The sequence below is a fragment of the Paenibacillus barcinonensis genome (assembly GCF_003217495.1).
Taxonomy (GTDB): Bacteria; Bacillota; Bacilli; order Paenibacillales; family Paenibacillaceae; genus Paenibacillus; species Paenibacillus barcinonensis.
In genome coordinates this window covers 1-115,343 of sequence record NZ_QJSW01000006.1, presented here as the reverse complement: position 1 = coordinate 115,343, position 115,343 = coordinate 1, and the positions used below count along the sequence as shown (strand labels likewise).

The 115,343-nt window shown below is 46.3% G+C and carries 99 protein-coding genes (1 of these 99 running past the window's edge); 47 read left to right on the top strand and 52 right to left on the bottom strand.

The window, feature by feature from the left end:
* Positions 1-571: the 3' portion of an NAD-dependent epimerase/dehydratase family protein gene (locus DFQ00_RS11645; protein WP_110896651.1), read on the top strand. Its footprint begins 323 nt before the window's first position; only the last 571 of its 894 coding nucleotides appear in the window; its start codon lies beyond the left edge, outside the window; the stop codon is at positions 569-571.
* A gap of 145 nt (positions 572-716) precedes the next feature.
* Here the strand turns inward: DFQ00_RS11645 and DFQ00_RS11640 are convergent, their stop codons facing one another.
* Positions 717-1,730 (bottom strand): LacI family DNA-binding transcriptional regulator, encoded by a 1,014-nt coding sequence (locus DFQ00_RS11640; protein ID WP_110896650.1) that lies wholly within the window; start codon positions 1,728-1,730, stop codon positions 717-719.
* Between the two features lie 485 nt (positions 1,731-2,215).
* On the opposite strand from DFQ00_RS11640, the gene DFQ00_RS11635 reads away from it, so the two are divergent.
* From DFQ00_RS11635 to DFQ00_RS11620, 4 genes are all read left to right on the top strand, one after another.
* Positions 2,216-4,006 (top strand): L-fucose isomerase, encoded by a 1,791-nt coding sequence (locus DFQ00_RS11635; RefSeq protein WP_110896649.1) that lies wholly within the window; start codon positions 2,216-2,218, stop codon positions 4,004-4,006.
* A gap of 24 nt (positions 4,007-4,030) precedes the next feature.
* The gene (locus tag DFQ00_RS11630) at positions 4,031-5,536 is read left to right on the top strand and encodes a rhamnulokinase (protein WP_110896648.1); all 1,506 of its coding nucleotides are present in this window, start codon (positions 4,031-4,033) and stop codon (positions 5,534-5,536) included.
* A 60-nt stretch (positions 5,537-5,596) separates the two neighbouring features.
* Positions 5,597-6,259, top strand: a complete 663-nt coding sequence (locus DFQ00_RS11625; RefSeq protein WP_110896647.1) for a class II aldolase/adducin family protein — start codon at positions 5,597-5,599, stop codon at positions 6,257-6,259.
* Between the two features lie 179 nt (positions 6,260-6,438).
* Positions 6,439-6,795: a hypothetical protein gene (locus DFQ00_RS11620; protein WP_110896646.1), complete on the top strand. Its 357-nt coding sequence runs from the start codon at positions 6,439-6,441 to the stop codon at positions 6,793-6,795.
* An 84-nt stretch (positions 6,796-6,879) separates the two neighbouring features.
* Here the strand turns inward: DFQ00_RS11620 and DFQ00_RS11615 are convergent, their stop codons facing one another.
* Complete coding sequence (locus DFQ00_RS11615; RefSeq protein ID WP_110896645.1) at positions 6,880-7,506, bottom strand: FMN-dependent NADH-azoreductase; 627 nt, start codon at positions 7,504-7,506, stop codon at positions 6,880-6,882.
* A gap of 276 nt (positions 7,507-7,782) precedes the next feature.
* Here DFQ00_RS11615 and DFQ00_RS11610 point away from each other — a divergent pair, with 276 nt between their 5' ends.
* The 6 genes from DFQ00_RS11610 to DFQ00_RS11585 all read left to right on the top strand — a co-directional run bounded on the left by DFQ00_RS11610 (position 7,783) and on the right by DFQ00_RS11585 (position 14,574).
* Positions 7,783-8,721: a sugar-binding transcriptional regulator gene (locus tag DFQ00_RS11610; RefSeq protein WP_110896877.1), complete on the top strand. Its 939-nt coding sequence runs from the start codon at positions 7,783-7,785 to the stop codon at positions 8,719-8,721.
* Positions 8,722-9,010: 289 nt separating this feature from the next.
* Complete coding sequence (gene deoC, locus DFQ00_RS11605) at positions 9,011-9,658, top strand: deoxyribose-phosphate aldolase (protein WP_110896876.1); 648 nt, start codon at positions 9,011-9,013, stop codon at positions 9,656-9,658.
* A gap of 254 nt (positions 9,659-9,912) precedes the next feature.
* Entirely contained in the window at positions 9,913-11,103 is a 1,191-nt protein-coding gene (locus DFQ00_RS11600) for a NupC/NupG family nucleoside CNT transporter (RefSeq protein WP_110896644.1), read from the top strand.
* A 29-nt stretch (positions 11,104-11,132) separates the two neighbouring features.
* Positions 11,133-12,311 carry a phosphopentomutase gene (gene deoB, locus DFQ00_RS11595; protein ID WP_110896643.1) on the top strand — a complete coding sequence of 393 codons (1,179 nt, stop codon included), beginning with the start codon at positions 11,133-11,135 and terminating at the stop codon, positions 12,309-12,311.
* 177 nt (positions 12,312-12,488) lie between these two features.
* Positions 12,489-13,196, top strand: coding sequence for a purine-nucleoside phosphorylase (gene deoD, locus DFQ00_RS11590; protein WP_110896642.1), 708 nt, complete (start codon positions 12,489-12,491; stop codon positions 13,194-13,196).
* Between the two features lie 76 nt (positions 13,197-13,272).
* The gene (locus DFQ00_RS11585; RefSeq protein ID WP_110896641.1) at positions 13,273-14,574 is read left to right on the top strand and encodes a pyrimidine-nucleoside phosphorylase; all 1,302 of its coding nucleotides are present in this window, start codon (positions 13,273-13,275) and stop codon (positions 14,572-14,574) included.
* A gap of 261 nt (positions 14,575-14,835) precedes the next feature.
* Here DFQ00_RS11585 and DFQ00_RS11580 read toward each other — a convergent pair whose 3' ends face one another.
* Together DFQ00_RS11580 and DFQ00_RS11575 are read right to left on the bottom strand one after the other, a co-directional pair.
* Entirely contained in the window at positions 14,836-15,813 is a 978-nt protein-coding gene (locus tag DFQ00_RS11580) for a TIGR03943 family putative permease subunit (RefSeq protein ID WP_110896875.1), read from the bottom strand.
* Between the two features lie 196 nt (positions 15,814-16,009).
* A complete protein-coding gene (locus DFQ00_RS11575; RefSeq protein ID WP_110896640.1) occupies positions 16,010-17,065 on the bottom strand; it encodes a permease in 1,056 nt (351 codons plus the stop codon).
* A 275-nt stretch (positions 17,066-17,340) separates the two neighbouring features.
* On the opposite strand from DFQ00_RS11575, the gene DFQ00_RS11570 reads away from it, so the two are divergent.
* From DFQ00_RS11570 to DFQ00_RS11540, 7 genes are all read left to right on the top strand, one after another.
* Complete coding sequence (locus tag DFQ00_RS11570; RefSeq protein WP_110896639.1) at positions 17,341-18,549, top strand: GTP-binding protein; 1,209 nt, start codon at positions 17,341-17,343, stop codon at positions 18,547-18,549.
* Between the two features lie 101 nt (positions 18,550-18,650).
* Complete coding sequence (rpmG, locus tag DFQ00_RS11565) at positions 18,651-18,800, top strand: 50S ribosomal protein L33 (RefSeq protein ID WP_036613813.1); 150 nt, start codon at positions 18,651-18,653, stop codon at positions 18,798-18,800.
* Between the two features lie 54 nt (positions 18,801-18,854).
* Positions 18,855-19,562 carry a metal ABC transporter ATP-binding protein gene (locus DFQ00_RS11560; RefSeq protein ID WP_110896638.1) on the top strand — a complete coding sequence of 236 codons (708 nt, stop codon included), beginning with the start codon at positions 18,855-18,857 and terminating at the stop codon, positions 19,560-19,562.
* A complete protein-coding gene (locus DFQ00_RS11555) occupies positions 19,508-20,386 on the top strand; it encodes a metal ABC transporter permease (RefSeq protein WP_110896637.1) in 879 nt (292 codons plus the stop codon). The genes DFQ00_RS11560 and DFQ00_RS11555 overlap by 55 nt, the downstream gene beginning before the upstream one ends.
* A 22-nt stretch (positions 20,387-20,408) precedes the next feature.
* Positions 20,409-21,440: a metal ABC transporter substrate-binding protein gene (locus DFQ00_RS11550; protein WP_110896874.1), complete on the top strand. Its 1,032-nt coding sequence runs from the start codon at positions 20,409-20,411 to the stop codon at positions 21,438-21,440.
* A 162-nt stretch (positions 21,441-21,602) separates the two neighbouring features.
* Positions 21,603-22,094: a hypothetical protein gene (locus tag DFQ00_RS11545; protein WP_110896636.1), complete on the top strand. Its 492-nt coding sequence runs from the start codon at positions 21,603-21,605 to the stop codon at positions 22,092-22,094.
* Positions 22,095-22,137: 43 nt separating this feature from the next.
* Positions 22,138-22,839, top strand: coding sequence for a M50 family metallopeptidase (locus DFQ00_RS11540; RefSeq protein ID WP_110896635.1), 702 nt, complete (start codon positions 22,138-22,140; stop codon positions 22,837-22,839).
* Positions 22,840-22,936: 97 nt separating this feature from the next.
* Here the strand turns inward: DFQ00_RS11540 and DFQ00_RS11535 are convergent, their stop codons facing one another.
* The 5 genes from DFQ00_RS11535 to DFQ00_RS11515 all read right to left on the bottom strand — a co-directional run bounded on the left by DFQ00_RS11535 (position 22,937) and on the right by DFQ00_RS11515 (position 26,905).
* A complete protein-coding gene (locus DFQ00_RS11535) occupies positions 22,937-23,308 on the bottom strand; it encodes a DUF4363 family protein (RefSeq protein ID WP_110896634.1) in 372 nt (123 codons plus the stop codon).
* Positions 23,309-23,311: 3 nt separating this feature from the next.
* The gene (locus DFQ00_RS11530; protein WP_244213801.1) at positions 23,312-24,067 is read right to left on the bottom strand and encodes a DUF421 domain-containing protein; all 756 of its coding nucleotides are present in this window, start codon (positions 24,065-24,067) and stop codon (positions 23,312-23,314) included.
* Positions 24,068-24,218: 151 nt separating this feature from the next.
* Complete coding sequence (locus DFQ00_RS11525; RefSeq protein ID WP_110896633.1) at positions 24,219-25,100, bottom strand: SDR family oxidoreductase; 882 nt, start codon at positions 25,098-25,100, stop codon at positions 24,219-24,221.
* Positions 25,097-26,164 carry a mannonate dehydratase gene (uxuA, locus tag DFQ00_RS11520; protein ID WP_110896872.1) on the bottom strand — a complete coding sequence of 356 codons (1,068 nt, stop codon included), beginning with the start codon at positions 26,162-26,164 and terminating at the stop codon, positions 25,097-25,099. Before uxuA ends, DFQ00_RS11525 begins: the two co-directional genes overlap by 4 nt.
* Before the next feature lie 66 nt (positions 26,165-26,230).
* The gene (locus DFQ00_RS11515) at positions 26,231-26,905 is read right to left on the bottom strand and encodes a GntR family transcriptional regulator (RefSeq protein WP_167433696.1); all 675 of its coding nucleotides are present in this window, start codon (positions 26,903-26,905) and stop codon (positions 26,231-26,233) included.
* 279 nt (positions 26,906-27,184) lie between these two features.
* On the opposite strand from DFQ00_RS11515, the gene DFQ00_RS11510 reads away from it, so the two are divergent.
* Together DFQ00_RS11510 and DFQ00_RS11505 are read left to right on the top strand one after the other, a co-directional pair.
* Positions 27,185-27,487, top strand: coding sequence for an ArsR/SmtB family transcription factor (locus tag DFQ00_RS11510; RefSeq protein WP_110896631.1), 303 nt, complete (start codon positions 27,185-27,187; stop codon positions 27,485-27,487).
* A 111-nt stretch (positions 27,488-27,598) separates the two neighbouring features.
* Positions 27,599-28,999, top strand: a complete 1,401-nt coding sequence (locus tag DFQ00_RS11505; protein ID WP_110896630.1) for an aldehyde dehydrogenase — start codon at positions 27,599-27,601, stop codon at positions 28,997-28,999.
* 73 nt (positions 29,000-29,072) lie between these two features.
* Here the strand turns inward: DFQ00_RS11505 and DFQ00_RS11500 are convergent, their stop codons facing one another.
* Positions 29,073-29,984: an AraC family transcriptional regulator gene (locus DFQ00_RS11500; protein ID WP_110896629.1), complete on the bottom strand. Its 912-nt coding sequence runs from the start codon at positions 29,982-29,984 to the stop codon at positions 29,073-29,075.
* Positions 29,985-30,197: 213 nt separating this feature from the next.
* Between DFQ00_RS11500 and DFQ00_RS11495 the strand changes: the two genes are divergently transcribed.
* From DFQ00_RS11495 to DFQ00_RS11455, 9 genes are all read left to right on the top strand, one after another.
* Positions 30,198-32,381, top strand: coding sequence for a glycoside hydrolase family 52 protein (locus DFQ00_RS11495; protein ID WP_110896628.1), 2,184 nt, complete (start codon positions 30,198-30,200; stop codon positions 32,379-32,381).
* Positions 32,378-34,534 carry an alpha-glucuronidase family glycosyl hydrolase gene (locus DFQ00_RS11490; RefSeq protein WP_110896627.1) on the top strand — a complete coding sequence of 719 codons (2,157 nt, stop codon included), beginning with the start codon at positions 32,378-32,380 and terminating at the stop codon, positions 34,532-34,534. Before DFQ00_RS11495 ends, DFQ00_RS11490 begins: the two co-directional genes overlap by 4 nt.
* Before the next feature lie 71 nt (positions 34,535-34,605).
* Positions 34,606-35,688 carry an NAD(P)-dependent alcohol dehydrogenase gene (locus DFQ00_RS11485; RefSeq protein ID WP_110896626.1) on the top strand — a complete coding sequence of 361 codons (1,083 nt, stop codon included), beginning with the start codon at positions 34,606-34,608 and terminating at the stop codon, positions 35,686-35,688.
* Positions 35,689-35,892: 204 nt separating this feature from the next.
* Positions 35,893-36,159, top strand: a complete 267-nt coding sequence (locus DFQ00_RS11480) for an HPr family phosphocarrier protein (protein WP_244213800.1) — start codon at positions 35,893-35,895, stop codon at positions 36,157-36,159.
* A 143-nt stretch (positions 36,160-36,302) separates the two neighbouring features.
* Positions 36,303-36,554 carry a type B 50S ribosomal protein L31 gene (locus DFQ00_RS11475; protein WP_090916418.1) on the top strand — a complete coding sequence of 84 codons (252 nt, stop codon included), beginning with the start codon at positions 36,303-36,305 and terminating at the stop codon, positions 36,552-36,554.
* A gap of 163 nt (positions 36,555-36,717) precedes the next feature.
* On the top strand, positions 36,718-37,026 hold the full coding sequence (locus tag DFQ00_RS11470; protein WP_110896625.1) for a Dabb family protein: 309 nt from the start codon (positions 36,718-36,720) through the stop codon (positions 37,024-37,026).
* 165 nt (positions 37,027-37,191) lie between these two features.
* Positions 37,192-37,953 carry an SDR family NAD(P)-dependent oxidoreductase gene (locus tag DFQ00_RS11465; protein ID WP_110896624.1) on the top strand — a complete coding sequence of 254 codons (762 nt, stop codon included), beginning with the start codon at positions 37,192-37,194 and terminating at the stop codon, positions 37,951-37,953.
* A gap of 283 nt (positions 37,954-38,236) precedes the next feature.
* A complete protein-coding gene (gene poxB, locus DFQ00_RS11460) occupies positions 38,237-39,964 on the top strand; it encodes a ubiquinone-dependent pyruvate dehydrogenase (protein WP_110896623.1) in 1,728 nt (575 codons plus the stop codon).
* 158 nt (positions 39,965-40,122) lie between these two features.
* Entirely contained in the window at positions 40,123-40,878 is a 756-nt protein-coding gene (locus DFQ00_RS11455; protein ID WP_110896622.1) for an SDR family NAD(P)-dependent oxidoreductase, read from the top strand.
* A gap of 140 nt (positions 40,879-41,018) precedes the next feature.
* On the opposite strand, the gene DFQ00_RS11450 is transcribed toward DFQ00_RS11455, so the two are convergent.
* Together DFQ00_RS11450 and DFQ00_RS11445 are read right to left on the bottom strand one after the other, a co-directional pair.
* The gene (locus tag DFQ00_RS11450) at positions 41,019-41,417 is read right to left on the bottom strand and encodes a ribosomal protein L7/L12 (protein ID WP_174812093.1); all 399 of its coding nucleotides are present in this window, start codon (positions 41,415-41,417) and stop codon (positions 41,019-41,021) included.
* Positions 41,414-42,649 (bottom strand): cytochrome P450 family protein, encoded by a 1,236-nt coding sequence (locus tag DFQ00_RS11445; RefSeq protein WP_425271020.1) that lies wholly within the window; start codon positions 42,647-42,649, stop codon positions 41,414-41,416. Before DFQ00_RS11445 ends, DFQ00_RS11450 begins: the two co-directional genes overlap by 4 nt.
* 397 nt (positions 42,650-43,046) lie before the next feature.
* On the opposite strand from DFQ00_RS11445, the gene DFQ00_RS11440 reads away from it, so the two are divergent.
* The 12 genes from DFQ00_RS11440 (at position 43,047) to DFQ00_RS11385 (ending at position 62,726) form a co-directional block, all read left to right on the top strand.
* On the top strand, positions 43,047-44,147 hold the full coding sequence (locus tag DFQ00_RS11440) for an ATP-binding protein (protein WP_174812092.1): 1,101 nt from the start codon (positions 43,047-43,049) through the stop codon (positions 44,145-44,147).
* The gene (locus tag DFQ00_RS11435; protein WP_110896619.1) at positions 44,135-46,582 is read left to right on the top strand and encodes a DUF5682 family protein; all 2,448 of its coding nucleotides are present in this window, start codon (positions 44,135-44,137) and stop codon (positions 46,580-46,582) included. The genes DFQ00_RS11440 and DFQ00_RS11435 overlap by 13 nt, the downstream gene beginning before the upstream one ends.
* The gene (locus DFQ00_RS11430) at positions 46,567-47,769 is read left to right on the top strand and encodes a VWA domain-containing protein (RefSeq protein ID WP_244213799.1); all 1,203 of its coding nucleotides are present in this window, start codon (positions 46,567-46,569) and stop codon (positions 47,767-47,769) included. The genes DFQ00_RS11435 and DFQ00_RS11430 overlap by 16 nt, the downstream gene beginning before the upstream one ends.
* 108 nt (positions 47,770-47,877) lie before the next feature.
* Entirely contained in the window at positions 47,878-51,438 is a 3,561-nt protein-coding gene (locus DFQ00_RS11425; protein WP_167433678.1) for a DUF4132 domain-containing protein, read from the top strand.
* A gap of 10 nt (positions 51,439-51,448) precedes the next feature.
* Positions 51,449-53,314: a hypothetical protein gene (locus tag DFQ00_RS11420; protein WP_146236150.1), complete on the top strand. Its 1,866-nt coding sequence runs from the start codon at positions 51,449-51,451 to the stop codon at positions 53,312-53,314.
* Positions 53,301-53,579 carry a hypothetical protein gene (locus DFQ00_RS11415; RefSeq protein ID WP_110896616.1) on the top strand — a complete coding sequence of 93 codons (279 nt, stop codon included), beginning with the start codon at positions 53,301-53,303 and terminating at the stop codon, positions 53,577-53,579. The genes DFQ00_RS11420 and DFQ00_RS11415 overlap by 14 nt, the downstream gene beginning before the upstream one ends.
* Before the next feature lie 222 nt (positions 53,580-53,801).
* Complete coding sequence (locus tag DFQ00_RS11410; RefSeq protein ID WP_110896615.1) at positions 53,802-56,309, top strand: WG repeat-containing protein; 2,508 nt, start codon at positions 53,802-53,804, stop codon at positions 56,307-56,309.
* A 126-nt stretch (positions 56,310-56,435) separates the two neighbouring features.
* Positions 56,436-57,440: a helix-turn-helix transcriptional regulator gene (locus DFQ00_RS11405; protein WP_110896614.1), complete on the top strand. Its 1,005-nt coding sequence runs from the start codon at positions 56,436-56,438 to the stop codon at positions 57,438-57,440.
* Positions 57,441-57,585: 145 nt separating this feature from the next.
* Positions 57,586-59,385 (top strand): ABC transporter ATP-binding protein, encoded by a 1,800-nt coding sequence (locus DFQ00_RS11400; protein WP_110896613.1) that lies wholly within the window; start codon positions 57,586-57,588, stop codon positions 59,383-59,385.
* Positions 59,382-61,151, top strand: coding sequence for an ABC transporter ATP-binding protein (locus DFQ00_RS11395; RefSeq protein ID WP_110896612.1), 1,770 nt, complete (start codon positions 59,382-59,384; stop codon positions 61,149-61,151). The genes DFQ00_RS11400 and DFQ00_RS11395 overlap by 4 nt, the downstream gene beginning before the upstream one ends.
* A gap of 61 nt (positions 61,152-61,212) precedes the next feature.
* Positions 61,213-62,175, top strand: a complete 963-nt coding sequence (locus DFQ00_RS11390; RefSeq protein ID WP_110896611.1) for an ABC transporter substrate-binding protein — start codon at positions 61,213-61,215, stop codon at positions 62,173-62,175.
* A gap of 167 nt (positions 62,176-62,342) precedes the next feature.
* Positions 62,343-62,726, top strand: coding sequence for an RDD family protein (locus DFQ00_RS11385; protein ID WP_244213798.1), 384 nt, complete (start codon positions 62,343-62,345; stop codon positions 62,724-62,726).
* A 233-nt stretch (positions 62,727-62,959) separates the two neighbouring features.
* Here the strand turns inward: DFQ00_RS11385 and DFQ00_RS11380 are convergent, their stop codons facing one another.
* The 7 genes from DFQ00_RS11380 to DFQ00_RS11350 all read right to left on the bottom strand — a co-directional run bounded on the left by DFQ00_RS11380 (position 62,960) and on the right by DFQ00_RS11350 (position 68,888).
* The gene (locus DFQ00_RS11380; RefSeq protein WP_110896610.1) at positions 62,960-63,397 is read right to left on the bottom strand and encodes a protein-tyrosine phosphatase family protein; all 438 of its coding nucleotides are present in this window, start codon (positions 63,395-63,397) and stop codon (positions 62,960-62,962) included.
* Position 63,398: 1 nt separating this feature from the next.
* Positions 63,399-63,824, bottom strand: coding sequence for an arsenate reductase (thioredoxin) (gene arsC, locus DFQ00_RS11375; RefSeq protein WP_174812091.1), 426 nt, complete (start codon positions 63,822-63,824; stop codon positions 63,399-63,401).
* Positions 63,825-63,826: 2 nt separating this feature from the next.
* Positions 63,827-65,263 carry an arsenic transporter gene (locus DFQ00_RS11370; protein ID WP_110896608.1) on the bottom strand — a complete coding sequence of 479 codons (1,437 nt, stop codon included), beginning with the start codon at positions 65,261-65,263 and terminating at the stop codon, positions 63,827-63,829.
* Positions 65,260-65,589 (bottom strand): ArsR/SmtB family transcription factor, encoded by a 330-nt coding sequence (locus tag DFQ00_RS11365; RefSeq protein WP_110896607.1) that lies wholly within the window; start codon positions 65,587-65,589, stop codon positions 65,260-65,262. Before DFQ00_RS11365 ends, DFQ00_RS11370 begins: the two co-directional genes overlap by 4 nt.
* Positions 65,590-65,873: 284 nt before the next feature.
* Positions 65,874-66,944: a flavin-containing monooxygenase gene (locus DFQ00_RS11360; RefSeq protein ID WP_110896606.1), complete on the bottom strand. Its 1,071-nt coding sequence runs from the start codon at positions 66,942-66,944 to the stop codon at positions 65,874-65,876.
* Positions 66,945-66,978: 34 nt separating this feature from the next.
* Positions 66,979-68,391: an NAD(P)-binding domain-containing protein gene (locus DFQ00_RS11355; RefSeq protein ID WP_110896605.1), complete on the bottom strand. Its 1,413-nt coding sequence runs from the start codon at positions 68,389-68,391 to the stop codon at positions 66,979-66,981.
* A gap of 68 nt (positions 68,392-68,459) precedes the next feature.
* The gene (locus DFQ00_RS11350; RefSeq protein ID WP_110896867.1) at positions 68,460-68,888 is read right to left on the bottom strand and encodes a MarR family winged helix-turn-helix transcriptional regulator; all 429 of its coding nucleotides are present in this window, start codon (positions 68,886-68,888) and stop codon (positions 68,460-68,462) included.
* 162 nt (positions 68,889-69,050) lie between these two features.
* On the opposite strand from DFQ00_RS11350, the gene DFQ00_RS11345 reads away from it, so the two are divergent.
* Entirely contained in the window at positions 69,051-69,536 is a 486-nt protein-coding gene (locus tag DFQ00_RS11345; RefSeq protein WP_244213816.1) for an arsinothricin resistance N-acetyltransferase ArsN1 family A, read from the top strand.
* 187 nt (positions 69,537-69,723) lie between these two features.
* Here DFQ00_RS11345 and DFQ00_RS11340 read toward each other — a convergent pair whose 3' ends face one another.
* Entirely contained in the window at positions 69,724-70,608 is an 885-nt protein-coding gene (locus DFQ00_RS11340) for a LysR family transcriptional regulator (protein ID WP_110896603.1), read from the bottom strand.
* A gap of 140 nt (positions 70,609-70,748) precedes the next feature.
* Here DFQ00_RS11340 and DFQ00_RS11335 point away from each other — a divergent pair, with 140 nt between their 5' ends.
* Positions 70,749-71,339 (top strand): LysE family translocator, encoded by a 591-nt coding sequence (locus tag DFQ00_RS11335; RefSeq protein ID WP_110896602.1) that lies wholly within the window; start codon positions 70,749-70,751, stop codon positions 71,337-71,339.
* 258 nt (positions 71,340-71,597) lie between these two features.
* Here DFQ00_RS11335 and DFQ00_RS11330 read toward each other — a convergent pair whose 3' ends face one another.
* The 16 genes from DFQ00_RS11330 to DFQ00_RS11250 form a co-directional block, all read right to left on the bottom strand.
* A complete protein-coding gene (locus tag DFQ00_RS11330; RefSeq protein WP_110896601.1) occupies positions 71,598-72,521 on the bottom strand; it encodes a class I SAM-dependent methyltransferase in 924 nt (307 codons plus the stop codon).
* Positions 72,521-72,658: a paeninodin family lasso peptide gene (locus tag DFQ00_RS11325; RefSeq protein ID WP_425271019.1), complete on the bottom strand. Its 138-nt coding sequence runs from the start codon at positions 72,656-72,658 to the stop codon at positions 72,521-72,523. Before DFQ00_RS11325 ends, DFQ00_RS11330 begins: the two co-directional genes overlap by 1 nt.
* Before the next feature lie 400 nt (positions 72,659-73,058).
* The gene (locus DFQ00_RS30315; protein WP_110896600.1) at positions 73,059-73,244 is read right to left on the bottom strand and encodes a barstar family protein; all 186 of its coding nucleotides are present in this window, start codon (positions 73,242-73,244) and stop codon (positions 73,059-73,061) included.
* Positions 73,245-73,369: 125 nt separating this feature from the next.
* A complete protein-coding gene (locus DFQ00_RS11315; RefSeq protein WP_167433675.1) occupies positions 73,370-74,026 on the bottom strand; it encodes a YkyA family protein in 657 nt (218 codons plus the stop codon).
* Between the two features lie 39 nt (positions 74,027-74,065).
* The gene (locus DFQ00_RS11310; protein WP_244213797.1) at positions 74,066-74,980 is read right to left on the bottom strand and encodes a polysaccharide deacetylase family protein; all 915 of its coding nucleotides are present in this window, start codon (positions 74,978-74,980) and stop codon (positions 74,066-74,068) included.
* A 450-nt stretch (positions 74,981-75,430) separates the two neighbouring features.
* Entirely contained in the window at positions 75,431-76,360 is a 930-nt protein-coding gene (locus DFQ00_RS11305; protein ID WP_110896598.1) for a DUF3298 and DUF4163 domain-containing protein, read from the bottom strand.
* A gap of 108 nt (positions 76,361-76,468) precedes the next feature.
* The gene (gene rsiV / locus DFQ00_RS11300; RefSeq protein WP_110896597.1) at positions 76,469-77,353 is read right to left on the bottom strand and encodes an anti-sigma-V factor RsiV; all 885 of its coding nucleotides are present in this window, start codon (positions 77,351-77,353) and stop codon (positions 76,469-76,471) included.
* Positions 77,353-77,865, bottom strand: a complete 513-nt coding sequence (locus tag DFQ00_RS11295) for an RNA polymerase sigma factor (protein ID WP_110896596.1) — start codon at positions 77,863-77,865, stop codon at positions 77,353-77,355. The genes rsiV (DFQ00_RS11300) and DFQ00_RS11295 overlap by 1 nt, the downstream gene beginning before the upstream one ends.
* A gap of 919 nt (positions 77,866-78,784) precedes the next feature.
* Entirely contained in the window at positions 78,785-79,780 is a 996-nt protein-coding gene (locus DFQ00_RS11285; protein WP_110896595.1) for a glycoside hydrolase family 43 protein, read from the bottom strand.
* Between the two features lie 579 nt (positions 79,781-80,359).
* Positions 80,360-81,244: an anti-sigma-V factor RsiV gene (gene rsiV / locus DFQ00_RS11280; RefSeq protein ID WP_110896594.1), complete on the bottom strand. Its 885-nt coding sequence runs from the start codon at positions 81,242-81,244 to the stop codon at positions 80,360-80,362.
* Between the two features lie 17 nt (positions 81,245-81,261).
* The gene (locus DFQ00_RS11275) at positions 81,262-81,756 is read right to left on the bottom strand and encodes an RNA polymerase sigma factor (protein ID WP_110896593.1); all 495 of its coding nucleotides are present in this window, start codon (positions 81,754-81,756) and stop codon (positions 81,262-81,264) included.
* Positions 81,757-82,209: 453 nt separating this feature from the next.
* Entirely contained in the window at positions 82,210-83,169 is a 960-nt protein-coding gene (locus tag DFQ00_RS11270) for an L-threonine 3-dehydrogenase (protein ID WP_110896592.1), read from the bottom strand.
* 37 nt (positions 83,170-83,206) lie between these two features.
* Entirely contained in the window at positions 83,207-84,397 is a 1,191-nt protein-coding gene (locus DFQ00_RS11265; protein ID WP_110896591.1) for a glycine C-acetyltransferase, read from the bottom strand.
* A gap of 251 nt (positions 84,398-84,648) precedes the next feature.
* Positions 84,649-85,692: a Gfo/Idh/MocA family protein gene (locus tag DFQ00_RS11260; RefSeq protein WP_110896590.1), complete on the bottom strand. Its 1,044-nt coding sequence runs from the start codon at positions 85,690-85,692 to the stop codon at positions 84,649-84,651.
* Between the two features lie 54 nt (positions 85,693-85,746).
* A complete protein-coding gene (locus tag DFQ00_RS11255; RefSeq protein WP_110896589.1) occupies positions 85,747-86,595 on the bottom strand; it encodes a sugar phosphate isomerase/epimerase family protein in 849 nt (282 codons plus the stop codon).
* A gap of 34 nt (positions 86,596-86,629) precedes the next feature.
* Positions 86,630-87,274, bottom strand: coding sequence for a carbohydrate-binding family 9-like protein (locus DFQ00_RS11250; protein ID WP_110896588.1), 645 nt, complete (start codon positions 87,272-87,274; stop codon positions 86,630-86,632).
* Between the two features lie 211 nt (positions 87,275-87,485).
* Between DFQ00_RS11250 and DFQ00_RS11245 the strand changes: the two genes are divergently transcribed.
* Entirely contained in the window at positions 87,486-88,391 is a 906-nt protein-coding gene (locus DFQ00_RS11245) for an AraC family transcriptional regulator (protein ID WP_110896587.1), read from the top strand.
* 160 nt (positions 88,392-88,551) lie between these two features.
* On the opposite strand, the gene DFQ00_RS11240 is transcribed toward DFQ00_RS11245, so the two are convergent.
* The 15 genes from DFQ00_RS11240 to DFQ00_RS11170 all read right to left on the bottom strand — a co-directional run bounded on the left by DFQ00_RS11240 (position 88,552) and on the right by DFQ00_RS11170 (position 109,696).
* On the bottom strand, positions 88,552-92,385 hold the full coding sequence (locus DFQ00_RS11240) for a polysaccharide lyase family 8 super-sandwich domain-containing protein (RefSeq protein ID WP_110896586.1): 3,834 nt from the start codon (positions 92,383-92,385) through the stop codon (positions 88,552-88,554).
* 121 nt (positions 92,386-92,506) lie between these two features.
* Entirely contained in the window at positions 92,507-93,676 is a 1,170-nt protein-coding gene (locus DFQ00_RS11235; RefSeq protein ID WP_244213796.1) for a glycoside hydrolase family 88 protein, read from the bottom strand.
* A 5-nt stretch (positions 93,677-93,681) separates the two neighbouring features.
* Complete coding sequence (locus DFQ00_RS11230; protein WP_110896584.1) at positions 93,682-94,515, bottom strand: carbohydrate ABC transporter permease; 834 nt, start codon at positions 94,513-94,515, stop codon at positions 93,682-93,684.
* Complete coding sequence (locus DFQ00_RS11225; RefSeq protein ID WP_244213795.1) at positions 94,500-95,450, bottom strand: carbohydrate ABC transporter permease; 951 nt, start codon at positions 95,448-95,450, stop codon at positions 94,500-94,502. Before DFQ00_RS11225 ends, DFQ00_RS11230 begins: the two co-directional genes overlap by 16 nt.
* Positions 95,451-95,474: 24 nt before the next feature.
* A complete protein-coding gene (locus DFQ00_RS11220) occupies positions 95,475-96,758 on the bottom strand; it encodes an ABC transporter substrate-binding protein (RefSeq protein WP_110896583.1) in 1,284 nt (427 codons plus the stop codon).
* A gap of 231 nt (positions 96,759-96,989) precedes the next feature.
* The gene (locus DFQ00_RS11215) at positions 96,990-98,468 is read right to left on the bottom strand and encodes an AraC family transcriptional regulator (RefSeq protein ID WP_110896582.1); all 1,479 of its coding nucleotides are present in this window, start codon (positions 98,466-98,468) and stop codon (positions 96,990-96,992) included.
* A gap of 34 nt (positions 98,469-98,502) precedes the next feature.
* The gene (locus DFQ00_RS11210; RefSeq protein ID WP_110896581.1) at positions 98,503-100,263 is read right to left on the bottom strand and encodes a sensor histidine kinase; all 1,761 of its coding nucleotides are present in this window, start codon (positions 100,261-100,263) and stop codon (positions 98,503-98,505) included.
* 294 nt (positions 100,264-100,557) lie between these two features.
* Positions 100,558-103,089, bottom strand: a complete 2,532-nt coding sequence (bglX, locus tag DFQ00_RS11205) for a beta-glucosidase BglX (RefSeq protein WP_244213794.1) — start codon at positions 103,087-103,089, stop codon at positions 100,558-100,560.
* A complete protein-coding gene (locus DFQ00_RS11200; protein ID WP_244213793.1) occupies positions 103,089-104,342 on the bottom strand; it encodes a PTS sugar transporter subunit IIC in 1,254 nt (417 codons plus the stop codon). The genes bglX and DFQ00_RS11200 overlap by 1 nt, the downstream gene beginning before the upstream one ends.
* Before the next feature lie 45 nt (positions 104,343-104,387).
* The gene (locus DFQ00_RS11195) at positions 104,388-104,705 is read right to left on the bottom strand and encodes a PTS lactose/cellobiose transporter subunit IIA (protein WP_110896579.1); all 318 of its coding nucleotides are present in this window, start codon (positions 104,703-104,705) and stop codon (positions 104,388-104,390) included.
* A gap of 25 nt (positions 104,706-104,730) precedes the next feature.
* On the bottom strand, positions 104,731-105,039 hold the full coding sequence (locus DFQ00_RS11190) for a PTS sugar transporter subunit IIB (RefSeq protein WP_110896578.1): 309 nt from the start codon (positions 105,037-105,039) through the stop codon (positions 104,731-104,733).
* 16 nt (positions 105,040-105,055) lie between these two features.
* A complete protein-coding gene (locus DFQ00_RS11185; RefSeq protein ID WP_110896577.1) occupies positions 105,056-106,990 on the bottom strand; it encodes a BglG family transcription antiterminator in 1,935 nt (644 codons plus the stop codon).
* A gap of 290 nt (positions 106,991-107,280) precedes the next feature.
* A complete protein-coding gene (locus DFQ00_RS11180) occupies positions 107,281-108,093 on the bottom strand; it encodes a GNAT family N-acetyltransferase (protein ID WP_208643774.1) in 813 nt (270 codons plus the stop codon).
* A gap of 227 nt (positions 108,094-108,320) precedes the next feature.
* Complete coding sequence (locus DFQ00_RS11175; RefSeq protein ID WP_244213792.1) at positions 108,321-108,947, bottom strand: histidine phosphatase family protein; 627 nt, start codon at positions 108,945-108,947, stop codon at positions 108,321-108,323.
* 98 nt (positions 108,948-109,045) lie between these two features.
* Positions 109,046-109,696 (bottom strand): GntR family transcriptional regulator, encoded by a 651-nt coding sequence (locus DFQ00_RS11170; protein WP_110896861.1) that lies wholly within the window; start codon positions 109,694-109,696, stop codon positions 109,046-109,048.
* A 292-nt stretch (positions 109,697-109,988) separates the two neighbouring features.
* Here DFQ00_RS11170 and garR point away from each other — a divergent pair, with 292 nt between their 5' ends.
* From garR to DFQ00_RS11155, 3 genes are all read left to right on the top strand, one after another.
* Complete coding sequence (garR, locus tag DFQ00_RS11165) at positions 109,989-110,897, top strand: 2-hydroxy-3-oxopropionate reductase (RefSeq protein WP_110896575.1); 909 nt, start codon at positions 109,989-109,991, stop codon at positions 110,895-110,897.
* On the top strand, positions 110,884-112,320 hold the full coding sequence (locus DFQ00_RS11160) for a four-carbon acid sugar kinase family protein (protein WP_110896574.1): 1,437 nt from the start codon (positions 110,884-110,886) through the stop codon (positions 112,318-112,320). The genes garR and DFQ00_RS11160 overlap by 14 nt, the downstream gene beginning before the upstream one ends.
* Before the next feature lie 138 nt (positions 112,321-112,458).
* Positions 112,459-113,778 (top strand): gluconate:H+ symporter, encoded by a 1,320-nt coding sequence (locus DFQ00_RS11155; RefSeq protein ID WP_110896573.1) that lies wholly within the window; start codon positions 112,459-112,461, stop codon positions 113,776-113,778.
* A gap of 113 nt (positions 113,779-113,891) precedes the next feature.
* Here the strand turns inward: DFQ00_RS11155 and DFQ00_RS11150 are convergent, their stop codons facing one another.
* Complete coding sequence (locus tag DFQ00_RS11150; protein WP_110896572.1) at positions 113,892-114,983, bottom strand: nucleotidyltransferase domain-containing protein; 1,092 nt, start codon at positions 114,981-114,983, stop codon at positions 113,892-113,894.
* Between the last annotated feature and the right edge of the window lie 360 nt (positions 114,984-115,343).

The following is a 115,343-nucleotide window of genomic DNA, read 5'->3' as shown; positions in this document are numbered from 1 at the left end:
ACCGGGATTTGTGGAAACGGATTTTGATCCGTATACATACCCCTTGCAGTATGGTAGCAAAGAGGCGTTCAGTTACGCCGAGGGCAAACGGCTCGCAGAGGCTGTGTTTTTCCAGACGGCATCCTTCCCGGTAGTGGCAATGCGAATTCCAATTGTACTTGGAATTGATGATTACACAAGAAGACTTCATTTTCATATTAAACATGTGCAAAAGGGTAATCCGATTGGCATGCCGAATCCCGAAGCCGAGCTTGGCTTCATTCATTCCACGGAAGCAGCACGATTTCTGGCCTGGCTTGGCCAAGTGTCATTGACAGGTCCAGTGAACGCAGCCTCCAAAGGCTCGATTTCACTTACGGCTATGATGCATCTTATCGAAACCGTGACGGGTATGCAGTCGCAGATTTTGAAGCAGACGGTGGACGAGGACATGTCGCCCTTTGGGGTGGAGCAGTCCTGGACGATGGATACATCCAAAGCGGAGCAGGCGGGGTATACGTTTGAAGCGCTCATGGACTGGTTCCCTGGTCTTGTGCGAGAGGTTGCACTGGCCTTGCAGTCCGAGAAATAAAGCGCGGAAGCAAGCTGCGGAAACAGGCAGACGTGCTGTTACAGGTTAAGCAGACATAGATACAGATTGAGGCATAGATACAGGATGAACCAGAGAAGTGCTCTCAGGGACATCCTGTTTTTCTTATGTATTGCTACGTGAGAAGTCAGTTAGAGGCGGGGACCGCCGCCGAAGCGCGTATTCGCATCTCGGAAGGTAAAATGATCGTCTGGGCGTCTGAAGGCAATTTCCCTTCAATACGATCAATCAGCAACTGCATCCCCTGATAACCGAATTCATATGCAGGCTGTGCAATGACTGTTAAGAAGGGATTAAAGGCAGACGCCAGATCAAGATCATCAAAGCACACGACGGAAATATCCTCAGGCACTCGAAGTCCACGCTTGCGCAGAAGACGGATGACCCCAATTGCGAGCAGGTTGTTGGCCGCAAATACAGCTGTAGGCGGCTGCGGGCGCGACAGCAGACGCTCCAAACCCTCATCATCACTGAAATCCCGGTAGCTGGTACGAAGCACGAGTGAAGGATCAGGAGCAATTCCGGCTTCACGAAGCCCCTCCATGTAACCTTGCTCACGTAATCTTGCTGTGGACACTTCTGACGAACCATTGACCAGTGCAATATGCTGATGCCCCAGCTTAATCAAATAACGCATGAGCTCCAGAGCGCCCTGATGGCTGTCTCCGGTAATCACATCGGAATGGATGTCAGGTACTGTGCGATCCAGAAACACAAACGGAATGCTTCGAGCCTGCAACTGCTGCAAATGAGTATAGGAGCGGTCACCTGCCGGTGCAAAGAGCACACCATCTACCCGTGTCGACAGAATGGCCTCGACATACTCTTGTTCTTTGCAATAATCCTCGTCGCTGTTGCCAAACAACACACGATATCCGCGCAGATGTGCAGCGTCTTCCGCTCCACGCGCGACGGTAGTATAGAAAGGGTTGGTAATATCGGTAATCAGTAACGAGAGCATCTGTGTTCGTTGCAACACGAGACTCCGTGCATTGGAGTTGGGGATATATCCGAGCTCATCAATTACATTCTGCACACGCTCCCGTGTAGCCGCACTAATACGCCCGGTGCGATTAATGACTTTGGAGACGGTCATCGCGGAGACGTTTGCTTTTTTGGCGATATCATAAATCGTAATCACATGGAATCGGACCTTTCCGCAGTGTAGTCTTTTCATTCTATAGGATAAAGACGATTGACAGCAAGATAGGTGCATGCTATGTTAGGGTTACCGATAACCCTTATCTAGAATTTTACAATCATAACGAATCTATTATTTTAACAAAACAACAAATACAGTTCAGGATGTCTAGTACACTCGCTCAGGTAAGGCAACAAATAAGTTGTTATGAGCCAGACAGAATAACCGTTCTCATTATTTTTTCATGTATGTTGCATTGTCCACCGAAGGCACAGTGAGTAACATGTAATGATCGAAATATGAGGGCGGTTTATTTTTTTGATGAAATGTAAACGCATTCAAAACCAAAAGCAGGCAGGTTATCGGCAATCGCATATGTCACCTGAAACGGATGAATTATTTTCGATCCCAGCCTATCGTTCAGTCAGAATATTCTCAATGCTGCATGCATTTATTGAAATGCAATAAAAGGAGGACGTTCTCGTATGACTCATCAGGATTATCGTTATAATCAGGCTTTTCCCAAGATTGGTATTCGTCCCACGATAGACGGCAGACGCAAAGGTGTGCGTGAGTCCCTGGAAGAACAAACGATGCGCATGGCTACGTCAGTAGCCGAACTGATCTCAGCCGAGCTTTTTTATCCCGACGGTTCACCGGTACAATGCGTCGTTGCCGACTCCTGTATCGGCGGGGTTGCGGAAGCAGCACAAGCCGCGGCCTTGTTCAGTCGCTCCAATGTAGGTGTAACGATTACGGTAACCCCATGCTGGTGTTATGGTACCGAAACGATGGACATGTCACCGTCTATTCCTACGGCGATCTGGGGTTTTAATGGAACGGAACGCCCAGGTGCAGTATATCTGGCAGCAGTGCTATCTGCACATGCTCAGAAAGGCATTCCGGCATTCGGCATCTATGGAGAGGATGTGCAGGATGGCGGTGACTCCACGATTCCAGACGATGTACGCGAGAAGCTGCTTCGTTTCAGCCGTGCCGGTCTTGCCGCAGCCATGATGAAAGGACAGGCGTATCTATCTATTGGTTCTGTGTCGATGGGGATTGCGGGTTCCATCGTGAATGATTCTTTTTTCCAGGAATATCTGGGCATGCGGAATGAATACGTGGATATGAGCGAGCTGACGCGGAGGATCGAAGAGGAAATCTATGATCCTGAGGAATACAAGCTTGCACTCGCCTGGGTGAAGGAGAATTGCAGTGAAGGTCCCGATAACAATCCTGAGCAGCTTCAAAGTGATCGGGAGCGCAAAGATGTCGAGTGGGAAACCGTTGTTAAAATGACTCAAATTGTACGTGATCTAATGGCGGGTAACCCGAAACTGGCTGAACTCGGGTTTGAAGAGGAGGCCATGGGACACCATGCGATTGTATCCGGGTTTCAGGGACAACGGCAATGGACGGATCATGCGCCCAATGGAGATTTTCTGGAATCCCTGCTGAACTCCTCCTTTGACTGGAACGGTAAACGTGCGCCATATCTGGTAGCTACGGAGAATGACAGTCTGAACGGTGTCTCTATGCTGTTTGGTTCATTACTGACACATACCGCGCAGATATTTGCCGATGTACGTACCTATTGGAGCCCCGAATCAGTGAAACGTGTGACGGGACATCAGCTGGAGGGGCCAGCCGCGGCAGGCATTTTGCATCTGATTAATTCAGGCTCTGCTGCTCTTGACGGTACGGGAGAACAATCGCGGGATGGCAAGCCAGTGCTCAAGCCTTTTTGGGAAATTACAGACGAGGAAGTGCAGCATTGTCTGAAAGCGACTTCATGGAGACCTGCTTCTGTTGAGTATTTCCGGGGTGGTGGGTACTCAGCAGACTTCCTGACCAAAGGCGGTATGCCTGTAACCATGACCCGTCTGAATCTGGTTAAAGGACTGGGCCCCGTGCTGCAGCTGGCTCAAGGCTACACGGTGGATTTGCCTGAGCATGTGCATGACACATTGGATCAGCGGACTGATCCAACATGGCCGTCCACCTGGTTTGCTCCAATACTCACCGGCTCAGGAGCCTTTACTTCGGTATACGAAGTGATGAATCAATGGGGGGCGAATCATGGTTCGATCTCGTATGGACATATTGGTGCGGATCTGATTACGCTTGCATCCATACTGCGTATTCCAGTTAATATGCACAATGTGCCTGAAGCAGACATCTTCCGCCCGCGGGCTTGGGGCATGTTTGGTACAAGTGAGCCGGAAAGCGCAGATTATCGTGCTTGTCATGTGTTTGGCCCGTTATATCGTTAACATGCTGAGCGAAGGGAGCATTCTATGGGGAATCAGGCTAAAGCCGCTTATGTGCTTGCTGCTGATTTCGGCGCCGGCAGCGGACGTGTGGTTCGGGGAGCGCTGGAGGGACGCAAGCTGACACTAAAGGAAGTTCATCGCTTTCCTAATGATCCTGTACAGCTTCGAGCCGAATTGTATTGGGATTTCCTGCGTTTATTCCATGAGTTGAAGCAGGGAATGCAGAAAGGTACCGAAGGCATGTCATCACCCATACAATCCATTGCAGTGGATACGTGGGGCGTGGATTACGGGCTGGTCGATGGTGCGGGAAGATTACTTGGTAATCCGCGTCATTACCGAGATACACGCCATGCAAGATCCATGAATGATGTGCTTGCTATGGTGAGCGAGCAGGAGTTGTATTCGATGTCAGGAGTGTTGCCTCAGCAGATCAATAGCCTATTTCAGCTCTTTGGTGAACTTCGGGAACGGGCAGCGGATGTGCGTCCAGACACACGTCTATTATTCATGCCGGACTTGTTTCACTACTATCTGTCAGGTGAGCAGGCTTGCGAGTATACGATTGCAAGCACAAGCGGTTTGCTCCATACCGGGGAAGCAAGATGGAATGAAGTATTGATGAGCCGTCTTGATTTGCCTGAATCGTTATTCCCACGGCTTGTTCAGCCAGGGACTGTTCTGGGTGAATTAACGGGAGATCTGGTTCAAGAGCTGCGTACGGGTCCGATGAACGTTGTTTCTGCGGGATCACATGATACGGCTTCGGCGCTCGCGGCAATCCCGGCAACTCAGTCCGACTTTGCTTTTATTAGTTGTGGCACATGGTCCCTTATGGGCGTTGAACGCGAGTCGCCTGTGCTGAGCGATCTGAGCCATAAGCTTGGATTTACGAATGAAGGGACTGTGAGCGGTAAGGTGAGAACCTTGAAAAATCGTTCAGGTCTGTGGCTGCTTCAGGAATGCAAACGCCAGTGGCAACGGGAAAATCGTTGTTATTCTTATCAAGAGCTTATACAGCTTGCTTCAACAGCAACTGCGCATCAATCGTTTGTGTCGCCAGGAGACGATGTATTCATGAGTCCTGGAGATATGCCAGCACGAATCCGTCAGCAATGTCAAAGCGCTGGTCAGTCAGTACCGGGAACTGTGGGGGAGATCGTTCGCTGTATATTGGAAAGTCTGGCACTGGAGTTCAGGCAAACGCTGGATGAGCTAGAACAGATTACAGGTACTAAACCTGCCGTTATTCATATGGTTGGCGGTGGTGTGCATAATCGCATGCTTTGCCAGTTTACAGCGAATGCGGCTGGAGTCCCGGTGATCGCCGGACCCGTCGAGGCATCTGCAGCAGGTAATTGCCTGATGCAGTATGTTGCACTTGGTGAACTAGGCAGTTTGTCCGATGCACGTGAGATTATAGGGGGCTCTTTTGAACCTGACATCTACACGCCTGAACAGCAGGATTGCTGGCAGGAGGCTTATGGCACGTATCAGCAAATATATGTGCTGAAACAGCAGCAACCTTAAAGCGATGAAACTGTAGGGCAAAGGAAGTAAAAGAAACAGAAAAAGGAGTGGTGGAGAAGCATGTCTGAACAACAGGTCAGAGAAGAATTGACTAAGTACGCGCGTAAAGCTGTGGCTCAAGGGTTGGTTGTTGGTCCGGGCGGGAATATCAGTGCACGCTCAGCGGGCACAATGCTCTTGTCACCGAGCGGCTTCGCGCTGGAAGAGCTGGAGCCGGAAGAATGGATTGCCATTGATATGGAGACGGGAGAGACACGAGCAGGGTCCACGCGCCCTTCTTCTGAAGTGCTGATGCATCTGTTCAGTTATCGTGCGAACCCGGATATTCAAGCGATCGTGCATACACATCCGGCATACACCATTGCACTCAGTCTTGTGTATGACAGTCTTCCGCATCTGTTCCCTGACCAGTCAGCACTGGTAGGAGATATCGGATTTGTACCCTACGTACTGCCCACAACCAAACTTCTGGCGGATGCCGTGGCTGCCAAGGTAACGGAGCATACAGCACTTATTCTTGTCAATCACGGACTGGTGACGACAGGAAAAAATCTGCGAGAAGCATACTATCGCACACAAGTCGTTGAGGAAAGTGCCAAGGTTTATATGATCGCAAAGGCGGCAGGAGAACCCAAGATTCTAACTGCCGAACAATATAAGGAGATTCAGTCACTTGAAAGCGAGGCCTATCGAGTACAGTTATTGCAGCAGCTCAAGTCCTGATCTGTCCGTTCATAAAGAGATATATCGGTATGCATGCACGCCATTTTTTAGGGAAACAGATTCGTCAAAATGTGACATGGTGAAGGCGGTTTTCAAGCTTTTTCTCGACAACTATTGCATAACCAGAAAAACCGAGTATAATACTGGGTAAATAGAACGAAAAGGGGATGCAATAAACGATGAAAACATATGCTGAACTGAACTCACTTCTTGTTGACGATTATCTGGATCTCCTGAATATTGCAAAGCAGCTGGGTGACGAGGAATGGAAAGACTCCATCCTGCAAGCCTTGAAGGAAGAAGTCGATTCCAACCATCACGTGGATTCTACTGAGGTACGGCAGGATCTCTGGAATCAATTCGAGGATATTAACGAGCAGATGCACGATTTGTTGATGCAGCTGAAACATACAGATTCTCCTGAGGATAAGGAACAGATTATCGAACTGATCTGGGGGCTGAAGATTGATCGGCATGCAATCACCCGCAAGCTCGAAACGATGAGCCGTGCCAGTGCTGAAGCGTCAAAACGATAAAGTTTGTCTTTGCTAAAACAACCCGCACCCGCCTTGAGTTGTACTCGAAGGAAGTGGCGCGGGTTTTATTTGCTTTTCTAACGATTAGAACTGCTTGGCAAAATGCTGTGCTTCCTCGATTCCTTTTTGCTTAATCTCCTCCGCACGATCCTTATACTGGTTATGTCCTTCCACAAAAATGCCATCCAGCTTTGGCACGCCCAGAAATGACATGATAATGCTTAAATAACGATGTCCGGATTCCATCTCAGCTGCGGGGCCTTCCGAGTAAATACCACCTCGTGCTTGAATGTGCAGTGCCTTTTTATCTGTGAGAAGACCGACGGGACCCTGCTCTGTATAACGAAACGTTTTACCTGCTACACAGATGGAGTCAATATAGGCCTTGAGCACAGGAGGGAACGAGAAGTTCCACAGCGGCGTAACAAAAACGTATTTGTCTGCACTTGCAAACTGGTCGGATAGCTCGTTGAGACGATGGACTTTGGCCTGCTCCTCAGAGGTCAGGTCGCCACCGGTCTGCAGCTTGCCCCACCCACTGAACACATCCGCATCAATATGTGGAATGTTGGAACGGTACAGATCGAGATGAATAATTTCGTCAGATGAATGGCTTTCCTTGTAGGCTTCAATGAAAGCTTTTCCGGCCGCCATACTGAAAGAGGTTTGGTGATCATGCGGATGGGCAGTAATGTACAAGAGAGTAGACATCCATTTTTTCCTCGCTTTCCAATGTAGGTTCAATGACTGGAGTAGTATGCTATAGGAAGCTCTATTTTATTCCCCTGCATAGGGAGCGCTCGCAGTATGAGATGCATTTTGGCAAAATATAGTGATGGGATACTTAATATATGTATAATATATAGGACAAGTATTTTGATGGAGCAAGCCATCCAAGAACAAGTTCAGTCAGACCTGAATACGAGAGGTTTAACGATTTAATATTTTTCCAACATATTAAGATGAGTGAGATGAATGCAAATGGGAATGGACCTGGAGAAACAGCGTTTAAGCATTGAAGCGGCCAAATTGTATTACCAGTCCGATTATAGTCAGCAGGATATTGCCTCGAGACTCGGCGTATCACGTCCAACCGTATCCAGACTGCTTCAATATGCCAAAGACCGCGGATATGTACGCATCGAGATTATGGACCCGCTGGAGGATATTGATATTATTGCGGGAGAGCTCAAGGCCAAATATCATCTGGAGACAGCACTTGTTTGTTTCGCGCCACTCAAGAGCGATGAGGAGATTCAGAAGCATATCAGCAAGAGAGCAGCGGACTATTTGCAGGACACTGTGCAGGATGCAGACATTATCGGTGTGACTTGGGGAACAACGATGCATGCCGTGGCAAGGCAGCTCCGTCCCAAGCAGGTCAAGGGTGTTGAAGTGGTACAGCTCAAGGGGGGCGTAAGCCACTCCCATGTGAATACATATGCGGCGGAGATTGTGCATTTGTTTGCCGAAGCCTTTCACACCGTTCCAAGGTATTTGCCGCTTCCCGTTATATTCGATAACCTTGAAGTGAAAAAAATGGTTGAGGCCGATCGGCACATTGGACGAATTGTCGAGCTGGGAAGGCAGGCGAACATTGCCATCTTTACGGTGGGAACGGTGAAGGAGGATGCACTTCTGTTCAAGCTTGGATATTTTAATGAGCAAGAGCAGCAGCTCCTGATGAAATCGGGTGCAGGTGACATCTGTTCACGCTTTTTCGATGCGGAGGGACATTTAATCAGCGAGGAGATTAACAGCAGAACGGTTGGAATTGATCTCGCTGAATTACGGAACAAGGAGAAATCCATTCTTGTCGCTGGTGGTATGCGCAAAATAGAAGCCATCCATGCGGCCCTGAAGGGTCAGTATGCCAACATTCTTGTCACAGATCAGTACACAGCGCAGGCGTTGCTTCGTTTATAGAAGCAGCAGCTATTCAGTGTCGTTTTGGTTGCATAACGGAATATCAGATTATCGGTGACAACATCTGCCATGCACACGGGCGGATGTTTTATTATGTAAAGCGGAAAATAAAACGAAGGAGACAGTTCATGCCTTTCGTAACAAAATGTTCACCGTAGTATCCATAAATTTCATTTGAACAAAAGTTCAAATTGATTTTTACATATGTTCATGATAGTGTAAGGATATAAGTTTACAGTTCACTTCAGATAAGGGAGAGATTGAATTGACTACACCTCAATTGGCCAAAATGATCGACCACACGTTGCTTCGTGCAGACGCAACCCGTAACGAAATTGCCAAGCTGACAGAAGAAGCGAAACAATATCAGTTTGCCTCTGTATGTGTGAATCCGGGCTGGGTAGCTTACGCTGCAGAGCAGCTTCAAGGCACTGGCGTTGATATTTGCACTGTTATCGGTTTCCCGCTGGGAGCATCCACGTCCGAATCAAAGGCATTTGAAACGAAAGATGCTATTGCTAAAGGTGCAACGGAAGTGGATATGGTCATCAACATTAGTGCATTAAAAGATGGAAACGATGATTATATGGAGCAGGATATTCGTGCTGTTGTGGATGCTGCAGCCGGTACACTGGTGAAAGTCATCATTGAGACATGTCTGTTGACTGATGAGGAGAAAGTACGCGCTTGTCAAGCGGCTGTCAGAGCCGGAGCTGATTTTGTGAAAACATCGACAGGCTTCTCCACAGGTGGAGCAACACCGGAAGATATCGCTCTGATGCGTCGCACGGTTGGACCAGACGTCGGTGTCAAAGCTTCAGGCGGCGTACGCAGTCTGGAAGATATGCAGAAAATGATTGAAGCAGGCGCTACACGTATCGGGGCAAGCTCTGGCGTGAAGATCATGCAGGGCGGCGAGTCCACTTCTTCTTACTAAACCATTGAAATTGTTTCCTGGACCTTGTTGAATATCCAAACAGGGTTCAGGAAGTTTATACACTCGAAACACGTAATACACGTAACACTGATCTCAAAAGAGATAGACAATTGCTTTATTGATGATTGTTGTAAGCGCTTCAATTCTTTTTCTGTAAAACATGAAACTGTGGTATCCGATTATCTTATTCGAGATTCAGTACCCTTTGAGCGGTTTCAACATCACGTATCTACGATCTTCAAAGGAGAGATGACATGAAATATCTGATTGCCATCATTGGCCTACTCGTTGTGTTTGGACTGGCTTACATCGCAAGCAACGGCAAAAAACAGATTCGATACCGCCCTCTGGCGGTTATGGTTGTGTTACAGATTATACTAGCCTACGCGCTGCTGAATACCGAAGTGGGAACATGGCTTATTGGCGGATTTTCAACTATCTTCAAAAACTTGCTTGATTACGCCAATGTCGGAATTTCGTTTGTATTCGGCGGATTAACTTTAGTGCAGGATGCAAACGGAGGGTTTCCTTTCTTTTTGAACGTGCTCATGCCGATTGTGGTCATCTCTGCCTTGATTGGTATATTGCAGTATATCCGAATCTTGCCTTTTGTTATAAAATATATTGGTCTGGTATTAAGCAAAATCAACGGAATGGGCAAACTGGAATCATATAACGCGGTTGCTTCGGCCATTTTGGGGCAATCTGAAGTGTTCATATCCGTGAAAAAACAAATCGGGTTACTGCCGAAACATCGGCTCTACACCCTCTGTGCTTCAGCCATGTCCACGGTATCCATGTCCATTGTCGGTGCCTATATGATGATGATTGATCCGAAATATGTAGTGACAGCACTGGTGCTTAACCTTTTCGGCGGTTTTATCATTGCTTCCATCGTGAATCCGTATCGGGTTACGGAGGAAGAAGATATATTGGAAGTGCGGGAAGAAGAGAAACAATCGTTTTTTGAAATGCTGGGTGAATACATTCTGGATGGCTTCAAGGTGGCGATTGTCGTAGCGGCGATGTTGATCGGTTTTGTCGCTCTGATTGCCCTGATTAACGGAATATTCAGCGCAGTAATTGGCATTTCGTTTCAGGAACTGCTTGGGTATGTGTTTGCACCTTTTGCCTTTATTATGGGTGTCCCATGGAAAGAAGCGATTCAGGCAGGAAGCATTATGGCTACCAAAATGGTGTCCAACGAATTCGTAGCCATGCTTGATCTGGGCAAGCAGACAGCATTGTCTGCCAGAACAACAGGGATCGTATCCGTCTTCCTTGTGTCTTTCGCCAATTTCTCCTCCATTGGTATCATTGCCGGGGCGGTGAAGGGACTCCATGAGAAACAGGGTAATGTGGTGGCCCGCTTCGGACTGAAGCTGCTTTATGGTGCATCGCTGGTCAGCGTGCTGTCCGCGATCATCACTGGACTGTTTTTGTAAGCCGGATTATTGGAAGGAGTGCTTAGATTATGTCAACATTCAAAAGAGTACATCTGATTGTCATGGATTCCGTTGGAATCGGTGAAGCGCCGGATGCGGCCGAGTTTGATGACTTTGACGTCGATACGTTTGGTCACATTGCACGTGAACGCGGAGGTCTGAACATGCCTAATATGGCAAGTCTCGGACTATCCAATATCAAGGAAATTCAAGGCATTTCGGTTGCGGATAAGCCTAAAGCGTATTACACCAAAATGCAAGAGGCCTCTCGTGGCAAGGATACAATGACGGGTCACTGGGAGATCATGGGTTTGTATATTGATACACCTTTTCGCGTGTTTGAGAACGGCTTCCCGGATGAGCTGATTCAGCGCATTGAAGAGAAGACAGGCCGCAAGGTCATCGGTAACAAACCAGCCAGTGGCACGGAAATTCTGGATGAGCTGGGTGCGGAGCATGTCGAAACAGGTGCTCTGATCGTGTATACGTCAGCAGACTCGGTACTGCAGATTGCAGCGCACGAGGACGTGGTGCCTCTGAAAGAGCTGTATGAAATCTGTGAGTTTTGCCGTGAAATTACACTTGAAGATCCGTATATGTTAGGCCGCATTATTGCACGTCCTTTCGTTGGAGAAGCAGGGAACTGGAAGCGTACAGCGAACCGTCACGACTATGCACTCAAGCCGTTTGGGCGTACTGTCATGAATGAGCTGAAGGATGGCGGGTTCGATGTGATTGCTTTAGGTAAAATCTCCGATATTTATGATGGCGAAGGTGTGACCAAAGCGGTTCGCACCGTTTCCAATATGGATGGTATGGACAAGTTGTCTGAAACGATGGACGAGGAGTTCACGGGACTCAGCTTCCTGAATCTCGTTGATTTTGATGCGCTTTACGGACATCGTCGTGATCCGCAAGGGTATGCGCAGGCACTTGAAGATTATGATGCACGTTTGCCAGAGATTTTTGCGAAAATGACCAACGATGATCTGCTGCTCATAACGGCCGACCATGGTAACGATCCAACCTATCGCGGCACAGATCACACGCGTGAATACGTACCGTTGCTTGCATACTCTCCACGTTTCAGCGAAGGTAAACAGCTGGAGCTTCGCAGCACCTTTGCAGATCTTGGTGCAACGGTGGCAGAGAACTTTGGGGTGAAGCTGCCTGAATACGGCAAGAGCTTCCTGAATGATCTGAAATAAGCAGTAGAGACTGAAGTGAATCGTGATGGGCTGACATGTCAGGATGGTTCATACTGATTTGATTCATGTTTACAACGGGTGCTGGAGTACGGGAATGACGTTAGCGTGACGTCTCTCCCGAGCCAGTCCGTTTATCGTTAATAACTACAGATAACTATATATATTGGAGGAACTGACATGAGTACACATATTGGAGCAAAACCGGGAGATATCGCAGAAACAATCCTTTTGCCAGGAGACCCTTTGCGTGCGAAATACATTGCAGATACGTATCTTGAGGATGTCGTTTGTTATAACGAGGTTCGTGGAATGCTCGGCTTCACGGGTACATACCAAGGTCATCGGATTTCGGTGCAAGGATCGGGCATGGGGATTCCATCCTTTGCAATCTATGCCAATGAATTGATCAGCGAATATGGTGTGAAAAACCTTATTCGTGTAGGCACTTGCGGTGGTATGCAGGAGCATGTACGTGTACGTGATGTCGTGCTTGCACAAGCAGCCTGCACAGATTCCAGCATGAACAAACATGTTTTCGGCGGATATGATTTCTCTCCAATCGCTACCTTCTCGCTGTTGAAGGAAGCGTATGATCGTGCAACAGCTAAAGGGATGAAAATCCATGTCGGCAACGTGTTCAGCTCCGATTCCTTCTATCGGGATGATCGTTCCGTGACAGAAAAATTGATGAAGCACGGTGTGCTTGGTGTGGAGATGGAAACAACAGCGTTGTACACCATTGCTGCCAAATTCGGCGTAAATGCTTTGACGATCCTTACGGTAAGTGATCACCTGTTGACGGGTGAAGAAACTTCGGCTGAAGAGCGCCAAAAAACATTTAACGACATGATGGTTGTGGCGTTGGAGACTGCAATTACACTGTAATGCTGTAACGATTCGAACTCGGAACGGCTGATGCAAAACGTGTTCTGTATAATCAATTTCACAAGGAGAGATCATCATGAGAATGGTAGACATTATTGCCAAGAAGCGTGACGGCAAAGAACTGACAACAGAAGAGATCGACTTTGTTGTTCAAGGATATACGCAAGGAGAGATTCCGGATTATCAAGTCAGCGCATGGGCGATGGCTGTATTTTTCAAAGACATGACAGACAAAGAACGTGCAGATCTGACCATGTCGATGGTAAACTCGGGCGAAACGATTGACCTGTCTGCCATTGAAGGCATCAAGGTTGACAAACACTCCACCGGAGGTGTAGGTGATACAACTACACTGGTGCTTGCACCACTCGTAGCTGCACTGGATGTGCCTGTGGCGAAGATGTCAGGCCGCGGTTTGGGTCACACAGGCGGTACAACCGACAAGCTGGAATCCGTGGCTGGCTTCCATGTGGAGCTGGAAAAGGAAGAGTTCATACGTCTCGTCAACGAGCATAAAGTAGCGGTAATCGGCCAAAGCGGCAACCTTACACCAGCGGACAAAAAGCTGTACGCGCTGCGTGACGTAACGGCAACCGTTAACTCGATTCCACTGATCGCAAGCTCCATTATGAGCAAAAAAATTGCGGCAGGTGCAGATGCCATTGTGCTCGATGTAAAAACAGGTGCTGGTGCGTTCATGAAAACAACAGAAGACGCGAAAGAGCTGGCTCATGCGATGGTAAGCATTGGTAACAATGTTGGCCGTAAAACGATGGCGGTTATCTCTGACATGTCTCAGCCGCTCGGTCTTGCGATTGGTAATGCACTGGAAGTAAAAGAAGCAATCCTTACCCTGCAAGGCAAAGGTCCTAAGGATCTGGAAGAGCTGTGTCTGGCACTTGGACGTCAGATGGTGTTTCTTGCGGGCAAAGCCGATTCATTGGAGCAGGCTGAAGAAAAGCTGAAAGAAGTCATTCACAACGGAAAAGCACTGGAGAAGTTCAAACACTTCCTGGCAAACCAGGGTGGCGACGCTTCGGTCGTGGATCATCCAGAGCGCTTGCCACAAGCCCAATATATGATTGAGGTTCCAGCTGATCGTGATGGTTATGTCTCCGGCATCGTTGCAGATGAGATTGGAACAGCGGCTATGCTGCTTGGTGCGGGTCGTGCAACCAAGGAATCCGAGATTGATCTGGCTGTTGGTTTGATGCTGAACAAAAAAGTAGGCGATCCGGTGAAAGCTGGCGAGTCGCTGGTGACCATTCATGCCAATCGTGAAGATGTAGAGGCTGTTATCGCCAAAATCAAAGAGAATATTTCCATTGCAGACCATGCCGAAGCACCGGTATTGGTACACGATATCGTAACAGAGTAAACCGAATACGCAGGATATTGGCATTCGGGACTCTTCGGCTCATTGTAGTCCGATTTACAGGTGAACATAAAGGAAGAAGACGGAGCAGTGATTAATCTGCCCGTCTTTTTTTTATTGCAACGTGCAGACAGGACCTGCTGTGGCTAAATAATCCCGTGAAGCTGGATTTCTAATGATCACCATAAATGCTATTCGGGCGATATCATACGTTTGTTGTATATACCAGCTTATCTACATTCATTGATCGTCTCTTATTTCTGCTCATTTGTTCTCATTTATGATCTTATCATAGGACGTAACGGAATCCGCACTGGTGTAGATGTAAGGACTGGCTGGCTGATCAATCGGTGTGATGCTCGTCGCTCGAATCTCCATCGTATCTTTGCCATCTATCTGAGCAGAGCCAATCGTACCACGGACTTGAACCCAGCTGTCCTTGTTCAGCTTGCCTGCTTCCGCTGCATGAATCATTACACCAAATGGAGCTGCATCTGCCGGGCAGCACATGACGAGGAAACGTCCTAGTGCAAAATGAGAATCCTGTTCCATGTTATCATCCCGATATACGAAACCGCTAAGCATAATTTCCTTGCCTGCGAATTGACGCTGGAACATATCAATCGTGCCAAGCGTTTCTGAAAATATTTGCGGGTATACCTGAATGACAGGCTGTGTATATAACCTTTTTGCCAGTTCAGCGAACTCACGGCTGTACTCATCAGGTGCTACAAACTGTACACTCGCAGGTGTAGCTGCAGAACCAACAGAAGCTTTCGGATCAGGCACCTTCACGTCCTGTACGTTCAAGCGAGGAGAAGCATCCGGTAGCGGCTCTTTACGCCGAATTTCAGGTGGTGCATATGTCAGGGACATCCCCTTCTGACTGGCCATTGAACTGCCCAGAGCCTGATCTGGCAGCAGAAATCCAAGCAATAACGGGAGTGCAATCAAGCCGTATACCAGCGAACTGCGCATAACAGTGGAAGGTGGGGGGTGCTCACAGCCGCAGTGCATTTCATTTTTGCCAAAAAGAGCATGCCAGGCCATAATGACAGCAATAAAAATCAACGGAATAACACAACAGAGCAGCAGCTTTTGCAGGGATGGTGCCAAATAATAATGCAGGGCGTTACTTGAATGCAGGTGCATGATGTACAAAGCCAGACTGCCAATCCAGCCTGCGCGTATGAGAGCATGCCAACGAATAACATTTGTGGATGAGAAAAATCCCCTGTGCATCACTTGATTCCCGTGTCTCACCATCCTTCACCCTTTCTGTGCAAGTGTCTTTTGAAAATGCTGAAATGTTAATCTGAAGCAACATAGTTAATGGCATTAATCATTAATAGGATGAATGGTTATAACTTCACTACCTATTTCATAATTTCATATTTGCTCATTCCTTACGGCTAAACCATAATCTCAAGCTCTCGCTTCACCCCAGTAAGTTGACCAGCCACGACCCGGTAAAAACAAGAAGAACAATTGCCACACTTAATCCAATGACAAAGCGGGTGCGGAAGGTCGAGAGCAGCATCAGTGTGCTTTTGAAATCCAGCATGGGTCCGAGCACAAGGAAGGAAATCAGTGGTCCCAAAGCAAACGTGTGAGAGAAGGCCGAAGCCACGAAAGCGTCTGAGGTTGAGCACAGGGACAGCACATAAGCAAACCCCATCATAAATACATATGACGCAACAGGGCCGTTTCCCAGAGCAATCAGATCACTACGACTCACAAACGTCTGAATACACGCTGTAATTAGCGCACCAAGGACCAGATATTTGCTCATATCGACAAACTCGTCGCCTGCATGAAGAAAAAAGCTGCGCCAGTCCTTGGGGTGTGTATGATGCTCATGGGGGCCTCCATGCGAGTGAGCGTGAGAGTGTGAATGAGAAGCCGCCATTTTGAAACCAGGGTGTGTTTTTACTTCAGTTGTTATACCTTTGACTGGACGGAGCGGGCTGCGTTTAACAAATACATAGACAAGCCCGCCTACGGTAGCCGCTACAGCAAAGGCCAGTCCCATGCGAGCGATCGTAATTTCTGGATGATTGGGAAATGCGAGCAGGGTGGCTGTAAACACAATCGGGTTAACTACTGGCCCGCTGAGAATAAACGTAACCGCAATGTAAGCAGGCATCCCTTTACGCATAAGCCGCCGCACAACAGGAATCATTCCGCATTCACAGATTGGAAAAATAATACCGAGCAGCCCGGCGACAACTATGCCACCGACAGGATGTTTAGGTGTTAGTCTGCGCACCATCTCTTCCGATACGAACCACTGCATGAAGGAGGATAGAAACACACCCATCAGCAGAAAGGGGGCTGCCTCCAGAAAGATGCTGACAAACACCGTTTTTATATTTTGCAAAGCCTCACTATTCCAGACTCGACTCAGATCAGGAGCAAGTGTGATGATGACCGGAACCACAAATGCACATGGGACCAGGAAGGTTAGAAGCTTCAAACTGCCTGCCATTCTCATAAAAGAACCTCCGTCACTAGAACTTTGCTAGAATATATGCTTGTACGTGCCGCAACATACATTGTTCTGACCGTTAAATCAATATGATTACGATTAAACCATTGCTCGTTACGTCGCTGTGTTGACAAGCAAAAGCGGAGTGAGGTATAGTTTCTCATATATTAATCGTAATAATTACGATTAAATAAAATTGCATGTATGCTTTTGACACAGAAATTGGATCTTGAAAAGCATGGATGAATTACACGAACCGTTAAAGAGTGGAGGAAGCCAATATGTCAGTATCAGATCAACAGCAAGTTCAGAATCGAGTTCCCGTTACCGTGCTTAGTGGCTATCTTGGAGCAGGCAAAACTACCTTGTTAAACCATGTGCTTCATAATCGGGAGGGCATGCGTGTTGCGGTCATCGTAAACGATCTGAGTGAAGTGAATATCGATGCAGGATTAATTCGTGACGGAGGCGGGTTATCGCGGATTGATGAGAAGCTTGTGGAGATGTCCAATGGCTGCATCTGCTGCACCCTCCGTGAGGACCTGCTGAAAGAGGTTGAGCGGCTTGCACTGGATGGCTCGTTTGACTATATCTTGATTGAATCAACAGGGATTGGCGAACCCGTTCCCGTAGCACAGACATTTACGTATATTGATGAGGAGCTCGGCATTGATTTGACCAAATTCACCCGCCTGGACACCATGGTAACGGTGGTAGATGCCGCGCAGTTCTGGCGTGACTTTTATTCGAAGGAAACCTTAAAGGACCGGGGGCAGGAAGCCGGGGAGGACGATGTGCGCGGCATTGTGCATTTGCTGACCGATCAGGTGGAATTCTGTGACGTTCTCGTGCTGAACAAGTGTGATCTGGTATCCGAGGAAGAGCTATCCAAGCTTGAAAAAGCATTGCATGCAATGCAGCCAGAGGCTAAGCTGGTTCGTACAACACATGGACAGATTGATCCGAGAGAGATTTTGAATACAGGACGCTTTGATTTTGAAAAAGCAAGCCAGTCCGCGGGCTGGATCCGCGAATTAATGAAGGAAGAGCATACGCCTGAGACCGAGGAATACGGTATTCATTCGTTTGTATATCTCCGCAAGCGCCCGTTCCATCCAGAGCGCCTGCTGCGCTGGATTGCCAAATGGCCGGACAGCATCGTACGCTCTAAAGGATTGATGTGGATGGCTACCCGTAATCACATGGCGATATCGTTCAGCCACGCAGGAACCTCCAAGCAGCTTGCACCTGCTGGAATATGGGTAGGCGCAATGAGCGAGGAGGAGCGGCATCTGCACTTTGGCGACACGCTACCTGCTATCCCGGATTGGGACGAGGAGTGGGGCGACCGGGTGACAAAGCTTGTGTTTATCGGCATCGACATGGACCGTGCAGCTATTGAACGAACTTTGGATGAGACGCTGCTTACGGATGAAGAGATGCAGATGAACTGGCGTGAGCTGAAAGACCCTTTTCCACAGTGGAGCTGATTCAATAAACAGGAAACGTCTTTGAAGGTTGACAAAAGAAAAGGCATAAGCTACTATCATTAAATAGTAATGATTACGAAATAATAAGAGGAGGCAACACCATGAGAGTCATTGTAACTTTAGCCTGCACGGAGTGCGGAGATCGCAACTATACAACAACAAAGAACAAGCGTAACCATCCAGAGCGTCTGGAAATGAAAAAGTATTCACCTCGTTTGAAGAAAATGACGATTCACCGGGAAACACGCTAAAAAATTTGAGCCTTATAAATCGTAATATTTACGAAAGTAGAAAGAGGGTACACCATGATTTTATCTTCCATGCGTGATGTTGTATTTGGATACGGCAAAGAGCCGGTCATTGATCAACTGTCGCTGGATATTCATGTGGGTGAATTCGTTGGCATCACAGGTCCGAATGGTTCTGCGAAAACAACGATGCTGAAATTGCTTCTGGGGCTGTTAAAGCCCTGGAGCGGTTCGGTACATATGAACACACAGCAGCTTCGAGGGGGCAAACTGGAAATTGGCTATGTTCCACAGCAAGTAGCCTCGTTTAACAGTGGTTTTCCCAGCACGGTCATCGAACTGGTTCGTTCCGGTTGTTACCACAAGCTGGGACTTTTTCGCAGGTTTACCGCTGACAAAGAAGCGATTGTCGAGCGTAGCTTGCGCGAAGTGGGCATGTGGGAACATCGTCATTCACGGGTTGGCGAGCTTTCGGGTGGACAGAAGCAGCGCATCTGTATTGCACGGGCATTGGCAGCACAGCCTCATGTGCTTGTGCTGGATGAACCGACAACAGGCATGGATCGGCGAAGCAGAGAAGGCTTCTATGATCTGATGCGTCATTATGCGGATGTTCACGGGCTGACGATTATTATGGTTACACATGGTTTGGAGGAGATCGGTAATCGGCTGGACCGGACGATCACTCTGGAGCGTCAAGAAAGTGAGGAATGGCAGTGTTTGAGTACGAATTCATGCAACGTGCTTTCTGGGCTGGAGGACTAATTGGCATTATCGCACCTATTTTGGGTGTATATCTGATGCTCAGACGGCAAGTGCTGATGGCGGATACCCTTTCTCATGTTTCGCTCGCTGGCGTTGCGCTTGGTTCTGTTATGAACCTGAATCCGGTGCTGTGTGGCTTTATAGTTGCCATGATCGGTGCTTTGCTGGTTGAACAGCTTCGTCGAAGTTATCGTACCTACAGCGAGGTCCCGGTAGCCATAATTATGACGTCCGGTCTGGCCTTAGCTGTCGTATTAATGAGCTTGAAGACAAACCTTTCCAAGACGTTCAGTTCATATCTGTTCGGTTCAATCGTAGCCGTAAGCAATATACAGCTATGGATGATGGCAGGTGTCTGCTTGATCGGGTTGGTCTTTTTTATCTGTCTGCGCAGACCACTCTACAATCTAACCTTTGATGAAGAGACCGCCTCAATCGGGGGTGTCCAGGTCAAAGGGTTGTCGTTTGCATTTGCGATACTTACTGGAATGACTGTGGCGTCGGCAATGCCAATTGTCGGTGTATTGCTTGTATCTGCACTGATTGTGTTGCCAGCGGCGTTAGCCTTGAGAATATCTCGCAGTTTTGCAGCAGCAATTGTGATTGCTGTTATAACGGGGCTGGCAGGCATTTTTAGCGGCCTGACCGCTTCATATCAATGGAACACACCACCAGGTGGAACGATTGCACTTATCCTGTTATTTTTCCTGTTGACTGGAATATCGGCTCAAAAGCTGATTTCACTATATAACCGTAAACGTCATCGTGCGGCACAGCAACAGCAAACAGCAAAACTATATATAGAATCCAAAGGGAACACATAATATGAAATGGGGAACTTATGATATGAAATTGGCTAAAAATTCTGCGCTTGCACTTATCTTCACGATGGCACTTGTTGTTTCTGGCTGCGGGCAAAAAGCCCCGGCCGCTGAGCCGGCTCAATCTACAGCAACATCAACTCCGGCGGCGACGGAGCAAAAATTGGATGTGCAGGTCAGCTTCTATCCAATGTATGAATTTACGAAAAACGTAGCAGGTGATCTGGCAGATGTCCATACGCTTGTTCCTGCAGGCATGGAGCCGCATGACTGGGAGCCAACTCCTCAGGATATTGCCAGCATCGAAAAGGCAGATGTGCTGGTTTACAACGGAGCAGGCATGGAATCCTGGATTGATCAGGTCAAGGACAGTCTGAGCAGCAGCAAACTGATACAGGTTGAGGCAAGTCAAGGCATCAGCATTCGTGAGGGCGGGGAAGAAGAGGAACATGAGCATGAGACTGATGCTGCTGCGAAGGATGGCCACGACCATGCAGAAGCCGGTAGTGAAGGCCATGACCATGATCATGGCGGACTTGATCCGCATGTATGGCTATCTCCCGCGCTGGCGGTGAAAGAGGTTCGTAACATTGAAGCGGGCCTGGCGAAGGCTGCACCTCAGCATGCAGATCAGTTCAAACAGAATGCGGATGCATATGTTGCCAAGCTGGAAGCGCTGGATAAGGATTTCAAAACGGCTGTAAAAGATAGCAAACGTAAGGACTTCATCACACAGCATGCGGCTTTTGCATATTTGGCACAGGAGTACGGTCTCCAGCAAGTACCGATTGCCGGGTTGTCTCCCGAGCAGGAGCCATCCGCAGCACAGATGGCATCCGTGATTGATTTTGCCAAGGAACACAAGGTAAAAACGATCTTCTTCGAAACGCTGGTCTCCTCCAAAGTATCCGATACGATTGCGCAGGAGGTTGGAGCTAAAACCGCTGTGTTAAATCCGATTGAAGGTCTGACCGAGGATGAAGTCAAAGCAGGCAAGGACTACATCAGTGTCATGAGAGAAAATATGGAGGCGCTGAAGCTGGCGCTAAACGAATAACAGGAAGCTTTCAATTTGAAGCACCAGAGCGAAAAGGGTACAATATAACAACATGCTAAGGAATGAACGTGATCATTTCCTTTGCCTTTTGCGAAGCAGAGAGCACAGTGATGTGCTCTCTTTCGCTTGAGATGACCGGATGAAGCAGAACAGGAGGATAAGATGAAATTGCATGAACAATATGAAGAGCAGGAAGTGCTGTTAAGTGAACAGCCCGCCCATCTGTGGAGAAGACGCAAGCAGGAATTGATGCAATGGACAGAGAGGCATAAACAGGTTGTATCCCCCAAACAGACAGCGATCTGGAACGGGGTTGAGGTTGATACAGAGTTAGTCTCTACGCTGAGCTTGCTGTTTAAAGCGGGTGTGCAGACGGAGTTTTCGTGTGCCGGTGTCAGTCCACTGGATGAACCTGTGGATCATTCTTTGTATGCTTATGTGACGCTGATACATAGCACGGCATCCGAGCAGTTCGTGACATACGCACTGGAGCGCATGAAGAACCGATTATTGGTGACGTATGAGCCAGGGCGTGGGCGATACGATCTTTCCTCTTTTTTCATCGGGCATAATCGCAGCTTCTGCTGGTGGATGGAACGATGTGCGCTGGATTTCAAAAGACGAAACGATGCAGGGGAAGTGCACGTAGTATAATGGGATAGGCTCGCTTATTTGAAGGCAAGGAGGTCTAAACAGGATGAACAAGTGGCTCAAAACGATCCTTTTTCTGATGGCCTCTGTATTTCTGACCCGGATGATCCCGTTCTCGTCCTTATTTCGTAATCTGGATACGATGATTCATGAGTTCGCGCATGCGTTAATGACATTGGTGTTGTCCGGCAAGGTGCTGCGGATTGAATTGTATGCGGATCATAGTGGTGTAACGTATTCATCCATGCTGACACCAGGGGGATCAATATTGGTTTCGCTTGCGGGATACATTGGAGCATCACTGTTTGCATGGTTATTGTTCTACCTGTATCGGAAAGGCCGGCACATGTGGGGACTGGGCTTAATGACGGCAGTGGCTCTTGTGTCATTGCTGTTATATGTCAGAGGGGAATTCGGCATGTTATGGTTGACCGGGTTTATTGCTCTTAATGTGGTCATCATGATTTTTTGGGTAAACTTCTCAAAGTATTATTATCTGCTGCTCGCCTTCATTACGCTGGAGGAGTCGGTGGTCAGCGCGATGTATATCGGCTGGACGTCCTGGACCCGTCCTTCTCAAGCTGGAGATGCAGCGAATCTGGCACAGCAAACCTTCCTACCCGCGCTGTTCTGGGGCACGCTGTTTGCTCTGTTTGCTTTATGGTGTGCAAGGGGAGCGCTCACACTTTTCTTCCGCAAAGAAGGCACGGCAAATGCGCCGAAATCCCGCAGGCTAGACCGGGCATAATGTGAACAGGCTGCCATACCTGAACGCAAGGCACCTCCTTTTCAGGACAGAGAGGGGGTGTTTTTGCTTTTTCAATTCATTCGAGTGCTGCTTCATCTTAATCCCCGAGGTTATCCCACAATGCGTAAAAATAATAAATCTCCTCCATGATCGCTTGATCATCCTTCGCGGCAATACCGCCCTGCATTCGTGCAAGTGCACCCAAAATATCATAGATGCTCTCGCGTTCCACACTGAACTGGATGCGATTGACGATGCGATCCCACGCCTGCATGGCATAATCGGCCTGAGCTTTGGCTTCCGACCACTGCTTGACCTGAACGTGCTTCTCCAATAGCTGTATAGATTCGAGTAACCGATCCTGCGTGCCCAAAGGCTTCTTCAGCAATGGTGCACTTATCATAACCGCAATAAATAGTAACAGCATGACAATGGGGATTGCATAGAGCAGCCATGATTGTTTTTTCATCTCCTACCCTCCTTGTTGGTCCTCATCAGTAGCTGCCTTTGCAGGTAGCTGATCCTTGTACAGATCAATATACAGCTTGTCATTGGGTAAAATGGCGGCAAAGGCGATGTCCTGAACCGTCAGATTTTGTTTTTTCAATTGCTCGGTTAACCATTGGCTGCTTTTGTTTCGCTGTGCCAGATTTTGCTTCATCAGAACGCCATCCACAATTAGCTCCGTCATGAGCTTCTGAGGCGGTGGGTGTATGTTCATGTCACCTGCAGTGACGGGCTGCTGCTCCGGCTTCAGTGCAATGGACAGGGTGCCGTCTGGTTCCAGAATGCCATAGTTGACGGTGGTCAGGTCAAATACATCCTTTTGCCGCAGCATCATCGTGAGTTCCTCGAATTTCACTCGCATTTTGCTCAGGTTTTGCTCCAAAATCTTGCCGTTCTGAATAATCAGGGTGGGATCAGAGTCCATAATGTTGGAGAGGGCACGACTCTTGAGTGTGATGTATTGAAACAGGATGGTGATTAGCGTAAATATGGTCAGTGCGACAAAATGAATCCAGGCCTTGGACGACAAATCGGTTGCAAACGTGCCTGCAATGGAACCGATCGTAATGCCGTTAATATAGTCAAAATAGGTCAGGTTGCCCATCTGCTGTTTTCCCAGCACCCTCGTATAGATGATTAAGGTGAGAAAAGCGATAATCGCTCGCACGGCAACAACCGTTGTTTCCTCCATCATGTACAGCTCACCGTCCTTTACATCCACAATCCTTGCCCACAAGCAGGCAACTTATTCCTTATGCTCCAGACGGCAAACGCGAAAAAACCGAAGCCCATGATGCAATCATAAGCTTCGGTTCGAGATACTAATATATAGGCGATCAGTCCAGTAAGGTAAAGCTTCTGTGAAAAAGAGTTTATACACCTGAATACGCCATGAATCCGCCGTCTACAGGTACAACGATACCTGTCACAAAGCCGGACTGCTGCTCATCTGCCAGCCACATTAATGTACCAAGCAGATCCTCCGGTTTACCGAAGCGGCGCATCGGCGTGTGTGCGATAATTTTGCTGGAGCGCTCTGTAGGTGAGCCATCCGGCTGCAGGAGCAGATTGCGATTCTGTTCGGTCAGGAAGAAGCCGGGAGCAATAGCATTCACACGTATGCCAGACTCCGCCAGATGCACCGCAAGCCACTGCGTAAAATTGTTAATGGCTGCTTTCGCGGCGCTGTACGCAGGCACCTTGGTCATAGGCGAAGGGGCGCTCATCGACGATATATTGATAACCGTGGCCGGAGCATCGCGTTCAATCATCTGTTTGGCAAAAATCTGAGTAGGGATGAGGGAGCCGACAAAGTTCAGATCCATGACCTGACGAAAGCCATCCACACTAACATCAAAGAAGGTCGTTACATCCGGGTTGCCCAGATCCTCGGGTTTAAAAATTTCATTCGTTGTATTGGCGCTTGCATGATTGCCACCCGCACCGTTAATCAAAATGTCACACGGGCCGAGTTGTTCGCGAACGATATCTGCCGCTGCCTGCACACTGTCAGCCTGGGTTACATCACATGCAACAGCAATGGCACGACCGCCTGCCTGCTCAATAGAAGTAACCACTTCCTGCCCTTTGGATACGGTGCGGTTGAGAATGGCAATATGTGCACCATGTCTCGCGAGCTCTTCAGCCATCGCCCGGCATAATACACCTGCCCCCCCGGTAATGACAGCCGTCTTGCCCTGTAGCCGGGAAGTGCGTTCAGGTTGAGAGATGGAGCTATGTTCATTCGTACTCATGCGTTTGACCTCCTTTGCAGCGAATCCCAGACACCCCAGAGATACATAATACCGAGCGCGCGGTCATACAGACCGTAGCCAGGTCTGCATTGTTCTCCCCATAGATGTCGTCCATGGTCAGGTCTTGCATATCCTTCAAAGCCAATATCGTGGTAGGCCTCCACAACTCCTGCGATATCTACACTGCCATCCTGACTCCGGTGAGACGTTTCAATAAAGTCTCCATTGTCATAGACCTTCACATTACGAATGTGGGCAAACGGGATACGGTCTTTGAACTCATGAATCATCGCAATAATATCATTGTCTGGATTGGCTCCGAGTGAACCGCTACACAGGGTCACGCTGTTGGCAGGGCTGTCATACAGCTTCAGGTATCTGCGAACATTGTCCTGATTGATAATGATTTTAGGGAGACCGAAGATTGGCCAAGGCGGATCATCCGGGTGGATTGCCATTCGAATGCCAAGGCGTTCAGCAGTCGGGATGATCTCTTGCAGGAAATATCGGGCGTTCTCCCACATATTCTCGACCGTTACATCTTTATAGGCTTCAAACAAGCCTGTGAGATACTGCAGTCGTTCCGGTTCCCAGCCCGGCATCGTCAGGGCAGAGTTTTCAGTGATTCTGCGAACAAGCTCCAGCGGTTCAATGTTATGCAGCTTGCTGCTCTCGTAGAAGAGGGCTGTTGACCCGTCCTCCATCTCCTTATGCAAGTCGGTACGAAGCCAGTCAAAGATCGGCATGAAATTGTAACAGATGACTTTGACACCAACCTCAGCAAGCTTCTCCATCGTTTTAATGTAATTGGCAATGTACTTGTCCCGGGAAGGCAATCCAAGCTTGATATCCTCATGAATATTAACGCTCTCTACAACGTCCAGGTGCAGCCCGGCTTTGTCCGCAGCTGCCTTGACAGCGAGTATTTTGTCCATCGGCCACTCATCCCCGGCGGGAACATCATGTAGCGCCCATACGATCCCTTCAACTCCAGGGATTTGCCGGATGTGATCCAGTGAAACTGTGTCATTGCCTTCGCCAAACCAGCGAAAAACCATCTTCATTCCCATTCACCTCATCCTGATTTAGTGGAAGCTTCAGTAAACCTTGCGATCTGGAGCCAGTAAGTGTTATTGAAAATAGGAAGCATATGTATCCCGAAGCATAGCTAGGTCCGTTACGGTCAGGTTAAGGTGCTCCCGTGCCAGACGTTCTGCTTGGTCCGCATCTTGCTGTTGAATCGCTCGAACCATGGAACTGTGTTGCTCAATCAGGTGATCCCAATGATGGTCCGAGGACAGACGAAGCATACGGCTTCGATTCAAATGTACACTCATCTGCTCAATCACTGTCCAGGTTTTGCTTTTGTTACAGCCTGCAAAGAGAGTGCTATGGAACTCCTCGTCCAGTTGAAACATACGCCGATCATCCGGTTCCTTCATGCATTGCTGCTGGAGTGTAAGATTTTGTTCAAGAGCTGACATCTGCTCTGCTGGGAAGTGTGCACACGCCAGACGAATGACCGATCGTTCAAGATGCTCGCGCATGAATCTGGCTTCTTCAACCAGATCAACATGAATGAGGGAAACATACGTACCGCGCTGTGGATAGACTTCCAGTAAACCTTCCTGGGCCAGTCGGACAAAGCTTTCGCGGACAGGCGTTCGGCTGACCTGAAAGCCCAGCGAAATTTCCTTCTCCGATATGGCTGTACCCGGAGGCAGTTCCAGACTCAAAATCTGTTGTTTCAGCGTGTCATATACAAGATCTCGCGTCGAGTAGGACTGCTTGTTTAGCGCCGACAGGGGACTTGTTATGGGCGGCAAAGCGGCTTTGGTTGACAACTTTGGGATTTGATCCACAACTTCAACTCCTTCATTGCCATACTACCATACAAGTATGGCGGGATGGAAGCGTTTTATTTTGATGGAGCTGTATGGTGAGTAAAAATTAATGCCAGAAGAACACGCTTGCGATTAAGTCAGATGAGTACTATTATTAGAGCATTAGGTTTAAATGTTTAAACCAATAAAATACAGATCAACCTTAACAATAAATCACAATGAGATAGATGAGGTGCAAGCATGAGCCAGAAAGCGATATCCATATTCCAGACCTGCATACCTTTATTTCAGGTGCTAAGCGACAACCATCGTCAGTCGATCTTGCTGATGCTTAGCGAAAAAGGCAAGATGACGGTCAATGAAATTACAGAACAGTCCAGTCTGTCTCGTCCAGCCATATCCCATCATTTGAAGTTGCTGCTGGAGAAGGGCCTGATTTCGGTGGAACAGAAGGGCACACAGCGTTACTATTCCGCTTCCCTGCACGCTTCGGTCGACCTGTTGAAGCAGCTCGTTGTTGCGTTAGAAGAGGAGTGCTTGTGAAAAAAAGCAGGGTTCGACGATGTAGGCTAATGAAGAACATGCAGGGCATGCGCTAAAGGTTCGTAAGTTTAAACGTTTCATCACTAAAGCCCAATAAGGAGTGGAGTAGTTATGACATTGTTACAGGAATTGAGTCATGAAGATGTTCAAGTGATTTTGGACAAACAACAGGCGTTTTTTCGTTCAGGTGCCACACGTTCGGCTGATGTGAGAATAGAGCGGCTGACCCGGCTGAAGCAGGCGATACAGAACTACGAACCGAGACTAACCGAGGCGCTCTATCAAGACCTGGGCAAAAGTGAATTCGAGTCCTATACCACGGAGATTGGCTTTATGCTGGATAGCATCACTCACACCATTCGCAAGATTAAAAAGTGGGTAAAGCCTGCTAAAGTGAAAACTCAAATGGCACTGCTGGGTTCCAAAAGCTACATCATTCCTGAGCCTTACGGTGCAATTCTGATTATAGGGCCATTCAATTATCCGTTCCAGCTTCTCATCGAACCTCTCGTTGGTGCGATTGCTGCTGGCAATACGGCGGTGCTCAAGGCGTCCGAGAACACCCCTGCCGTATCCGCTGTGGTACGTGAGCTAATCGGTGAGGTGTTCGAACCAGAATATGTGCAGGTTGTCGAAGGGGCCAAGGACACAACGACAGCGCTGATTCATGCGCCGTTTGATTATATTTTTTTCACAGGCAGTGTGCCTGTAGGCAAAATTGTGATGCAGGCTGCCGCCAAAAACCTTGTGCCTGTCACGTTGGAGCTTGGCGGCAAAAGTCCTGTCATCGTCGATGAACAGGCTGATATTCAAGTGGCGGCCGAGCGCATTATCTGGGGCAAGCTGCTTAACACAGGGCAAACCTGCATCGCACCCGATTATTTGCTGGTGCATAAGCGTGTAAAAGAGCCCTTGATTAAAGCCATGAAAGAGGTGATCGTCACCTTCTTTGGAACGGATATTCAGCATAATAAGGATTACGGACGCATTGTCAACCAATCACATTTTAACCGACTGACCACACTGATTGAACGAGATCGCGAGAAGGTGATCTATGGCGGGGCTTCGGATGAGGAGGATCGTTTTATCGAGCCAACCCTGATCGACGCGGAGTCGTGGGATGCAGCCACGATGGAGGACGAGATTTTTGGCCCGATTTTGCCGATCATCAGTTATGATCATCTGGAAGAGGCTATAGCCCAAATTGTGAAGCGACCCAAGCCACTTGCTTTGTATTTGTTCACTTCCGATCCGTCGGTTCAGGATAAAGTGTTAACCGAGGTTTCCTTTGGCGGTGGCTGCATTAATGATACGATCACACATGTGGCCAATCCACGTCTGCCATTTGGAGGAGTCGGACATTCAGGTGTCGGCTCGTACCATGGGCGTTACAGCTTTGAAACCTTTTCGCATATGAAGAGTATTTTGAAAAAAAGCACCAAGCTTAACCCGCCTGTGCTGTACCCGCCGTATGAAAACAAGCTGAAGCTGATCAAACGTTTGCTGAAATAACAGCTCTTATAGATATGAAGTGTAGCTGTATGACAACAAAGCAACGTCATCTGAAAACAGCCTGCTGCTGGATTTATTCCAGAGCGGGCTGTTCCTGTCTGTACCGGGAGGGGGACATGCCCGACCAGCGTTTGAATTGACGGCTGAAATGGGCAATGTCCTTGTAGCCGAGCATGACCGCAATATTTTGCACAGAGAGCTGGGGATTGCCTAACAGAACTTTGGCCTCATGCAGCACCATCTGGGATAATACCGCTCGAGGAGACTGGCCAAATACCTGCTTGAACACCCGATTGCAATGTGAAGGACTGATCCCCAGTTCAGCTGCAATATCATCAATACCATAGTGACTGTCGGGTTCGTGCCCTTGCTTGAATTGTTGACTCATCAGACCCTGGAGCCGAGTACGGATCATATGTGCCAATTCAATTCGCTCGTATCCGTCATTAAACGTCTGTGCCGCTTCCTGGGACACAGTCTCCCACAGATGCCCGAACAGTTCAAATACAGCAGATTGAAGCTGCATGCGCTGCACCATTGCACTGGCTGATTGATCATGAGCAGAGGACATCAGCTTGTGCAAGACGGGCTCGATCTGCCGGGTTACTGGGCTGTCTGCGCTGAACAAAACCTGCTTGATTCGAGCCAGAAGGGAAAGGAAGAGCTGATCATCAATGTCAAAATGCATGCAGAAGTAAGTAAAGCCCTGCCCGTTTCGGCTCTGACTGGAATGCACGCTTCCCGGCGGAATCAAGAGCAGTTCACCCGCATGTTGTACATATAATGTGCCGTTGATCGTCATGTACTGTACACCCTCTGTCACGTAGTTGAGCTCGTACTTCGGGTGCTCATGCGCGGGATAGTCCCAATCAGTCCCGACACTGCGCAGATGGATGGCGAACAGATTGACGGTTGTTTGCACATCTGGGTAAAAAACTTCGTGCACACTTTCTCCCAGTTCGGGAGGTAAATAGGTGGAAGACATCTGAATTCCTCCTTATGTATGTTCATATTCATACCTATATTTAGACGTGCGTCCTTACAGTTTGAAATGGTGTAACCGCTTTATATTTTAACATACTTCAGCTCGATTTGGGTAAATATTCGATTGATTTGAGCATGGTATGCACAAACAGTGCGTGATAGGATGGGGCTATTGAGAACGTATGCACATCTATTCCGAGAGGGGTTATGAAGAATGAGCACATCCAAATCTATTTTTTATAATGCACATCACGCGCCCATTGGTGCATTTGCCAGTTTCACGCTAGGGTACAAGGGGGCCAAAGGTGGGCTGGGTCTTGAACTCGGCAAGCCGGCAGACCAGAACGTATATATTGGATTACAAGCTCGTGATGGAGAGCATTATCAGGCTTTGCCTTTTTACGAGGCAAGTGAGGATGAGAGCAGCCGATATGATGTGGAGAAGCTTGATAACGTGAATCAGACAACGTATGGCTCAGGGGACCTTCCGCTAGTCTCTGCATTTCGGGATGAAGACATCACTCGTGAGTTCACTTCAGGCACAGATACGTGGAAAGCAGGTGATCTGGAATTCCGTATTTATTCACCTGTTCGTTCTGTTCCAGACCCGACAAGCGGCGATCGTGAGGCTCTTATGGATGCGCTGGTGCCAGCAGTATTGGTAGAGATGACCATCGACAACAGTCAAGGCACCAAGATGCGTAAAGGGTATTTCGGTTATCAAGGCAGTGATCCATATTCCGCAATGCGATTGATAGGTGGACCTGAGGGTGGATCATTGACAGGAGTTGGACAAGGCCGACTGACTGCGATTGTATCCAAAAATGAAGGTCTGTGGCCAGCGCGCGGCTTCACCCTGGAGAAAATTCTGGAGGAAAAGCACCGTGATAATCTGGCATTTGGTCTAGGGGCTACCTCTGTACTGCTGATGGAAGTGCCGCCAGGAGAGAAGCGCACGTTCCAGTTCGCAGTATGCTTCTATCGCGGCGGAATTGTAACAACCGGAATGGATACAACATATTGGTATACTCGTTATTTCTCAGACATTCTGGAGGCGGGCAAATATGCGCTGAACCGATTTGAGGCGTTGACTGCATCCTGTGCCGAGGTCGATCAGCGTCTTGGAACGGCAGCCCTTAGTGAGGAGCAATCCTTCATGCTGGCCCATTCCATTCACAGCTACTACGCCAGCACACAACTGCTAGAGGCCGATGGCGAGCCGCTATGGATTGTCAATGAAGGGGAATACCGCATGATGAATACGCTGGATCTGACGGCAGACCAGCTGTATTTTGAGCTTGCTCTCAATCCTTGGACGGTTCGCAACGAGCTGGAATGGTTTGTGAAGCGTTACAGTTATACAGATGAGGTGCGTTTCCCTGGAGAAGAGGAGCTGTATCCGGGCGGCATTACATTTACACATGACATCGGTATTGCGAATGTATTCTCTCGTCCAGGCCACTCGGCATATGAATTGGTCGGCATAGACGATTGCTTCTCTCAAATGAGCCACGAAGAACTGGTGAACTGGCTCTGCTGTGCAACAGTGTATATTGAGCAAACGAAGGATCGGGATTTCGTGCAGAAGACGCTGCCTGTTATTCAGGAGTGCTTCGCCAGCATGCTTAACCGTGATCACCCTGAAGCAGCGCAGCGTAACGGCTTGATGGGTCTCGATAGCAGCCGCACACAGGGCGGGGCAGAGATTACAACGTACGACAGTCTGGATGTGTCACTTGGACAATCCCGCAACAATATATATCTTGCCGGCAAATGCTGGGCTGTATATGTTGCTCTGGAGAAGCTGTTTGCAGCTGAGAAGCTGACAGAGCTGTCTCATCAGGCAGGCAAGCAGGCGGATCGTTGTGCAGCAAGTGTGGCGGCTCAGTTGACCGATGGTGGTTATATTCCGGCTGTCATTGCAGAAAATAACGATTCTCGTATTATTCCGGCCATCGAAGGTTTGGTATTCCCATACCTTACAGGCTGTGAAGCGGCACTGGATATTAACGGCCGATTCGGATCATATATGAAGGCGCTCCATACACATCTGCAAACGGTACTTGTACAGGGAACCTGTCTGTTTGAAGACGGAGGCTGGAAGCTGTCTTCCACAAGCAATAACTCCTGGCTGAGCAAAATCTATCTGTCCCAATTTATTACTCGTGAGATACTGGGCATGGAGTGGGATGAGACAGGTAAAGCTGCAGATGCTGCTCATGTGAAGTGGCTGCTTCACCCGGAAGAGTCCTACTGGTGCTGGAGTGATCAGATTTTGTCCGGTGTTGCGGTGGGCAGCAAATACTATCCACGCGGCGTAACCTCCATTCTGTGGCTGCTTGAAGGCAAAGGCAATCGTCTGGCAGAGATTTATGCAAGCAAGGAGGCTGTACGATGAGTCAAACCAACGTTCGATCTAATCTGTCTGGTCCCCAGTACGATGCTTGGCTGGGTTATCACGCTGCACTGCCTGGAGCGAACGGGGGTTTACACAAGGCTGCCCCTATCTGGAGCAAGCGAATTGAAGTGCAGGAACAGCATCATGTTATGGATACAGCACTGACTGAGCTCTCCCAAGGGCTTAGTAAGTTATACGGGGTCCAGCCCGAAATTATTAAAGCTCAGACGCAGGACGCGTTACACAACGAACGTATACCAGCTATCCGATTGGGAACTTTGGACGGGAGCCGTTTCGCAGCGGCCACTCTTACTGATTCCGAGCGTGCTGCTGTGCATGGTGAGGGATTCATCATTCGGGAAGATGAAGCACAACGTGAGCTGGTTATTAGTTCAGCAACACTACAAGGCGTTTTGTATGCAGTCTTTCATTTGCTTCGGGAGCTGACATTGAAGCCGGAGCGTGCTCAAACGGGCGCTGCGTCTGATGATATGAAGCACGGTAAACACAAGCGGATTGATATCACTGAGCAACCTGTGAACTCGTTGCGCATGATCAATCAGTGGGACAATGTGGACGGCAGTATTGAGCGTGGATATGCCGGGCGTTCTATTTTTTACGAGAACGGAGAGTTCACCCGGGATATAAAGCGAATTCGAGACTATGCACGGCTGCTTGCCTCCACCGGTATTAATGCGGTAGCAATCAACAATGTTAATGTTCACAGGAAAGAGAGCCTGTTTCTTGCCGAACGTTATCTTGGTGAGGTTGCAAAATTCGCCACTGCGTTCAGAGACTATGGCATTCGTTTATTTCTAAGTGCCAACTATGCGAGTCCGATTGAGGTAGGCGGGCTACAATCCGCTGATCCGCTCGATGAGCAGGTACGGGAATGGTGGAGCATTCAGACCGCGAAGGTATATGCTGCAATTCCCGATTTCGGTGGTTACTTGATCAAGGCCGACTCAGAAAATAGACCTGGCCCGTTCACCTATAATCGTGATCATGCAGAGGGTGCGAACATGCTGGCCGAAGCTCTTCGTCCGTTTGGCGGACTGGTCATCTGGCGGTGCTTTGTATACAACTGCAAGCAGGACTGGAGGGATCGTTCTACAGACCGTGCACGTGCTGCATATGATCACTTCAAGCCGTTAGACGGCCGGTTTGCGGATAACGTTATTTTGCAGATCAAAAATGGGCCGATGGATTTTCAGGTAAGGGAGGCTGTCTCACCTCTATTCGGAGGGATGGAAAATACCAACCAGGTCATTGAATTCCAGATCACACAGGAGTACACAGGACAGCAGCGACATCTGGCGTATCTTGTACCTCAGTGGAAGGAAGTGCTGGATTTCGACACATATGCCAAGGGTGAGGGCTCCGAGATTAAGCGTATTGCAGACGGCTCGTTGTATCGGCGTCCGTACAGTGGCTTCGCTGCTGTGTCCAATATTGGTGCTGATGCTTGCTGGACCGGTCATCCACTGGCTCAAGCCAATCTGTACGGATATGGCAGACTCGGATGGAATCCAGAGCTGTCGGCGGAGCAGATTGCAGATGAATGGGTGCGTTTAACATTTGGACATGATGAGCAGGTCGTTGAGCGGATTACAGGCATGCTGTTATGCTCACTGGATATCTATGAAAGCTATACCGCACCTCTCGGGGTCGGCTGGATGGTGAACCCTGATCATCACTATGGCCCGAATGTGGATGGATACGAGTATTCCAAGTGGGGAACGTATCATTTTGCCGACTGTCATGGAATTGGGGTTGATCGGACGGTAAAGAGCGGTACAGGATATACGTCACAATATCATGCTGAAAATGCGGCCAGATACGAATCATTGGAGACTTGTCCCGATGAATTAATTCTCTTTTTCCACCATGTGCCATATACACATGTGCTGCATTCCGGTAAAACGGTCATTCAGCATATCTATGACACTCATTTTGAAGGGGTAGAGCAGGCAGAAGCACTGGCCGAGACCTGGAAAGAGCTGGAGGGCAAAGTGGACCCGGTAATTTACAGCAAAGTGGCTACATTGCAGGCGGAGCAGGCAGAACATGCGAAGGAATGGCGGGATATGATCAACACCTACTTCTATCGTAAAAGTGGTATTCAGGATGAGCATGCTAGAACGATCTATTAATGGTTAATGGTACGCGGCGTTTTCTTTGAATCGAATAGACAGCATTGTCATGCATAAGGAGGAGAATACGCATGATTCGAAATGATCAGTATGAGTATGAGCTACCCGAAACGATGAAGGCCGCAGTGATGACTAATCCCGGACATATCATTATAGAGGAACAGCCTGTCCCTAGGCCCTCTGCTAACGAAGTGCTGGTGAAGGTCATGGCTGTAGGGGTCTGTGGATCAGATGTCCATTATTTTGAGCATGGTCGTATAGGCAGGTTTGTTGTAGAGAAGCCAATTATTCTAGGTCATGAATGCGCAGGCATCATTGCAGCAGTGGGAGAGCAGGTCTCTCGGCTGAAAACGGGGGATCGGGTTGCCATTGAGCCCGGAGTAACCTGTGGTCGATGCAGCGCTTGTAAAGAGGGACGTTACAATCTGTGTCCAGACGTTCAGTTTCTGGCAACTCCTCCGGTAGACGGCGCTTTTGTACAGTACATGGTCATACGCGAGGATATGGTTTTCCCTATCCCTGATCATCTGACATATGAGGAAGCGGCAATGAATGAACCTTTCTCTGTTGGTATTCACGCAGCCCGTCGCAGTAAACTGGCTCCAGGCACAACGCTGGCCATTATGGGTATGGGCCCTGTCGGGCTGATGGCTGTAGCGGCTGCGAAATCCTTCGGTGTGCGGACGATTATCGTAACCGATCTGGAAGAGGTTCGCCTTGAAGCTGCACGCAGGATGGGAGCTACACACACTGTAAATGTACGTCATGAGGATGCTCTGGCAGTTATTAAGCAAATCACGGGGGGCATCGGAGTGGATACCGCTTGGGAGACGGCGGGAAACCCGAAGGCCCTGCAGTCCGCTCTCTATTCTTTGCGCAGAGGTGGGAAGCTTGCCATTGTTGGTTTGCCCGCACAGGATGAGATTGCAATTAATGTACCATTTATTGCGGATAATGAAGTGGATATATACGGTATATTCCGTTACGCGAATACGTACCCTGCCGGGATTGCCTTTTTAAGTTCCGGACAGCATGATGTCATGTCATTGATTACGGATCGCTATTCGCTTGAGGAGACACAGCAGGCAATGGAGCGGGCACTGTATAACAAGAGTGGAAGTCTGAAAGTAATGGTTTACCCGAATGGGATGTAAAAATAGGATGGCCCTTGTGCACAAAGATGTACAGGGCCTTTTTATTAATCACGCCGATTTTTTTGTTTTTTCTGCTTTAAAAGCATGGACAACCTGCCAGCACATGGTATAATTCATGTTGATTTTAATATATAAATGAAAACACATGAACTATAGCATACACCTCTACAGGTGTTCAGAACATAGCGAAAGGAACTGAAGGTTGTGAGAACACATGAATTTATGATTCACGCGGATTTCCATCGGGATGAGTTGTTGTCGGTATCTTCTCAAGCGTCACGTTTTTCCTCAGAGATATCATTGTCGTATACGGAGTCAGATCATGAGCATCGTGTAGATGTGAAGAGTCTGCTTGGTATGGCACTGCTCCCACTTCGAAATGGCAGCATGGTCCGTCTGCAGACACGGGGAAGAGATGAATTGGAGGCGCTCGAGTACATGCTGCATGTACTGGAGAAAGGCTCAGCGTAACGTTGGATCAGATGAATAAACGCATGCATTATAAATTTTTTGTCTTTTCTTCAAATCTTACTGGTACTTCGTTAGAAAAAAGAGTATAATAAAATTTAGTTTGATTCTAGGGAGTACCCATATTAAAGGAGTGTAAATAGATTATGCCAAAAGTTGACATCCATCCTAAGACACAGCTCGTTATTTTCTACGATGCAAGTGCTGACTTCAAATTCCTTGCTTCTTCGACTAAATTCTCGAACGAAACAATGGAATGGGAAGACGGTAACACTTACCCTGTTATCCGTGTAGACACTAGTTCCGCATCCCACCCGTTCTTTACTGGTAAACAAAGAAACGTGGACATCGGCGGACGTGTTGACAAGTTCAACCGTAAATACAACCTCAAAAACTAGTTTGCCCATAGATCACACAAAAACCTTCGGAAGCTTAATTCCGAAGGTTTTTGTGTGATTAGTAATCCTTCCAACAAGCAGATATCAACCAATTATTGCGTTTTCAATCCTTACAGTTGTAAACTAGAGCATAGAGTTTAAACATATGAAGGAGGAAACAAAGATGAGCACCATAACACATATGGTAACGTTTACACTTTATGCAGGTAAAGACACAGCGGAAGCTGAAACTTTTTTGAAGGAAAGTAAGGAAGCGCTTGCGACTATCCCGGGTGTTGAAAACTTTCAAGTATTACGTCAGGTGAGTGTCAAGAACGAGTTTGATTACAGCTTTTCAATGGTTTTTGCGGATCAGGCTGCATATGACGCTTATAATGATCACCCGACGCATCGTCAATATGTTGCGGAGCGCTGGGAGAAGGAAGTTAGCCGTTTTCAGGAAATTGACCTGATTCACTACAGCGGTGAATAACAGCACTGCAGCGTGTTATGAAAGGATATCCTTTCATATATATATTCGTATGGCTTAATGACAAGCTGAGCCACTCGATGAAATGTAGGTAACATCGCCATATTCGAAACCGTTTTCCAGAAATGATTTGAATGCTTTTCATTGCACAAGGAGGTCGTATTTGAGATGCAACTGAACCTGTCGGGAAAAACGGCATTAGTGACCGGAGCAACCGGTCAACTGGGCAGAGTTATAGCACGTACGCTTGCTGCTTGTGGCGCCAATGTGGCTCTACATTACATAAGCAATACAACCAAGGCCGTGGAATTACAGCGTGAAATTGAAGCACTGGGCCGTCAAGCTGTCATTGTGCAAGGTGATATCACCAAACAGGATACTTCTTTTCGGATACGGGATGAAGTTGAGAGCAAGCTGGGCGGTGTTGATATCGTTGTGGCCAATGCGGTCATTCAATATGAGTGGACCAGTGTGCTGGAGCAAGCGCCCGAGGATTATGTGAGCCAGTTCGAATCCTGTGTGATGCAAAGTGTGTATCTGGCCAAAGCATTTATTCCGCATATGCAGCATATGCGATCAGGTCGTTTTATCGGCATTAATACCGAGTGTGCAATGCAAAATTTTGCACATCAATCTGCCTATACTGCCGGCAAGCGCGGCATGGACGGGGTATATCGGGTGTTAGCCAGGGAAGTCGGCGAATATCAGATTACGGTGAATCAGGTCGCTCCAGGCTGGACGATCAGTGAGCGTGATCGAACCAGCGGGGCCGGACATGATGAAGCGTACACTCAAACCGTGCCGCTGAAACGTAGAGGAGAGGATCAGGAAATTGCTAATGCCGTTGCTTTCCTGGCGTCCGATCTGGCTTCTTTTATTACAGGAGCATATATTCCTGTAAGCGGCGGCAATGTAATGCCAGCCATATAAATACTCGCTTGGCTTTGTTTGTAATGAATATTCCGTCTGCCCTGTGGGCAGGCGGTTTTTTTTTTCGGAACCGATAAGAATGAAGATTGTGTAAGCTGGTGGACTGTATAAATTATCCTGTTTGAATCTATACTGCGAAATCTCTGATTCAAATAATAGTCTTCTTATATTTGAATTGACATATGAAGTTGATTCGCTTCTAAATAATCCGGGGTATAAGAATAGGTATATTCACGGGATGGAAACCTAAGCTAAATAACGGATCAAGGAGTGAGCACACAAAATGAAAAAAACGATAGCGGATGTTCTTGTTGAAGCTTTATTAAACGCTGGGATTAAGCGGATATATGGTATTGTTGGAGACTCCTTGAATGCGGTGCTTGATTCTATACGCAGATCGGGCAAAATTGAATGGATTCATGTCAGGCATGAGGAAGTGGCCGCTTTTGCCGCAGGTGCTGATGCTCAGGTTAGTGGAAGCATTGCTGTATGTGCGGGCAGCAGTGGGCCGGGCAATATGCATTTGATTAACGGATTGTATGATTGCCACCGTAACCGTGTACCTGTACTAGCTATTGCGGCTCATATTCCGAGCGACGAGATTGGCAGTGAGTATTTTCAGGCGACTCATCCAGAATATCTTTTTCAGGAGTGCAGCCATTATTGTGAGGTAATTACAACCGCGAAGCAGATGCCACGTTCGGTCACGATGGCTATGCAGACTGCTGTTGCGCGTTCGGGTGTGTCTGTTATCGTGCTACCTGGAGATGTGGCGGGACTGGAAGCCGCCGATCTGCCTGTACCCGAGCATGTGTATCATGCGCCGCATCCAGTGGTACATCCGTCAGAGCCTGAGCTCGCGAAGCTGGCAGAATACCTGAATGAGGATAAAAAAATTACACTTCTTTGCGGAGCAGGCTGTGCTGGTGCACGTGAACCGCTGCTGGAGCTATGTGATCGTTTGAAAGCACCCATGGTTATTGCACTTCGAGGCAAAGAATATCTGGAATACGATAATCCGTATTCTGTAGGACTAACCGGACTGATCGGGTACTCTTCTGGTTATCATGCGATGATGGACTGTGATGTATTGCTTATGCTCGGAACCGATTTCCCATATCGTCAGTTCTATCCAGAGGATGCAACCGTGCTTCAGGTAGATATCCAAACCTCACATCTCGGTCGTCGTACCAAGCTGGATTATGGTGTATGCGGAGACGTGAAGGCAACACTTGAAGCGTTGCTTCCACATCTAACGGCTGAACATAGTGATAAACATCTACGCAAAAGTGTGAAGCATTACACCAAGGTCCGTGAGGAACTGGACGAGCTGGCTGTGGGTAAACCAGGCAAAAAACCGATTCATCCGCAGTATTTGACCAAAGTCATCAGTGACGCTGCTGCAGAGAATGCTATATTCACCTGTGATGTAGGTACTCCGACTGTATGGGCTGCACGTTATGTTGAGATGAGCCAGAGCCGTAGGTTGCTCGGTTCCTTCAATCATGGCACGATGGCAAATGCACTTCCACAGGCGATTGGTGCTCAGGTCGCCAATCCCGGAAGGCAGGTCATTTCGTTGTCAGGAGACGGAGGATTAGCGATGTTAATGGGCGATCTGCTCACGCTGAAGCAGCATAAGCTTCCGGTCAAGGTAGTGGTATTTAATAATGGCGCACTCAGCTTTGTAGAGCTGGAGATGAAAGCGGCTGGTTTCCTAGAGTCCGGCACGGAGCTTGTCAATCCAAACTTTGCTATGGTTGCACAGGCTATGGGAATCGAAGGGATACGGGTAGAAGATCCAGAAGAGCTGGAGGGAGCTATAGAACGTGCGTTACTGCACGATGGTCCGGTTCTGATTGACGCCGTTGTTAATCGTCAGGAGCTGTCCTTGCCGCCCAAAATCAATCTCAAGCAGGCTGAAGGATTCACATTGTGGATGATGAAGGCTGTGCTCAATGGACGCGGGGATGAATTGATCGAGCTGGCCAAAACAAATCTGTTTCGATAAGGCAGTTGATAAGATAGGGTTTGTTTTTAAACAAGTTGTTGATTAAAATAGGTGAAGTCGGGTAGGAAAAATGTTCCTCCCTGACCTACATAGTTGATGCAAATAAGCGGAGAATGGATAGCTGCAATTAGAAATGACACATATCGGAGGGGATCATCATGAGTCACACAGGAAAAGTAGCCATCATTACAGGGGCAGGTAGCGGCCTGGGTCTTGCCACAGCGCTGAAACTGGCTGAGCAGGGCGCTTCCATCGTTGTTGTTGATCTGGTAGAGCAGACAGGACTTGAAACGGTGAAGCGGATTGAAGAGCTGGGAGGCAAAGCAATTTTTGTTCAGGCAGATGTGAGTAAAGCGGCTGAGGTAGAGAATTATGTGAACAAGACGATTGAAGCGTTCGGTCGAATTGATATGTTCTTCAACAACGCAGGAATTGCTGGTCCCGGCATCAAATTAATTGAACATACCATCGAGCAATTTGACCAGATCATTGATGTTAATTTGAGAAGTGTATTTTACGGATTAAAATATGTCATTACCGAAATGCTCAAAACAGGGGGAGGCTCGATCGTTAACACAGCTTCTACAGCCGGCATTGTAGGTGTCCCGGCAGTTGCTCCTTATGCTGCGACCAAACACGGTGTTGTTGGTTTGACACGTACTGCTGCCATCGAATATGGCAAGGAAAACATTCGCGTAAACGCAATTGCGCCAGGTACCATTGAGACTCCGATGGTTGTTCAATTTGGCAAAGATAATCCTGAGGTTTTCCAGGCTACGGTAGATAGCATTCCATCTGGGCGTCTGGGCAAGCCTGAAGAGATTGCCAACCTGGTATCGTTCCTGCTGGGAGACGAGGCTCCATACATTAATGGGGCCGTATATCCGATTGACGGTGCTGTTACTGCTCAATAAGAGGACGTCGCCATATTTTATGAATAGCATTAGAGTGAAATGGACTGTGTGGTATTTCCGCACAGTCCATTTTTTAACGCACTGACTCCAGTTGATGCTCTTAATCAATTCTAAAGGTTAACATGACATTACACTTCGCTCTACCTGTCCAGTGCATCCACATAATCCTTGGCTTCTTTCAGAGTAAGGCTCCGGGCTTCACGCAGTCGCTTGATCGCCTGAATTTTGTTGCCGCGACGCACCATATCCATCAGCTCCAGATCGAGATCACGATTCTGTGAAATATGATCAATGCTATTCATAGCGTTGATGTTACTTATCGCCTTCAACGGATCAACATCAACTGGCGTGGAAAAGGGGGCAGCATGTTGAACGGAAGATGCATTATTCATAGTAAATGAATTGCCCACACCGGGTGAACTGTTTTGAAGGCGTTCAACTTCAGTTTTCAAGTCATCGACCTGACGCTGCAAGCTGCTGATTTTCGACCAGAGAATTGGAATAAACAGCAGGACAACAACCATGAAGAAACCGCTCATTTCAATTGTACAGGGATTTCTTTGACACCACGAACGATCATTCCCGGTCTCCATTCCAGTGTATCAACATCCGCTTGCAGCCTCATGTTTGGGAAACGATTTAACAATGTGCTTACAGCAATCTCCCCTTCAAGACGTGCCAGCGGCGCACCAAGACAGAGATGAATGCCTTTGCCAAAGGCGAGATGGGCACTTTTCTCACGAGTAATATCGAACACCTTAGGGTCCTTGAACTGCTCCTCATCCCGATTCGCTGAATCCAGCGCAACAATAACCATCTCACCCTTGGCAATCCGTTGTCCCCGAAATTCAATATCCTCTGAAGCCCACCGGGATGTACTGAACTCGACGGGTCCGTTGTATCGTAGCATCTCTTCAATGGCCTGATGAATAAGCTCGGGTTGTTGTATTAACAAATCCCGTTGTTCCGGGTGCTCCAGCAGCGCCAAAATACCGTTTCCGATCAGATTGACGGTTGTTTCATGTCCAGCAATAATGAGCAGTGATACAACGCCGAGCAGTTCTTTTTCAGTTAACTGTTCTCCTGCTTCCTCGGCAATAACGAGCTGGCTGATCAGATCCTGTCCGGGGTCTTTGCGCACTTTGGCGAACCAGGCCGTGAGATACTCGGTGAATTCCCGTTCATGCTGCTCGAACAACTCAGGACTTTTGGCGGTAGAAGCATCAATAACGGTGTTGGACCACATTCGGAATTTATCGCGATCCTCTGTGGGAACGCCGAGAATTTCACTTATGACAATAATCGGCAGCGGGAAAGCGAAGTCGTCAATCAGGTTCATCGTTTCCTGTGAAGGCAAATGATCCAGCAGAGTATCCGCGATGCTCTGGATATGACTTCTCATATCTGCAACAAGTTTGGGTGTGAAAGCCTTCTGCACCAATCCCCGCAGGCGACGATGATCGGGCGGATCGGAGAACAGCATGTTACTGGAGAATATACTCTGGTGCTCTGCTCCATAACGTTTGATCATATCTTTGCTAAAGCGAGAATCCTTTAATACCTGAACAGCGTCCTCATATCGGGAAATGATCCAGCCAAATTCACCTTGGGGGAACATGACTTTGAAGACGGGATCATCTTTTCTTAATTTTTCGTAGACCGGATAAGGGTTCTGTGTAAATGCAGCAGTGAAAAAATTGGCGTTTGTGTAAGCATTGTTCTGATTGGACTCATGCTTCTCATCGTTTTGATGAATCTCATTTGTATTCAAATGCACAATCTCCTCTCCTGTGGTGTTAGCACCTTGCTCTTTATGTATTCCATACGTTAAGCATCGAAACCTTGTTTCCAAATGATAAATATCCAAAAAGGGAAGAAGGATCGTGAAGAGCATGGGTCCCTGGAATCTGTGCTTTTTGTTTTTTTATTTTTCACATGGTGATTAAAGCCTGTATAGATTTGTTTATTGACTTGTAGTGCTCTTGCTTTGTAGTCTGGAATATTCATATTTGTGCTCATAAGTAAGACCTTTGACTTACAGTGCATTGCAGGTAAGAAGGACGTTTCAACCATTTTTGCTGTTTTTCAAGGTTATTGGCGTGAGTCTATGATAAAATGTGAAAAATAGGAACATACGATCTGTTTACATGAGAGGAGACAGCTTGAAGATGGAGATGCTTAAACCGCCAGCCGAGACATTATATGAGGCCGAGTTACGGGCATTACAACAGGAGGATCAGGGTCAGCGTCCACCAAACTGGTTATTATCCCCGGCCCATGTACGGGATTTTATTATTGGTCGAGATCAGCCAGCTATGCTGGATGGGGAGAAAATTGCGATTACACGTAAATTCTATGGTAATGATGTTCTGATTGAGCGTGCGGTTGTTACACTTGCCGGTAATCGCGGCTTGATGCTGGTGGGTGAGCCGGGTACAGCCAAAACGATGCTAAGTGAGCTGCTTACGGCTGCAATCTCAGGGACAAGTCTGAATACGATTCAGGGTACGGCTGGAACAACCGAGGATATGATCAAATATTCATGGAACTACGCCATGTTGCTCGATAAGGGTCCTTCTGAAGCTGCTCTCGTACCTTCCCCACTATACAACGGAATGAAAAAGGGGATTCTTACCCGTTTTGAGGAAATTACCCGTTGTCCGGCTGAAGCACAGGATAGCTTGATCAGTATTCTTAGCGATAAGGTCATGAGCATTCCAGAACTGGATGGGGGAGTGCTTTTTGCCAAACCGGGATTTAACGTCATTGCTACCGCGAACATTCGGGATAAAGGTGTTAACGAGATGAGCGGCGCGCTCAAGCGACGCTTTAATTTCGAAACAATCAAGCCGATCCAGAATGTAAAAATGGAAGCGAAAATCATTGAATCCCAGGCCAGAAGCCTGTTATTACATAGTGGAATTGATACCGAAATTCAAACCGACGTTGTGGAGCTGCTCGCAACGACCTTTATGGAGCTGCGCACAGGCATGTCACGTGAAGGATATAAGCTGGATACGCCGCAAGCGTCGATGAGCACTGCAGAAGCCGTGTCTGTGTACGTGCAGAGCGCGATGACATCGTATTATTACGAGGGTAAATCCATTGCGTTGGATCGTCTGGTGCAGAATATGCTGGGCACCATTGCCAAGGAGAATGACAAGGATCTCAGCATTCTGAAAAATTATTTTTCCAAAATTGTGAAGGCCCGTTCCGCAGAAGAAGAAATCTGGAAAAATTATTATGAGGAAAGAAAATGGATCGGTTAGGCAAAGTGCAACCTGCTGATACTGCCAGTCAACCCAATGCTGTAGATGTAAAGCAGCTGCAATCTCTATTTGAATCCAATGTATATAATTTGGACAGTCGAACGGTTTATTTTCCAATACGGCATCACAGTCCGGCCTGTGCATATCATCTGCTGCGAGTGATTGAAGAGTACAAGCCTGAAATGATTTTGATTGAGGGCCCCGAAAGCGGGAACTCGCTTATTTCCGTACTGACGGATGAGGCGACTTTGCCTCCGGTCAGTCTGTATTACACTTATGAAGATGAACACGGCCGAGAGGCCTGCTATTATCCGATGCTCCGATACTCCCCCGAATATGTTGCATTGAAGGCAGCGAAAGGACTGGGCATACCCGCAGCCTTTATGGATCTGGACTATCGGCATGTCTCCAGGCGCACAGAGCTTTCTGTGAGTCCGGCGCAGACGGAACAGCAGGACCTTTCGTTTCAGGACGAAACACTGCTTGCCAGCTCTGATTTTATTAACCGATTATGTGAGAAAACAAACTGCCGCAGCTTTGATGAATTGTGGGAAAAGGTGTTTGAGATCGGAGGTCTGGAGAAATCGACCTGTGCATTCGTACAGGACGTGTTCACTTATTGTACATTATCCCGAATGTGTTATACCCCGGAACGACTAATTGCAAGTGGGGATCTGTTAAGGGAAGCACATATGAGAGCACGGATTGAGGAAGCTGGAGAGAAGCATGAGCGGGTGCTTGTGATCACCGGCGGGTTCCATACCTATGGATTAATACATGCGGACGTCTATGAGACAGAACAGGTGCAGCAGGAAGTACAATCTCAGAAACGAATAACAGCGATGCAGCAGCAGATGTATCCGATGGTGTATACGTTTGCCGAGGCGGATCGCCTGAACGGTTATGCCAGCGGTATGCCGTATGTGTTTTTCTATGATCAAATATGGGGCGAGCTGTTACGTGCGCCAGGCTCCGCTTACCGTTTAACTACGCTGAATGTGTTATCCAGACTGATGCGCAATCTTCGGGACCATGAGGAGCATGTATCGACAAGTGATGCGATTGAAGCCTACAGCATGATTCAGGGTCTTGCACAGCTTCGCGGCAAGCAGGAAGGCGGAGTCTACGAGCTTATGGATGCGGCGCTCTCTTCATTTGTCAAAGGAGAGCTGACACTTGCCACTGACAAGCCGCTGCAGGAGTTACAGCTGTTATTAACGGGTGATGGCATTGGAAGGGTCGCGCCGAATGCGTTTCATATCCCAATCGTGGAGGATTTCAAAACACGATGTACGGAGTTTAAACTCCAGATCCGAACAACTGGACAGCACAAAAAGGTGCTTGACCTGTATGCCAAACCGGAGCACCGCCTGCTTAGCCAGCTATTTCAATGTATCTCTTATCTCGTACCCGAATTTGCGAAACGACAGGCAGGGCCTGACTGGATCACACAGCGTGATATGAATCTGGTCCGTGAAACCTGGGAGTATATGTACTCTTCGCGGATTGAAGCCAGGCTGATTGAAAATTCATTGTATGGCGGTACACTTACAGCGGCAGCAACTCGCAAAATGGAAGAGCAAATGCGGGACATCCCGGACCATCACAGTGGGGAGCTTGCGCAGCTCATGCTGCATGCATTGCTGATGGGCCTTCAGGAGACGGCGATACAGCTGTATGCGAAGGTGCGGGCGGCGTTGCGAAGTGATGGACACTTCCTGTCATTGTGCAACAGTCTGACCATTCTGAACCGCATTCATCAGCATCGCAGGTTGCTGGGATTATCGGATGATCCCCATCTTCCAGAACTGGTGGCGGAAGCTTATAACAATGCGGTGGACAAGCTGCTTCAGCTGTCTCGAACCAATGCAGATGAGCATGAGGGGATTATTCAGGGACTGAAGCTGCTCGCGATGCTGGCTGAATCATCAGAGCAGCAGTTTCAGGATACAACTTTTCGCAATCAATTGAACGAGCTTTTATGTGATCCGAAGCTGCCTGCTCAGCTGGAAGGTGTATGTATCGCCATTGCATCAGGACTGGGTGAACGATCCAGAGACGAAATTGTGGAGCGTGGCCGGGGCTATATCCATGGGACTCCTGAGCAGATGCGTCAGACGGCTTTATTTTTACAGGGGGTCTTCACGGTGGCGCGCGATGCATTCTTGTATGAAGATCAGCTCCTGTCCGAGCTGAACGGGTTGATTGAGCAGTTATCCTACGATGATTTTATTGCAATGATTCCCGAGTTACGGCTGGCCTTCACCTATTTTACACCCATGGAAACGGGATTGATTGCGGAGCGTGTGGCCAAGCTGCATCAGGTGAAGCCGGATGAGATGCTGACACCTGCGCGGGATGAGCAGGTTCTGATGCAATACAGAGCGCTGGATGAGGCACTTCGAAAGGAGTTTGCTGCATGGAAATTAATATGAACACTTCTCGTCATGAACAGGAAGAAACGTTGACAGAGCCGCCTTCGCCAGCAGAGCGAAGTGCTGTAGAAACTTTGAACCGGTGGCGTTTGATTCTGGGTGAGTCTGCTGAAGAGGGGCTGTGTGAAGCCGATTCATATTCAGCGGGTGAATTTCAGTATACCGAACTGGATGAAATTCTGGGGTATCTGTACAACCGTGAATATGGGGAAGAACAAGGCTATCGTAGAGAAGGCGGTCGAGGTCCGTCTGAGCTTACAGTTCCCCATTGGTTACATAAGGTCAGGGAGCTTTTTCCCAAATCAACGGTTGAAATTCTGGAAAAGCAGGCACTGGATCGTTACGGGCTGACGGAGCTGCTGACAGATCGAAAGCTGCTGGAGTCGCTTGAGCCCAATATGAATCTGCTCAAAAGCATCTTGCAGTTTAAAGGACGTATGAAAAATGATGTGCTGCGGAGTGCCAAGGAAATTGTGAGAGCAGTCGTTGAGGATTTGCGCAGAAAACTCGAATCTCACGTCAGGGCGAGCATTATGGGCAAACGCAGTCGATATGCAACGTGCACGGTGCGTTCCCTGCGCAATCTGAACTTCAAACGCACGATTACCCGTAATCTGAAAAATTATGATAAACACAAACGAAGATTTGTTATTGATCGTCTTTATTTTGATGGCAATATACAGCAGCATAACAAATGGAACATCATTATCGGTGTTGATGAGAGCGGTAGTATGATGGATTCGGTGATTTACAGCTCCGTCATGGCGAGTATTTTCTATCGTTTGAATGCCTTGCGGACGCAATTGTTTATTTTTGATACCAAGGTGGTTGATCTGAGTGATCGGCTGGAGGACCCTGTTGATGTATTGATGAATGTGCAGCTCGGGGGAGGAACTCATATTGCCAAAGCGCTGCGTTATGGCGAGACGCTGATCGAGAATCCGGGCAAAACGATCTATATTCTGGTCAGCGATCTTGAGGAAGGCTATCCAATCAACCAGATGTATCAAGCGTGTAAGGATATTATTGATGCGGGCTGCAAGCTGCTGGTGCTTACGGCGCTCGATTTTAACGGGAATTCAGTGTACAACGAGCACGCCGCGCAAAAGCTGGCCAACATGGGGGCACATGTCGCTGCGATTACCCCCAATGAACTCGCTGAATGGATTGGAGATATCATTACCTGAATTTCATTCGAAATATGTCAACTTCAATTAAATGATCTTAACTTCAATTAAATGATCTTAACTTCAATTGGCTTACTTTAACTTCTCATTTTTAAGGAGGAAATGATTATGCTTACCGCAGACCGTGCAGTTGAAAGTTTGGTTGAGAAGTTCGCTTCTCTCTGTTCAGATGATTATTCGCTCAAGACGGATCGCAGCTCTGAGATTATTGATTATGTTATGGGGGCAACCGACAAGTTCCCGGATATGATGGGCAAAACGAGTCACTATGTATATCGAACCGTAGATGCATTAACCAAACTTGGCAAGAAGCATGATGGAGATCTCTTTTTTCGGGCTGGAGCAGTTGCCATGCATCTCGAATCGAATTATTTCCGAAGAAGTCCTTGGGGCGTAAGTGCATTTGATGCTTGTTTGGGTGAGGATTCGGAAGCTTACGGATTAAATGGGAAAAGCAAAAACCTGAACCGGATGGAAGCCTTATCATCCCGACTGAAGAAAATGAAACAATTTGCGGGCGAGCAAGAGATTCTCGCTGAGCTCAAGAGACGTGTAAAGCGTGCACAATGGCTATTTGACTCCAAAAAAGCAGATAGTGAAGGCAATTTTAGAGATGTAGTCGATGCTTTGATGCTCGTTCATTTGTGCATGCAGTTACAAGAGGAGTTTACGAACACCGATGAAATCCAAGAAAGCAGAGATATGTTACCGCAGCTGTTCCAGCATATTCTGGCGAATGATGCTAGAAAGCTGCGTGATGAGCTCTATGGTCTGATTGAACCGCTGATTGCAGGCAGTATTCAAGGGAAGCAAGGTAGCTCGGCACAACTACTGGAGGAGGGATTTCTCCAGCAGAACCGCAGTCAACTGATTGCCAAGCATTACCCTGAAATTACTTTTTCGCCAAAACATCATGTTTCTCATGCGGTGTTCCACCAAACGATGGTGTTAGTGAGCAGTGCGGTGTTATATCTGACGAATATCCATGGCGGTAAACAGCGCTTTCTTGATCATGTAAGCGAAGTGGGGGCGGTTCTGCTTGAAATTACCCGGCACCTTCATCAGTTGTACCCAATGGAGGTTCGTCAGTATTTGCTCAGCATGAACTCACGTGCCAGAAATGAAAATGACTTGCTGGCCGGACTGGTACCTTTAGATGAACCTTATCAATTGGTTGAAACGCTGCGACTGGAGCTGAACTCGTACAGAGTATCCTGGAATACGCTAAAAGCAGCAATAGCCAGTCAGCCTGAGCCGTCCAAACGGGCTTATGAGATTGTCCAAGCTCCATTTCTGAAGTTATGTATACAGAAGATGATGCTGGATCAGGATATTTCGCTGCTTCATTCGGATGTTAGCATCGAAGAAGCTGTATTCCGTGTGCTGCGCCAGCCGCTGGAAGGCGGTAGACAAGGTCTTGCTATTGCGAGATATCTGAGCGGAGAATACTCACTTGAGGAATATTGGGCAGACAAGGACAGCCGAGGGTTGTTCAATCATGTGAATCGGGATCGCAAGCGAGTTAATATTTTGATCAGCATTAGCTTCCTGCCCATAGATTCAGAGGCGATGCACCGCTTTGTCATTTTGCTGACACACCCGGAATGGACAATGGATATCGTATCAGATATGTATCATTCTTATGCATTTAGTGGTGAGCAAATCCTGAATACGTACGGAAATGATCCTCAGGTCAAACGGGAGCAGTTATTGACCAGTCTGATCTCGCTGAATGGTATGACGGATTATACGTATCAGTCCATGCCACAGGAGGAGTATCGCCGTATTTTACAGCAAAATATGGAGCATGCGCTGAAGCATTATAAAAAATTGCCAACAGATACACGTATTTTGACACTGGAGGTTGCTTTTGAACAGCGGGATTCTATGCCTAAGAAACAATTGGTAGCAGCCGTGCAGGCAGGTCTTCAGGATGCGTCTAAACGGGCAAACAGCATCGCCCTGGCGGAGTTTAACCGTATTCCAGATCAAGAGCTGTATATGATGATTTATCGTGCGGAGAAAAAGGCTGCGATCAAAGAAATGGTGCTGACAGCCATCCGCAGTTTAGATAACAGCAAGCAGTTGTACACGGAGCTCTTGGAGAACGAGAAATCAGCAGATTGGAAAAACCTGATTCAAATTCTGCTCGATACTGCCGAGCTGAGTCCAGAATATGCACACGCTGCTCTTGCTGATCTGGCTGATGCCAAAAAAATGTCTCGGATCAGCTGGTTGCCTTTGAAGGAACTGCCTGCTCTGATTCGTGTAGCAGATGGTCAGCCGCTGGATGAACGAATCAAGCAGTATGTGTTAGTGCAATCCATTGATCACAATTCCGGGCCCAACGAACGGTTAAATGAGCTGAGGGAATATGTGAGCGAAACATCGCTTATCCGTTTTTCTAAGGAGCTGTTGCAGTTATGGATTCAGGAAGAGGCGCCAGCAAAGGAAAAATGGATCATGTACCTGTCCGCATTATTCGGTGATATTGAGATCGTTCATATTTTGACTCCGCAGATTAAGGAGTGGACAGAGAGTAGTCGGGGTGCTATTGCTGCAGAGGCTGTGAAGGTGCTTGCCTTCCTGAACGAACCTGCCGCACTTATGGCAATCGACAAGATCAAGCGCAGTGTGAAGAACAGGCAGGTGAAGGGATCAGCAGAAGAAGCGCTACAGCTGGCGGCCGAGAACCTGGGCTTGACAGCTGAGCAGCTGGAGGACCGGCTGGTGACTTCCCTTGGATTTGATGCAAAGGGCACGTTGCAGCTCAGTTACGGAGAACGTTCTTTCCAAGTGAAAGTGAATGCAGACCTGCAGGTGGTTGTCTTGAACGAGGAAACAGGTAAAGCGGTAAAAAGTCTGCCTGCTCCTGCGCAAAAGGATGATCCTGAGCTTGCGGCACAATCCAAAGCACGCTTCACTCAGCTGAAGAAGGATCTCAAAACGATGGTGACGATCCAGACACAGCGTCTGGAAGAATCGTTATCCAAGCAACGTCTCTGGACAGCGGAGGAGTGGACAGCCCTTTTTGTCGATAATGTGATCATGCAGAAATTCGCTGTTGGATTAATCTGGGGCATCTATGAGCATGGTGAGCTGGTTCGTACATTCCGTTATATGGAGGATGGAACATTTAATACGGTAGATGAGGATGAAACAGACTTGCCATCAGGGGCTCAGGTCGGGCTCGTGCATCCGCTTGAACTGGATCAGGAAACGCTCGAGGGCTGGGCTACACAGCTTGAGGATTATGAGGTGAAGCAGCCTTTTGAGCAATTGAAACGTGCTATACACATGATTGAGGATGAAGATCAGGCCAAAACAGAGTATGATCGACTTCCGCAAGAAGAATTCTCACCAACGGCGCTCCCGAAAGCATTGGAGAAATACGGCTGGATCAAGGGGCCTGCAGAGGATGGCGGCTGGTTCAATGAGTTTTACAAAGAGTACGGTGATCTGGTCGCTGAACTTCGATTCAGCGGTACAAGCATTACCTATTATGAGGGAATGGAAGATGTAACGCTGGAATCGCTACATTTCTTCAAGCCACATGGTTCGAGACAGCACTATTATTATGCAGATATCAAATCGATTGCTTTGGGCAAAATCCCTGGACGTGTCTTCAGTGAGACCCTCTATGATATTTTGAGAGCAGCGGGGCGCTGAGCACGTGAGTATGAATGAATTCCAACAGAAATTCAGGCATTTCTCGAAGCTGTGCACAGAGGATTATCTTATTCGTTATGCGAACAAGGGATTATACAAGAGGGCGCTGAAAGAGCTGGATCAAGGTGTACATGTGAATTATACCTGGGGTGAGGCATCGGTTCATTGTCAGCTCAGTGAGGGTACGGAATGTACCCTCACTGCTACGCTGGATCAGTGGCAGTGTTCTTGTCCGTCCGAGCATATCTGCAAACATGTGCTTATTGCCATTCTATATGACCAGCGTCATCAAATGGCGGAAGAGCAGCTTCCTGCTGCAACAGCTGATGCATCTCATCCGACAACTGAAGAGTTTTCGCTTAAATCATCGGATATACTGTTATCACAGACTGACTCGTCGAATGAATATACCGAGGCTGCGGATTCGTTGGTACAGGAGCTGTCTGTGGTGAAGGAGCCGGACCATTCCGACTACAAGCTGCAAGTAGAGCTAGCAGATGCACCTTCCCGTTTCCGCTGGATGCTTGGCAACGATCTTGCAGCAATAATCAAATCGTATACTGCATCTATGATTGAAGAAGTCGTTTTTCGGCTGCGTTATACTGAAGAAATTCGCATGCAGGAGGATACGCTTCTTACTGTGCAACTGAAAACTCAGGATATCGAGGTGTCCTTTACAGATGAGCCTAATCTGACGAAAGCTTTATGCAAGGTGAAGCAGACGGCCGGAAAGATGGCGAAGCTTGAAGCGTTACTGCGCTATCGAATGATTCATGGAATCAATGATATGGAGGTTCTGACTGTTCGTGCATATGAAGCAAAGTTCTCACTTCAAACCGTTCAGGAATGTCGCGAGACCCTGGCAGGCATGCTGAAGACAGGGCTTGCGAGGTTGCCTCAATCTTACTTGGCTCAGCTGGAGACGCTTGCTATTGCTGCACATAGTGGTAATCTTCCAGATATTGAGCGCAGTTTGCGCGGCATACAGGGAGAGCTTCAGCTTTTTTTCAAGCGCCATGTGCGATTCTCCATGCAGACGATGCTGGAACGAATCAGTAAGCTATATCTTGCGTTAGAGGTGCTTACTCAAGGCGATATATCTGTGAAGCAGCAGAGTCAGCTTGTCGGCAGCTTTCGCAGCAAGTATTTTACTGTTCCATCTCTTCATCTCTATGGGCTGGGAGCAGATTCTTGGGAGACTCGATCGGGATTTCGCGGGATTACGTATTATTTCTATGGTCTGCATGATGGAGAGATGTATACGTATAGCGATGTGCGTGCGGTCTATTATGAGGATCAGCAATTCTCATTTGCGGAGCATTATGCTGCGTTCACGCCATGGCTACCAAGCCTGACGTTTAGTCAACTTACTGGAGAAGAAGTGCTGTTCCAATCGGTGAAAGTGAATGAAGAGCGGCGCATATCGTCCGGTGATGGGGCAAAACTGACACTTCTGCCACGAACAAGTGTGAGCGAGATCGATTTTGGGGTGTTTCTGATGGATATACCGTCTGCATTGCAGCGTGAGCCAGATTCCACTTCCTTGTTCATGGAGCCAAAAGAACGGCTGGCCCTCATTGAAGTTGCTCGCATTGTAGAGCATACATTTAACAAACAGACGCAGGATCTGATCCTTACGGTGGAAAATACAGAGGGGCAATGTATGTCGCTTGTGCTTCCTTATTCCACGGATTGGCAGTCTATGATACATCGACTGGAATCAGGGTTTGGTGCTGAGAAGCTGGAGCACTTCTATGCGTTTGTACGTCTGGAAACGAATCGTATCAGTCCGATCAGCTTCCTGAAAGGCCGGACATTGCTTAGTTTGAAGCTCGATTCCAGCAGTGGAAGGATGGGACGTTTTGGACGAAAATAAGGGATTGATGCAGCAATTATCCGGCTGGTGCGAGGAACTCCTGCTCCGGGGGTTATCTCAATTCACTATCCGAGATGTTGAACTGCTCGAACAATGTGCTTCTACTGCGCAGCAACTACAGATGCAGTTTCTGAACGAATTGATATCCAATATTATCGAGGCCGGGCGCAGAGTAGCATTGGGTGAAGGGCAGGAGGCACGACTGCTGGATCAGTATTGCCGCCTGGCTCAATATGTTCAGCTTAATGTGCAATCACAAGCTTGATTTTCAGCACTGAGCGTGATGATGAATTGATGAATAATCACTATTAAATTGCAGTTGGTCCAGCCAAGCCGCTGCAATTTTTTGTGTTGTGTTGAGATAAATGAACGGAAATGCAAGGGAAGAAAGTGAGTCTCGAAGAGGAGAGTGGAAGCATTTTCGTGTCATATCCCGAGTTATGATGCATACCATTAGGCGAATGCGGTCATAAGGGAGGAAGCGGAGATGTCGATGAGTGAGCCGCTATTACTGCAAATTGTTAATCAGCATATTCCGGCCGGGGCAACGGTCATCACGATTGATAAACCGGTCCAGCATCCAGCTGTGTATGCGGCTGATCTTACAGGTGACGGGATGCCGGAGATCACTGCGGTATATCAGCTTCATAGTGAGCTGTACCTGCTAATTCTCAAGTTTGTTCAAGGGCACTGGATCAAGATGGCTTTGACCAAAGGTTTGGGCTATGGGGTTACCCTGCTGACAGCGGCCCCTGTAACCTCAACAGCACGGAATAATCTCATTGTGGGCTGGCAGATTGGCGCAATATGGTCAAAGCTCGCTGTGTATGAATGGACCGAATCCGGGCTGACCGATATTGTGCCTGATGATTTATATTACAGCTATGCGGAGATTCTGGATATGCCTGGTACGCATGGGAGAGACGGCAAGGTGGAAATTGCGTTATGGATTCATGATACCGGTGAAGCCTATCGGGTGGAGATTATTCGGTGGCAGCAGGGCCAGTGGGTTCAGGCAACCGATGTCTATCATTCTTATTTTCCCAAAGTCGTACAATATTACGAGCAGCTTACAGCGCAATATCCTGACTATGTGTTCTATTGGTATTATCTTGCAGATGCCCAGTTTCATGCCGGTTTATATCCAGCCGCGCTAACTTCCGTTCAGCAAGCATTGAGCCTGCCGGAAGCGTATCCGTCCAGAGAAGAGCTGCTAAAACTGGAGAAACAGATTAAACAGGCCATGACCGCAAGCAATCGTGCTCAAGCAGCAGCCTGGTTATATCCGATATCTGTTCGCACGACAAACGGGATACGCTGGGGCTACATGGATGCACAAGGACATGTTCGTCTTGAGCCTGTTCTGCAGGAGGCTCAGGCGTTCCAGCCTAATGGCCTCGCAGTTGTTGTGAAGGACGGCCGTGCGGGAGTGATTAATCTACAGGGGCAGTATGTGGTTCAGCCTGTATATGATTCCATTCATTCTTTTTCCGAAGAGCGGGCTATAGCGATGGATTCTCAAGGTTTTAAAATGATTAATGAACAAGGCGTGGTTCTGACTTCAAGGGCCTATCCGTTTATTGCAGATGTGCAGGACGGTCGCGCGGTATTTTACGATACGAGCACGGATCAGACCACAGGGACCTCCATTCTGTACGGGTATTTGGATACCTCGGGCAAAGAAGTGATCCGGGCACAATATATGTCTGCAAATGATTTCCAGAATGGCAAAGCGGTTGTACAGATCAAAGATAAGGAATACGCTCTTATTGATGTTAACGGAAACCGCATATCATCCTATCCCTACGCCTATGTTGGTCCGCTGGGGGATGGATTGCTTGCTTTTCAGAAGGAGCTTTCAGGCAAATACGGGTACATTGATGAGCGGGGGAATATTCGAATTCAGCCCAGATTTACGACAGCCCTTCCTTTTAACGGCGGGCAGGCGATTGTAAATACGGCTGAAGATTATCGCTCCAATTATGGTGTCATTAATAAGCAGGGAGCCTTTGTGATTCAGCCAGCTTACAATGATATTCGCGAGCTGGGAGAGCAGAGGTACGGACTTGGGAATGCCATTGATTCGGAGCAGCCTTATATCGGTTCATTGTATGCGATTGCGGATATGAATGGCAGAAGACTAACGGAGTTCATCTATCGTAATGTGGAAAATTACAAACACGGCCTTGCTTCGGCATCGAATGGAACTCAGACGTATTTGCTGGATTTGAGCGGCAGACCTGCTCCTGGTTATCCTCATATCGAGGGTTCGGGATCACTTGAAGTTGTAGCACCCGATTTGATCAGCGTATTTGTGGATCAGCGTTTGTTCTATGTGAATCGGGCAGGACAGCTCATCTGGCAGCAAAACACCATCGTACCTCTTGAGCCGCCTTATCGAGTGCGTGAGGAGAAATATAAACCTAACCGGGACTACCTCGTCTATTATCCGCAGGTTGAAGGCTTAACGAGCCAGGTGCAGCAGGATGTGCTGAATACCAAGCTGAAGGAGCTTTCCCAGGTTAAACCGATCCTGGCGAATCAGCAGCTGGATTACACGTATACGGGGGATTTTGATATTACATTCTACCAGCAACAGCTGCTTCAGCTACAATTAACCGGTTACAACTATCCAGCTGGCGCCGCACATGGTATGCCTACGATGATGTATGCCATTATTAATCTGTCAGATGGACAGCTGTACGAGCTGAAGGATTTGTTCAAGCCAGACAGCGACTATGTGAAGGTGTTAAGCCAGATTGTGGGGGAGCAGATCAAAAATGATCCGCAGTATTCTTATGTTTTCCCGGATACGTACACAGGCATCAGTGCGAGCCAGCCGTTTTTTGTGACAGCAGACGCACTGCATCTGTATTTCAATCCATATGATATCGCACCGTATGCAGCGGGCTTCCCCACATTTACGATTCCGTTCAGTCAGATTATGGATATTATCAATACCGAAGGAACGTTCTGGAAAGCTTTTCACATGTAAGAGGGGATTCAGAAGTAATCTGCTCTCAAGCTGCCAAAGCAGAGGCCATATGTCCAATATGGCTTCTTTCTTATATAATAAGGCTGACAACAGAACGGTTAAACAGACTGTGGGAGGAGTTAATACATGCATTGTAATGAGCCAGAAACGTGGTACGTCATTCAAAATAAAGAAGATCAGCACTGTACGCTGGCCTCCAGATTAAATCAATTTTACCAGAGCGACTCTTCTGAACGGATCATTCATATCCCGGAGCAGCTCGGTCAAGGCTTCTGGCAGCTGAATCGAATTCATCCTTCAATGGAGCTTGTACATAGCGATGCGACATTTCATCGAGCAACCTCGCTAAGCAGTGTAGAGCGTGATAACAGTATCAAGCTTTCTTTTTGTATGGGGGAAAGTCTTTCATGGAGTATTGACGGCATGCCAGGGGAATACGAGGTGAACACGCTGGAATGTGCTGCATTTGGCAGCCAGCATACGAGCAGTACATGCGAATTTGCGTTACACCAGCATTTTAAGGGATTTACGATCAAGCTGGATCAGACCACGTTGAGCGAAACGATACAGCATCTTCCCATACAACACCTAACGAAAGCGATTCGTGGGAGTTCGGGAGGTTTTTATAATCAGAAGATGTCTACGGGGATGATTCGAATGGTTAATGAAATGATACAATGCCCATATACAGGTGAGCTGAAGCAGTTATATTTAAACGGTAAAGCGCTTGAACTGCTCGCGGTATATCTCAGTGAATGTATCATGGATCGGTCCGTCTCTGACAATCATCAAGGGCTATCCCGCACCGATCGAACCAGTCTAAATAAGGCCAAATACATTGTCGATACGAATCTGGCACATCCGCCAACACTGGAAGAGCTATGTCGGCAAGTGTGTTTGAACGAATTTAAGCTGAAAAAGGGCTTCAAGCAATTGTTCGGCTTGCCTGTTCATGCTTATGTGATTGAGCAGAGACTTCAGGCAGCATATTATCTGCTGGAAAGTAAACAGATGAACATAACAACCGCCGCAGCAACGGTGGGTTACAATAAAACGAGTCACTTTTCTGCACATTTCAAACGCAAGTATGGGAAGACACCGTCCGCTTATTTTAATCATTCGCCGTCGTGAGCTGAGTAAATTTCATATATAATCCCGATTGCGGCAGGTTTGCTCCGTATTGAGGTAGTCATGTGTATCGTTCCTGTGAGATATTAATGCTCGTATATGGCACTAGCCTTTATTGAGAATGATTATTAATATCAGGAGTGATGAGATGAGCGATACGTCTGAAGTATCCAGATTAATTGAAGTAACGAAGGAGCATAAAGGTCTGTTAATTACAGCAAGTATGTTTTCGACCCTTTCAAGTTTGCTGCAGATCGTTCCTTTTATTTCAATTTACAAAATAGTTGAGGAGCTACTGCTCCATGCCGGGCATCCCGCCTCGGTAGACAGAGACGTTTTAGTGCACTGGGGAATTATCGCTTTTGCAGCGCTCATTGGCGGGCTCATTAGTTTGTATATTGGAGGCATGTGCTCACACATTGCGGCATTCAATATTTTGTATCGGTTGAGAGTTAGGCTTGCGGAGCATGTGGCCAAGGTACCCATGGGGTATCACACGAAGACGGCTACGGGGGAACTGAAGAAGATCATCGAGGTGAGTGTGGAGAAAATCGAAAAGTTCATCGCCCACCAGCTGCCGGACGTGGTTACTGCTATGATCATGCCGCTCATCATGCTAGGCTACTTGTTTTGGCTGGATTATCGTCTGGTGCTGATCCTGTTGCTTCCAATCGGCATCGGATTCTGGCTGCAAACACGTCTGTTTCGCAGTGAACAGGGGCGTCAGTCGTATCGTGATTTTCAGTATGCGATTGAAGAAATGAATGCAACAGGTGTTGAATATGTGAGAGGTATGCCGGCAGTTAAAGTATTTGGTATTACAGCAGACTCTTTTCTGACCTTTAAGCAGGCGGTGACCCGTTACCGGGATATTTCGTTGAAAATAACGGATTTATGCAAGACATCCTACGGATTATTTTTTGTGATCATTTCTTCGTTATCAACATTTATTCTACCGGTAGGTATTTTGTTATCTAGTGGAAATCTTGGGCAGCAGTCCTTTGCCATTACGTTTATTTTGTTTCTAATCATCACGCCGAGTTTATCGGCCCCGCTGTTAAAGCTTCTGCTTCTGGGCAGCGGAATGCGTGAGATCGTGGAGGGGCAAAAACGGATTGATGCAGTGTTTGCCGAGCCTGTGGTACACGAACCGAAGTTTCCCAAAGTCCCTGTTATCTATGAGGTTGCTTTCCGAAAGGTAACGTTTGCTTATGATCACAAAGAGAGTGAAGCCTATAAGCCAGTACTTGAAAAGATTGATTTTGTAGCCAAGGCCGGTGAAGTGACAGCTCTGGTTGGACCATCGGGTGGGGGGAAATCGACCATTGCCAATCTGCTGCTTCGTTTCTGGGATGTGCAGGAGGGGGAGATTACCATTGGTGGCATTCCGATTCAAGAGATGGGCACCGAGAGTCTGATGAATACGGTATCCTTTGTTTTTCAGGATGTGCATCTGTTCTATGATACGATTGAAGAAAATATACGGATGGGCAATACAACAGCTTCATTCGAGGAGGTAATGGCGGCAGCCCAAGTAGCCTGCTGTCATGAGTTCATCGAAAAGCTGGATGCTGGTTATCAAACCAGAATCGGTGAAGGCGGTACGTACCTTTCTGGCGGAGAAGCACAGCGAATTTCCATCGCAAGAGCACTACTCAAGAACGCTCCTATTCTTGTTCTGGATGAAGCAACAGCATTTGCCGATGCAGAAAATGAATACAACATTCAGCAGGGATTGTCTCAGCTGATTCAAGGCAAAACCGTGCTTATCATCGCGCATCGTCTAACAACGATACGTGCAGCGGAACAAATTATTGTTATCCAGCAGGGACAAATTGCCGAGAGCGGCACTCATGATCAATTGCGAGCATTGGACGGCGTATACGAGCATATGTGGCAGGCCCATATCAGTGCAGCTTCGTGGAAATTAGGAGGTGCAGTTCGATGAAAAAGTATCTGTTCAATATCTCTGGAGGTCATCCTCGCAGTTTACTTCCTTCGATCATCGCTGCCATTTTGGAAGGCATTGTCAAGATTGCTCCTGCGGCCCTTCTTGTGGACATATTCAACACAATATACAGAGCCTTCGCCCACCCAGAGCAAGGGCTGGATATCAATCGGATGTGGCTGGTTAGCGGCATCCTGTGTGTGTGGCTCGTGGTCGAATATGCAGCGTATGCTTCGCTCTATGATAAAACGTATCGGGTAGCTTACAGTCTCGCAGCCTCAGGCAGATTAAAGCTGGCAGAACATATTCGCCACCTGTCGTTAGGTTTTTTCGGGAAGCGTGATCCGGGGGATCTGACTAATCTCATTCTAAGTGACTATGGTCAGATAGAGCACACCATCTCTCATAATCTGTCCCAGCTGATTAGTGCAATTGTGCTGCCGACACTTGCTTTTGCCGGACTAATGCTGGTGAACTGGAAAATGGCTTTAGCGATGTTTATCGCCGTCCCTTTAGGGGCCGTGTTGTTACGACTTACGGATTCAATTCAATCCCGCTTGAGTGAGGGACATATTCGTGCCAAAAATGAAGCGGCCAGTCGTCTGCAGGAATATTTGAGCGGTATTCGCGAGATTAAGGCTCATAATATAGGCGGCAAGCGCTTTGAACGACTTCGTCAGGCTTTTGATGATTTAAAAATAACATCCATACGATTGGAAGCCATCATGGGTCCGATGATTATGGGGGCAATGCTGCTCGCACGCTCTGGTCTGACGTGTATGATTCTGGTCGGAGGTTATTTGCTGGCAGATGGTGAGCTTACCTTACCGGTCTTTTTACTATTTCTGCTGATAGGCACGAAGGTGTTTGAGCCGTTAACCGTTGTACTGATGAGCTATGGAGAGATGCGCTACTCCGCGTATAGTGCTAAACGGATTATGGATGTACAACAGGAGGCTCCGCTGGCGGGAACCGCAGGTGTGCAGGCCCATCAACGTATTACCTTTGACCAAGTTACCTTTGGATACGAAGATCAGCATCCGGTGCTGAAGGAGCTGTCGTTTACCATAGAGCCACGGACGATTACAGCACTTGTTGGGCCATCTGGCAGCGGAAAAAGTACAGTAACCCGTCTCATTGCCCGTTTCTGGGATGTACAGCAAGGCGTGATTCGGATTGGCAATACACCCGTCACAGCGATGAATCCAGAGAAGCTGCTACAGAATATTTCCGTTGTTTTCCAAGACGTGTATCTGTTCCAGGATACAATCGGCAACAACATTCGTGTCGGTAAAAAGGACGCTACGCAAGCCGAGATTGAACAAGCGGCACGCAAAGCCTGTTGTCATGAGTTTATCTCAAGTCTTCCTCAGGGCTACGATACGCTTGTGGGAGAGGGCGGCTCAAGGTTATCTGGAGGGGAGAAGCAACGGATCTCCATTGCACGTGCCTTGTTGAAAAATGCATCAATCGTTTTGCTGGACGAAGCTACGGCTTCCCTTGACCCCGAGAATGAAGCAGCTGTACAGCAGGCCATCAATGAACTGGTAGCAGACAAAACTGTTATTCTTATTGCTCATCGACTAAAAACAATTCAGAATGCGGATCAAATTCTCGTTCTGGATCAAGGTCATCTCGTCGAGCAAGGAACACATGTGCAATTGTTGAACAGATCAGGTATTTACGCACGTCTGTGGCAATTACAGCAAGAGGCTGAAGGATGGCAGGTTAATGCGGGGATGAACGGAAACGTGAAACTGACCTGAACTTAAATGAGCAGCTAACCTAAATAAAACACTAACAGGACATATAAGGAGAAGAGAACGTATGTTTAAAACAATAGCTAGATGGATTACATTATGCTGTGTACTCATTCTCACAGCCTGTGGAGCGCCCGATACAAAGGTAGCCGATAACAAAGTGGCTTCGAACGAAGTGGCGGCACCAACCACGAAAATAATCACGAACCCGAATGGAGACAAAATAACGATTCCTGCACAACCGAAGCGAATTGTAGACTTGTCTGGTTCGACAGAAGAATTGCTGATTCTTGGCAAGAGGCCGGTTGCAACGATGAACGCTGATTATGGCAATCCTCAGGAAATAACACCAACGCTGAAAGAACGGCTCGATGGAGAAGTTTCAATTCTAGGCTGGTATGGTTTCCCGCTTAGTATTGAAGCAATTGCAGCCGAGAATCCAGATGTCATTATTCTGGGGAAGGATTTCAATACAGACCAGTACGAGGCGTTATCTCAAATCGCGCCTACGGTAGCTTTGCCATTTTCCTATTATGAATGGAGAGAAAGACTCACGTACCTGGCGAGCACATTTGGAGAAGAGAGTAAGAAAGATGATTATCTCGCTAAATATGATGCCAAATCGGCGGATTGGAAACAAAAGCTACAGGCTGCTGTAAACGGTGAATCGTTTGCCGTCATAGAAACGTATCCCAATAACCTGGTCATTTATTCAAATAAAGGTGCGGCCGAGATGTTATATGGTGAATGGGGGCTTCAACGTACCAAGGGGATTCCTGATCCAGAAGGTTGGGGAGGGAAGCAAATTGCTTTGGAAGCTCTCGTATCCATTAATCCCGATCGACTGCTGCTGATGGAAAATAGCGAGAACAAGATGGCCGATAGCCGTGTGTGGAACAATATGAGCGCAGTAAAGAATGAAAAGGTGTATACCATCTCCAATGTGGATAATTACAACTACTCGTATTCGGCTATGGGCAGGATGGAGTTAATGGATCGCCTGGGTACGATGATATTGAAAGGTAAATAGCAGGCAGGGGCAATAAAATATTAAACAAAAGGTTGCTTAACAAAGGTTGAGCAGCCTTTTTGTTATGACTTTTTGCCAAAGGTTTGTTCCGAAAATCACAAATATGCAAAGCAAAAAGGGAAGTTTATAAAAAAAGGATTAATATTCTTATGTTTGGAATAAATTTCATGTATAATAAAATGTTGTATCAGGTAAGTCAAAATCGTTTGGAGGAGATCATTTTGTACAAAGCAGGTTTTTGGATTAGATTAGGAGCAAGTATTTTGGATAATTTAATTATTTCAATTCCGGTGGCCATAATCGTGTTTATGTTCACAGGACATTATGACGCAGATGACCTAAATGCCAGAATATTGAGCACGCTATATTCAATTATTTTACCAGTGTATTGGTATGGTCGAACAATTGGTAAACGCATATGCGGAATTCGAATTCAAACGTACGATACACATGAACCACCAAAAATAACGACAATGTTAATGCGAGTTTTGGTTGCAGGAATTGTGTACGCATTAACTTTGGGTATTGGCGTTATTGTCAGTAGTAAGTAAGGCCGGAAAAGGATTCATTTGCAGTACGGCCTTTTTTAACTTACATACTATTTCACAAAACTCGTATTTTGTACATATGTATGCGTATTAAGATTCTTTGAATTTCTCTCCGAGTCTACGACGTTATTGTACATTGACATAAAGTTAGAGTCTACCTTAAAAAGCAGCCAATCACATTGATCAGCTGCTTTTCTAATTTTATTCCCGTTAGCTTAACGATTAAAAGCCTTGTTTCAGAATAATTTATATAATAATTCCTTTTGCACAGGCTTAATATTGATAATATTTCTAATGCCTTTTGCCTTCAGTTCAGCATCCTCTATTGTATTGGCTAACCCTAGCTCTAACAGAGTGCCAGCTGCAACAGTTCCCGTTCTACCCTTGCCTCCACCACAATGAAAGGCAACCTTCTTGTTGGCATTATATGCTCCAACAACCTCATGAATGGCTTGTTTAAAAAGCTCGGCTTCATGTTCTTTCGTATCGTCATCAAGTGGAATCTTCACCCACTTCACATGATCTGTTGGATACGCGCACTCTGTTGCTTCTTCTCGAAGATCCACCACGACTTCTACGCCTTCGTTAAGAACCATTGCCTCTACATCGGCAGATCCGCCCATAAAAACTCGTTCAGCGATAAGTGCATGGTATTTCTTTTCGGCGTGATCCATTTTACTTACCTTCTTTCAAGAATTGCTCGATACGAGCTTTAATTGAATCACGAACCTTAGCGAATGTAGCTGTGATTTCTTCCTCTGTACCTGTCGCCTTGGCTGGATCATCGAAGCCCCAGTGCCATCTTTCAGCTTTGTCATTACGTACAACGGGACAATTATCGTTGGCATGACCACAAAGCGTGATGATGTAGTCTGCTTGTTTTAAAATCTCAGGATCAATCACATCCGATGTATGATTCGAAATATCGATTCCAGCTTCTTTCATCGTTTGAACAGCACGAGGATTTAAGCCATGTGCCTCTAATCCTGCACTTCTCACCTCATATTTATCACTACCCAGTGCCTTTAAAAATCCATCGGCGATTTGGCTTCTGCAAGAGTTTCCTGTACACAAAAAGTAAACAAGTGGTTTGTTGTTCATGATTATTGATCTCCTTTATCTTTGGCTTGGCTTACTTGTACTTTCGCTTCACTCATTTTTGAGTTAATCAACGTTTTTATGACCATAGCAATAACAACCAATGCTACTGTGATTACGCCAATCATTAACCAAACATTTATGTTTGTTGAATGAATCAAGTGTAACCACAAATACAGTCCTGTTAACGTGATAAAGAGCGTTGGGATGGTGAGTACAATTCCAATTTTGAAATAACTTCCCCACGTGATTTTTACATCTTTGCGGGACAGTACATGTAGCCACAAAAGTGTGGCGAGCGATCCAATCGGTGTAATTTTTGGACCCAAGTCACTGCCGATAATATTGGCATAAATCAGCGATTCTCGGATGACACCTTGCGTACTCGTTCCATCAATAGCAAGCGCATCAATCATCACTGTCGGCATATTGTTCATAACCGAAGACAATACCGCAGCTAGAAAGCCCATACCAAGTGTGGAGATGTAGAGCCCCTGGTCAGCAATAGCTTGAATGACCTTACCAAGTTCATCTGTCAATCCCACATTCCGTAGTCCATAAACGACGACGTACATACCGATAGAGAAAATCACGACTGCCCATGGAGCCCCTTTAATGAGCTTCCAGGTTTGAATAGTATGACTCCGCCTTGCAGTTAAAATAAACAATGTGGCTATAACCCCAGCGATAACAGACACTGGAACTTGAACGAACTCGCTCATCAAGTACGCCACCAGTAGCACGGCTAAGATCACCCAAGATATGTTGAACAGTTTCTTATCCTTGATCGCTTCGGCTGGCTTTTTGAGCTGACTGACTTCATAGTTCCCTGGAATACTCTTTCTAAAGAACAAAAATAAGACCAGAAGACTTGCCAATATTGAAAAGAAATTCGGAACAATCATACGACTTGCATACTCCACAAAGCCAATACCAAAGTAATCCGCAGAAACGATATTGACGAGGTTACTCACGACAAGCGGAAGTGAAGTTGTATCTGCAATAAAGCCACTTGCGATGATAAAAGGTAAAATCATCTTTGGATCAAATTTGAGCGCTCGGACCATAGCAAGCACAATGGGCGTTAGGATCAGGGCGGCACCGTCATTTGCAAAGAACGCTGCCACCCCTGCCCCAAGCAGCACAACATAAACGAACATCAACTTGCCATTACCTCTTGCGAGCCTTGCCATGTGTAATGCAGCCCATTCAAAAAATCCGATTTCATCTAAAATCAGCGAAATTAAAATAATGGCTACGAAAGCAAGCGTAGCGTTCCATACGATTCCTGTGACCGTGCCTACATCGGATAGACTGACGACTCCAAAAAGAAGAGCAAGGACAGCTCCAGCTGACGCGGACCATCCAATATTAAGTCCCTTAGGTTGCCAAATCACAAAAGTCAGTGTTAGCAAAAAGATTAATATCGCGATAATGGTCATGCTTCCTCCTGAGGACCGCAGCAGTTTTTCAATCCTGCTATTTTATCTTTCATGGATGGCAGATACGGATACACACACTGAACATATGCTTCTGCATCTGGATTAAGAGAGTAATACACCCACTGCCCTTTTTTCTTTTCATTAAGTAGACCGGCTGCCTTTAGTTTTCGAAGATGTTGACTTGCGTTTGGTTGAGACATGCCAATAATGTCAGTGATATCACATACACAAAGTTCCTGTTCTTTAAGTAATGCAACGATTGTCAAACGTGTGTTATCAGCTAATAACTTATACGCCTCAGCCATCTCCTGTATTCTTTGTTCCATTTGTACACCCCCTGTGATTAGTCTTGTCGGCTTCATTTTGATATAATCATATAATAAATCACTTATATAATCAATGGCGAATATAAGGTTTAGTGTACCAAAAAAGTCGGTAATAAAGATACCGACTTTACTCTCGAACTAAAAATTCACATGTTGACTTCATAAAATAATGACCGTCTTTCATTTTAACTATATCTTTCGTTTGATACTCAATGACTCCACCTTGATCTACCTCAAGAATAGTTTTAATCACCAATTATAAGATAATCCTGATATTCGATAGCTCACAATCTTTTCACAAGCGATTGTACAGCTTTTTTCGCATCTTTCCCTGATCCTCGAATCGTCGCCGAAGCAAATGAGGTCTGCCACGGTATACCTACAAAATGAATATTTTCATCGCTTTGTTTTAAAGGTACACCTGACGAATCCAGAACGTTTAATCCACTAAGATATTCGAAATTCGGAATATACCCTGTGGCAAAAATAACGGTATCCACATGTTCACGAGTCTCATCTGCCCACACTATCCCATTTCCCGTAAACGCTTTAAACATCAGTTTGGCATCGGGTTTACCTTGATCAATAACACTTTTATATATACCGGTATCAAGGACACCGTCACTGCTTTTTTGCAATAATCGTTTTCCCCAATTGGTTTGATCAAGCCTAAGAATAGTTAGCCAAAAGTGAATATCTTTCCCTGCAATGACCTGCGGTTTAAATTTGATCGGGCTTCTGGATGCAATCGTTACATGCGCCGTCCTAGCCAGTTCAACCGCTATTTGTACTGCCGAATTGCCTCCTCCCACAACAATGATCCGTTTGTTTTTAAACTCTTTCTCATTTCGGTAGTCCTTCGCATGAAGCATTTCCCCCTTAAATTCATGCATGCCAGGAATGTCTGGAATATGAGGATTTACGAATGCCCCGCTTGCACAAATGATGGACCCTGTACGAAACTGTTCTAAGCTTGAGGTATGGACTGTATAGATATTACTTTCCTTATCCACTCTGATTACTTCTCGCCCTGATTGTATTGGAAAATTGTATGTAGCCGCATAAGACTTTAAGTATTGAACAACCTCATCTCTACGCGGATAAACATTGGCACCGCCTGGAAATGGGAGTCCTGGCAATGAAGAATACGGTGCAGGCGAGAACAACGTTAAGCTATCATAGTAATTTGCCCATGACCCTAAATGCTCTTCACTTTTTTCAAGGATGATAAAGTTCCGTTTAGCTTCCTGTAAGTAATAGGCTGCTGCCAAACCGGATTGACCACCACCAATAACGATGCAATCATAAATCATATTTTTCAATTTTCTCCCTCCTTCTATAAAAAGCTGCTGCATCACGATTCGGATCCAATAGCTCTGAATTCTTGATTTATCCGCAGCAGGAATTTGATCCTGCTTTTTCCGTTTTTGAAGGTGAGCAGCAATCCGAAGATGCTTCCTTCTCCTGAGCAGGTTCACAGCAGTTGTCTGCGCTACTAGCACCTAAACTACAAACCCCCGTCTCCGGCAGTTCCAGTACTACTTTTTGTGCTGACTCCATATCTCCCACTAATGCAGCTACAATGGATCTGACTTGCTCATATCCCGTTGCCATTAAGAAAGTTGGCGCTCTTCCATAACTTTTGGCACCTACGATATAAAAGTCCTTTTCTGGTTGACGGAGCTCTTTTTCGCCATGTGGTCGAACTGTTCCGCAGCTGTGGATGTTGGGATCAATTAATGGCGCAAGCTCATAAACACATTCTAAGCTTGGGTCCGTTAATACCCGTACTTCTCGCACCATCGATAAGTCAGGACGAGAACCTATGTTACCTACAATTTCATCGATGTGATCAATAACCACTTGTTCATCTTTAATGGTTCCATAAACCTGGATCTGTTTACCTTGTTTTTGAAGTTTTTCAATATGGAATTCCGTTAGGACCTTTACGGCACCGGATTCAACCACTTTTTGAATTCGAGTACCCAGTTCCCCCCTTGCCTGAAGCCCATCTAGTTCTCGTCCGCCATAAACATCCTCGATATTTGCTTTGCGAACAGCCCACACAATCTCAGTTCCTGATTCTTCTTTTTGAAGCTCTACAAGTTCGAGTAACGTGTTGATTGCAGAATGTCCGCTTCCCACAACAAGCACCTTCTTGCCGCTATATCGATTTCTCTCTTTTCCTAATACCGCTGGAATACCGTATGAAATGTGGCTATTAAGCGCTTTTTCCTCTTCTGAAAATATACCGTCTGATCGAAGCGGGTTGGGATTGGACCATGTCCCCGAGGCATCGATAACAGCCTGCGCTTCATAAATAAACGAAGATCCGTTTTGTTCAACATGGATCACAAACGGCAGTTTCTCACGCCCACTTGTTTTCACTTTGCTTAACCCTTTGCGACTGATCGCAACAACTTTACTATTTAAATGTACATTTGGATCTAATTCAGGCAGCCCAGCCAAAGGTTTTAGATAATGCTCAACAATCTCCTTACCCGTCGGGATCGTTTCGGTTTGTGGAACAACCCAATTCGTCTTTAGCAGCAACTCTTTAGCAGCTTTATCGATGTTATACTGCCATGGCGAGAACAGTCGTACATGTTCCCATTTTCGAATGTTTGCCCCCACTTCATCTCCAGCTTCAAACAACATAAACGACTCACCTTTTGAAATGAGTTGTGCTGCTGCTGCAAGACCAACCGGTCCAGCTCCAATGATCGCGACAGGTAATTTGCCCTTCTCTTGTAATGGTGCTTCACAGCAGCTCACTTGGTTCACAGGAATATGTTTAATCATCTTAATTTCCTCCTCATAATTATTTGCATTTTGCAAGTATTATAATAAATAATTGGGATAATTATTTATTATCCCAGTGGTGTACAGCATACGCTGGATTTCGCCATACTTTCGTTTAGCAGTTTGACGGCGTTGATGACCATATCCCGTTCAAACTCAGACATATGCGAAAAGACTTCTTTTAAATAATCATTCATCTGCTCATCAATGACCGTAGCAACAAACTTACCTTGTGTAGTCAAGGATAATATGTAAATCCGCCGATCTTCAGGTAAAGGTGTTTTTTGAACCAAACCCAACTTTACAAGACTTTGAATTTGGCGGCTAAACGTCGTGATGTCAATGGAGAGTGCATCTGCCACTTGCTGAATGGATGGATTATGCTTACGATCAATTTCATAAATGATATGACTTTGAACAAGCGAAATATCCAGGCCTCCAGCGGTGCAACAATTTTTATCCAATAATCCAAAACGCCGTGTCATGATCTGAAACATCTCTCTTACGTTGTTTTCCAATGACCTCACCTCTTGTTATATTTATACCCTCATTATTTGCAAAATGCAAATTCTTTTTTTGTTTTCTGTCCCCCTTCCCATTTTTAATAACATTATGATATATAAACATATACAATCCAAAACGTAGGAGTGATCAACATGATAATTCTGCGGCATGCTACCGAAGTGGATCTAGGAAGCATTCTAATTATCTATAACCAAGGTATTGAAGATCGGATTGCCACGCTAGAAACAGTTATAAAAGATGAGGCTTACATGTCTGAATGGTTTAATAAGCACCAGGGGCGTTACTCGGTACTTGTAGCCGAACAGAATGATCAAGTGGTCGGATGGGCCTCTATCAATTCGTATAGCTCAAGAAGCGCGTACGACGGTGTCGGCGACCTCTCCATTTATATTCATCGTGATCATCGTGGCAAAGGGGTCGGAAAACAGTTGCTTCAGAAATTAGAGCAAATCGGTATGCAGAATAACTTTTATAAGTTTGTGCTTTTCACCTTTCCATTTAATACGCTTGGTCAGAGCCTATATCATAATGCTGGATACCGAGAAGTAGGTGTATTCCAGAATCAAGGCATTCTAGAAGGGGAATTTGTAGATGTGATGGCTATGGAAAAATTATTATAAGTATTGTAATTTTAAATTTAAGCTTATGTGCTACTTATTATGTCAAGTTAACTTTACATTTTATATGGTTTACAAATATAAGTTCTTGTCCCAAGCCAAGGACACGAAATTGTACCGATAAAACAAAAAAGCCGCTTAAATAGCGACTTTCAATGGGGACAATGTTCTTGTCCCTCGACATATTTTTTTAGCTATCCGCGTTCCATATCCTATCCACTATTGAGCCTATTTCAAGGAACATGGCATCGCTCTTTTTATCCTTTAGATAACCGAAATGTAGATCAATATTGAGATCGATACCCTCCCAGATCTGCAACATGTTTTCATTAGCAAACCGCATAGCTATTGGCTCCGCCAGCAATGAACAACCAATTTCTCCTTGAACCAATTTCCCTATCAGAGATTCGTCATCGACATACATGATTTTTTGCGGAACCATATTCTGTTTCAGGAAGTAATCGATGGATTGTTTATAGAAGGGGCAACCTTGTGTTGTCCAAATCCACGGCTTTTCTGCAAAATATTCCAGGGACAGCCTCTTCTTCGGTGGTACACCCCAACTGTTGGGATAGACCACAACCATCTTGAAGGAATGGAGTTTGATGGAGTATACGGACGGATGTGCAACATTCCCATAATAAAAACCTCCGCTTATTTTCTCGCTGATCAAATCCTTGATGAAATCCTCACTTTTAATATCGATAAAATGCAATTCTACCTGCGGCAGGCATTCCGAAATAAACCTGACCAATTTCTCTATTCGAAGAAGCTGCCCGTTTGTATTTAACCCGATCCGAATGGTGTCTGATTCTGCCTTTAAATCACTCGCTTTAAGATAGAAATCATCTATGGAGGTGAGTATTTTCTGTGCTTCCAACAATATCTTTGAACCTTTTTCTGTAATAGTCATTCCTTTGGAAGTTCGATAAAAGAGAGGAAAATCAACTTCTTTCTCCAAGGCTTTGATATGTGCACTTGCAGACGGCTGACTTGTGTTAAGATGCGCTGCCGCTTCGGTCAAATTTCCAGTACGGGCAATTTCTATAAAGGTTTTCAATTGATACAGCTCCAACTATCCTAGACCTCCTCAAATGTATTTGCATGAATCATTCCGTTTTCCCGATGGGTCCGATCAGAACTTGAAATTAGACGGTTTTAATCATGATGAGCTATAGTAATTCCAGACAAACTATAAATAAGGAGTAAGTAATCATGTCTCTTTTCATTGCAATGTGCTTTTTTTCATTATCCATGTCAATCTCTCCAGGCCCTGTGAACATAACAATTCTTTCTTCTGGAGTCAATTATGGTTTTAAGCACTCATTACCTTTCGTATCCGGCTCAACAGTCGGGTTTACATTCTTGTTAACTGCTGTTGGCTTAGGGGTATCCAATCTCGTGGCGCAAGTCCCTATATTCTATGAATTGCTAAGATATATAGGGACAGGATACATGAGTTATATTGGCTACAAAATTATGGTTTCACATACAGAAATCGAGTTAAAAGAGGAACAACTTCCACGTTTTCGTCACGGTTTTCTTATGCAGTGGCTTAATCCCAAAGCTTGGATTGCATGTCTTTCCGGTGTTTCTGCCTTTGGTTTGAATACTTCCTATTCGATGCTTCTTGTGTTTGTGTGTATTTATTTTCTCATTTGTTATCTTTCACTTGCCTCCTGGGCCCTTTTAGGATCGAAATTACAATTTCTTATGAAAGTGAAGAATGGCATTAAGGTTTTTAATTTGGTGATGGGCGGATCATTGATTATTGTAGCAATTTTTCTTTTATTTTCGAACTATTAGAATGAAGCAGATCCGATTGCTTTCTTACTCCAATCACTATCCCGCCATGCACTGTTGTTACTACAGTGGCGATGTGAGTAAAAAAACTTAACATTGCATAAATCAAGCCCTAAATTTTAGTGGCTGAACGTTATCATAAACAAAAAAAGCACCTCTGTGGAGAAGTGCCTTTAGCTATATTATCCGCATGACATGTTTCTGACTGAGCAACGGATAAACATTAAATACTGCTGCAGATTTCAAACACCATATATAAATTTAGTTGTCATTGTATACAGCCACCCTTTTTCGCAGTACCACTACGATATCTGTCTGAGGTACAAATAAATTATAATTCGTTACATGCACTTGTCTCGTTTCGGTTACTGATTCAATCTTTAGTTCAGGAGGAAGACAGCGCTCGATGTGAGTAATTAATGTTTCTTTGGTAAATCTCCAAATTACACCATCAATCGAAGAGTTCGCCATATAACCACCGTCCGATACAGAACCTGAAAGAGACTTGAGAATAACCGGGTCCGCAATAATGATAGATCCACCATCACGTAACAATCTGCTGCTCTCAATGAAGGCTTTTTTGTGATGACGAATGTGATGAAAGCTTCGTGCAAACAAAATCATATCACAGCAATGATCAGGTAAAGAAGTCGGCTTATCAATGAAGGCATGGATATAAGAATCATACCTTCCCCACTTCTTTCCAAGTTTCAGAGCATTTAAATTCGGATCCATATTGAGAAAACGAATATCCTTCTGCTTGCGAAGATACTTGTTCAGTAAACCTGTACCACAGCCCACCTGAAGAACATCGCCCCTTAAAGGGGGTAAAACTTTGTAGACATTATGAGGAATAGGGAAGTTTTGAACGTACATGGCCAATTCGTAGAAGATCGGATAACGCTCTTGCAATCGAACCAATTTACTGGTGTAAAAAGGCTTCCGCTTTTTGTGACGTTTAAAGTCCCATTTGTTCAAATAGTAGATAGGGGTTAGTAACAAGAACAGAATAATAAAGACTCCTTGGACGCTATAAATTCCAAGTTTACCAAAGCGATCATTGAATTTATGAGGCATCATTTGTTTAGAAGTATTGAAAATGATCACTCCCCTCTCACATCGAAAAAGCAGCCCACAGGCGACCTTTTGAGCTAGAATACGATTTTCAATTTGAAGTATGATCATCAGAACGCTGGATCATATAGGTCTGCATCATGTTCTTCAATCCAATCAATTTGCCTGAATCCATAGCCAGCCATCGTTTGCTGCACATCCAGCACCTCTAATTCTGGTGCCAGCCAAGGCGTTTTTTTCATTTCCATCGGTCGTCCCCTCCTTTCTACAAAAACTGGAACCAAGATGCGAGCAGCCTTACATTACTTGCGCGATAAAATTTATAAGATACGATATGTATCTTTACGAGAATCATAAGACACAATACGTATCTGAGTAAACAAATATTTCATACCTTTCCCTAGATTAAGTATTTCCCTTTAGCGCTACGGACCCAAGTTAAAGCCCACTCGCCTCTATATAGTGCTTTTATTTAGACACATATCTAATTGGTAATCGGACTCAGCAAATGTTGAAGGCATGACTTATTTATATGTTTATAGTTATAAATATCAGGGGGATGGGTACAGAACTATTTTTTAGATAGAATTGTACAACCTGCTCTGATCTAACCTACATTCATAAAAAAATGAGCAGTTTGTAACTACCTCAGCTGCTCATTTGAAAATCAAGCCATTGCAGTGTAAGGAGCATAGAAACATGGCTGGTCAGTCCGTCCCACAATGCTTCTAGGTTCTCAAAATAGATTGCGTCTAATTCCAGAATCTCTTGAAGAAAACGATGCAGCTCTTTTATATTACAAAATTTTTTTCCGTCTATAGTTATGTGATACATAAAAAATTAGCTCCCTTTGAACGTTGCACGATCCTCAAAAATTCATCATAACTTGTTATAATTTTTCCAATTGAAAGATGTTAACCTGTTACTCTCGGATGAACAATAATAACGGACCCTTGCAACTAGTAGAAATGGCTGAGCTTCATAAGCTGCTCTTGAGTATTGTTAAATGTTTGGGTTAGTAAGTTGAACTTTTCTTGAATTTCAGTCAATTTGTCATATAGAACATTTCGCTTTTGAATAGCAAGTTTAATTTCTTTAAGATTCGTTTTAGTGCGTCCTCTCATGGAACCGTACACTTGCTCTTCAGCTTCCAACCCCAGTTCATAAGCTTCAATAAACATCTGAAGTGTCTGGTTTCTTGACTCAAATTGTTCGAGAGCTTTTCCAGCGAGAGCAAGTGTTTCTTCTTTTTCGAACGAAAGTTTTAGCAGGGATTGTTGAAGTGATTTCGTTTGCTCATCAGTCTTCTGCCTAGCTATTTCTATCTGTTCAAGAATAGTTCTTCGCGCCTGAATATGAGTTTCCACTTGATCCAGGTACCCTGTAACATTACTGTTTTTCTCTTTCCCTTGTCTAAGAATAGAATTGTATAATTTCATATCTTCTTGTTCGTGATTGGAAAGGGAAGCCAGAGCTTTGTCGATCTCCTGACTATTTTGAGCTAGATGATTAATCTGATTGACCGCGGGCTCCTGAGACTCTCCACATCCGTTAAGTAGGAGGAGAAACACAGTAATGAGAACAGCATGTGTCAGTTTTTTACCTATTATGTTCACGGGTATTCCCTCTTTTACTGTTAGTTTATCTAAGTTGAATTACAAGCGAGGATCGTGGCTGAAATTAACGACCACATGCTCATTCGGATTGTAAACCTCAAACTCATAGCCTTTTGCTTTCAGCAGCTTTAAAATCTGTGGTAGAGCTTCTACAGTCTGTTTCCGTTCATGCATCAGAATAACTTCTATATCTCGGTGTACGCCTCTTTGTATCCGGGATATAATTTTATTGGGCTGGCCGGGAAGGTCCCAGTCAAGTGAGTCCGTAGTCCAGTCCCACATTTTAAACCCTGCTGCCGCGATATCCCCTCTAAAAGCCTCACCAATCTGCGGGCTACTTCCATAAGGCGCACGTATCAAATGTGGCGTATATCCAATCATTGCCTCGACCTTATACTGTACTTCTTTAAACTCATTCAAAAAGTTGTCAGAGCTTCCGCTCTTATATAACTTTTTATAACTATGTGTCATACTATGCAGCCCGGGATAATTGCCTTCGTTCACCAAACGCTTCACCGCTTCCGGGTAGTAATCCAGATTCTCTCCAACCATAAAAAAAGTAGCTTTAGCATCATACTGGTTCATAATGTCCAGCAACTGCCCCGTGTATTTGCTAGGGCCGTCATCAAAGGTAATATATGCGACTTTCCTCACTTGGCCTAAAAATCTCGTTGGTTGTTCTTTTACGTTTGGCGATTCCTGAATGAGCCCTAATGGAGCAGGCTGTTGAATAACAGAAATGGGTGGAGGTGCAACCATCGTCTTTATCCAATGTGCCATACCGCTGAATGAGTATGTAATCCCCAAAACAAGGAGAATCCAACTCATAAGCACCAAACTGAACTTTCCATAACGAATTTTTTTTCTTCGTTTGGGAATCCCACCGCGAATTGCACTTCCGTACACTTTTGTTGATTCATGATGTAATTTCAAAACCCGTTCACGTCCTATCATCTTGTTATTTATGCTAACGATCAATCTTAATACTTGTTCCTACATAAGATTAATAAAGGTTTGCCGGGAGGCGATCGTTCTGTCCACCATCTCATCGTTTATCCTCTCTTGGTCTTCCTCGCTCATGTTCACACGAAGCTTCTGTGGTCCTTATAGAGCCTTGGTTTCACGGTACTGAGATTCTCGCAGCAGACTCTCATCTAATCAGACATTCCTTTGGGTCCGCGCAGGTAACCATCAATTGCAATACCCTCATGTAAGCAAGACGGGGGAGTTGTTTGAAAAGTTTGATCTTGCATTAAGAATTTTCTTCCACTGTGGTCTTATCTGTGATTTAGCGGGTCAATTAAGCCTCGCAACAAGAAAAAAGACCGCTAGCGCAAATGATTGCGAACGGCCTTTTAGTGTTAATCGAATATGAGGGCGTGCAGAAAAGGAGGAAAGCGCGTTTTAATTTCCTGCGTGGGAGATCGTAATCTGACCTTGCTTGTCTTGGATGACCTTCAAATTCAGCTGGCGCAGTACGCTGGCTAAAGGCACCATTAACTTGCCGTTTTTGCCGATGTAATGCTGGCTGGAAGGGATGATCGATTGTACTGCTCCGTGTACGTCTTTCTGGTCCGGGAGCTTCACGGCAAATTCCGGCGTGCCGGTTGATCCCGGAGCGATGCTGTATTTTTGGAACACGATATATGCATGCCCACCCTTCACGTAAAAGCTTTGCTCGGGATGTACGCCCTGAAACCCGTTCTCTCCTTTATAATAGAGCTCTTGGTCTGCAGCGATTGCGGATTTAATATGCTTATCCAGAATAGACGTGTACTTACTGCCGAACAGGTCTTCAAGCGTGATGCGCTTCGCCTCGGCTTCATTTGTGAAGTTGTACGTGTCTACAAGTGTCTCCGGATTGTTCATGCCGGTTCCCTCCGTGGTGATTTTAAGGGATACCAGGCCGTTATCCGAGCCGTTTGATGTCAGCTCATATTGGATCAACAGCTGGTAGGGATGCATGGTGTAGCCATTCTTTTTGGCCAAGGCGGCTGCTTCAGCGGCAGCCTTTTCCCATTTTGCAAGATCCTTGGAGGCATGGGATTCAATGATATCGTTCAGCTGATCCTGATATTTGGTATCTGCGAGTCCTTGGAATACGGGAATGGTGATATCTGCCTTCAGCCATTTCTCAGATGAATGAAGTTTCTTGCTTGTAACCATCTTAGTGGCAAGAGCGGGAGCCATAATCTGTCCGCTGCCGGAAGCTGACTGGACCTGTGCATGGACATGTGCGGCAGAGAGCCCGGAAGCGGATACCATCAGAATGCTTGCCATGCCGGCGATAGCCAAGGTTTTGGTCCATTTTGTTGTATATTGCATCGTTTTCATTGTAATTTCCTCCTAATGATTAATAAATATTTAGTCGTATGTGGTTGATCTACCAAGTGCGCCCCCGCACAGTGTATCAAGGAGCGATTGTACGGAGCTAAACGGCTCTTATTGGATATACTCGTTGCTGACGAGCAAGTCCTGGATCGCCTCCGTCGGAATCGTAAACTCGACAACGCCCATGGAGCCAGGCGCTACGTCATATTCATTGAAGCTGATGACCAGCTTGCCGTCCTGATTAATGTAGAAATTCTGGTCCTTCGCGATGCTGCGGAACAGTTGCTCCTTCGGCATCTCCGGCTTGATCCCCGGCTGCTCAACCCAGTAAACCTTGCTCGGGTCGTCCTTCATCTGCTGACACATTTGCTCTTTAATATTGTCGCTGATCACTTGGATATAGCGCTCATTGCTGAAGAGGCTCGGCAGTGTGATGACGATTTGGTTGACTTTATCGATCGTATCGTATTTGCGGGATTCGGCAGAGGATCCGGCTGATTCGACGACATAACGAGAAAGGGTCAACAGCCGATCCGTATCGGTGACGACTTCATAGCCGCTTTCCAGCCCGAGATGCCATTCCCCACCTTTTTCCAGTTGGGCTACTTCATCCTTGAAGCCCTCGTACAGCTTCTTGTTTTCCTCCAAATATTTGGTATTTAGGGACTGTTCCAGTTCAGGATTGCCAGTGCCGGCAATGCCGGGCGTTTTAAGATTAACATCAGTGTTTTCGTTCTGTTCGGTATATTCCCGGATGGTGATTACCTTGACAATTTGCCCGAGCACCGGCACTTCAGACAGTGCCTTGGCGAAGGCAGGGCTGGTATTTACGCCGACAGACAGTAGGATACAAGCAGCCGCAGCGCTTACGAGCCAGGGCATGGCCTTTATTTTTGTTCGCCGGGAGGCGATCGTTCTGTTCACCATCTCATTTAATTCATCGGGAATAGGAATGGACTCATACTCCCGCCTCATCCTATTCAGCTTGTCATTCATTATCGTTTCTCCTCCTCTTGATCTTCCTCGCTCATGTTCACTCGAAGCTTCTGCAGTCCTTGATAGAGCCTTGTTTTCACGGTATTGAGATTCTCGTTAAGCACTTCAGCTATTTCTTCGATCTTCATATCTTCAAAAAAGCGGAGAATAATCAATATCCGGTATTTGTCAGGCAGCTCATTCAGTGATCTTGCCAGATCCAGATCAGTATAATGGTCTTGGCTGCTTGGAAGCACAACCTCCAGTTTTTCTTCGTCCATGAGCTGGACTTTTTTCTGTTTTCGTATGAAATCCAGTGACGTTGTCACGATGATACGAAAAAACCAGCTTTTTAATGAACCCGTATTCTTCAGGTTTTCGATGGACATGAACGCTTTGTGGATGGCATCCTGTACGATGTCGAGAGCATCCTCTTTGTTGCGGACATAGCTGTAAGCTAGTCGATACGCCCTTTCCTGGTTTTCGGTGATGCATTGGATGAGAAGCTTTTCCAGCTTCCGGCCGACTTTCATTTAATGAGACACTCCTTTGGGCCCGCGCGGGTAACCATCAATTGCAATTGCCTTACGGAAGCAAGACGGGCGAGTTGTTCAAAAAGTTTGATTTACGATAAAAAAATTCAGCCGTTGTGATCTAGCTACGATTTGGCGGGTCAATCAAGCCGCGCAGGAAATAAATTAAAGACCCCAGTTTAACCGGGGTCTATTGACTATCATATTTTCGGATATGTAAAGCAGAATTATGCCCGCCAAAGTCAAACGAACTTTTGTAGCGAAAAATACTAACCCGTTGGAACTTAAATCACCCAAGTACAATCCATCATTATTCCTAACCTAGATCACTTTGGTCTTATCTGTCTCGTTAATACCACATATTTGGAAATCCCCTACCCATTAGTACGATGAGAAAGCTGTAAAATCCAACAAGACATCCATCTTCGATCATCAATAAGTTTGGTAAGAGAATCTTCATACTGAGTACGATAAGGTTTATTTAGTTCTTGTTGCATCCAGCTTTTTTTGTACCCCACCAGATCTCATAGATGACAAGATCATCGGAGACAATAACATTTTGAAGTTGCTTATCATTGAAAACAGGCTTTCGCGGAATGATTCTTTTTTACCAGGCTTTATTGTAAAACGAATATTAAGAATTATTTGATTGTTGTTTGTTGACATCACTAAACAATCCTTTTATTAATTTTCTTCCTGGAGATTCCTCATAAATTATGCTACGTAATGAAGTTTTACTACATATATTGAATTTATAAATGAATTCGAATCTTAATTTATAACACAGTTATTCGTTATGTTGATCCGTTACGTTTGAGTGACACAACTGATCCTCCTATCCAAAAAGGCAGCCCCGTCAGGAGCTGCCTCATGTTATGCCTTATGCTGTAATCTTATCTGTCTCCGCTAACGCGCCAGCTTACTCGGCACTCGGATAAGGATTGATCTTCTGGATCGTTCCGTCTTCGTTGTAATTCAGCTCGGAATATTTAACACAGCGCTTGTGGTTGACGCCTTCCGACAGGGAGCTGTCGTGATAGAACAGATACCACTTGTCTTCAACCTGCACAATGGAGTGGTGGGTTGTCCAGCCGATAACCGGAGAGAGAATCTCACCCTTGAACGTGAATGGTCCCATCGGGTTCTTGCCGATCGCATATACGAGCTTATGCGTAGTTCCTGTAGAATAGGACAGGTAGTAATAGCCGTTATATTTATGCATCCATGGGCCTTCAAAATATCTCCGCTCCTCATCCCCGGCCAGAATCGGATTCCCATCTTCATCAACAATCGCTATCTCGGCAGGCTTGCCCTGGAAGGACAGCATGTCTTCGCTAAGCAGTGCAACTTGCGGTCCAAGCGCCGGCTGGTCGGGAGCCGGTCCTTCCGCATCTGGCACGAAGCTGCCGGTCTGCCATTTCTCAAGCTGGCCACCCCAGAGTCCGCCGAAATAGATGTATGACTGATTGTCGTCATCCACCAGTATGGCCGGATCAATACTGAAGCTGCCTTCCATATAATTCGGCTGTGGCGTAAACGGGCCTGCCGGAGACTCTGATGTTGCCACACCCAGACGGAAGATGCCATCATGGTCCCGTGCCGGGAAGAACAGGTAATAGGTATTGTTCTTATAAGCGGCATCCGGTGCCCAGAGCTGCTTGGAGGCCCACGGGATATCTCTCAGATGCAACGCTTCGCCGTGATCGACTACCGGGGAATCGAAGCTGTCCATCGAGAGGACATGATAGTCTTCCATTTTATACTGGTCGCCGTTATCGTTGCTCGGCTCGTCATGATCGAGGTCATGGGAAGGATAAATGTAGATTTTGCCCTCGTAGACATGGGCGGACGGGTCCGCAGTGAAGATGTGGGTTACGAGCGGCTGGTGGGGCTTAGGTAGTTGTCGTTGATTCATAAGGCATCTCCTTTGGTATTGGAATAATAGAATCCTTCATCATAAGCAGGGGTAGCGCTTTGTAACGGTAAACCATTAAATGCATAGTCCCCCTCTGAGATTAAAGCAAGCGTTTACAATCCTAATGTAATTGTACAAGCTCCCCTTGTTCTTGCCTATACACATAATAAAGTTCTTCCCCCGATAAAATGTACAATTCTCACTTATCCAATTATACTTGAAATATATACCAATTGCTCGAGTTTTGCTTACCCGGTGTTCTATACAGCTCTGTACGAAACTGTTTTACGCTCTTTACAAGCCTGAAGGCCAAGAAAAAAGACCGCTGGCGCAATTGCTTGCGGGCGGCCTTAATTCCGGCATGACGGTCACTCCCGGAGCGATGCTGTATTTTGCCCCACCCCCTGGTGATTAAATAAGATTTAGTTGTACAGTCTATTGTTACATTGAGATCATTCCCGAGCAGGCTCGCCCGAGGCGATTTCCTGCTCTCTTACATGTGCTCATGTAGTTGATTCCCAAGTGAAGCCTCGCACAGTGCGCTGAGGAGCGATTGCGCGGAGCAAAACGGCTCTTATTTTATTTGACATACTCGTTGCTGACGAGCAGGTCCTGGACCGCCTCCGTCGGAATCGTAAACTGGACAACGCCCATGTAGCCAGGCGCTACATCATATTCATTGAAGCTGATTACCAGCTTACCGTCCTGATTAATGTAGAAATTCTGGTTCTTGGCGATGCTGCGGAACAGTTCCTCCTTCGGTATATCCGGCTCGGTCCCTGGCTGCTCAACCCAATAAATCTTGCTTGGGTCGTCCTTCATCTGCTGACGCATTTGCTCTTGAATATTATCGCTAATCACTTGAATATAGCGATCATCACTGAAGAGGCTTGGCAGCGTGATGACGATATGGTTGATTTTATCGATCGTATCGTATTTGCGGGATTCGGCGGAGGAACCCGCTGATTCGACGACATAACGTGAGAGGGTCAGCAGCAGATCCGTATCGGTGATGACTTTATAGCCGCTTTCCAGCCCGAGATGCCCTCCCCCGCTTTTTTCCAGCTGGGCCACTTCATCCTTAAAACCCTCGTACAGCTTCTTGTTTTCCTCCAAATATTTGGTGTTTAGGGACTGTTCCAGTTCAGGACTGCCAGTGTCGGCAATGCCAGGCGTTTTAAGATGCACATCTGTGTTTTCATTCTGCTCGGTATATTCCCGGATGGTGATGACCTTGACAATCTTCCCAAGCACCGGCACTTCGGACAGCGCCTTGGCGAAGGCCGGGCTGGCATTTACGCCGACAAACAGCAGGATGCAGGCAGCCGCAGCGCTTGCGAGCCAGGGCATGACCTTTATTGTTCTTCGCCGGGAGGCGATCGTTCTGTTCACTATCTCATTTAACTCATTTGGAATCGGAATGGACTCATACTCCTGCTTCATCCTATTCAGCTTGTCATGCATGATCGTCTCTCCTCCTTTTAATTTTCTTCGCTCATGTTCACCCGAAGTCTCTGCAGTCCTTGATAGAGTCTTGTTTTAACGGTACTGAGATTCTCGTTAAGCACTTCCGCGATTTCTTCGATCTTCATATCTTCAAAAAAGCGGAGGATAATCAAGATCCGATATTTGTCCGGTAGCTCATTCAGTGACCTTGCCAGATCCAGATCGGCATAATGGTCTTGGCTGCTTGGCAGCACAACCTCCAGTTTTTCTTCGTCCATAAGTTGGACTCTTTTCTGTTTTCGGATGAAGTCCAGGGACGTTGTCACAATGATTCGAAGAAACCAGCTTTTTAATGAACCCGTATTGTTCAGTCTTTCAATGGACATGAACGCTTTGTGAATGGCATCCTGTACGATGTCGAGGGCATCCTCTTTGTTGCGGACATAGCTGTAAGCCAGTCGATACGCCCTTTTCCGGTTTTCGGTGATGCATTGGATGAGAAGCTTCTCCAGCTTCCGGCCTACTCTCATGTAATCAGACACTCCTTTGGGCCCGCGCGCGTAACCATCAATTGCAATTGCCTTACGGATGCAAGACGGGCGAGTTGTTTAAAAAGTTTGATTTGCAATTAAAAACTTTAGCCACTGTGATTTGATGTGAGATTTGGCGAGCCAATTCATCCGTACAGCAAACAAAAGACCCTATTTCACCGAGGGCCTGAGCTGATTTCTATTCACGTTAAGAGCCCCCCTCTCTAAGGAAGCGTGTGGAGTGCCGATTATTCTTGTTGTGCTCTCCCTATTATCGGATTATTTCTTGGATCGGGAATTATTTGTTAAACAACGAGGTTATTTTAAGAAGCTCGCGTCGAGGTAGACCGTATAAAATACAGTGACGATACAATAAAAAAAGCCGCTAAAATAGCGACTTCCAAGTACATCATGTTCTTGTGCCTCGAACATTAACATTAAGCTTTACGAAGCTTAAGCTTTACGAAGCATTTGTCTCTCGCTTAGCTGTGACAGCATATCCTTCGTCATGGCCTTCAAGTCGTAGCGTGCATGAAATCCCCATTCTGTTCTGGCTGCCGTTGCATCAATGGAATGCGGCCAGCTATCGGCTATCGCCTGTCTCTTCGGATCAACATCATAATCGAGGATGAAGCGTGGAAACTCCTCCCGAATCGCTGCAGCAATCGCCTCTGGATCTACACTCATTGCGGTGACATTAAATGAGTTTCGGTGTATCAACCGTGATGAATCCGCTTCCATTAAATCGATGATAGCGTTCAGAGCATCCGGCATATACATCATGTCCATGTCTGTGCCCTTGGCGATATATGATGTATATCGGCCAGTCGTCACGGCTGCGTAGTAAATTTCTACCGCATAATCCGTCGTTCCTCCACCGGGAGGCGTCATATGAGATATTAAGCCCGGGAATCGCAGTCCCCTGGTATCCAGGCCGTACTTGTGAAAATAATAATCACAAAGCAGTTCTCCGGACACCTTGTTCACGCCATACATCGTATTGGGTCTCTGGATCGTATCCTGCGGGGTATTGTCTTTCGGAGTCGAAGGGCCAAAAGCTCCAATGGAGCTTGGCGTGAATAATTGGCAGCCGAGCTCCCTGGATATTTCAAGTGCATTCATCAATCCGCCCATGTTCAGGTTCCAGGCAAGCAGCGGTTTCTCCTCTGCGGTAGCAGACAGCAGCGCGGCCAAATGAATGACGGTATCCACTTCGTATCGTTTGGCTATTTCAAACATCGCTTTAGCATTCGTCACGTCCAGCAGCTCGAATGGCCCGGATCGGGTAATTTCGTGGGCGGATGACCTGAGATCCGTAGCAACAACGTGATCCGCACCATAAATTTCACGTAATTTAACAACTAACTCAGAACCGATTTGGCCCAGTGCTCCGGTCACCAATATCTTGTTCATAAGACATTCCTCCCGAAATAGACTCCCGCGAATGCAGCTAAATCAGCTTCATTTCCTTGCCAACGTTCTCATAAACGGAGATCACCTGGTCAAGCATCTCTCTGGTATGGGCGGCGGTCGGCATGTTGCGTATTCTTCCAGTACCTTTCGGGACCGTAGGAAACAGGATTGCCTTGGCGTAGACCCCTTCTTCATAGAGCCGTTTGCTGAACTGTTGGGTGGTTACTTCATCGCCAATAATACAAGGGGTGATCGGGGTTTCGCTTTGGCCTACATCATAGCCAAGCAGGCTCAAGCCATTTTTCAAATGATTGCCGTTCTCCCACAGCTTCTCGATCAGCTCTTGGTCATTCATCAAAATGTCGACAGAAGCGCTACAAGAAGCGATTACCGCTGGAGGTAGCGATGTCGAGAACAGAAATGGACGGCTTCTCAGCTTCAACCATTCAATCAGTTGTTTTTTGCCCGCCACATAACCGCCGACAACGCCGATCGCCTTGGAAAGAGTACCAATTTGAAAGTCAATGCGGTCGGACAATTCAAAATGCTTCACCGTTCCCGCACCTGCTCCAAGAACACCCGAACCGTGGGCATCATCCACATAAGTAATCAGATCGAACTCTTCTGCTATGTTCACGATTTCGGGCAGCTTTGCTATATCACCGTCCATGGAGAAAACCCCGTCGGTGATGACCATAATTTTACGGTACTGACCGGATTCCTTGGCCTCTTTCGCCTGCTGTCTTAAATCATTCATATCCGAATGCTTAAAACGAATCACCTTGGCTCTCGACAGGCGGCAGCCATCAATAATTGAAGCGTGGTTCAGCTCATCGGATAAAATCGCATCATGCTGGTCCATTACCGCCGATATAGCAGCCATATTACAGTTAAATCCCGATTGATACACGATAATGGCTTCCGTTTTTTTGAAACGGGCCAATTTTTCTTCAAGCTCAACATGAAGATCCATCGTACCGTTAATTGTTCTTACAGCCCCTGCGCCTGCTCCATATGTCTGCGCCGCCTTAATTGAAGCTTCAATCAGGCGATGATCGGTTGCCAGTCCCAAATAGTTATTAGAAGACAAATTGATTAGGGACCTTCCGTCGATACGAATAACAGGACCATTTGCACCCTGCAGTGTATCGATGACATTGTATAGACCTTTAGTCTTTAGCTCTTCGATGCTCGAATTTAAAAATTGGTCCAGTGCTTGACTCGACATTTCATTCCCTCCTCGATTTACGTTTGTCCTCGTACGGGAGACATGTCATAATGCGTGAAAAACCTTGTTTTAAAGGTGTTTATTTTGATTTCAATGTAGCATTTTTTTTGATTTTTGTACACATGAGAAGGACAAAAACCAAAAAAATCCGCAAATAAATATAGCGATTGCTTCCCCCATCCCCGGAAGCAATCGCTACTAGATCCTTGTTTGTTTTTGTCCATCAGAAGAAACATAAATAATGAAATATACTAACCCTCCGCTGTCAGGCTGCCGGCCTTTTCCCCGATCGTTATAAACGCTCCCCGTTCATCCGCTGAGCGTATCTCTGCTTCAATAATTTCAAGACTTCCTATCGCACTCTCTGGTGTGCATACCGTAACGGGTTTCCCCGCTGCAACCGAGCGGATAAAATACCGGATTTGTTGATAATACCCTGAGTCTGGAGAAAGATCAGCAACAAAGCCTGGTGCATCATTCGGGTTCACTTTTAGTTCTCCATTCTCAAATACAAGGTTTCCCTTCTCAAAATTAACGCGGAATGTCATTGAGAAACCGAAATCTCCCTCCAGCGTCCAATCTGCTTGCGCATTCAGCACCTTTCCGTCAGGATACAGATAATGGGTTGATACAGTGTCGTAACCACTTCCAGCAATCACATTACGTGCGATTGTAGAAACTTGATCCGGTTTTCCAAATAACCAGTGGATGATATCGGTATCATGGATGTGCATATCTAATATACAGCCACCGCTTTTACTACCATCCAGAAACCATTCTTGAGGCAAACCTGAACCACGGAAGAAATAACCTGCCTTCACCGCTCCATACCGTTCCTCTTCAACCACTGACTTGAGATATTCATATGCGGGCCAAAAGCGTAAACATTGACCGATCATCAGTGTTTTTCCAGTCTGTTTTGCAACATGCGCCATCTCCCATGCATCTGATGAATGGCGCGCAACTGGCTTCTCACAAAGGACATGCATGCCTTTTTCCAACATGGCACATGTCAGTTCCGCATGCAGCGGTGTAGGCAATGTAATATCAATGATATCCAGCTCTTCTTGCTCCACCATTTTAGCAATGTCGTCGTATAACCTATAAGGTGTAAGATCATAAACTTCCTGCTCTGTCGCCATATTTCCAGATGCTTTTCCATGCTTTAGTTCGTTTATTTTCAAATCACAGATGGCAACCAGTTCGATAGATTCCCCTTCCGAGGCGAGGCGTACATAATTATCAAAATGCATGCGCCCCATAAAACCAAAACCAACCAAGCCCACTTTCAACATGTGTTTCCCTCCTGAAGTAAAAATTATATTTTAGAAATACGTAGTTATATGAATTCAATCAATAAGTCTCTCTAGGATAGCATCCATTGCTCTGGATGTGTTGTATACGATCTGCTCAGAATGATGGGTGTATGGAGGAATCATCTCTGCTGTAACGTAATTGTCGTAACCCACGATACGCAATGCTTCCATAACCGCGGGATAATTCACATCTCCGGCGAGTAGATCCACAAAGCCATGTAGTCCGCCCGCTTGTCGGCGATAATCCTTAAAATGAACCTTTTTGATGCGGTGCCCCAGAATACGAATCCATTGTTCGGGATATCCGTTCTGCACTGCATTGCCTACGTCGAAATAGGAGCCAACATACTTGGATTGGAAGGAATCAATGAACGTACGAAGTTCAAGCGGCGAAACCAGAAACTTGTTCCATACATTTTCAATTCCAATCGATACTCCGGCGCTTTCAGCATAGGGTAACAGGGATGCGATAGCTTTTTGAGCTCGCTCATAGGCCACCTCGTAATCAGTCACTTCGCTGTCAGGGATAAAATCAACGCCTACGGCACCGGGAATAACCAAAATCGTATCCACGCCAAATGCCGAGGCAAGTTCCAATTGTTTTTTGCAAACATCCAGTGCTTTGGTGCGAGTCTCCTTATTTGCACTCGTCATTGAATATTCCCAATATAATCCGGTAGCCAGACCTGCAATCTCTAAACCGGCCTCTTCAAGACGTCCTTGAATATCGCGAACCTCCTGATCTGTGGCAGACAGGCTAAGCTCCCCTTCTCCGTTCAGCGATAGTTCAATTCCCTCGAATCCAGCCCCCTGGGCTGTCTTAATACAGTCTGCGATGGCTAAATCCCCTGGGAAAGACCATATGTTTATCCCTTTTTTCATCTGAATGACCTCCTCGTCGTTATGAATAGCAATGCTAAGCCAATCGCAATAGACCAAACTTGGCTGGCACATGAAAGTTAATGGCTCCGGTCGGTTGCCAAGCCTGATATTCCCGCTCTCCCTGTTCATTCTCATCAATGCGATACACGTTAATTCTCCAGCATAATCCTGAAGTCAAAGGTGAGTTGAAATTATCGGATGGGATATGAATACAGTACACTCGGTTACCTTGATCGTCGGCCTCCACCTCGGTTTGAAGTCCCGCTAAGTGCCAAGCTACATCCACTTTCAGCTTCGAACCCTGTCCGTCATCATTTTGAATAAGAGCATCAAAAATCACATTGTTTGGACTGATCTCCAGCTCCATGTAACATTGGCCATCCCCTTTTTCGTCGATAAAGATCTCAACGACGTCTTGTTCGTACAGAGGTTGATCTCTTTCCGTGAAATTGGATACGATGTAGGGGTCCTGACATGTAAAACGAATATGAAGGTAGTCCTTACTCCAGCCTATACGTACTTCGGTTGATTGCCGAGGTGGCAGACCCGTCACTGTATCGACCAAATTTAGGGGCACACAATTTTCCCAATCCGAAGGAGAGGGCAACTTTCCATCCGTCGTGAACTTGTGTGCATTATAGTGGCAGGTGCTGCTCCTTTCCTCAGGAAGAAAGTTCATCCCGCTTCATCTCCTTAATTCGACGTTATCCATCCTATAATTTGAATTAATCCGTGATATTGTAACTATGAAATGAAGATGTGATAATAGTTATATTGTATATAACTTTTTCTAATATTGATTTAGAAGATCAAGAGATTATTTGTACAATTCCGTTTAGTTTTAATCATCTGATCCTGCATGGAATTATATAGTTAAGGAGGTCAAGCCTGTGTCGCCTTTGCAAAGGGATTATCCAGTACAAAGAATTGCAAATTACAAGGAATGGTCTCCCAATGTCCACTATGCACAGTTCCAGACTCTGCCTCCAGGCAAGCTTCCCAGACGACGGCTGTATGATTTCGAACTGCTCTACGTCTGTCGGGGTGAAGCAACGACCTACATGGACGATAAACGTTATACCCTAAAAACCGGAGAGCTCATTATGCTACCCGCCGGGGTATATCATCAGAATGAAGTCGTATCTCGTCCCGAGGCGCGTTTCATTGGTATTCACTTTGACTTTTTCAACGAGTTAACCATTCAAACCGAGGCTGATATGGTTGTAAATGAAGAGACTGTTCAGCTGCACAAATTCGCCGCAGAAGCCTGCGCAGAAGGCATGACTCCGTTATCCGCGACTCCTGTCTATTCATCATCCTCTGCTGCAGTTCAACTCATGGAGCAGCTGGTCCATGAGTTTACGATGCGTCCGCCAGGCTATGAGCTCATATGCAAAGCCTTGATGCTGCAATTGCTCACCCATCTGCTGCGCTCACCTTATCTGAACTCATCACGCCATGTTTCCATTCATGGAGATAAGCTGCGTGAACTTATGAAGCAGATCGAAGCTTCTCCTTCAGAGCCTTGGAGCAATTCGGGGATAGCCAAACAAATGAATCTTAGCATAGACCACACGGCAAAACTGTTCAAACAAATGGTTGGCATGCCTCCAAACCAATACATTCAATCCATACGCCTAAGGGAAGCCCGCAAATTGTTGCGGGAAACGGACTGTTCCATCGAAATTGTGGGCACACAGAGCGGTTACCCTGACATTCATTATTTCAGTCGCACATTCCGCAAATATGAAGGGATCTCCCCTCGAGAGTACCGGAAATTATCACGCATGCTATAAGATAGTCATTATAAGAACCTCAAAACTTATGTGTAACAGGTTATCCTTGCTTCCTACAAGCAAAGGCATACTCAAACATTCTAATGATTTCGATGCTTATCCCTTGAATCCAAATGTCTTTGCCATCACATCTCGATCGATTCCTTGATGCTTTAGTTTGTCATGATTCCAGTGGGGTTTGCAGTTTAATCAGCAATGTCCGCCCAAGGGTACCTTGCATATTGATCTTTAGCTTTACCGTAGGTGATAGTTGCAGGACCTCGATCCGATCGTCTTTACCCAGTATGCCCGCTGCCTCTGCGTCCAGTTCCAGTTCAATATAACCCTGATTCTCCAGCGTAGGATCAGACACTGACAGATCAATCGTATCGGCCCCCAGATTTTTTCTAATCATGACAGAGGCTTTTTTATTCGAAGTAACGCCATCTATCGTAGTCAGAGTATCCGTCCAGAAATTATAACATGCAACGTTAAGCGTATTCTCTCGGACCGCCTGAACCGTCTTAGAATTGGCGAGGATGGTGACATCCGGCGAATCGGCGTATTCTTTTGTTTCCTGCTTGCTTGCATTTGGCAAAATCATATATTCATACTGACTGTCAGCAGGATTATTCCCATGATCAATCCACATGGTCAGGAAATAATTCTGCAGCAGTTCGGTAGGTGCTGTTGCAGAAGGAGGATTGCTGAGATTAATGTCGGACCATCTTCCCTCTTGAATTTGTCTGGTCAATTTGATCGATGAATGATGCGGGAGGATATAACCAATGTTCGAGCCTGTCACATTTCCCTCCAGATAAGCCCATGATGGATTCTCTATCTCTTTATTTACTATGGTCCCATTCAATTCTTCACCATTCACGAAGAAACGGTTGGAATTGTCTTCCTTCAGCTTCCGCTGCTCTATGACGGTTTCTACAGGAAGGTTATCTGTGCTTGTAATGCCAGCACCCAGCGCAACAATTTCATTGTCAAAAGCAAACCAGGATTTCCGCGCCTGCAATTGTGTGCCGTTCTGAATCAATTCCATGCCTGTAGCGCCGAAGGTATCCAACGTTGTGCCGCCCGCCCAGGAATTAAGCGGCACGCTTTCGCCATCCCCGTATTGGTAATTGCTGGAATCCCTTGTCCGCGAGACAACCGTTGTGCCCGGCAGTCGGTTCCAGTTCACGGTTGCCCAGAAGCTACCTGTATACTGGGACAGATCCTGGTTGTAGAGATACGTCATCCCGTCACCAGTATACCAGCCTTTAGGATTCTCTCCGTTGGTAAGCTCATAGGTGGCAATACGCTTTGAACTTTTACTGACTCCGAACAGAAAGTCTTCGCCCCGGTGTACACTGCGAGCCATGCCATTCAGCTCATAGTGTGCTTGAATATTGGTGGCAGGAGCAATCGCAGGATCCTCCACCCAATCCCTGATCGTATCTGCCAAATCCAGCGGAAACTGATAATATGATTCCCCCCGGCTCAGCTGATACTCTACATGATATTTCACCAAGCCTTTTAACCTAATCGAAATCTCGGCAGGAGATGTCAGTGCAATTCGGGCGATACCCGCGAGAATGTTTCTGCCGGAGTAATAGGCATCTGCTGCCGGCCTCACGATTGCGCGACCTCTCGTCATATCGATAGCCTGCCCATTATACAAAACAGGTGCAAAGCCTTCATTGATCCAACGATAGACATTATTCATCTCGGGCACAATCGGCTGCCAGGTGCTTCCGTTCAGCAGAAACATCAGGTTCCCTAACCCCTGTATCAGAACCTCCCCGTAACTTCCCGTGTAGGCTATCGTGCTGTGCTGCACATACGAGCCATCTTCATAGAACCCGTCTCCTGCTGCTGTGTACTGAAATAGCTCACTCATCCCGTTTCTGGCCTGAATTAGCCGGTCATAGTTCTGTTCGACAAGCCCCATACGGACCTGAATCAGCATGATATCGGAGCGGTTGGCACCTGTCTGTGTAAAAGAAGCGGCGGTGATGTCCCCGATATAATGATCGATGCTTGCCGTATTCCTCAGAATTTGTTCCGGAGTCAAATCGTCATACATCAGGATCAGGATATCTGCCAAACGATTGGGAACGCCGATATCCCAGTTCCACCAGTTGCCGAATTCGGTGCCGGTGTCCGTATACAACTTATCCAGCATCCAGTCCATAGCTTGAAGCAGATCGTCCTTTAGCCCGGAATGATGGTAGAGAGAGGTTCCTTTGGTCTGATAGGCTAATGCCATTGTCTTCAATCGGGTATAGTGGTTGTTGATAAAAGAAGAATCACTGGCAGAAGCGGGAAGGTCATTCCAGAGCGTTGTGCCTCCCGATGTGAGTTGCATGCTATCCCAGTATTGTTGAGCTGCAGATGCATTGGCCTCAATAATGGCTTGCACCGCTGCGTCATTTACATCCAGTGAATCTTTGCCGGTCAGGGTTTCCTTCCAGCGCAGCCTGATATCATCATATTCCTCGGGATTCTCCGGCTGGGGAGCAATCACCTCAAGTGTAACCGAATTCGCTAGTCCGTTAGCCGTACTTGCGGACACCGTAGCCGTACCAACGGCAAGGGCCCGCATTGTGCCATCTGCAGCCACACTTACGATTTCAGGGTGATCGGATACCCAGCTTAGCTGCGAGTCCGTTGCATTCGACGGCTCTACATTTGCGGTGAGCTGATGGCTGTCGTATTTGGAAATCTGTGAGGGTGGAGATGTAATGACAACAGAGGTGACAGGAATATATGGAGTAACAACAACGGTAACCTCTGCAGAGATCGTCGGATCGGCTTGTGATACTGCTGAAATCACCGCAGAGCCGACGGATATTCCGGTGATTTCACCAACGGCATTGACAGTGGCAACTGCAGGATTGTTGGAACTCCAGTTCAGTGCCTGATTCGTTGTATTCTGGGGATTAAATACAGGCTGCGGTACTTGCTTGCTTGTTACCGCTAGCTTAACTTCATCCGGCAATATGATGCCGAGCGGCAGCACCGGTTTGGTCACTACCACTGGAACCGCAAGCGAATAATTGCCTTCATAAGTGCTTACATTCACTGTGGTGCTGCCTTCTTTGAGCGCATAGACCGTACCATTAGTCACTGAGGCCACGTCAGGGTCAGCTGTACTCCAAAGTAAGCGCTGGTCGGAAGCATCTTGCGGCAAAGGTGTAACCACTATATTGGTGCTGGTGCTCTCCGGCAGCTCAAGTATTGGTACTGAAGGATCGATTCCCGTAATTGGCACATAATCTGAGAGTTTCAGGTCATTAACCATCCATTCTGCCTGCAGCCCGCTTTGAAAATACTGATTGAGGTATATATGTCTAATATTCAGCCAGGCGGAAGGCAGCGAGGCTTCCCCTAAATACTGGTCATTCAGAAAATAGGATATGGAGCGCGCTGAGTTGTTTATGAACATTTTTATTTTGTACCATGAATTCTTCTCGTAGTATGTCAGGAGTTGATTACTAGCATCGCGTATTTCTCCTGCGGCATTAAAGGTAAGGGCAGAAACATTGGTGGTGCTTGTAGCGGGGTAAGGGGCGTTCAGGCTTCTGAACTGAATCTCACGGCGATGCGTAGCACTGTTCATATAAACCGACGCTTCAAAAACCAGCTTTCCGGCGATGCCACTATTGCCAGCGCCCGTTCCGCCCAGATTATTTCTTCCGGTACTCACGTTTTTGGTATTGGAGACCATTTTGAGACTGTAATCCTCACGCTGGGGAGCGTTTTCTATAGTCACATAATCTGTTTCTGCCGAAGAATTATAGATGCCCCAGCTTCCACCGACCGAGCCACTGTATGTGGAGCCGTTATAGAGCTTCGTATTCTTGGCATTCGCGCTCTCATCATAGTTAACATTTACGAATACGGTGCCAGCAGCGAACGCCGGCGGCAAGGTCGCAGCGGGAATGATAAGCGCCAGAACCAGCAGCATAATGATAAGACGGAAGAGAAGCGACTTTATGAATGGCTGATTATACACTTGCATACCAACCCCTCCAACATTTTGATTTTGCAGCAAATGCTTATAAACGCAGCATACGAAATTCCAGCCGCTTCAAAAAATCAGGAAGAACAAACACTCCGGCCAATCGCTGGAAACACGCGACTTAATCACCTTCCTGTGAGCTACTGCCACGCTCATACCAATACCCGGGAATCTGCTTTTCCAGGCGCAGTAGCGCTTCAAGATAAAAATAATCTCCCCAGATCATATAACCATCCAGCCCATAGTCGCCTCTGACATGATATGATCCATGATCGATAAGGCCTTCGTATTCCTGCGCCATGCTCATTGAAGACTCGGCTAGTGCCGACATGGTCAGCAAGACCACATCTTCTAATCGCTGCCTCTGCGGATCTGCAGGTGCCAGATGCTCCAGTAGTTCCAGTATGCCACAAACCGCAATAGCGGAAGCGGAGCTGTCCCGACTGGTAGAGCCGGTCACGGGAACGTCAAAGTCCCAATAGACGATGCCGTCAGCCGGTATTCGTTCTATGAAATAAGCAGCAAGGCGTTTCGACGTTTCCAGAAAACGGAGGTTTCCCGTGTGGCGATAAGATAGAGCAAATCCATAGATGCCCCACGCCTGTCCCCGTGTCCAGGTAGACCCGTCCCTGTAGCCTTGATGTGTTCCCCCTCTAAGCGGATTACCGCTTCGGTCAAAATAAAAGGTGTGATAGGACGAGTCGTCTCCCCGGACAAGAAACTTCCTTGACAACTCGGCCTGTCCGACGGCAACCTCTGCATAGCGGGGATTGCCGGTTGCGCTGGAAGCCCAGTACAGTAGCGGGAGATTCATCAAACAGTCGATGATGATACGCCCCCCATTCTCCGGATCATCTTCCGGCCCCCAAGCCTGAATGAGTCCAGATGCCTCTCGCCAACGTCCCAGTAGATGGTCAGCAGCTCGCAGTGCAAGCAGCTTGTGCTGCTCGTCCTCTTCAATGATCCAGCCCGCGAGTGCGGATAAGCCATATAGGAAGCCAATGTCATGATGTTCTAGGGCATGTTGGTTCTGGAGACGGCGATGAAAGCTGTCAATCTGGCTATTAGCCTGCAATCGCAGATATTCGTCACCACTGTATTCGTAGCATAGCCAGACTATCCCCGTCCAGAAGCCTTCGATCCAATCCTCGTTATCGCCCCAGTCATAACATTTGTCATTAGCAATATGAGGAAACTTCTGTTTGTACCGAGACAAATTGTGTTTCGTTTTGAGGACTGCATATTCGATGGCCTCATGCCATTTTACGTTCGTTACTAGAGTGTTCTTCACAGTTTTCATCCTTTCACAGAACCGGCAGTAATGCCCGAGATAAAGTATCGTTGGAAGAAGAGAAATACAGTGACTACCGGAATAAGCGACAGCACGGTACCTGCCATAATCAATTGAGTCTGCGATGTGAACTCACCGTTCAGACTGGCCAAGCCGAGCGGCAATGTCTTAAGGCTATCGCTGGTAAGATAAATAAGTGGAGCCTGAAAATCATTCCACACCCAGGAGAAAGCGAAGATTCCAAGTGTTGCTAACGCTGGCTTGGCCAGCGGCATAATAATTCTGGCAAAGATGCCAAATTCGTTGCAGCCGTCAATCCGTGCCGCTTCAGAGAGCTCTTTCGAGATTCCTGACAAGAACTGGCGCATTAGGAACACGCCATAGGGACTAAAGATTTCCAGCAGGATTAGTGCCCAATGGCTGTCGACAAGGCCTAGCTTCTTAATGACGAAATACTGCGGGATCATAATGACCTGATAAGGGATCATAAAGGCTGCAAAATACATGATGAACAATCGGTTCTTCCCGGGGAAATCCAATCTGGCAAAAGCGTACCCAGCTAGAGAACAGGTGATTAATTGCCCCAAAGTAACCAGAATAGAGACCTTCAGAGAGTTGAAATAGTATAACGGAAATGGAATACTGGTCCATACCTCGACGTAATTCTCGAAGTGAAAAACTTGCGGAATCCACTGTATCGGATACTGGAACACTTCCTCCTGCAACTTGAAGGAGGTAGACAGCATCCATAGAAAGGGTACGATCATGACCAGCGATATTAAAATCATCAACAGATGCGCCAGAGATTTCGGCACGGCTCGACCTAGTAGTTGACCCATCGTTTCTCCCCCTTGAATTGAACATAAGTAATCGCCAGAACGATCAGGAACAGCACGATGGCCTCAGCCGAGGCGTAGCCAAATGCGGAATTGCGGAACGATTGAACGAAGATATCATAGACGAGCAGCTTCGTGGAGCGGCCCGGACCACCACCGGTCATGACATACACAAGATCAAATGACTTGAACAGATTAATAATGCAGGTAATGATGACAAAGAACGTCACAGGAGATAGCATCGGCAGCGTGATATTGCGGAAACGCTGCAGGATATTAGCGCCGTCAATGTTGGCTGCCTCATACAGCTCTTTGGAAATTCCCTGCAAGCCTGCCAGGAACAGCAGCATATAGTAGCCGGCCATCTTCCAGGCGGAGACAAGGATAATGCTGAGCAAAGCCCAATTCGAGCTGACCAGCCATCCGGGGGGCTGCTCCATAAATTTGCCAAGGAACATATTCAGCGGTCCGAGCGTTGGATTGAAAATGGCCTGCCAGACCACCGCTACTGCGATAAAAGATGCAATATGGGGGAAGAAGAATGCCGCTCTGTAGAGCGACATCCCTTTCATTTTCTGGTTAACAAGCAAGGCCAGTGATAGAGATGCAATGATAACGAGGAGGCAGGAGCCAAAGGTGTAGAGCAGGGTATTCTGTAAAGCAATTCGAAAGTTTTCGTCCCTCACAAGCCGCAAATAATTATCCAGCCCGTTCCATTTTACCGGGTTATACCCGTCCCATTCTGTGAAGCCAAGCCCCAACGCCATCACACTCGGAATAGCAATAAATAGCAGGAACCCTAGCAGATTTGGGAGCAGAAAGAGATAAGCTGTTCTCGCTTGCGGATGCATCATCCGTTGCCACAATGACGGTTTTTTGCTTTTTTCCAGTAGGCGGGTTCCCTGTTCCCCCAGCGCGCTTTTATTCAAAGAAGACATTTCATCACTTCCCTACCTCTTGATCTATTGAATCTCTTGGTCTCTTCTCTTCTTGATGTTTTCGATTGCTTCCTCAGGGGTTAGCTCTCCCAGCAAGGCCAATTCCCCTTCTTCTGTAGCGATGGCATTCATCTGGGTAATCCCCTTGCGTAATTCTCGTTCTGGAACAGATGTAATATTGAAAATGGCATCCATGTTCACTGCATCATTGGTAAAGGTTGCTTTGTACTGATCCTTGACACGATCCGCTGCGGAAGCCGGTGTCTGATATTTGGCCACAATCTTCTGCCCTTCTTCACTGGAGATAAAGCTGATCCACTTCTTGGCTTCCTCGGGATGCTTGGAATCCGAATTCACGGCATGAACAACCACTGCAGTCATTGTTGTGCCCTTCTGCACTCCCGGCGGATGAGGAACATACGTCATCCCCCAGTTAAAGTTCAGCTTATTGTCCTTCTGATCCTGTTCCAGCATGCCCGGGAACCAGGTTCCCGTAACAACCATGGCGTATTTCCCGGTGAGAAATGCCGTTCTGTAATGTGCATTGGTTGCCTTGTTCTCGGCTATGGAAGGCTGTGCACCGCTTTCCGACAGCTCTTTGCGCAGCTTAAGTCCTTGCACATAAGGGGTTAAGTTGTCACTGTAGAGCGAGCTGCCAAGCTGCTGCCCGTAGGAGTACCAGGTCTGCGGCCAGTCCGGCATGAAGGAACCGTAAATTTTGTCTGGCCCGCTTCCACTTGTCATTTTCTTGGCGAGTTCAACATATTGCTCCCAAGTCAGGTCGTCACTGGGATATGCAATTCCCGCTTGATCAAAAAGATCTTTATTGTAGTAGAGCGCCCAGCCGTCCGAACGGAAAGGTAAGCCATACAGCTTATCGTTAATTTTCAGATTGTTAAAGAAGGATTGAACACCCGATAGCTCTGTACTGTCAGCAGTCACAAGATCATCGAGTGCCAGCGCGCGCCCCGACGAGGCCAGCTTGTAGTATTCATCGAGACTCTTAAAAGCAAAAGCATCAACCTCGCCACCCCCTGTGAGGGTAACGGTTAAACGTTCGCTGTAGGTGTTTGCATCACTTTTGGTAAAATCAATGGTGATGCCTGGGTTTTTCGCTTCGAACGCCTGAGCCAGTTCATCATACATCCGCTCTGAGGCGCTGTCGTTCCATAGCATGAACTTGATGGCTACTGCCTGCTCCGAAGCTGATGGATTCGCCGCTGTATTATCCGTTTTGCTCGATCCGCATCCGGCCAATAGCACCGCACTGGTCATAATTCCAATCAAAGGCTTCATCCAATTTTTCATGTGTTCCCCTCCAAGTTCGAATGTGTGAGTATTTCTTACTTGATGTAACTATAATAGAGTTCCAGGCGTTTGTCTTTGCACAAATCTCAGTACAATTGTTGAGTTATTCATTTTTATGATAGCGCTTTCTGTTAGTTATATGTTATATAATATACTATATATATGACATTTTAGTATAAAAAAAAGGGGAGGCCCCCTTGGTTAGTCTAATATTCAGTTTTGTGTTCTGTTTTACAGATCCCCGCGGTATTCCGAGGGCGTTTTTCCTGTCCATTTTTTGAATACCCGTGAGAAATGACTGAGATTATGCAGACCTACCTGCTCTGCAATCTCCTGTATGCTTCCTTCTCTGCGCCTGAGCAGCTCTTTAGCCCTTTCCACACGAAAGCCAGCTACGAAGGACATAGGCGTCTCTCCAGTCTGTTCCTTAAACAGCGTGGAGAAATAATTTGGATTTAGATGAACAGCACCAGCCAAGCGGCCAAGCGTTATCTTCTCTGCATAATGCTTCTGCACATAGCGGATCGCTGATTCCACATCTATGGTCACCGAGCGTTCATTGTCCTGCATAACGGTCCTTAAGGCAGTTGACATCCGCTCCATGAATTGTCCGGCGGTTGTGCAGGAATGGGCAAGACTGATGGTTTCCCCCCAAGCTGCGATATGCTCCTGATGAAAATATCTGCCGGGAATATTCCGCGTGAGCAACATCGTTAGCGCCTGAACCAGCCGCTTTGGATGAACGCTACGCCGCTCGGCGTCCTGCATCAGCTGATCTAAACAATCCATAATGGCATTCGCATTGCCGCTCGCCAGCAAGGCAATCAGATTCTGCTCCTGTTCAGCCTGAAGTACCGGGACGGAGATTTGATATATACGCTTGTGTCCATACTCCACCATATGGTTCCAGCCCGTATAGAATAGATCTGCCTGTAATTCCTCCGCTTCACGGTAAGCCTTCTCCCACTCGCTCGGTCCGGCCACTCTGGAGCTGATCAGTATACCCGTATCCTCATAGCGCTCCAGCAGCAGGCGCGGTACTTCAATTCTGTCCTCTAGAATAAGATGCAACCGTTGCTCCGTGTCAACGAACAATCGCCTCTCCGCTATGACGGCCGGGTAGGGAAACCCCTCCAGCCAAGCATGAATGTCCGTCTGCCCCCATATTTCCCGGTCCATCAGCATAATAATCCATCTCCAGCCAGCGTCATCCCGCGCACTTGGCCTGAACTGTTTCAGCCAGGCGGATGGAGAATGTAGCTCAAGTTTCCGAACTTCAGGCTGGGATGCTTCCCGTAGCCCGGAACCCCCGCTTTGCTCGGAAAGCTTCCCGTGAAAAGTATCATACAGCCGTTCTAGGCAATGCTCGACCTCTCCGGATGATAGATTCAGTTTGTCCAAATACTCGAACACTCCGTAGCGTATACCTTGCCTAGCAAGCCCAAAGTCGGTATGGCTGCTGAGTATACAAATCAGCACTGTCGGTGATATCTCGCGGATACAGGCGATCAGTTCCATCCCGTCCATTCCTGGCATGCGGATATCCGTTATCACAACATCCGGCTGCAACCGGATGAACATTTCGAGAGCATCTTTTCCATTGCCCGCCTGACCCGCTATTTCAAAGCCGTATTGCTCCCAGGGCACTGTTCTTAGCAATGCCTCTCTAATTAGCCACTCATCTTCTACCAGCATCGTTCGAATGGACATGTTGTCGCCTCCTTATGAACACAGCTTTATTAGCTTATTGTCGCTTTGGCAGCGTTACCTCCACCTGGGCGCCGGATCCTGGAGAGCTTTCGAAGTGCAAGGTTGCTGCTCCACCGAAATACAGAGCAATGCGTTGCTGGATATTGGACAACCCAATTCCGGAATATGTTTGCATTTGTTCTACCTTCTCCACTTCTACGGTCGCTTCGAGGGGACGTTTGACTGTACCGGCCCCGTTGTCGGATACAGTGATGGTGAAAGTGTCGGATATATCATAGGCCTGTATCCAGATATGAATTGGTGCCTCACCATACATCCCGTGATAGATACTGTTCTCCACCAGCGGCTGCAAAGTAAAGCGGGGGATGCGCTGCCCAAGCAGTGCATCTGGTACATCAATCAGGACATGAATGCGGTCTGGGTAGCGAATCTGCATAATAGTCAGATAATGCTGGAGTGCATCCAGATCCTCTTCAACAGTCACGAGCGGATTCTCTGGATATATTTTTGACGATAGAAAGTATCCCAGAGCATGCACGACCTCACGGATCTGCTCCATCTGTCCGTGTAGCGCTAACCCACTGATTACCGCCAGCGTATTCTTAATCATATGGGGGTGAATTTGCGATTGCAGCGTTTGCAACTCTAGCTCCAGCTTCTGCCGCTGCTCTACCTCCATACGCTCATGCAATTCCTTCAAATCAGAGGTCATGCTCAGGAATGAACGCTGGAGTAGATCAAGCTCAGGGTCGGTGCGAATCAGTGGAAGATGTGTCCATTCGCCCGACCCGATCCTTCTCATGACACGGACCATCTGCTTAATTGGCCGCAGAATTCGGCCAGTGAACAAGTGTCCCAGAAGGATGGACAGTAATGCGCAGAGTCCGATGATCACCAGCAAGATGTTGCGGATCTGTCCAAGCTCGGACAGGAAATTTTGGTAGGGAATCTCCTTGACGACGACCCAATCATTCAGAAGCTTGGCGGATATATAGAGAGAATTGTTCATGCTCTCCCCTTGATTCAGTACGGCGGTGACTTTACCGTAATCTGCAGCGACCGCTTCTTGCAGGATCTCAGCAGGCACGGTTGCGTCTGATGCGGAATACACCGGGGAACCATCCTGTTTCGCGATGATAAACTGGTTATTCGAAGCCAGATCTTCTACCAAGGCCGCCACGGAACTCGAAATCATTATTTTCCCCCACTCTTTCCCGGTCTTTGCATCCGTATATCCGGCCTCATAAGTGAGCATAGGCTCTGTCGCGCTTGACGGATCGAACGCCAGATGCGGAGTTACCCATACGAACCGTCCACCGCTTCCGGCTTCCAGCACTTTTTTGAACTCCGTCTTGCTGTCAAGATAGTCAGCTAGCCTGCTGCCGTCTGCCCCCCAACTTGTGAACACTTTACGGTTATAGCCGTAAATTATGATGGAGGGCGTTTTTTTGAATTTGGTAAAGACCAGCTTGCTCATCAATTGATTGAATAGATCCCATTCCTTGATGTACCGCTTCAGATCGTCTGGTGAAGATTCTGGATCAAGCATCTGGCGGACGCTTTCCTCCTGCCCGAACGATCCGGCTAGCATTTGGTACATGGACAGCTCACTGTCCACTGAGGCAACTGTCTGTTCGAGTAGACGAGACTGGATTTCCATAGCTTGGTGAATGATTGTACGCTTGGAGGCATTGTAACCAGCCCAGCCGATAACAATCATGGGAAGCACACCGAAGAGCAGCAAGATCACGATAAATTTGGATCGCAGGGTCCATCTGGTGATTTTTGTGCTCACAACCTTCCACCCCCTGTAAAAACGAGAAATTTTCCCCACCAATCCGTAATGCTTGAGTAAATAAATTTAAGTATGTGTCATATGAGCATGGACTTCAAGATAAAAAAGAAGGAAATGTTTCAGCAATGAATGAATGCATTTAGTCACCTCGGGACAAGAGCTTGTAACGATAAAACAAAAAAAGCCGCTGAAACAGCGACTTTAATGGAAGTATGTTTTTCACTCGACAGTGCCACGATGACATCCATCAAAATAAGAATCTTTTCCTTTATCCCCTATCGTAACGCGCACAAGTTAGACAATCAATTCAAAATCGCAGCTCTGGAGCTCCGCGGAATTCGGACCAATGAACAATTTGAATTCGCCATCTTCAGCTACGAAATCGCTGTTCTTGTTGTGAAATTTTAACAGGGCCTCGTTAATTTCGAACTCGATGATTTGGCTTTCGCCGGGCTTGAGTCTAACCTTCTTGAAACCTTTCAGTTCTTTCACGGGTCTAACCACACTTCCTGTGATGTCTTGAATATACATCTGTACGATTTCTTCCCCCTCCATTGCACCAACGTTTCGCAGGGTGATCGAAGCTGTCAGTTCTTCATCCCGGCGCAATTTCGTGGTATTCAAGGTAAGGTCTGAATACTCGTAGGAAGTGTAGCTCAAGCCGAATCCGAAGCAGTATAACGGATCGTTCGGCGTGTCCAAATATTTGGAGGCATATTTCCCTTGGCGAGCATTGGCAGGTCTGCCTGTGCTGAAGTGATTGTAATAAACCGGAATTTGCCCCTCATTTTGCGGAAAGCTCATTGTCAATTTTCCAGAAGGGTTGTAATCGCCGAATAATACGTCTGCGATAGCATGGCCTGCCTGTGCTCCAAGATACCATGTTTCAACGATGGCATTCGCTTGTTCGTGCAAATCGCCTAGTACAAGGGGACGTCCATTGGTAAGGAGCACAATGACCGGCTTGCCGGTTTTCATCACTTCGCGTGCCAGTTCAAGCTGCGCATCAGGCAGCGTAAGTTTTGATCTGGAAGCTGCCTCACCGGATTGTTCGCTATGCTCTCCCAACGACAGGATTACAATATCACTTTGTCTGGCAGCACGCACAGCCTGCTCCACACCGCCGTCGATGGCCTGTTCTACCTCACATCCCTGCACGATCAGCAGTTTTTCAGGATGATGAAGTTTATCCTCTATTCCTTTTGCAATCGTAACGGTTTGCTCTGCATAATTCGTAAATTGCCATGAACCCAATAGATCCTTGCTGTTGCTGAAGGGACCAATCAAGGCAATCGTTGAATTTTCTGGTGATAACGGTAGTGTTTGATCATTTTTAAGGAGCACAATCGATTGGTGGGCAAGATCAAGGCTTGCTTGAAGGTGCTCTTCAGACATATACAGCTGTTCCGCTTCTTCGGGACGGATATAGCGATAGGGATCATCCATAATCCCCGTTTTATATTTGAAAGTGAGGATTCGTTTCACGGCCTCGTCCAGTTGTGCTTCCTGCACCAGTCCCTCTACAATCAGTTGCGGCAGAACTTCGGCGTAGACAGACGTGACCATTTCAATATCCAATGTAGCGTTAATCGCTTGCTGCGCTGCCTGTTTCTTGTCCTTGGCAACACCGTGCATAATCAATTCAGAGATCGATCCATAATCGGATATAACCATGCCGTTAAACCCAAGTTCTTCGCGAAGTAACGTGTTCAGTATGTCTTTATTCCCGGCGACGGGTATTCCATTAATTGTGTTAAACGAATTCATTACGGAACCTGCACCTGCCTCCACTCCTGCTTTAAAGGGTGGCAAGTATACTTCTCTCAAACGCTGGTCGGATACATCCACGGTGTTGTAATCACGGCCCGCCTCAACTGCACCATAAGCCACAAAATGCTTCAAACAAGCGATAATTGTATTCCGATCTGATAACGAATCACCTTGATAACCTTGTACCAAAGCTTTGGCGATCTCTGAGCCCAAAAACGGATCTTCTCCCGCTCCTTCGACAACACGGCCCCAACGGGGATCACGCGTGACATCGACCATAGGCCCATGATTGTAAGTAATACCAGACGCAGCTGCTTCTTTGGCCGATATGGAAGCCGCTCTTCTGATCGAGTCCATATTCCAGCTGCATGACCATGCCAGAGGCACCGGGAAAATGGTCTGATAGCCATGGATAACATCGGCGTTGAAGAACAACGGTATGCCCAAAGGGGACTTTTCTACCGCGATGCGTTGTAGTTCGTACACTTTATTCATGTCGAACGCCCCTAGAATGGAACCAACTCTGCCCTCTTCTACCATCTGCTGAGGTGAATCTGCAATCACCGTGTTTCCAAAGGAAAAAGCCGAGGCCATCGTTTGGCTCATTTGTCCAATCTTGTCTTTCAACGTCATGCGGGCGAGCAATGCTTCTACTTCTCCAGCAATCTCTTCGTTGCTTCGTTCCTTGACTTCCCTTGGAAGCAGTTGCCGGACTTCTTCTTTCAAGCCGTCGAGCAAGGATGGCCCCGCTCCTCTCATGCCCTTCAAGTCCAATCGGCCGATTTTCGGAAATAGAATAAATCCGTGGAATGCTTCTTGAGTAAAGGTCATCTCTAGTTCAACAGGTTTTTCTCCAAAAAAGTGTGAGAAGCCTACCGCCTTCAGTTCGCCATCTACAAGCGAGGTCGGTTTGAATTGAACACGAAAATCGAGTGGTTCCATTCTCATCGTGATTCCTGCTTGCACAGAAGCAGCCTCGTCTTTAGTGATTTCAAAAGTGAATTTCATATTGAAGGCATCTGTTTTGGCAATAGAGCTCCATATTTCTTGGATCATTATGCCTTCACCTCTGTTTCATCCAAAACCGCTTTTTTATCCATCGCTTTATAGAAAGGATAGTAGGTGATAACAGAAATGATAATAATTATGACCTGGAACACAGCTACACGCCATCCACCAGACAAAAATCCGTTAATGATTGGCGGCAAGCCCAGAGGTACTTGCAGACCAAGACGTGGAAGAACATCAATCGCTGTAAGGAAATAAGCCAAAGAATAGCTGATGATTGGACTGATGATAAAAGGCACTGCAAGAACGGGGTTCAGAATAATCGGCGCACCGAAAATCGTAGGTTCACTGATTCCAAATACGGCCGAAGGCGCAGTGATTTTACCGAGTTCCTTATAACGTTTGCTTTTAGCAGCTAGGAACAAAAAGGATAGCCCGATGGAGCAGCCTGCTCCAATACCATAGACAAACATAAAATTGATACCGACAATATTAGGAAGCGGCTGACCCGCCGAGAAGGCAGACAGATTTTGCAGATCAAGTGCCATGAAAATTGGCATCATCACTGATAACGTAACCATCCCTCCGTGGATACCAATAACCCAGAAAATCTGGCTAAGGAACCCTATGGTGAGAAGAAATGCCCAGTATGTTCCACCCAAGTTTTGTAACGGTGTTTGAAGCAGTTCGTATACGAAATTATGAATACTTTCATAATGCGTCATTTTGAAGATAGCGTTAATAACCACGACCACTGCCACGATAATAATCCCTGGAATCAGGCCGGCAAACGACTTCGCTACTGAGGGAGGAACGCCGTCAGGCATCTTGATGGCGACACCTTTAGAAACCAACATGACATAGAGTCTTCCGACCAGCAGACCTATAATGATAGAGATAAAAAGTCCTGTTGCCCCCAACCATTGGAAAGTCAGCATGTACTCTCCGTTTTCTTCAATCCGAATCGGTGTCAGAAGCAGAAAGCTAAGTAGTGCAAGCAATCCGGCATTCAGCCCATCTTGTTTGAAATTGCGTGACATCGCGTAAGCGATGCTGAACACCGTGTATAGCGCAGTCATATCTGTGGTTAGCTTGGTGATCAGCGTGAGATAATCTTTTATGCTGCTGCTTGATAAAAAATCCTGATAAATCGGAATCGGTAATCCCTTTAGAAGAGCCGCGATTGACCCAATGAAAATAATGGGCATAATCCCCATTAAACCTTTGGTAATTGAATCGAAATATTTATTTTCTTGTAAAATTCCAGCGAAATGCTGAAGCTTGTCCGTAATCGCTTCCATTTTTAATGCCATGTGCTTACCGCCTCTTTCTTTGACCAGTTCTTGTTAGGTGTGGAGATCACTGAATACTTCAATCAATTCTTCAATCAAATCAATCGTTAGTAACGATTTCATTAGATGATCCTGTGCGTGCACGACCAGAAGGCTCATTTCGAGCTTTTCCTCGCTTGCCGCATCCTTTTGAATCAACTTGGTCTGAATTTTATGGGCTTTGACCGATTCCGCAGAAGCCTCTTTAATGAGCACTCTGGCTTGCTCAAAATCCCTTTTACGTACTTCAGCCAACGCCGCAAAAGCTTTTTTGTTAGCCTCTCCGGAATGAAGAATCATTCCCATAATCTGTTGCTCAGTATTGGTTTCCATATATCTATCCCTCTTTATCCATGTATTATTTATTGTTCTGTAAATCTATCGCAAAACGGAGCACCTTATCCCCATTTCCCATACCATAATCAAGGCTGTTAATCACGGCAATAGGCTTGCCGGTTTCGCCAAATTCTTTTTCTACACCCTTTAGCTTGTGAGATACTTGTGGCCCGAGCAATACAACGTCAAACTCGTTAATATACTCTGACAGTTCTCCAACAGGATGTGCCTCAATTTTCCAATCCAGCTGGTCGGGAGCTAAAGCCTTTTTCATTTTGGTTACCAAAATGCTTGTAGACATTCCGCCCGCGCATACTAAAATGATATTCATCGATGTTCTCTCCTTATTAATATATATACTTGATAAATTGTTCAAACTGGCTTGCTTGTGAAAGGTTTTTAATATCCTCACGATCAAGAATATGCTCAATTACTTTGTAAAGCTGTTTCAATTTCTCTTTTTCTTTGGGATTGATCGCGACAAGCAGAACGATTTTGATTCTTTTTCCTTCATGCTTGATCGCTTCTTTAAGCACGCCGATGGAGACAAATGTGAAATTAGCCTGATAATCCATGGCATGCGGCAGTGCAATAGCGTTGCCAAAGACCGTGGATTGCATTCGTTCCCGCTCCAGCACAGACGCAATGAAATCGTCAACATCTGTGATTGCCTTCTCTTTCAACAAGCTCTGGGCCATCTGTTTAAGCACGGATATATAATCCTGACCTTTTACAAAATAGTGAAAGCATTGCTCGTTAAAAAAGGACGTGTCCGTTAACTCCTCACTTCGTGGTTGCGGTACCATCATTGAGCCGGTTAGATAGCTTTCAATTTGAGCCATGTCTGATTTGGACAATAAGGGGTTAACCAGAAGTAAAGGGATGTTTACCTCTTGTTCAATTGGAATGGTCGTAATCAACAGATCTACCTTTCCGAATTCCTCTCGCAGCAAGGCATCCAGCTGATAGACAGAATACCATCCAATCAAATCGAGTCGCTCTCCGTAATAGGACATGACACGGCGGTACAAGATTTGAGCTGTAGCTAATCCAGATCCACACAGGATGGCTACCGCAGGTTTTTCAAATACTTCTTCCAATGCCACTGCTAAATGCAGGGCGATAAATGCGAGCTCTGATTCGTTCAGGAGGAGTCCATATTGATTCTGTATGATCGGTACCAGCACATTGGACATTTCAAATGCAAACGGGTATCTTTTCCTTGTTTCTTCAGACAAGGGGTTGAATTCAAAGGTATGCGTTTTCAAGCGATTAATCAGCGGATCAATATGTTGAATGAGATGATTCCTGAGCACAGTGTTTTCGTTGAAAGGTATACCGAATTTGCGCTGAATATCAGCGATTAGACGATCAACGATATATGCGGCTTCTTCACCAAAACCGTGCAGTTGTCCGCTCTGCTTGCTTAACAGCCGCTTCGAACGCATTCTCTGAAGCAGATAAGCAATTTCCTTGTCATCCATCGTATCGACAACGCCGACCAGTGCTTTTCTTAATGTTGCGGTCAATTCATGGTCCAGATTTTCGTCAACCGGAGTTACGATACCGAAGCCATGCTCGATACGCTTGAAGGTAATAAAGAAATCGAATGATAAAGAAACAATCTCATGGTCAGCCAGGAAATAGCCGCCTGCATTTAACATGTTAATTATCAAATTTTGCAGGTCCAGCAAACGATCATTTAATTGTTCCTCGGGCAGGACAATCCTTAGCCTATTGACTATCTCCATCTTTCTATGCGTCAGCTCCAGCTGCAGAACGTAAAGCATAAGTGCTCTTTTTGAAATCTCGTTGCCAACAAGCAGTAGTCCCTTGGTCGTTGATACTTTTAGTTCCAGCTGAGGAATCTGTTCAATGATTTCCTGAAGCCGTCTCACGTCCAAATTAATCGTCGTCCTGGATACGTAAATATGTTCTGCGAGTTGTTCCATTCCGATGTAGCTGGTTGAAAATGAAAGAGCAAACACGATGTACGTCATTCGTTCAACGGGAGTGTCTGGCAATACAGACATGGGCTTTTCCTCCCATAAACGATTGAGCCGTTGACGGATTGCTGGCTTAGCCCAATCATCAACGTAGTACCCCCGTTGTTTGGATGATTGGATCTCCATTTTCTGTTCGAGCAGCTCTGCATTGATAGCCCGGATGTCTGACCTTACAGTTCGGTCACTCACATTAAACAATTGAGCTAAAGCACTCCCTGTGACGGGGGTATTTGCATTTAACAAATGGAGAAGTATGTCCAGATGCCTTTCATTCATAATGTTCTCCTCCTGCTTGTAGTCACCTCCTCCTGAAGCCTAGACAAGTTGCTATCTGTCCCGCACTGGATTGGGATTATTGTAAGCGAAACCAACTAAGGTAGGGAAGTAAACTTTTTTCCTAATGACATAGGAAATACACATCTCCAGCTTTGGGCTATGAAGTGGGGGCACTCTCGTGCCTAATATTCTTTTCTTCCTTCTTTATAAAAAAAACAAATAGCAGGATCGTCTGTGATCCTGCTATTTTGTTACTATTCCATGAGTAGTAAGGCATACTCATTCTTTCACTATGGGTTCAGCGGTGCCCAAACGGATCGTGTCCATGCGATCTGCATGCCGACTCGTTCCATATTATGTTGACTGGAGCTGCCAAAGCTGGCTTGAGCAACGACCAGTTCACAGTTCGCTTGGTATGCTTCGTACATTCGCCACATCAAGAGTGCGGTTTGTAGACCTTTCCGTCTATATTCAGGAGCGGTTGCCGCTAATGTGCAAGAGGCAATATTACTGCCACTGCCGATATGCATTACAGCAACGGCGGCGGGTACGCCGTCCCATGCGGCTAAGAACAATTTCCAACCAGGACGATGAAGCAGACCGATGTTGTTATTGACAAAATGATGTTTATGTACGATATCCATTCCAGACCCGACACAATGTATACCTGCATAGAGATCAAAATCCGCCTCGTTATCAATCTGGCGAATGGTTATATTAGAGGGTAAGTTTGGTAATTCACATGTTGGTAGACCATAGAGAACAGAAAGAAAGCTGTTTTGATATAATCCTTTTTCAGATAGTCGTCTTAACATTGCAGGATGAGTACCCGTAGGATGGATATCTAGCTGAAATGCTCTATTTCTTTGTTCATAGAACTCAATGATCTCTTCCAGTTTTTCAATATCGTCCTGCGAGAAGCCCTTTACTGAATTGAATAATCCCCACGGCATGGATTGGATATAGAAGGCAGTTGTATCTCCGAACTGCTTAATCTCGACCCCTTCGGGATTTCCAGCTCGTTCTCCAATGGAGCTAATTCTGGAGGTGAAGTAATCGGTTTCACATTTCACAATCCGTTTCGCTAATTCTTCGTTAATCACTGGCAATCTCACTCGTTTCCCACATCCTTCTCATTGTTATTCTGTTTAGTCGCTCCACCTTATCGTTTTGCCCGGGTCCCACAACTAACATACCGTTTTCATCCCCAAATTCATAGACTTATATTCAACCCAAAGAGGAGCCGCTTTTTTAATGAAGCGGCTCCTCTTAGTTAAATCCAGCAAAAGTAAAATAACTTCCTCCAAAACAGAATATCTCTAAATACTTACTACATTCCAGCGAGCTGTAAAAGCTCTTCCAGTTTCAAAGTTCCAACAACTTGATATCCTTTATGAACTCCGAGTGGTTTAATAATGACTGTCTCCATACTCGCTAGTTCTCCTAATCCCACACCTGGAGGAAAAGAGTGAGCTACAATCAACCGGTTAGAACCCGTTGGAACTGATTGTTCAACTTCATCTGTGAATGCTTGAAGTGTACTGTCTACAATTTGAGTGTTCGGCATCAAGCTGAGTTTATATATGTTTAACCAGAACGCATTTACCTTTGCATTTTGTGTACCAAAAGCAATCTGAGCGGTTTGCATTGTTCTACACAGGGGGCTGGCCTCTACAGGAAAAAGGACGGGGATATTCAGTTTTCGAATAGCATTGCCATACTTATCTGCCTGTTCCCTTCCAAGTGCACTTAAATTCCGCTGTGTGGAGCAATCGGACAGACTAAAATTTTGCTGATCTTCCCCTGCTGTTGCATCTCCATGTCGAACATAAAGAACGTAGCCCCCTTTTTGCAGGTCATTTATGAGGGGAGCTTCGGAAATATCGGATGCTTCGACATGATGTGAAGCTCCAACGAGCAGAAAAAGACTGATGAACAACATACATAAACGGTACACCAGATGTCCTCCTTTTTCTCCCTACTCTCCCCCCTGCAATCATTTTTTATCCAACATTCAAGATTTCATCTTCCTGATGCGTCCAAAACTTCAATTCCTTATTGATTGCTCATCACGTGCAAATAAAAATTCAGATCGTTTTCTAGATGTTTTTTCATCAAGGCTTCTGCCTTCTCTCCGTCTCTGGACTTTATTGCACTATAAATCTCCTCGTGCTCATCAATAAGATGAGGACGATTATAGATCACCACTGTTTTGCGGAACAGATAAATAATAGCCTGCATTCGATCTATAATATCAATCATGAGTGGATTATTACTCGCTTTGACAATATCGTTATGGAAACTTTCATTCGCTGCCATGATTTCTTCTTTTGTGCCTGTTCTTCCGATCTCCACATACTTATACAGTTCATCAATTTCATTGTCTTTCAGGAAATTTGCCGCGCATTTGGCTGAGTATCCTTCAAGTAAAATACGAACATTAAACAAATTACGTAAATCTTTTTCGGTAGGTTTAACTACTTTCTTCTGAAGAATTAACCCCTCGTTCTCTAGCTTGCGAATCGAATCCCTGATGGGTGTTCGGCTCACTCCGAGCTCAGCAGCCAGTTTCTCTTCAACGATCTTTGTACCGCTAGGAAGCTCACCATTCAATATTTTATCTCGGAGAATTTCATAACACTGATGATACGCCGGTCGTGAACTATGATTTTCATGCACTAACTTCACCTCAGTTTCATTTCTCATATCAATATAGTACCAAATTATGTTCATAAAAGCATTCGTATATACGATGCTGATCGATAAAAATATACGATAATTCAAAAATTGTATACAAAATAAGATTTTAATGTATACAATTTTAAATTATTAGTATACAATGAAAACGCAAACAGCGATGTAAGCGGTTGCTGTAAGGGTTCAATATGATAAGCGTTCGTCAAGTCGATTTTATGTTTTTCATGCAACTTGCTGAACATTATCCTTTCATGGGCATTAGCAGATTTCGTTTTAGAAAAAGGTTTAGGAGGACAACATTATGGCAAAAAAAGTAGGTTTTATTGGACTGGGCATTATGGGAAAACCGATGGCTCTAAATCTCAGAAAAGCGGGACATGAATTAACCGTGAATGATCTGAATCAGGAAGCGGTTCAAATATTGCTAGACTGTGGTGCAGCTGAAGCTTCCTCACCAAGAGAAGTCGCCGAGAACTGTGAAATTATTATCACGATGCTCCCTGCTTCTCAGCATGTGCAGGCTGTTGTTTTGGGTGAACATGGCATTTTATCTGGAGCCAAAGAAGGCTCTATTATTATCGATATGAGCTCCATTACTCCTGCTGTTTCCATCGCTCTGGCAGAAGAAGCCGCCAAAAAAGGAGTTGGTTTTCTGGATGCGCCGGTTAGTGGCGGGGAGCCTAAAGCTATTGATGGTACGTTGGCCATTATGGTGGGCGGCAAAGAAAGCGTATTCGAGCAAGCCAAGTCAGTATTGTTTGATATGGGGACGGCAGTCACTCTCGTTGGGGATAGTGGATGCGGAGTTACAGCGAAGCTCGCGAATCAGATCATCGTTAACTTGAATATTGCTGCTATGTCCGAAGCACTTGTTCTGGCAGCGAAAGCGGGCATAGATATCGAGAAAATGTACCAGGCCATTCGAGGTGGTTTAGCAGGTAGTGCCGTTCTGGATGCCAAAGTTCCGCTGATTCTGGAAAGAAACTTTGCTCCAGGGGGCACGATCGCGATTAACATGAAAGATATCACGAATGTCATGGAGACAGCACACGAGATTGGTGTACCTCTTCCCCTATCCAGTCATCTGTTAGAGATGTTCCATGCGCTGAAGGTTGACGGGAAATTGATGCATGACCACGGCGGGATCGTGCAGTATTATGAGAAATTAGCGAATGTTGAAGTAAGGGGGCTTGATCATGCAAACCAATAATCAATCTGTTGAGGAAGTATTCAATAACATACCCTCTGTAGATACGTCCCTTGTTCAGCAAATGATGGAAAAGGAACTTCAACAATTTGATCACAAAATTATCGTGCTTGATGATGATCCTACGGGTGTGCAAACGGTACATGGTGTATCGGTCTATACGGATTGGTCGCTGGAAAGCATCGACAGAGGTTTTAAGGAAGATCATCCCATGTTCTTCATTCTTACCAACTCGCGCGGATTTACAGCTGCCGAGACAACAAAGGCACACCAGGAGATTGGTGCAAATATCGTTGAAGCTGCAAAGAGAAATAATCGCAAGTTTACGATTATTAGTCGTGGAGATTCCACATTAAGAGGTCACTACCCGTTAGAGACGGAAGTGTTGAAGGATACAGTTGAAGCCAAGTCAGATATGCAATTTGACGGTGAGATCATCCTCCCCTTTTTCAAAGAAGGCGGACGCTTCACCATTGATAATGTTCATTATGTTCAATATGGTACGGAATTGGTGCCTGCTGGAGAAACCGAGTTTGCTAAAGATCGCACCTTTGGTTACTCCCGATCACACTTAGGCGAATGGGCTGAAGAAAAGTCGAATGGCCAGTATTCAGCAGAGCATATGACTTACATCTCTCTCGAAAATCTGCGCAGCATGAACATTGACATGATCGAAAATCAGTTGTTGAGTGTTGAGAATTTTAATAAGGTCATTGTCAATGCGGTTGATTATATCGACGTACAGCTCTTCACCATTGCTTTGATTCGAGCGATCCATAAAGGTAAACATTTTATGTTTAGAAGTGCTGCTGCACTGACCAAGGTCATTGGAGGCATTAGTGACCGAAGTCTGCTAACGCGTGCAGAGATGATGAGTGATGACACCGATCATGGCGGATTAGTTATTATTGGGTCACACGTCCAAAAAACAACAGAACAGTTCGAAGAGCTGAAGAAGTCCAATGCAGTTGAGTTTGTTGAGTTTAACGTACATCTTGTTCTGGAGCCTGATCAATTTGAGAACGAACTGAACAGAGTTGTTGAAACGACGAATAAATGGATTCTTGAGGGTAAAAATGTCGCTGTCTACACCAAACGGGAGCGATTGGATCTTGGAGAGGACAGAAAAGAAGATGAATTAAAGCTGTCCGTCCAAATTTCTGATGCCGTTACGAGTATTGTGAAACGTTTGGAAGTACAACCAGCCTATATCATTGCTAAAGGTGGCATTACCTCAAGCGATATTGGAACCAAAGGTCTGGAAGTCAAAAGAGCTACCGTTGCAGGGCAAATTCGTCCAGGGATTCCCGTGTGGACCACAGGTAATGAAAGCAAGTTCCCGGGCATCTCCTATGTCATCTTCCCTGGTAACGTGGGTACCAAAACGGATTTAAGAGAAGTTGTTGAAATGTTAAGCGCAAAGTAATTCAAGTAAATTCAAGTACAGGTTGAATAGAACCAGCATGTAAGGAGCAGCACTGGACTAACCCATAACCTATAACACAACAGTGCTCTCCCTGCATGTGGTCTTTTGGATCAAGACAATCAGAAAAGAGGAAAACATATGCCAATTCTCTCCGTTACCATTGGAGTTGTTCTACTGCTCATCTTAATGATGGCCTTTAAGTTAAACGCTTTCATATCATTGATTATTGTCTCTCTGGCTGTTGGAGTGCTGGAAGGAATGACACCGATTCAGGCGGTTGAGTCCATCGAATCCGGTTTAGGTGGAACACTTGGTCATTTAACGATGATTATTATCTTTGGAGGTATTCTCGGTAAATTAATGACCGATTCCGGTGGCGCACAGCGAATTGCAACAACGATGATCAGCGCTTTTGGTCAGAAGCGAACGCAGCTGGCAGCCGTTATTACAGCAGCTATTGTTGGAATCGCTTTATTTTTCGAAACTGGGGTAGTGGTATTGATCCCGTTGGTATTTACCATCGCCAGAGCCGCACGTGTGCCTGTTCTGTATCTTGGAATGCCTGTCATTGCAGCCCTTATAACGATGCACGGATTTGTGCCTCCACACCCGGGTCCAACAGCTGTTGCTAATGTTTTTGGAGCCAATATCGGATTAACGATGATCCTGGGCATCCTAATTGCAATCCCTGCATTTATCCTTGCAGGTCCTGTGTACACCAAGCTGTTTAAAAAAGAAGCCTTGCAGATTGACATCCCCAAAGGATTATTTGATCCAAAGAAATTCAAGGAAGAAGAGCTGCCTAAATTCGGAATCAGCCTTTTCACTGCACTTCTACCCGTCATTTTGATTGCGCTGCAAACGATTGTGCATATTTTTGCTCCTGAATCGGTAATCTCACCCGTGACTGATTTTATCGGTAATGCGAATGTAGCTTTGTTGATCTCTGTCATTTTTGCCATCTTCACGTTTGGATTGAATCTGGGCAAAAAAATGCCGGAAATCATGAAATCGCTGAGTGAGTCTGTAAGCGGAATCGGTATGATTCTTCTCATTATTGCTGGTGGCGGTGCGTTCAAGCAAGTGTTGATTGACAGTCATATTGACCAATATATTTCTGATCTTATGGCAGGCTCCACTCTTTCTCCCCTCATACTGACATGGTTGATTGCAGCCATCTTGAGAATTGCTGTTGGTTCTGCAACGGTGGCCGGTATGACAGCAGCTGGTATTGCCGCACCGTTAGTTGCCGCAACCGGGGTCAGTCCAGAACTGATGGTTCTGGCGGCTGGTGCAGGTAGTGTGACGTTCTCCCATGTAAATGATGCAGGCTTCTGGATTTACAAAGAGTATTTTAATCTTAGTATAGGCAAAACGATAAAAACCTGGTCCGTTATGGTAACAATTATATCCTTGGTAGGACTCGCAGGTGTTCTGATTTTGGACATGTTTATGTGATATATTAGCTTAAGCAGTAGTGCACAAAAGAGTGGAAGCAGAGGTACATCTTGCTTCCACTCTTTTGTGTTTTCGGTCACTTCCTGCTCGTATTTTCGGTTGTCAGGAGCAGGTTACTCTTCATGGCCCTTCATATAATCATCATATAACTGCTCAAAGGTTGCAAAACGTTTGACTTCCCTGCCCACCTTATGATACTCATCCAGATATTGATCCATTACTTCAAGGAATTGCTCTTTCATGACAGGAAGATCACTTGCATTAAAGTATTGCATCAGATCAAATTTCTTCGTGCCTTTTGTCATAGCCATTTCATCAAGATACTCCTGTGCTCCAAAAGCAGAAAGGAAGACATAGGCGGCATCGTTTGTACCAACACTTTTCTCGATTTTATGGCGATAGTTGCACCATAATTCCTCGTAGGTGCCTTTCAGATTATCAAAGCTTGGAGCGGGTTTTACAATAAACATATCACACAGCGTACGATGTAACATCTCAACGCTTCTCAACATATTAAAGGATGCCGTGCGGATCTCTTCCATAGTGTGAGCGTCGATAATTGACATGTATAAGGATTCAAGATCATTCGGTACATAACGAAGTGATTGGATTTCCTCCAGATATCTCTTGATACCTCGCTGGATGCATGTATTATTCATACTAACCAGGGCATGCACCAGATTGTACAGAACATTGGCAGATGCCTGTCGCACTGAACCGATGTCTTCACCCAGCACGGTGTCACTGTATGCTTGTTTGGCCTGATTGATCCATTCCTTAGCCCGGTTAAGACATGCTTCTCCAATCGGGGCTGCAAGTGCATTGAGAGCTTTTTGCCGGAAACTATTCAATCGCTCCAAGTCCTCAGGCGCTGCATAATAGAGAATTTTTAAGTTGGTCAAGCTCGATACCGCTGGACTTTCCAAGGTGGATTGCTCTCGTATTCTTGTATCCCATGGTGTGCAGTAGATGTCATATCCAACGTCATCCAGGATGAAGCAATCGGAAATTCCCCATCCCCGATCTGTATGATTAATAATAATCAGATCCAGATCACTCTTCTCATGAAAATCCCCCGTGTTAAATGAACCCGTAAGCCCAATAATGGCGATATCATTGGGGAAATCTTTTTTTGCACGTTCAATAATCATGTTAATCAGCTGTTCATTTTTTTGCTGTAGCTTCTTCTTTATTATTTCGTTCATTCGTTACACCCCTTTTTTAAAACCAGGTCGTTTTTCTTCCCGGCAACCTTAACTTGAGTCTAACGATGAAGCATTGCAGTGACTATGTATAAGTTGATTTAATCCATCTTTGCACAAAATCCGCTAAACCGTCGATACGACCATTTAGCGGATGACATTAGTTCTTTTTATAAGACGGATTGTAATATGAAGTGCGACACCTACTGGAAATAAATAAAAAATGGCCCATGGCCGGATTCGTGTAGAATGAAGTCACCACAACAACCATTCACACAAGGAGAATCCACCATGAGCTACACACATCTTAGCATAATCGAACGCAGCAAGCTAGAAATCCTCCACCAGCAGGGGAAAAGTACC

What these genes read in the sequence shown, in the direction of transcription:
- DFQ00_RS11275 (WP_110896593.1), bottom strand. Translation starts at nt 81,756, where the DNA reads ATGAGAGTAGGCCGGAAGCTGGAGAAGCTTCTCATCCAATGCATCACC.
- DFQ00_RS11240 (WP_110896586.1), bottom strand. Translation starts at nt 92,385, where the DNA reads ATGCAAGTGTATAATCAGCCATTCATAAAGTCGCTTCTCTTCCGTCTT.
- DFQ00_RS11450 (WP_174812093.1), bottom strand. Translation starts at nt 41,417, where the DNA reads ATGAGCGGTTTCTTCATGGTTGTTGTCCTGCTGTTTATTCCAATTCTC.
- DFQ00_RS11585 (WP_110896641.1), top strand. Translation starts at nt 13,273, where the DNA reads ATGAGAATGGTAGACATTATTGCCAAGAAGCGTGACGGCAAAGAACTG.
- DFQ00_RS11425 (WP_167433678.1), top strand. Translation starts at nt 47,878, where the DNA reads ATGCTTACCGCAGACCGTGCAGTTGAAAGTTTGGTTGAGAAGTTCGCT.
- DFQ00_RS11220 (WP_110896583.1), bottom strand. Translation starts at nt 96,758, where the DNA reads ATGAAAAATTGGATGAAGCCTTTGATTGGAATTATGACCAGTGCGGTG.
- DFQ00_RS11305 (WP_110896598.1), bottom strand. Translation starts at nt 76,360, where the DNA reads ATGAAAACGATGCAATATACAACAAAATGGACCAAAACCTTGGCTATC.
- DFQ00_RS11500 (WP_110896629.1), bottom strand. Translation starts at nt 29,984, where the DNA reads ATGTCTTCCACCTATTTACCTCCCGAACTGGGAGAAAGTGTGCACGAA.
- rpmG (WP_036613813.1), top strand. Translation starts at nt 18,651, where the DNA reads ATGAGAGTCATTGTAACTTTAGCCTGCACGGAGTGCGGAGATCGCAAC.
- DFQ00_RS11370 (WP_110896608.1), bottom strand. Translation starts at nt 65,263, where the DNA reads ATGACCATTATCGCGATATTAATCTTTTTGCTAACACTGACTTTTGTG.
- deoC (WP_110896876.1), top strand. Translation starts at nt 9,011, where the DNA reads ATGATCGACCACACGTTGCTTCGTGCAGACGCAACCCGTAACGAAATT.
- DFQ00_RS11505 (WP_110896630.1), top strand. Translation starts at nt 27,599, where the DNA reads ATGACATTGTTACAGGAATTGAGTCATGAAGATGTTCAAGTGATTTTG.
- DFQ00_RS11475 (WP_090916418.1), top strand. Translation starts at nt 36,303, where the DNA reads ATGCCAAAAGTTGACATCCATCCTAAGACACAGCTCGTTATTTTCTAC.
- DFQ00_RS11230 (WP_110896584.1), bottom strand. Translation starts at nt 94,515, where the DNA reads ATGGGTCAACTACTAGGTCGAGCCGTGCCGAAATCTCTGGCGCATCTG.
- DFQ00_RS11440 (WP_174812092.1), top strand. Translation starts at nt 43,047, where the DNA reads ATGGAGATGCTTAAACCGCCAGCCGAGACATTATATGAGGCCGAGTTA.
- poxB (WP_110896623.1), top strand. Translation starts at nt 38,237, where the DNA reads ATGAAAAAAACGATAGCGGATGTTCTTGTTGAAGCTTTATTAAACGCT.
- DFQ00_RS11295 (WP_110896596.1), bottom strand. Translation starts at nt 77,865, where the DNA reads ATGAAAGTCGGCCGGAAGCTGGAAAAGCTTCTCATCCAATGCATCACC.
- DFQ00_RS11385 (WP_244213798.1), top strand. Translation starts at nt 62,343, where the DNA reads ATGTATAATAAAATGTTGTATCAGGTAAGTCAAAATCGTTTGGAGGAG.
- DFQ00_RS11350 (WP_110896867.1), bottom strand. Translation starts at nt 68,888, where the DNA reads ATGTTTCAGATCATGACACGGCGTTTTGGATTATTGGATAAAAATTGT.
- DFQ00_RS11620 (WP_110896646.1), top strand. Translation starts at nt 6,439, where the DNA reads ATGAAAACATATGCTGAACTGAACTCACTTCTTGTTGACGATTATCTG.
- DFQ00_RS11325 (WP_425271019.1), bottom strand. Translation starts at nt 72,658, where the DNA reads ATGGAAATGAAAAAAACGCCTTGGCTGGCACCAGAATTAGAGGTGCTG.
- uxuA (WP_110896872.1), bottom strand. Translation starts at nt 26,164, where the DNA reads ATGAAGATGGTTTTTCGCTGGTTTGGCGAAGGCAATGACACAGTTTCA.
- DFQ00_RS11615 (WP_110896645.1), bottom strand. Translation starts at nt 7,506, where the DNA reads ATGTCTACTCTCTTGTACATTACTGCCCATCCGCATGATCACCAAACC.
- DFQ00_RS11355 (WP_110896605.1), bottom strand. Translation starts at nt 68,391, where the DNA reads ATGATTAAACATATTCCTGTGAACCAAGTGAGCTGCTGTGAAGCACCA.
- DFQ00_RS11560 (WP_110896638.1), top strand. Translation starts at nt 18,855, where the DNA reads ATGATTTTATCTTCCATGCGTGATGTTGTATTTGGATACGGCAAAGAG.
- DFQ00_RS11380 (WP_110896610.1), bottom strand. Translation starts at nt 63,397, where the DNA reads ATGGATCACGCCGAAAAGAAATACCATGCACTTATCGCTGAACGAGTT.
- DFQ00_RS11490 (WP_110896627.1), top strand. Translation starts at nt 32,378, where the DNA reads ATGAGTCAAACCAACGTTCGATCTAATCTGTCTGGTCCCCAGTACGAT.
- DFQ00_RS11200 (WP_244213793.1), bottom strand. Translation starts at nt 104,342, where the DNA reads ATGGAAGCGATTACGGACAAGCTTCAGCATTTCGCTGGAATTTTACAA.
- DFQ00_RS11580 (WP_110896875.1), bottom strand. Translation starts at nt 15,813, where the DNA reads ATGCACAGGGGATTTTTCTCATCCACAAATGTTATTCGTTGGCATGCT.
- DFQ00_RS30315 (WP_110896600.1), bottom strand. Translation starts at nt 73,244, where the DNA reads ATGTATCACATAACTATAGACGGAAAAAAATTTTGTAATATAAAAGAG.
- DFQ00_RS11610 (WP_110896877.1), top strand. Translation starts at nt 7,783, where the DNA reads ATGGACCTGGAGAAACAGCGTTTAAGCATTGAAGCGGCCAAATTGTAT.
- DFQ00_RS11185 (WP_110896577.1), bottom strand. Translation starts at nt 106,990, where the DNA reads ATGAATGAAAGGCATCTGGACATACTTCTCCATTTGTTAAATGCAAAT.
- garR (WP_110896575.1), top strand. Translation starts at nt 109,989, where the DNA reads ATGGCAAAAAAAGTAGGTTTTATTGGACTGGGCATTATGGGAAAACCG.
- arsC (WP_174812091.1), bottom strand. Translation starts at nt 63,824, where the DNA reads ATGAACAACAAACCACTTGTTTACTTTTTGTGTACAGGAAACTCTTGC.
- deoB (WP_110896643.1), top strand. Translation starts at nt 11,133, where the DNA reads ATGTCAACATTCAAAAGAGTACATCTGATTGTCATGGATTCCGTTGGA.
- bglX (WP_244213794.1), bottom strand. Translation starts at nt 103,089, where the DNA reads ATGATCCAAGAAATATGGAGCTCTATTGCCAAAACAGATGCCTTCAAT.
- DFQ00_RS11250 (WP_110896588.1), bottom strand. Translation starts at nt 87,274, where the DNA reads ATGAACTTTCTTCCTGAGGAAAGGAGCAGCACCTGCCACTATAATGCA.
- DFQ00_RS11395 (WP_110896612.1), top strand. Translation starts at nt 59,382, where the DNA reads ATGAAAAAGTATCTGTTCAATATCTCTGGAGGTCATCCTCGCAGTTTA.
- DFQ00_RS11365 (WP_110896607.1), bottom strand. Translation starts at nt 65,589, where the DNA reads ATGGAACAAAGAATACAGGAGATGGCTGAGGCGTATAAGTTATTAGCT.
- DFQ00_RS11545 (WP_110896636.1), top strand. Translation starts at nt 21,603, where the DNA reads ATGAAATTGCATGAACAATATGAAGAGCAGGAAGTGCTGTTAAGTGAA.
- DFQ00_RS11360 (WP_110896606.1), bottom strand. Translation starts at nt 66,944, where the DNA reads ATGCAGCAGCTTTTTATAGAAGGAGGGAGAAAATTGAAAAATATGATT.
- DFQ00_RS11550 (WP_110896874.1), top strand. Translation starts at nt 20,409, where the DNA reads ATGAAATTGGCTAAAAATTCTGCGCTTGCACTTATCTTCACGATGGCA.
- DFQ00_RS11225 (WP_244213795.1), bottom strand. Translation starts at nt 95,450, where the DNA reads ATGTCTTCTTTGAATAAAAGCGCGCTGGGGGAACAGGGAACCCGCCTA.
- DFQ00_RS11600 (WP_110896644.1), top strand. Translation starts at nt 9,913, where the DNA reads ATGAAATATCTGATTGCCATCATTGGCCTACTCGTTGTGTTTGGACTG.
- DFQ00_RS11330 (WP_110896601.1), bottom strand. Translation starts at nt 72,521, where the DNA reads ATGATCATACTTCAAATTGAAAATCGTATTCTAGCTCAAAAGGTCGCC.
- DFQ00_RS11410 (WP_110896615.1), top strand. Translation starts at nt 53,802, where the DNA reads ATGTCGATGAGTGAGCCGCTATTACTGCAAATTGTTAATCAGCATATT.
- DFQ00_RS11335 (WP_110896602.1), top strand. Translation starts at nt 70,749, where the DNA reads ATGTCTCTTTTCATTGCAATGTGCTTTTTTTCATTATCCATGTCAATC.
- DFQ00_RS11270 (WP_110896592.1), bottom strand. Translation starts at nt 83,169, where the DNA reads ATGAACAAGATATTGGTGACCGGAGCACTGGGCCAAATCGGTTCTGAG.
- DFQ00_RS11170 (WP_110896861.1), bottom strand. Translation starts at nt 109,696, where the DNA reads ATGAGAAATGAAACTGAGGTGAAGTTAGTGCATGAAAATCATAGTTCA.
- DFQ00_RS11630 (WP_110896648.1), top strand. Translation starts at nt 4,031, where the DNA reads ATGGGGAATCAGGCTAAAGCCGCTTATGTGCTTGCTGCTGATTTCGGC.
- DFQ00_RS11625 (WP_110896647.1), top strand. Translation starts at nt 5,597, where the DNA reads ATGTCTGAACAACAGGTCAGAGAAGAATTGACTAAGTACGCGCGTAAA.
- DFQ00_RS11155 (WP_110896573.1), top strand. Translation starts at nt 112,459, where the DNA reads ATGCCAATTCTCTCCGTTACCATTGGAGTTGTTCTACTGCTCATCTTA.
- DFQ00_RS11420 (WP_146236150.1), top strand. Translation starts at nt 51,449, where the DNA reads ATGAATGAATTCCAACAGAAATTCAGGCATTTCTCGAAGCTGTGCACA.
- DFQ00_RS11310 (WP_244213797.1), bottom strand. Translation starts at nt 74,980, where the DNA reads ATGATAGGACGTGAACGGGTTTTGAAATTACATCATGAATCAACAAAA.
- rsiV (WP_110896597.1), bottom strand. Translation starts at nt 77,353, where the DNA reads ATGAATGACAAGCTGAATAGGATGAGGCGGGAGTATGAGTCCATTCCT.
- DFQ00_RS11255 (WP_110896589.1), bottom strand. Translation starts at nt 86,595, where the DNA reads ATGAAAAAAGGGATAAACATATGGTCTTTCCCAGGGGATTTAGCCATC.
- DFQ00_RS11485 (WP_110896626.1), top strand. Translation starts at nt 34,606, where the DNA reads ATGATTCGAAATGATCAGTATGAGTATGAGCTACCCGAAACGATGAAG.
- DFQ00_RS11535 (WP_110896634.1), bottom strand. Translation starts at nt 23,308, where the DNA reads ATGAAAAAACAATCATGGCTGCTCTATGCAATCCCCATTGTCATGCTG.
- DFQ00_RS11405 (WP_110896614.1), top strand. Translation starts at nt 56,436, where the DNA reads ATGCATTGTAATGAGCCAGAAACGTGGTACGTCATTCAAAATAAAGAA.
- DFQ00_RS11265 (WP_110896591.1), bottom strand. Translation starts at nt 84,397, where the DNA reads ATGTCGAGTCAAGCACTGGACCAATTTTTAAATTCGAGCATCGAAGAG.
- DFQ00_RS11525 (WP_110896633.1), bottom strand. Translation starts at nt 25,100, where the DNA reads ATGAGTACGAATGAACATAGCTCCATCTCTCAACCTGAACGCACTTCC.
- DFQ00_RS11390 (WP_110896611.1), top strand. Translation starts at nt 61,213, where the DNA reads ATGTTTAAAACAATAGCTAGATGGATTACATTATGCTGTGTACTCATT.
- DFQ00_RS11510 (WP_110896631.1), top strand. Translation starts at nt 27,185, where the DNA reads ATGAGCCAGAAAGCGATATCCATATTCCAGACCTGCATACCTTTATTT.
- DFQ00_RS11260 (WP_110896590.1), bottom strand. Translation starts at nt 85,692, where the DNA reads ATGTTGAAAGTGGGCTTGGTTGGTTTTGGTTTTATGGGGCGCATGCAT.
- DFQ00_RS11555 (WP_110896637.1), top strand. Translation starts at nt 19,508, where the DNA reads ATGGCAGTGTTTGAGTACGAATTCATGCAACGTGCTTTCTGGGCTGGA.
- DFQ00_RS11215 (WP_110896582.1), bottom strand. Translation starts at nt 98,468, where the DNA reads ATGTCCATTCGAACGATGCTGGTAGAAGATGAGTGGCTAATTAGAGAG.
- DFQ00_RS11540 (WP_110896635.1), top strand. Translation starts at nt 22,138, where the DNA reads ATGAACAAGTGGCTCAAAACGATCCTTTTTCTGATGGCCTCTGTATTT.
- DFQ00_RS11455 (WP_110896622.1), top strand. Translation starts at nt 40,123, where the DNA reads ATGAGTCACACAGGAAAAGTAGCCATCATTACAGGGGCAGGTAGCGGC.
- DFQ00_RS11160 (WP_110896574.1), top strand. Translation starts at nt 110,884, where the DNA reads ATGCAAACCAATAATCAATCTGTTGAGGAAGTATTCAATAACATACCC.
- DFQ00_RS11150 (WP_110896572.1), bottom strand. Translation starts at nt 114,983, where the DNA reads ATGAACGAAATAATAAAGAAGAAGCTACAGCAAAAAAATGAACAGCTG.
- rsiV (WP_110896594.1), bottom strand. Translation starts at nt 81,244, where the DNA reads ATGCATGACAAGCTGAATAGGATGAAGCAGGAGTATGAGTCCATTCCG.
- DFQ00_RS11495 (WP_110896628.1), top strand. Translation starts at nt 30,198, where the DNA reads ATGAGCACATCCAAATCTATTTTTTATAATGCACATCACGCGCCCATT.
- DFQ00_RS11195 (WP_110896579.1), bottom strand. Translation starts at nt 104,705, where the DNA reads ATGGAAACCAATACTGAGCAACAGATTATGGGAATGATTCTTCATTCC.
- DFQ00_RS11190 (WP_110896578.1), bottom strand. Translation starts at nt 105,039, where the DNA reads ATGAATATCATTTTAGTATGCGCGGGCGGAATGTCTACAAGCATTTTG.
- DFQ00_RS11400 (WP_110896613.1), top strand. Translation starts at nt 57,586, where the DNA reads ATGAGCGATACGTCTGAAGTATCCAGATTAATTGAAGTAACGAAGGAG.
- DFQ00_RS11285 (WP_110896595.1), bottom strand. Translation starts at nt 79,780, where the DNA reads ATGAATCAACGACAACTACCTAAGCCCCACCAGCCGCTCGTAACCCAC.
- DFQ00_RS11575 (WP_110896640.1), bottom strand. Translation starts at nt 17,065, where the DNA reads ATGAGAATGGCAGGCAGTTTGAAGCTTCTAACCTTCCTGGTCCCATGT.
- DFQ00_RS11430 (WP_244213799.1), top strand. Translation starts at nt 46,567, where the DNA reads ATGGAAATTAATATGAACACTTCTCGTCATGAACAGGAAGAAACGTTG.
- DFQ00_RS11470 (WP_110896625.1), top strand. Translation starts at nt 36,718, where the DNA reads ATGAGCACCATAACACATATGGTAACGTTTACACTTTATGCAGGTAAA.
- DFQ00_RS11465 (WP_110896624.1), top strand. Translation starts at nt 37,192, where the DNA reads ATGCAACTGAACCTGTCGGGAAAAACGGCATTAGTGACCGGAGCAACC.
- DFQ00_RS11570 (WP_110896639.1), top strand. Translation starts at nt 17,341, where the DNA reads ATGTCAGTATCAGATCAACAGCAAGTTCAGAATCGAGTTCCCGTTACC.
- DFQ00_RS11435 (WP_110896619.1), top strand. Translation starts at nt 44,135, where the DNA reads ATGGATCGGTTAGGCAAAGTGCAACCTGCTGATACTGCCAGTCAACCC.
- DFQ00_RS11635 (WP_110896649.1), top strand. Translation starts at nt 2,216, where the DNA reads ATGACTCATCAGGATTATCGTTATAATCAGGCTTTTCCCAAGATTGGT.
- deoD (WP_110896642.1), top strand. Translation starts at nt 12,489, where the DNA reads ATGAGTACACATATTGGAGCAAAACCGGGAGATATCGCAGAAACAATC.